The 112,760-nt window shown below is 71.9% G+C and carries 104 protein-coding genes, 1 pseudogene, 1 CRISPR repeat array and 1 riboswitch (2 of these 107 running past the window's edge); of the genes and pseudogenes, 39 read left to right on the forward strand and 66 right to left on the reverse strand.

The genetic code is table 11. The annotated features are described in order from the left end of the window. On the forward strand, positions 1-3,945 hold the 3' portion of the coding sequence (locus GNZ18_RS27890; RefSeq protein ID WP_156219538.1) for an FtsK/SpoIIIE domain-containing protein. The gene continues 486 nt to the left of window position 1, outside the view; only the last 3,945 of its 4,431 coding nucleotides appear in the window; the start codon falls outside the window, past its left edge; the stop codon is at positions 3,943-3,945. A 3-nt stretch (positions 3,946-3,948) separates the two neighbouring features. Here GNZ18_RS27890 and GNZ18_RS27895 read toward each other — a convergent pair whose 3' ends face one another. The 7 genes from GNZ18_RS27895 to GNZ18_RS27925 form a co-directional block, all read right to left on the reverse strand. Then, positions 3,949-4,521, reverse strand: coding sequence for a hypothetical protein (locus GNZ18_RS27895; protein ID WP_173390902.1), 573 nt, complete (start codon positions 4,519-4,521; stop codon positions 3,949-3,951). 5 nt (positions 4,522-4,526) lie between these two features. Further along, positions 4,527-6,692 carry a hypothetical protein gene (locus GNZ18_RS27900; RefSeq protein ID WP_156219540.1) on the reverse strand — a complete coding sequence of 722 codons (2,166 nt, stop codon included), beginning with the start codon at positions 6,690-6,692 and terminating at the stop codon, positions 4,527-4,529. Further along, the gene (locus tag GNZ18_RS27905) at positions 6,689-6,922 is read right to left on the reverse strand and encodes a hypothetical protein (RefSeq protein WP_156219541.1); all 234 of its coding nucleotides are present in this window, start codon (positions 6,920-6,922) and stop codon (positions 6,689-6,691) included. The genes GNZ18_RS27900 and GNZ18_RS27905 overlap by 4 nt, the downstream gene beginning before the upstream one ends. A 76-nt stretch (positions 6,923-6,998) precedes the next feature. Beyond that, a complete protein-coding gene (locus GNZ18_RS27910; RefSeq protein WP_214618355.1) occupies positions 6,999-7,271 on the reverse strand; it encodes a WXG100 family type VII secretion target in 273 nt (90 codons plus the stop codon). A 291-nt stretch (positions 7,272-7,562) separates the two neighbouring features. Then, the gene (locus GNZ18_RS27915) at positions 7,563-8,105 is read right to left on the reverse strand and encodes a hypothetical protein (protein ID WP_156219542.1); all 543 of its coding nucleotides are present in this window, start codon (positions 8,103-8,105) and stop codon (positions 7,563-7,565) included. Positions 8,106-8,252: 147 nt separating this feature from the next. After that, positions 8,253-8,582, reverse strand: a complete 330-nt coding sequence (locus tag GNZ18_RS27920) for a hypothetical protein (RefSeq protein ID WP_156219543.1) — start codon at positions 8,580-8,582, stop codon at positions 8,253-8,255. 7 nt (positions 8,583-8,589) lie between these two features. Continuing rightward, a complete protein-coding gene (locus GNZ18_RS27925) occupies positions 8,590-9,639 on the reverse strand; it encodes an SPFH domain-containing protein (RefSeq protein WP_312874789.1) in 1,050 nt (349 codons plus the stop codon). A gap of 203 nt (positions 9,640-9,842) precedes the next feature. On the opposite strand from GNZ18_RS27925, the gene GNZ18_RS27930 reads away from it, so the two are divergent. The 3 genes from GNZ18_RS27930 to GNZ18_RS27940 all read left to right on the forward strand — a co-directional run bounded on the left by GNZ18_RS27930 (position 9,843) and on the right by GNZ18_RS27940 (position 13,401). After that, a complete protein-coding gene (locus tag GNZ18_RS27930) occupies positions 9,843-11,612 on the forward strand; it encodes an acetyl/propionyl/methylcrotonyl-CoA carboxylase subunit alpha (RefSeq protein ID WP_312874790.1) in 1,770 nt (589 codons plus the stop codon). Between the two features lie 134 nt (positions 11,613-11,746). Next, the gene (locus GNZ18_RS27935; protein ID WP_173390903.1) at positions 11,747-13,084 is read left to right on the forward strand and encodes a hypothetical protein; all 1,338 of its coding nucleotides are present in this window, start codon (positions 11,747-11,749) and stop codon (positions 13,082-13,084) included. After that, positions 13,084-13,401: a DUF5313 family protein gene (locus tag GNZ18_RS27940; RefSeq protein WP_156219544.1), complete on the forward strand. Its 318-nt coding sequence runs from the start codon at positions 13,084-13,086 to the stop codon at positions 13,399-13,401. Before GNZ18_RS27935 ends, GNZ18_RS27940 begins: the two co-directional genes overlap by 1 nt. A 123-nt stretch (positions 13,402-13,524) precedes the next feature. Here the strand turns inward: GNZ18_RS27940 and GNZ18_RS27945 are convergent, their stop codons facing one another. Further along, positions 13,525-14,910, reverse strand: a complete 1,386-nt coding sequence (locus GNZ18_RS27945; RefSeq protein ID WP_214618352.1) for an NAD(P)H-quinone dehydrogenase — start codon at positions 14,908-14,910, stop codon at positions 13,525-13,527. Between the two features lie 127 nt (positions 14,911-15,037). On the opposite strand from GNZ18_RS27945, the gene GNZ18_RS27950 reads away from it, so the two are divergent. The 3 genes from GNZ18_RS27950 to GNZ18_RS27960 are packed head-to-tail and all read left to right on the forward strand — an operon-like array spanning position 15,038 to position 17,943. Beyond that, the gene (locus tag GNZ18_RS27950; RefSeq protein WP_214618351.1) at positions 15,038-15,490 is read left to right on the forward strand and encodes a gamma-glutamylcyclotransferase family protein; all 453 of its coding nucleotides are present in this window, start codon (positions 15,038-15,040) and stop codon (positions 15,488-15,490) included. A 36-nt stretch (positions 15,491-15,526) separates the two neighbouring features. Next, the gene (locus GNZ18_RS27955) at positions 15,527-16,327 is read left to right on the forward strand and encodes a purine-nucleoside phosphorylase (RefSeq protein ID WP_312874791.1); all 801 of its coding nucleotides are present in this window, start codon (positions 15,527-15,529) and stop codon (positions 16,325-16,327) included. Further along, the gene (locus GNZ18_RS27960) at positions 16,324-17,943 is read left to right on the forward strand and encodes a phospho-sugar mutase (RefSeq protein ID WP_156219547.1); all 1,620 of its coding nucleotides are present in this window, start codon (positions 16,324-16,326) and stop codon (positions 17,941-17,943) included. The genes GNZ18_RS27955 and GNZ18_RS27960 overlap by 4 nt, the downstream gene beginning before the upstream one ends. Positions 17,944-17,971: 28 nt before the next feature. On the opposite strand, the gene GNZ18_RS27965 is transcribed toward GNZ18_RS27960, so the two are convergent. From GNZ18_RS27965 to GNZ18_RS28000, 8 genes are all read right to left on the reverse strand, one after another. After that, positions 17,972-18,634 carry a PH domain-containing protein gene (locus GNZ18_RS27965; protein WP_156219548.1) on the reverse strand — a complete coding sequence of 221 codons (663 nt, stop codon included), beginning with the start codon at positions 18,632-18,634 and terminating at the stop codon, positions 17,972-17,974. Between the two features lie 27 nt (positions 18,635-18,661). Beyond that, the gene (locus GNZ18_RS27970) at positions 18,662-19,570 is read right to left on the reverse strand and encodes a hypothetical protein (protein ID WP_156219549.1); all 909 of its coding nucleotides are present in this window, start codon (positions 19,568-19,570) and stop codon (positions 18,662-18,664) included. A gap of 95 nt (positions 19,571-19,665) precedes the next feature. Continuing rightward, the gene (locus tag GNZ18_RS27975) at positions 19,666-21,984 is read right to left on the reverse strand and encodes an ICP22 family protein (protein ID WP_156219550.1); all 2,319 of its coding nucleotides are present in this window, start codon (positions 21,982-21,984) and stop codon (positions 19,666-19,668) included. A gap of 190 nt (positions 21,985-22,174) precedes the next feature. After that, positions 22,175-23,104 carry a hypothetical protein gene (locus tag GNZ18_RS27980; RefSeq protein ID WP_156219551.1) on the reverse strand — a complete coding sequence of 310 codons (930 nt, stop codon included), beginning with the start codon at positions 23,102-23,104 and terminating at the stop codon, positions 22,175-22,177. Positions 23,105-23,123: 19 nt separating this feature from the next. Continuing rightward, positions 23,124-23,774 carry a hypothetical protein gene (locus tag GNZ18_RS27985; RefSeq protein ID WP_156219552.1) on the reverse strand — a complete coding sequence of 217 codons (651 nt, stop codon included), beginning with the start codon at positions 23,772-23,774 and terminating at the stop codon, positions 23,124-23,126. 36 nt (positions 23,775-23,810) lie between these two features. After that, a complete protein-coding gene (locus GNZ18_RS27990; protein ID WP_156219553.1) occupies positions 23,811-26,240 on the reverse strand; it encodes a hypothetical protein in 2,430 nt (809 codons plus the stop codon). A 155-nt stretch (positions 26,241-26,395) separates the two neighbouring features. Next, entirely contained in the window at positions 26,396-26,749 is a 354-nt protein-coding gene (locus GNZ18_RS27995) for a DUF6507 family protein (RefSeq protein ID WP_156219554.1), read from the reverse strand. Further along, entirely contained in the window at positions 26,746-27,051 is a 306-nt protein-coding gene (locus GNZ18_RS28000) for a hypothetical protein (protein WP_156219555.1), read from the reverse strand. Before GNZ18_RS28000 ends, GNZ18_RS27995 begins: the two co-directional genes overlap by 4 nt. Before the next feature lie 307 nt (positions 27,052-27,358). Between GNZ18_RS28000 and GNZ18_RS28005 the strand changes: the two genes are divergently transcribed. The 5 genes from GNZ18_RS28005 (at position 27,359) to GNZ18_RS28025 (ending at position 31,758) form a co-directional block, all read left to right on the forward strand. Continuing rightward, positions 27,359-27,694: a hypothetical protein gene (locus GNZ18_RS28005; protein ID WP_156219556.1), complete on the forward strand. Its 336-nt coding sequence runs from the start codon at positions 27,359-27,361 to the stop codon at positions 27,692-27,694. A gap of 51 nt (positions 27,695-27,745) precedes the next feature. Beyond that, the gene (locus GNZ18_RS28010) at positions 27,746-28,051 is read left to right on the forward strand and encodes a pore-forming ESAT-6 family protein (RefSeq protein ID WP_214618343.1); all 306 of its coding nucleotides are present in this window, start codon (positions 27,746-27,748) and stop codon (positions 28,049-28,051) included. Between the two features lie 173 nt (positions 28,052-28,224). Next, the gene (locus GNZ18_RS28015; RefSeq protein WP_312874792.1) at positions 28,225-29,166 is read left to right on the forward strand and encodes a TNT domain-containing protein; all 942 of its coding nucleotides are present in this window, start codon (positions 28,225-28,227) and stop codon (positions 29,164-29,166) included. Between the two features lie 62 nt (positions 29,167-29,228). Next, complete coding sequence (locus tag GNZ18_RS28020) at positions 29,229-30,554, forward strand: EsaB/YukD family protein (protein WP_156219558.1); 1,326 nt, start codon at positions 29,229-29,231, stop codon at positions 30,552-30,554. 10 nt (positions 30,555-30,564) lie between these two features. Beyond that, complete coding sequence (locus GNZ18_RS28025) at positions 30,565-31,758, forward strand: nucleotide-binding protein (protein WP_156219559.1); 1,194 nt, start codon at positions 30,565-30,567, stop codon at positions 31,756-31,758. Here GNZ18_RS28025 and GNZ18_RS28030 read toward each other — a convergent pair. Continuing rightward, positions 31,748-32,617, reverse strand: a complete 870-nt coding sequence (locus GNZ18_RS28030; RefSeq protein ID WP_156219560.1) for a hypothetical protein — start codon at positions 32,615-32,617, stop codon at positions 31,748-31,750. The two genes, GNZ18_RS28025 and GNZ18_RS28030, sit on opposite strands and share 11 nt — an antisense overlap. A gap of 91 nt (positions 32,618-32,708) precedes the next feature. Here GNZ18_RS28030 and eccCa point away from each other — a divergent pair, with 91 nt between their 5' ends. Genes eccCa through GNZ18_RS28045 form a run of 3 tightly spaced genes read left to right on the forward strand, consistent with a single transcriptional unit; the run spans position 32,709 to position 38,112 of the window. After that, on the forward strand, positions 32,709-36,704 hold the full coding sequence (gene eccCa / locus GNZ18_RS28035; RefSeq protein WP_312874793.1) for a type VII secretion protein EccCa: 3,996 nt from the start codon (positions 32,709-32,711) through the stop codon (positions 36,702-36,704). Beyond that, positions 36,701-37,075: a hypothetical protein gene (locus GNZ18_RS28040; RefSeq protein WP_156219561.1), complete on the forward strand. Its 375-nt coding sequence runs from the start codon at positions 36,701-36,703 to the stop codon at positions 37,073-37,075. The genes eccCa and GNZ18_RS28040 overlap by 4 nt, the downstream gene beginning before the upstream one ends. Next, positions 37,072-38,112 carry a DUF6177 family protein gene (locus GNZ18_RS28045; RefSeq protein ID WP_156219562.1) on the forward strand — a complete coding sequence of 347 codons (1,041 nt, stop codon included), beginning with the start codon at positions 37,072-37,074 and terminating at the stop codon, positions 38,110-38,112. The genes GNZ18_RS28040 and GNZ18_RS28045 overlap by 4 nt, the downstream gene beginning before the upstream one ends. Here GNZ18_RS28045 and GNZ18_RS28050 read toward each other — a convergent pair whose 3' ends face one another. After that, complete coding sequence (locus GNZ18_RS28050) at positions 38,113-39,198, reverse strand: adenosine deaminase (RefSeq protein WP_156219563.1); 1,086 nt, start codon at positions 39,196-39,198, stop codon at positions 38,113-38,115. A gap of 9 nt (positions 39,199-39,207) precedes the next feature. Beyond that, positions 39,208-39,729, reverse strand: a complete 522-nt coding sequence (locus GNZ18_RS28055) for a GtrA family protein (protein ID WP_156219564.1) — start codon at positions 39,727-39,729, stop codon at positions 39,208-39,210. Between the two features lie 327 nt (positions 39,730-40,056). On the opposite strand from GNZ18_RS28055, the gene GNZ18_RS28060 reads away from it, so the two are divergent. After that, positions 40,057-41,100 carry a S1 family peptidase gene (locus GNZ18_RS28060; RefSeq protein WP_156219565.1) on the forward strand — a complete coding sequence of 348 codons (1,044 nt, stop codon included), beginning with the start codon at positions 40,057-40,059 and terminating at the stop codon, positions 41,098-41,100. A 38-nt stretch (positions 41,101-41,138) separates the two neighbouring features. Here the strand turns inward: GNZ18_RS28060 and GNZ18_RS28065 are convergent, their stop codons facing one another. The 4 genes from GNZ18_RS28065 to GNZ18_RS28080 all read right to left on the reverse strand — a co-directional run bounded on the left by GNZ18_RS28065 (position 41,139) and on the right by GNZ18_RS28080 (position 43,398). After that, positions 41,139-41,495 (reverse strand): cupin domain-containing protein, encoded by a 357-nt coding sequence (locus GNZ18_RS28065; protein WP_156219566.1) that lies wholly within the window; start codon positions 41,493-41,495, stop codon positions 41,139-41,141. A gap of 68 nt (positions 41,496-41,563) precedes the next feature. Continuing rightward, positions 41,564-41,935 (reverse strand): bleomycin resistance protein, encoded by a 372-nt coding sequence (locus GNZ18_RS28070; RefSeq protein WP_308166094.1) that lies wholly within the window; start codon positions 41,933-41,935, stop codon positions 41,564-41,566. A 121-nt stretch (positions 41,936-42,056) separates the two neighbouring features. After that, a complete protein-coding gene (locus tag GNZ18_RS28075; protein ID WP_216651469.1) occupies positions 42,057-42,917 on the reverse strand; it encodes a S1 family peptidase in 861 nt (286 codons plus the stop codon). A gap of 151 nt (positions 42,918-43,068) precedes the next feature. Continuing rightward, the gene (locus tag GNZ18_RS28080) at positions 43,069-43,398 is read right to left on the reverse strand and encodes an STAS domain-containing protein (protein ID WP_156219568.1); all 330 of its coding nucleotides are present in this window, start codon (positions 43,396-43,398) and stop codon (positions 43,069-43,071) included. Between the two features lie 283 nt (positions 43,399-43,681). On the opposite strand from GNZ18_RS28080, the gene GNZ18_RS28085 reads away from it, so the two are divergent. After that, a complete protein-coding gene (locus GNZ18_RS28085; protein ID WP_156219569.1) occupies positions 43,682-44,002 on the forward strand; it encodes a helix-turn-helix transcriptional regulator in 321 nt (106 codons plus the stop codon). Positions 44,003-44,054: 52 nt separating this feature from the next. Here the strand turns inward: GNZ18_RS28085 and GNZ18_RS28090 are convergent, their stop codons facing one another. Further along, positions 44,055-44,429, reverse strand: a complete 375-nt coding sequence (locus GNZ18_RS28090) for an avidin-fold protein (protein WP_214618335.1) — start codon at positions 44,427-44,429, stop codon at positions 44,055-44,057. A 154-nt stretch (positions 44,430-44,583) separates the two neighbouring features. Between GNZ18_RS28090 and GNZ18_RS28095 the strand changes: the two genes are divergently transcribed. Both GNZ18_RS28095 and GNZ18_RS28100 read left to right on the forward strand, forming a co-directional pair. After that, entirely contained in the window at positions 44,584-44,856 is a 273-nt protein-coding gene (locus GNZ18_RS28095; RefSeq protein WP_156219570.1) for a hypothetical protein, read from the forward strand. Next, positions 44,853-45,122, forward strand: coding sequence for a hypothetical protein (locus tag GNZ18_RS28100; protein ID WP_156219571.1), 270 nt, complete (start codon positions 44,853-44,855; stop codon positions 45,120-45,122). Before GNZ18_RS28095 ends, GNZ18_RS28100 begins: the two co-directional genes overlap by 4 nt. On the opposite strand, the gene GNZ18_RS28105 is transcribed toward GNZ18_RS28100, so the two are convergent. Further along, the gene (locus GNZ18_RS28105) at positions 45,099-45,944 is read right to left on the reverse strand and encodes an FkbM family methyltransferase (RefSeq protein WP_156219572.1); all 846 of its coding nucleotides are present in this window, start codon (positions 45,942-45,944) and stop codon (positions 45,099-45,101) included. The genes GNZ18_RS28100 and GNZ18_RS28105 overlap by 24 nt on opposite strands. Before the next feature lie 46 nt (positions 45,945-45,990). Beyond that, entirely contained in the window at positions 45,991-47,367 is a 1,377-nt protein-coding gene (locus tag GNZ18_RS40920; protein WP_173390904.1) for a hypothetical protein, read from the reverse strand. Positions 47,368-47,552: 185 nt separating this feature from the next. On the opposite strand from GNZ18_RS40920, the gene GNZ18_RS28115 reads away from it, so the two are divergent. Continuing rightward, positions 47,553-48,467 (forward strand): sigma-70 family RNA polymerase sigma factor, encoded by a 915-nt coding sequence (locus GNZ18_RS28115; RefSeq protein WP_156219573.1) that lies wholly within the window; start codon positions 47,553-47,555, stop codon positions 48,465-48,467. Positions 48,468-48,534: 67 nt separating this feature from the next. Continuing rightward, on the forward strand, positions 48,535-49,098 hold the full coding sequence (locus tag GNZ18_RS28120) for a dihydrofolate reductase family protein (RefSeq protein WP_216651470.1): 564 nt from the start codon (positions 48,535-48,537) through the stop codon (positions 49,096-49,098). A 52-nt stretch (positions 49,099-49,150) separates the two neighbouring features. On the opposite strand, the gene GNZ18_RS28125 is transcribed toward GNZ18_RS28120, so the two are convergent. From GNZ18_RS28125 to GNZ18_RS28140, 4 genes are read right to left on the reverse strand one after another with little or no spacing between them, the layout of a single operon-like run. Next, positions 49,151-49,648: a GNAT family N-acetyltransferase gene (locus tag GNZ18_RS28125; protein ID WP_156219574.1), complete on the reverse strand. Its 498-nt coding sequence runs from the start codon at positions 49,646-49,648 to the stop codon at positions 49,151-49,153. Continuing rightward, entirely contained in the window at positions 49,645-50,061 is a 417-nt protein-coding gene (locus GNZ18_RS28130; protein ID WP_156219575.1) for an arsenate reductase ArsC, read from the reverse strand. The genes GNZ18_RS28125 and GNZ18_RS28130 overlap by 4 nt, the downstream gene beginning before the upstream one ends. Continuing rightward, the gene (gene arsB, locus GNZ18_RS28135; protein ID WP_281378165.1) at positions 50,048-51,115 is read right to left on the reverse strand and encodes an ACR3 family arsenite efflux transporter; all 1,068 of its coding nucleotides are present in this window, start codon (positions 51,113-51,115) and stop codon (positions 50,048-50,050) included. Before arsB ends, GNZ18_RS28130 begins: the two co-directional genes overlap by 14 nt. Next, a complete protein-coding gene (locus GNZ18_RS28140) occupies positions 51,112-51,477 on the reverse strand; it encodes an ArsR/SmtB family transcription factor (RefSeq protein WP_156219576.1) in 366 nt (121 codons plus the stop codon). The genes arsB and GNZ18_RS28140 overlap by 4 nt, the downstream gene beginning before the upstream one ends. Positions 51,478-51,556: 79 nt before the next feature. Between GNZ18_RS28140 and GNZ18_RS28145 the strand changes: the two genes are divergently transcribed. From GNZ18_RS28145 to GNZ18_RS28165, 5 genes are all read left to right on the forward strand, one after another. Then, on the forward strand, positions 51,557-51,976 hold the full coding sequence (locus GNZ18_RS28145; protein WP_156219577.1) for an ArsI/CadI family heavy metal resistance metalloenzyme: 420 nt from the start codon (positions 51,557-51,559) through the stop codon (positions 51,974-51,976). A 169-nt stretch (positions 51,977-52,145) separates the two neighbouring features. Then, positions 52,146-52,502 carry an effector-associated constant component EACC1 gene (locus GNZ18_RS28150; protein ID WP_156219578.1) on the forward strand — a complete coding sequence of 119 codons (357 nt, stop codon included), beginning with the start codon at positions 52,146-52,148 and terminating at the stop codon, positions 52,500-52,502. Then, complete coding sequence (locus tag GNZ18_RS28155; protein WP_156219579.1) at positions 52,486-53,904, forward strand: caspase, EACC1-associated type; 1,419 nt, start codon at positions 52,486-52,488, stop codon at positions 53,902-53,904. Before GNZ18_RS28150 ends, GNZ18_RS28155 begins: the two co-directional genes overlap by 17 nt. Positions 53,905-54,081: 177 nt before the next feature. Continuing rightward, positions 54,082-54,522 carry a VOC family protein gene (locus GNZ18_RS28160; protein WP_156219580.1) on the forward strand — a complete coding sequence of 147 codons (441 nt, stop codon included), beginning with the start codon at positions 54,082-54,084 and terminating at the stop codon, positions 54,520-54,522. Positions 54,523-54,607: 85 nt separating this feature from the next. Beyond that, positions 54,608-54,973, forward strand: coding sequence for an Mth938-like domain-containing protein (locus GNZ18_RS28165; protein ID WP_156219581.1), 366 nt, complete (start codon positions 54,608-54,610; stop codon positions 54,971-54,973). Between the two features lie 130 nt (positions 54,974-55,103). Here GNZ18_RS28165 and GNZ18_RS28170 read toward each other — a convergent pair whose 3' ends face one another. Then, entirely contained in the window at positions 55,104-55,637 is a 534-nt protein-coding gene (locus GNZ18_RS28170; protein WP_156219582.1) for a hypothetical protein, read from the reverse strand. A 751-nt stretch (positions 55,638-56,388) separates the two neighbouring features. On the opposite strand from GNZ18_RS28170, the gene GNZ18_RS28175 reads away from it, so the two are divergent. After that, positions 56,389-57,528, forward strand: a complete 1,140-nt coding sequence (locus GNZ18_RS28175) for a methyltransferase domain-containing protein (RefSeq protein ID WP_246250570.1) — start codon at positions 56,389-56,391, stop codon at positions 57,526-57,528. 100 nt (positions 57,529-57,628) lie between these two features. Here GNZ18_RS28175 and GNZ18_RS28180 read toward each other — a convergent pair whose 3' ends face one another. Genes GNZ18_RS28180 through GNZ18_RS28190 form a run of 3 tightly spaced genes read right to left on the reverse strand, consistent with a single transcriptional unit; the run spans position 57,629 to position 60,407 of the window. Then, the gene (locus GNZ18_RS28180) at positions 57,629-58,321 is read right to left on the reverse strand and encodes a response regulator (protein WP_242889103.1); all 693 of its coding nucleotides are present in this window, start codon (positions 58,319-58,321) and stop codon (positions 57,629-57,631) included. A gap of 4 nt (positions 58,322-58,325) precedes the next feature. Beyond that, the gene (locus GNZ18_RS43810; protein ID WP_312874794.1) at positions 58,326-59,531 is read right to left on the reverse strand and encodes a sensor histidine kinase; all 1,206 of its coding nucleotides are present in this window, start codon (positions 59,529-59,531) and stop codon (positions 58,326-58,328) included. 15 nt (positions 59,532-59,546) lie between these two features. Beyond that, positions 59,547-60,407 (reverse strand): CPBP family intramembrane glutamic endopeptidase, encoded by an 861-nt coding sequence (locus GNZ18_RS28190; protein ID WP_156219583.1) that lies wholly within the window; start codon positions 60,405-60,407, stop codon positions 59,547-59,549. A gap of 255 nt (positions 60,408-60,662) precedes the next feature. Between GNZ18_RS28190 and GNZ18_RS28195 the strand changes: the two genes are divergently transcribed. After that, on the forward strand, positions 60,663-60,845 hold the full coding sequence (locus GNZ18_RS28195; protein ID WP_156219584.1) for a hypothetical protein: 183 nt from the start codon (positions 60,663-60,665) through the stop codon (positions 60,843-60,845). 159 nt (positions 60,846-61,004) lie between these two features. Here GNZ18_RS28195 and GNZ18_RS28200 read toward each other — a convergent pair whose 3' ends face one another. Then, positions 61,005-61,472, reverse strand: a complete 468-nt coding sequence (locus GNZ18_RS28200) for a hypothetical protein (protein ID WP_156219585.1) — start codon at positions 61,470-61,472, stop codon at positions 61,005-61,007. Between the two features lie 79 nt (positions 61,473-61,551). Here GNZ18_RS28200 and GNZ18_RS43300 point away from each other — a divergent pair, with 79 nt between their 5' ends. Further along, a complete protein-coding gene (locus tag GNZ18_RS43300) occupies positions 61,552-61,686 on the forward strand; it encodes a hypothetical protein (protein WP_281378166.1) in 135 nt (44 codons plus the stop codon). Positions 61,687-61,934: 248 nt separating this feature from the next. After that, a complete protein-coding gene (locus tag GNZ18_RS28205) occupies positions 61,935-62,465 on the forward strand; it encodes an NUDIX hydrolase (protein WP_173390906.1) in 531 nt (176 codons plus the stop codon). 115 nt (positions 62,466-62,580) lie between these two features. Here GNZ18_RS28205 and abc-f read toward each other — a convergent pair whose 3' ends face one another. The 13 genes from abc-f to GNZ18_RS28270 form a co-directional block, all read right to left on the reverse strand. Continuing rightward, on the reverse strand, positions 62,581-64,206 hold the full coding sequence (gene abc-f / locus GNZ18_RS28210) for a ribosomal protection-like ABC-F family protein (protein WP_156219587.1): 1,626 nt from the start codon (positions 64,204-64,206) through the stop codon (positions 62,581-62,583). Between the two features lie 464 nt (positions 64,207-64,670). After that, positions 64,671-65,028: a CRISPR direct-repeat array (repeat unit 30 nt; unit sequence GTCCTCATCGCCCCTGCGAGGGTTCGCAAC). Between the two features lie 497 nt (positions 65,029-65,525). Beyond that, a complete protein-coding gene (locus GNZ18_RS28215) occupies positions 65,526-65,795 on the reverse strand; it encodes a DUF397 domain-containing protein (RefSeq protein WP_156219588.1) in 270 nt (89 codons plus the stop codon). Between the two features lie 148 nt (positions 65,796-65,943). After that, positions 65,944-66,156 (reverse strand): DUF397 domain-containing protein, encoded by a 213-nt coding sequence (locus tag GNZ18_RS28220; RefSeq protein WP_156219589.1) that lies wholly within the window; start codon positions 66,154-66,156, stop codon positions 65,944-65,946. Continuing rightward, positions 66,153-66,971: a helix-turn-helix domain-containing protein gene (locus tag GNZ18_RS28225; protein ID WP_156219590.1), complete on the reverse strand. Its 819-nt coding sequence runs from the start codon at positions 66,969-66,971 to the stop codon at positions 66,153-66,155. Before GNZ18_RS28225 ends, GNZ18_RS28220 begins: the two co-directional genes overlap by 4 nt. 837 nt (positions 66,972-67,808) lie before the next feature. Continuing rightward, positions 67,809-69,674 carry a Xaa-Pro dipeptidyl-peptidase gene (locus tag GNZ18_RS28230; protein ID WP_156219591.1) on the reverse strand — a complete coding sequence of 622 codons (1,866 nt, stop codon included), beginning with the start codon at positions 69,672-69,674 and terminating at the stop codon, positions 67,809-67,811. 88 nt (positions 69,675-69,762) lie between these two features. Continuing rightward, positions 69,763-71,040 carry a thymidine phosphorylase gene (locus GNZ18_RS28235; RefSeq protein WP_214618319.1) on the reverse strand — a complete coding sequence of 426 codons (1,278 nt, stop codon included), beginning with the start codon at positions 71,038-71,040 and terminating at the stop codon, positions 69,763-69,765. A 9-nt stretch (positions 71,041-71,049) separates the two neighbouring features. Beyond that, positions 71,050-71,457, reverse strand: a complete 408-nt coding sequence (locus GNZ18_RS28240; RefSeq protein ID WP_156219592.1) for a cytidine deaminase — start codon at positions 71,455-71,457, stop codon at positions 71,050-71,052. 32 nt (positions 71,458-71,489) lie between these two features. Continuing rightward, a complete protein-coding gene (locus tag GNZ18_RS28245) occupies positions 71,490-72,839 on the reverse strand; it encodes an ABC transporter permease (protein WP_156219593.1) in 1,350 nt (449 codons plus the stop codon). Then, positions 72,836-74,071, reverse strand: coding sequence for an ABC transporter permease (locus tag GNZ18_RS28250; protein WP_312874795.1), 1,236 nt, complete (start codon positions 74,069-74,071; stop codon positions 72,836-72,838). The genes GNZ18_RS28245 and GNZ18_RS28250 overlap by 4 nt, the downstream gene beginning before the upstream one ends. Beyond that, positions 74,068-75,606 (reverse strand): ABC transporter ATP-binding protein, encoded by a 1,539-nt coding sequence (locus GNZ18_RS28255; protein ID WP_312874796.1) that lies wholly within the window; start codon positions 75,604-75,606, stop codon positions 74,068-74,070. Before GNZ18_RS28255 ends, GNZ18_RS28250 begins: the two co-directional genes overlap by 4 nt. Before the next feature lie 85 nt (positions 75,607-75,691). Further along, positions 75,692-76,762 (reverse strand): BMP family lipoprotein, encoded by a 1,071-nt coding sequence (locus GNZ18_RS28260; RefSeq protein WP_246250573.1) that lies wholly within the window; start codon positions 76,760-76,762, stop codon positions 75,692-75,694. Positions 76,763-76,960: 198 nt separating this feature from the next. Continuing rightward, positions 76,961-78,322 (reverse strand): M20 family metallopeptidase, encoded by a 1,362-nt coding sequence (locus tag GNZ18_RS28265; RefSeq protein WP_246250576.1) that lies wholly within the window; start codon positions 78,320-78,322, stop codon positions 76,961-76,963. A 385-nt stretch (positions 78,323-78,707) separates the two neighbouring features. Continuing rightward, positions 78,708-79,874 carry a glutamate--cysteine ligase gene (locus tag GNZ18_RS28270; protein ID WP_214618316.1) on the reverse strand — a complete coding sequence of 389 codons (1,167 nt, stop codon included), beginning with the start codon at positions 79,872-79,874 and terminating at the stop codon, positions 78,708-78,710. Between the two features lie 495 nt (positions 79,875-80,369). On the opposite strand from GNZ18_RS28270, the gene GNZ18_RS28275 reads away from it, so the two are divergent. Beyond that, positions 80,370-81,569: a D-alanyl-D-alanine carboxypeptidase family protein gene (locus GNZ18_RS28275; protein WP_308166090.1), complete on the forward strand. Its 1,200-nt coding sequence runs from the start codon at positions 80,370-80,372 to the stop codon at positions 81,567-81,569. A gap of 35 nt (positions 81,570-81,604) precedes the next feature. Here the strand turns inward: GNZ18_RS28275 and GNZ18_RS28280 are convergent, their stop codons facing one another. The 3 genes from GNZ18_RS28280 to trpS all read right to left on the reverse strand — a co-directional run bounded on the left by GNZ18_RS28280 (position 81,605) and on the right by trpS (position 84,392). Further along, positions 81,605-82,615 (reverse strand): YihY/virulence factor BrkB family protein, encoded by a 1,011-nt coding sequence (locus tag GNZ18_RS28280; protein WP_156219597.1) that lies wholly within the window; start codon positions 82,613-82,615, stop codon positions 81,605-81,607. Between the two features lie 123 nt (positions 82,616-82,738). After that, positions 82,739-83,323 carry a 2'-5' RNA ligase family protein gene (locus GNZ18_RS28285; RefSeq protein ID WP_308166089.1) on the reverse strand — a complete coding sequence of 195 codons (585 nt, stop codon included), beginning with the start codon at positions 83,321-83,323 and terminating at the stop codon, positions 82,739-82,741. Beyond that, positions 83,313-84,392 (reverse strand): tryptophan--tRNA ligase, encoded by a 1,080-nt coding sequence (gene trpS, locus GNZ18_RS28290; protein ID WP_156219854.1) that lies wholly within the window; start codon positions 84,390-84,392, stop codon positions 83,313-83,315. Before trpS ends, GNZ18_RS28285 begins: the two co-directional genes overlap by 11 nt. 346 nt (positions 84,393-84,738) lie before the next feature. On the opposite strand from trpS, the gene galE reads away from it, so the two are divergent. Then, positions 84,739-85,692, forward strand: coding sequence for a UDP-glucose 4-epimerase GalE (gene galE / locus GNZ18_RS28295; RefSeq protein WP_214618314.1), 954 nt, complete (start codon positions 84,739-84,741; stop codon positions 85,690-85,692). Next, positions 85,689-86,828 carry a galactokinase gene (gene galK / locus GNZ18_RS28300; protein WP_156219598.1) on the forward strand — a complete coding sequence of 380 codons (1,140 nt, stop codon included), beginning with the start codon at positions 85,689-85,691 and terminating at the stop codon, positions 86,826-86,828. The genes galE and galK overlap by 4 nt, the downstream gene beginning before the upstream one ends. 63 nt (positions 86,829-86,891) lie before the next feature. On the opposite strand, the gene GNZ18_RS28305 is transcribed toward galK, so the two are convergent. The 5 genes from GNZ18_RS28305 to GNZ18_RS28325 all read right to left on the reverse strand — a co-directional run bounded on the left by GNZ18_RS28305 (position 86,892) and on the right by GNZ18_RS28325 (position 94,759). Further along, positions 86,892-89,591 carry a hypothetical protein gene (locus GNZ18_RS28305; protein WP_156219599.1) on the reverse strand — a complete coding sequence of 900 codons (2,700 nt, stop codon included), beginning with the start codon at positions 89,589-89,591 and terminating at the stop codon, positions 86,892-86,894. Then, on the reverse strand, positions 89,588-91,357 hold the full coding sequence (locus GNZ18_RS28310) for an HSP90 family protein (RefSeq protein ID WP_312874797.1): 1,770 nt from the start codon (positions 91,355-91,357) through the stop codon (positions 89,588-89,590). The genes GNZ18_RS28305 and GNZ18_RS28310 overlap by 4 nt, the downstream gene beginning before the upstream one ends. A 371-nt stretch (positions 91,358-91,728) precedes the next feature. Further along, on the reverse strand, positions 91,729-92,718 hold the full coding sequence (locus tag GNZ18_RS28315; RefSeq protein WP_156219600.1) for a malate dehydrogenase: 990 nt from the start codon (positions 92,716-92,718) through the stop codon (positions 91,729-91,731). 266 nt (positions 92,719-92,984) lie between these two features. Next, entirely contained in the window at positions 92,985-94,202 is a 1,218-nt protein-coding gene (locus GNZ18_RS28320) for an NADP-dependent isocitrate dehydrogenase (protein ID WP_156219601.1), read from the reverse strand. Positions 94,203-94,330: 128 nt separating this feature from the next. Continuing rightward, positions 94,331-94,759: a DUF3017 domain-containing protein gene (locus GNZ18_RS28325; RefSeq protein ID WP_156219602.1), complete on the reverse strand. Its 429-nt coding sequence runs from the start codon at positions 94,757-94,759 to the stop codon at positions 94,331-94,333. Positions 94,760-95,031: 272 nt separating this feature from the next. On the opposite strand from GNZ18_RS28325, the pseudogene GNZ18_RS28330 reads away from it, so the two are divergent. After that, positions 95,032-95,607 (forward strand): annotated as a pseudogene (locus tag GNZ18_RS28330) (FHA domain-containing protein); the annotation flags it as partial. A gap of 731 nt (positions 95,608-96,338) precedes the next feature. Here the strand turns inward: GNZ18_RS28330 and GNZ18_RS28335 are convergent. Beyond that, on the reverse strand, positions 96,339-97,187 hold the full coding sequence (locus tag GNZ18_RS28335; RefSeq protein ID WP_156219604.1) for a bifunctional methylenetetrahydrofolate dehydrogenase/methenyltetrahydrofolate cyclohydrolase: 849 nt from the start codon (positions 97,185-97,187) through the stop codon (positions 96,339-96,341). Positions 97,188-97,215: 28 nt separating this feature from the next. Continuing rightward, a riboswitch (ZMP/ZTP riboswitch) is annotated at positions 97,216-97,300 on the reverse strand. 81 nt (positions 97,301-97,381) lie between these two features. Between GNZ18_RS28335 and GNZ18_RS28340 the strand changes: the two genes are divergently transcribed. Further along, positions 97,382-97,975: a GNAT family N-acetyltransferase gene (locus GNZ18_RS28340; protein ID WP_156219605.1), complete on the forward strand. Its 594-nt coding sequence runs from the start codon at positions 97,382-97,384 to the stop codon at positions 97,973-97,975. A gap of 5 nt (positions 97,976-97,980) precedes the next feature. On the opposite strand, the gene GNZ18_RS28345 is transcribed toward GNZ18_RS28340, so the two are convergent. The 3 genes from GNZ18_RS28345 to purN form a co-directional block, all read right to left on the reverse strand. Beyond that, on the reverse strand, positions 97,981-98,160 hold the full coding sequence (locus GNZ18_RS28345) for a hypothetical protein (protein ID WP_156219606.1): 180 nt from the start codon (positions 98,158-98,160) through the stop codon (positions 97,981-97,983). Positions 98,161-98,474: 314 nt separating this feature from the next. Next, on the reverse strand, positions 98,475-100,037 hold the full coding sequence (gene purH, locus GNZ18_RS28350) for a bifunctional phosphoribosylaminoimidazolecarboxamide formyltransferase/IMP cyclohydrolase (protein ID WP_312874798.1): 1,563 nt from the start codon (positions 100,035-100,037) through the stop codon (positions 98,475-98,477). Then, positions 100,018-100,680 carry a phosphoribosylglycinamide formyltransferase gene (purN, locus tag GNZ18_RS28355; RefSeq protein ID WP_156219607.1) on the reverse strand — a complete coding sequence of 221 codons (663 nt, stop codon included), beginning with the start codon at positions 100,678-100,680 and terminating at the stop codon, positions 100,018-100,020. The genes purH and purN overlap by 20 nt, the downstream gene beginning before the upstream one ends. An 87-nt stretch (positions 100,681-100,767) precedes the next feature. Here purN and GNZ18_RS28360 point away from each other — a divergent pair, with 87 nt between their 5' ends. Beyond that, entirely contained in the window at positions 100,768-101,208 is a 441-nt protein-coding gene (locus GNZ18_RS28360) for a DUF4190 domain-containing protein (protein WP_156219608.1), read from the forward strand. Positions 101,209-101,215: 7 nt separating this feature from the next. Here the strand turns inward: GNZ18_RS28360 and GNZ18_RS28365 are convergent, their stop codons facing one another. From GNZ18_RS28365 to sucC, 3 genes are all read right to left on the reverse strand, one after another. Beyond that, a complete protein-coding gene (locus GNZ18_RS28365) occupies positions 101,216-103,060 on the reverse strand; it encodes a cell division protein PerM (protein WP_312874799.1) in 1,845 nt (614 codons plus the stop codon). A gap of 159 nt (positions 103,061-103,219) precedes the next feature. Next, positions 103,220-104,107 carry a succinate--CoA ligase subunit alpha gene (sucD, locus tag GNZ18_RS28370; protein ID WP_156219609.1) on the reverse strand — a complete coding sequence of 296 codons (888 nt, stop codon included), beginning with the start codon at positions 104,105-104,107 and terminating at the stop codon, positions 103,220-103,222. Then, the gene (sucC, locus tag GNZ18_RS28375) at positions 104,107-105,285 is read right to left on the reverse strand and encodes an ADP-forming succinate--CoA ligase subunit beta (protein WP_312874800.1); all 1,179 of its coding nucleotides are present in this window, start codon (positions 105,283-105,285) and stop codon (positions 104,107-104,109) included. Before sucC ends, sucD begins: the two co-directional genes overlap by 1 nt. Positions 105,286-105,739: 454 nt before the next feature. Between sucC and GNZ18_RS28380 the strand changes: the two genes are divergently transcribed. Beyond that, positions 105,740-107,236, forward strand: a complete 1,497-nt coding sequence (locus GNZ18_RS28380) for a glycoside hydrolase family 15 protein (protein WP_246250580.1) — start codon at positions 105,740-105,742, stop codon at positions 107,234-107,236. 42 nt (positions 107,237-107,278) lie between these two features. Here the strand turns inward: GNZ18_RS28380 and GNZ18_RS28385 are convergent, their stop codons facing one another. Next, on the reverse strand, positions 107,279-108,046 hold the full coding sequence (locus GNZ18_RS28385; RefSeq protein WP_156219610.1) for a TSUP family transporter: 768 nt from the start codon (positions 108,044-108,046) through the stop codon (positions 107,279-107,281). A 67-nt stretch (positions 108,047-108,113) separates the two neighbouring features. Further along, the gene (locus tag GNZ18_RS28390; protein ID WP_156219611.1) at positions 108,114-110,201 is read right to left on the reverse strand and encodes a serine/threonine-protein kinase; all 2,088 of its coding nucleotides are present in this window, start codon (positions 110,199-110,201) and stop codon (positions 108,114-108,116) included. A gap of 78 nt (positions 110,202-110,279) precedes the next feature. On the opposite strand from GNZ18_RS28390, the gene GNZ18_RS28395 reads away from it, so the two are divergent. Continuing rightward, positions 110,280-110,783, forward strand: a complete 504-nt coding sequence (locus GNZ18_RS28395; protein ID WP_156219612.1) for a MaoC family dehydratase — start codon at positions 110,280-110,282, stop codon at positions 110,781-110,783. Here the strand turns inward: GNZ18_RS28395 and GNZ18_RS28400 are convergent. Then, positions 110,770-112,161, reverse strand: coding sequence for an MFS transporter (locus GNZ18_RS28400; RefSeq protein ID WP_156219613.1), 1,392 nt, complete (start codon positions 112,159-112,161; stop codon positions 110,770-110,772). The two genes, GNZ18_RS28395 and GNZ18_RS28400, sit on opposite strands and share 14 nt — an antisense overlap. A 109-nt stretch (positions 112,162-112,270) precedes the next feature. On the opposite strand from GNZ18_RS28400, the gene GNZ18_RS28405 reads away from it, so the two are divergent. Continuing rightward, a protein-coding gene (locus GNZ18_RS28405; RefSeq protein ID WP_156219614.1) for an Lrp/AsnC family transcriptional regulator crosses the window boundary here: on the forward strand, positions 112,271-112,760 show its 5' end (the start). It continues 521 nt past the right edge of the window; the window shows 490 of its 1,011 coding nt (coding positions 1-490); its start codon is at positions 112,271-112,273; its stop codon lies off the right edge, out of view.

Raw genomic sequence — 112,760 nt, forward strand, 5'->3', positions numbered from 1 at the left:
GCCGCCCTCGACGGCGAGCCGCTGGCCGATCCCGCGCGCTGGCCCGCCGGGGGGCTGCTGTCGGTCGGCTCCAGCGTGCTCGCGCTGATGCCGAGCGCCGCGCCCGACACGCACCTGGAGCCGCTGCCCGAGGGCGGGCTGGCGTTCAACCGCCCGCCCCGGCTGAACCCGGGGAGCCACGTCCGGTCGCTGGAGGTGCCCGAGCGCCCCGAACGCAACCCGCGCGAGCGGCTCCGGTTGTTCGGCGCGCTGCTGTTCTCGGTGTTCGGGCTGGTCATGGCGTTCGCGATGGGCCAGTGGTGGTGGGCCCTGTTCGCGCTCGCCTGGCCGGTGATGACGGTCGGCGAGTGGATCGGCGACCGCATGCACGGGCGCAAGTCGTACAAGAAGGCGCTGAAGGAGTACCAGCGCAAGGCAGGCGAGTTCGACGGGGAACTGGAGCGGCTGCGGCGCGAGGACCAGGCCGAACGCCGCGCCCTTTACCCCGACCCCGCCGAGGTGCTGCTGACCGCGACCGGCCCCCGGCGGCGGCTGTGGGAGCGCCGCCGCGACGACCCCGACGCGCTGCACCTGCGGCTCGGCCTCGCCGACCTGCCCGCGCGGATCGAGCTGACCGGCGACGTCCCGGTCCCGGTCGCGAAGCAGGTGCCGGTCGCGCTGCCGCTCGCGCAGCTCGGGGTGCTCGGGCTCACCGGCCCGCGCCCCGCCTCCCGCGCGCTCGCCCGCTGGATCGTCGCGCAGGCCGCCGCCCTGCACAGCCCCCGCGACCTCGCCGTCGTCGTGCTGTCGGCCGACGCCGAGGCGGGCGAGGAGTGGAACTGGGTGCGCTGGCTGCCGCACTGCGCGCCGCGCGAGGGCGAGGACTGCGTGGCGCTCGTCGGCACCGACCCCGAGTCGGTCGCGCGCCGCGTCACCGAACTCGCGATCCGGGTGACCGAGCGGCGCCGCGCCGCGCAGGCCGGGGCGCAGTTCTTCGGGCAGGGGAAGGCCGCCGACGCCGTCCCGTACAACATCCTCATCGTGCTGGACGGGGCGCGCACGCTGCGCCGCGTCCCGGGCATGCCCATGCTGCTCTCGCGCGGCCCCGAGTTCGGCCTCTACGCCGTGTGCGTGGACGACGAGGAGCGCCTCCTGCCCGAGGAGTGCGCCGCCGTCGCCGCCTGGGACGCGCGGTACCCGTCCTACGTCCACCTGCGCGGCCAGGGGCTGGACGTCCTCGGACCCGTGCTCGCCGACCAGGTCTCCCCGTCCTGGACCGACCGCGTGGCCCGCGCGCTCGCCCCCGTCCGCGACGTGTCCCGCGAGGACGCGGAGGAGGCCATCCCGTCCACCGTGCGGCTCCTGGACCTCCTCGACATGCCCGAGCCCACCGCCGACCACATCCTGCGCACCTGGACGCGCACCCGCGGGCGCACCACCCGCGTCCCCATCGGGATCGGCGCGGGCAGCCGCACCGGCCGCCCCCACCAGCCCTACCGCGTCGACCTGCGCGCCGACGGCCCGCACGGGCTCATCGCCGGGACCACCGGCGCGGGCAAGTCCGAGCTGCTCCAGACCCTGATCGCCTCGCTGGCCGTGGCGAACCGCCCGGACGAGATGACGTTCGTCCTCATCGACTACAAGGGCGGCGCCGCGTTCAAGGACTGCGCCCGCCTCCCGCACACCGTCGGCATGGTCACCGACCTGGACGGCCACGCCACCGAACGCGCGCTGGAGTCCCTGTCCGCCGAGCTGCGGCGCCGCGAGGAGGTCCTGCTCGCCCACGGCGCCAAGGACGTCGACGACTACAACGACCTGCGCCCCGCGAACCCCGGGCTGCCGCCGATGCCGCGCCTCGTCCTCGTCATCGACGAGTTCGCCGCCATGGTCACCGACCTGCCCGACTTCGTCACCGGCCTGGTCGACATCGGACGCCGCGGCCGCTCCCTCGGCGTCCACCTGATCCTGGCCACCCAGCGCCCCGCCGGGGTGGTGACCGCCGACATCCGCGCCAACACCAACCTGCGCGTCGCGCTGCGCGTCACCGACCCGGACGAGTCGACCGACGTCCTGGACTCCCCCGAGGCCGCGCAGATCTCCAAGTCCACCCCGGGCCGCTGCTACGTGCGCTCCGGCGGCTCGCTGCACGCCGTCCAGTCCGCCCGGATCGGCGGCCGCCGCCCCGGCGCCACCGACCGCCGCACCACGATCCTGCCGCTCCCCTGGCAGCGGCTCGGCCGCCCCCTCCCCGCGCCCCGCGAGGCGCCCGACGACCTCGCCACCGACCTCGCCCTCCTGGTCGAGGCGATCGACGAGGCCGCCCGCCGCGCCGGGATCGCCCGGCAGCCCTCCCCCTGGCTCAACCCGCTGCCCGACCAGGTCCGCCTGACGCCCCGCACCGCCGCCGGGGGCTCGGTGGCCGACGTCCCGCCGATCCCGTTCGGCGTCACCGACCTGCCCGCCGTCCAGTCCCGCGAGGAACTCGCCCTCGACCTCACCACCGGCGGCCACCTCTACCTCGCCGGCTCCGCGCAGTCGGGACGCTCCACCGCCCTGCGCACGATCGCGGGCGCCCTCGCCGGGGCGTGCTCCCCCTACGACGCCCACCTGTACGCGATCGACTGCGGCGCGGGCGCGCTCCTCCCCCTGATCTCCCTCCCGCACTGCGGCGCCGTCGTCAGCCGCGACCAGCTCGACCGCTGCGAGCGCCTGCTCACCGCCCTGTCCGCCGAGGTCGCCCGCCGCCAGCAGCTCCTCGCCGGAGCGGGCTTCGCCTCCCTCCCCGAGCAGCGCGCCGCCGTCGCCGCCACCGACCGCCTCCCCTGGATGATCCTGCTCCTGGACCGCTGGGAGGGCTTCCTCGGCGCGTTCGAGCACTACGACTACGGCCGCCTCGTCGACCAGACCCTCCGGCTCCTGCGCGAGGGCGCCGCCGTCGGCCTGCGCGCCGTCTTCACCGGCGACCGCTCCGGCCTCGGCGGGCAGATCTCCACCGTCTTCGACCGCCGCCTCATCCTGCGCATGTCCGACCCGAACGACTACGGCTACGCGGGCCTCCAGGAGAAGCACGTCCCGGCCGCGATGCCCCCGGGCCGCGCCCTGGAGTCGGTCACCCCGGGCGCGCCGCTGCGCGAATCCCAGATCGGCCTGCTCTCGGACGACCCGTCCGGCACGTCCCAGGTCGCCGTCCTCCAGGAGATCGCCCGCGCCTCCGTCACCCGCTACGGCCGCCTGCCCCGCCGCCAGCGCCCCCTCCGCGTGGACGAGCTCCCCGTCCGCGTCACCTACCGCGAGGCCATGGCCCTGGACGCCGACTTCCTCGCCCCCTCGGCCCTCTGGGCCCTCGTCGGCGTGGGCGGCGACACCCTCGCCCCCGTGGGCATCGACCTCCTGAACGAGGGTCCGGGCTTCGCCGTCGCGGGCCCGCCCCGCTCCGGCCGCTCCACGACCCTCCGGACGATCGTCCACTCCCTCCTGGACCCCGCGGTCGGCGGCGGCCTGGTCCCCGTGGTCCTCGTGACCCCCCGCCGCTCGCCCCTGCGCCTCCTCCAGGGCCGCCCCGGCGTCCTCGGCGTCCTCACCTCCGACTCCGACCCCGACGACCTGGAAAAGGCGATCGGCGACGAACACCGCTACGCCGTCATCGTCGACGACGCCGAACTCCTGGACGAGACCGACCTCGACGACGCCCTCCGCGACGTCCTGCGCACCGCCCGCGACGGCGAGCACGCCGTCGTCATCGGCGGCACCACCACCGACCTGACCCGCGGCTACCGGGGCTTCCTCTCCGACACCCGCCGCTCCCGCTCCGGCGTCCTGCTCTCCATAGAATCCCCGGACGACGGCGAACTGTTCAACCTGCGCCTCCCCCGAAACGCCCCGCTGATAGGCCCGACCGGCCGAGGCCTCTTCGTGGCCAGCGGCCTGTCAACCCAGATCCAGGTAGCCCTGCCCCCCGCCGACTGATTCTCAGGAGGGCCGGGGCGTGCACTTATGAATCTCCCCGAACCGCCTCTCGGCGATCCGCATGAAATCCACCATATCCCGCACAGCATCCCGCCCCCGCACCACCGGAGCGAAGTCGATGCTCATCCAGGGCCGCCTCTTTCCGCACGAGAATCGACTGATGACGTAATTGGGCCGCGGAACGGCACCCAAGCTCGGATTGATCACCGCCAAACCGCTCCCCAACTCGGCTGGAAGCGGATGCGTGGCGGCCTTCGCCCATCTCGTGCGTTGAACCCCGAGAATCTCGTCACCGCCATCAAAGGCCCAGTCGATCCCCAGGGGCGCCTCGCGACCTTTCGCGTGCGCAAGACAAAGCCCATTCTTCGTCGGCACCCCGGACCAGTACGCATTGAGTGCGACGGTCAACCCGGTGACAGCTCGAAATGCCTTTTCGGGGACCAGATCACACAGGTAGGGAGCATTGTCCGCAACGGGGCCCAGGTCAGCACTTGGAGTCGCTTTCGGAGAACCCGACTCGCATCCGGCGACGAACAACCCGACCGCCACGCAAGCACTCACCAACAATGGCCGCATGGAGGCTATCTTTCGATCGAAGGGCCGACGTTGTGCCCGTCTTTGTCCCGATAATGGCCCGCCGTCTTGATGGCGCCATTGAAGACAGAGTTCATCATGGCGTCACTCAGATCCGAAAGACCCTTCTTGTCATCGGCCCATCGAAGGAGCCTCTCCGTTTCATCTGGATTGAGCTCCTCGATCGGGCGCACTTTGGGCGGCTCTCCCTCCGTGGCGAAGGAGTTGCCGGCCACTCCCGGGCCGTCGAGGCGGCCGTGGGATACCAGGGAGGATGTGATCATCTGGTTGAGGAGGCGTTCCAGGTTCTCGGTTTCGGTTGTGGGGGCCACTATGGCGGGTTCGGCCTTGTCGGCCAGGCGTTTTGCCAGCCAGTTGGTCATTTGGGTGGTGGCCTTGGCGGAGGCGGCGGCGTAGGCCTTGCCGCCCAGGGGGGATTTCGAGGCGACCATGTCGGTGCCCAGGGGGACCAGGCCCACGCCGTAGCCGACGTATTTGCGCATGCGTTCCAGGTCTTCGGCGAGGCGGGCCTCTTCGGCGCCCACGGACTGGTGGCGGGCCTCCAGGAGGTGGCCGAACATGCGGCCCTCGCCGACGACGGCGTTGGTGAGGTCGCCGTCGCGGGCGACGGTGCGGTCGATGGTGATCTTGGAGTGGGCGAGCTGGCCCATGATCAGGGTTTCGTAGGCCCGCGCGTCGCGGGTGATGTCCAGGAGGAGGTAGTCGAGGTCGTCGCCGGTCAGGCCGGTGGAGCCGGGGCGCTCGTCGTAGTTGGCCAGGCGGACGAGGTCGTGCAGGCGGTCCAGGTGGGCGACGAGGACCTTGGCCATGCCGGGGCGGAGCCCGGAGAGTTCGTCGTAGTGGTGCGGGCGGGCGATGGCGTCGGCCAGGTCGCCGCTCCTGAGGGCGGCGAGGGGGGACTTGTCTCCCACGGTGACCTTGCCGTCCTTGACCGGGTAGTTCGGACGGGCGTCGTCCGCGAGGAGCTTGGCGATCTCGAAGGCGAGGCGGGAGGACTCGGGGTCCTGGCCGGTGGCCGCGGCCTCGATGGTCTTGCCGAGGGCCGCGCCGTGGTCGGACTCGCCCCAGACGGCGCGGCGGTCGTGCAGGAGGTATTCGAGGTTGGTGACCTTGATGCCCGGAACGGCGCCGAGCTGCTGGGGGCCGTTCCACTCGCGGGTGAGGAGGGCCTGGGCCGCCTCCGCGCCGGACGCGGCGGCCGCCGTCAGAAGGGGCGAGAGGAAGTCGGTCTTGCGGTCGTCCGCCTTGACCTTGGTGGTGGACGGGTCGAGGGCGTTGCCCAGGCGGTACCGGGTGGCGAGGTCGGTGAGGGGGAGCTGGCCCAGGCGCTTCCGGACACCGCTGTCGTAGGCGATCATGTCGTTGCCGACGACGTTGACGAAGTGGAACGAGAAGCGGGTGTCCGTCGAGCCGATCAGCGTGGCGAGGGACTGGTAGCCCGCGACGCCGTTCGGGAGCGTGCTGCGCGGCGGGAAGGTCGTGCGGCCGGCGCGGCGGAGGGCGAGCAGGTAGTCCTCGCCGAGGTAGCCCTTGCCCCGGCTGTCGGTGCCGAGCGCGACGGCGCGGCCGAGGAGGGCGAGGATCGCGCGGGTGTCGGCGGCGTCGGCGTCGGTGCCGGAGCGGTGCTGGGTGATGTCGCCGGAGAGCTTCAGCGAGAGCGCCATCGGGAGCTTGAGGAGTTCCTCGGGGCCGAGCGCTTCGAGGAGGCCCTTGGCGAACAGCGGGGTGATGTCGGACGGCTGGAGGCGCCGCAGCTCCGTCCGGGCGGCGGCGTCGCCGCTCGCGGCGCGGCGGAACAGGTCGGCTTCGCGGCGGCCGGCGGCGTAGCCGACCTGGTCGGTGTAGCGGTCGGGGAGCCGCAGGTAGGTGCCGTCGGCGCGGCAGACGGTGAAGGCGAGGTGCTGCCGGTCGAGGTCGCGTGCGAGCAGGTTGCGCCGCCGCAGGTCGGTCGCGGCGTCCTCGGTCCAGGCGGCGATGCGCTTGATCTCCATCGCGGGGGCCGTGCTGACCCCGGCGCCGTGCAGGGCCTGCCAGAGGTCGTCGGCGAGCCGGCGGAGCGCGGGCGCGGCCCGGCTCATGTCCTCGGTCATGTGCTCGAACTCGGCGAGCTTGACGCCGCAGGCGTCGGGGCCGAGCCATCCGTCCGCGGTCATGCGCGGCGGAGCTCGTCCTCGACGAGCCGGAGCGCCCTCTGTAATGCGGCGCGCAGGGCGGCGTCGTTGCGTTCCAGTCTGGCGGCGAAGGAGCGGGCCGCCGCGCCGCCGACCCAGGCGCGGTCGTCCATGGCGCGGCGGGACGCGGTGAAGGTGTGCCAGTGCTGGTCGGACAGCGTCTGGATGCGACTCAGAAGGAACCGCAGGCGGGCGGCCTCGGCCTGGTTCACGCCCTTCCTCCAGGGAATGGTGCGGGCCCCGGCCTCGGGGGGATGGGCCGGGACCCGCGGTCTTGGGGGGCGGACGTCAGCGCGTGGCGGCCTCGATGTTCTGCTGGGCCTTCTTGATGTCCTGGCCGCCCTGCTCCAGGGCGAGCGCCATCTTGTCGAAGGCGGTCTTGGCCTCGGCCCAGGCGGAGCGGAAGCGGTCGGCGCCGGGGCCCCACCAGGCCTGGGAGCTGCTGACCGTGCGCCCGTTCAGATCCTTGATCAGCGCGTCGAGATTGCGGGAGTGCTTGCTGAAGATCCGGGACAGCTCCTCCAGTTCGCCGATGTTGGCGCCGCGCCTGTCACCGCTCACTGCTCGACCTTTCGTCGCCCACCGATTTGCCTACCGTGCCGTCAAGAATGGCGCCAGCCTACGCCCACTCGATCACCTAAATCCACCCGTACGCCTACCTAAACAGCCACATTCCTACCATCTTTCCTTGTCCGCTTGTGGTCACCCGCTCCCGGACAGAAGGGCGTTTACGTGTCGTGGCGTGACGCTGCGCAATCTCGTGACGTGCGTCATTACCGTCCGTCAAGACCCTTTCAGACTGCGTTGGATGACCTTTTCCCAGGGAAACAGTTCATTGGCCAGAAAGTAACATCAGCGAGCCGGAGGTTCCGGGTCGTTGACCGGGTGCGCCGCCGGGTCGAGGACGCGTTCGCCGACCAGTGTGATCTGCTCACCGCGTGTCCGGAACTCGAATCTGCGCCGGACCGATTGGACCAGCGAGCCCGTGTCGTAGCGAACCTCGGTGTGCTCCACCGCCTCCAGCGTGATGCGGTCGCCCGTCCGGATGGCCTCGCCCCCGTCCAGCCGGGTGCGGGCGCCGGTGTAGGCGGGGCCGCCCTCGACCGGCGCGCGGTTGCGGTTCTCCAGCTCGCGGACGGCGCGCTCCTGCACCCGCGCCACCCCGGGCGAGATCCGCACGCCGAGCACCTCGGTGGGGGCGCGCCGGTCGCGGTGCCGCCGCTGGACGAGGGCCTCCGACCGGCGCACCAGCAGGGCGCGGGCGGCGGCGGTCAGCTGGCGGGTCGTGTCGGCGTCCACCCGGGGCGAGGGCTCCCGGACGGCGGACGAGGCCGGCACCAGCACGCACCCGGCCAGGACGACCGACAGGCCGGTCCGGGTCCACGCGCGCGCCATCGGGCCTCCTCCGGCCGGGTCCTCCCCCGCTGAGTCCGAGGCGAAGATACACCGGCCCGGCCCCGCCGGGACACCGCCCGCGGGCCGTCCGGGAGCACCACTTGAACACCTCGGCCGCGCCCCGCGAGGGGCGGGGCGCGGCAGCGGTCAACCCGACTCCACCTCCAGGGCGGCGACGCGGGAGCGGGCCTGGGCCATCGCCTCGTGGTAGCGGGTCTCCCAGTCGGCGTCGCCGTCCGGGATGGCGGCGACGGTCTGGCGGCCCAGTTCGGCCAGGACGGCGCCGGACGCGTCGCGGGTGACCTGCCGGACGAGGACGGTCGTGACGCCGTCCGAGGACTCGGTGCGGGCCTCCCAGCGGGCGGACGGCTCCCGCCGGCGCCGCCCGTCGGCGGACAGCCCGCCGAACGCGTACAGCAGCAGGACGACCACGACGGCCGCCACCGCCAGCATCACCAGGATGATCAGGAACCGCACGGACGTGTCACCTCCGGGGAAGGAGCGAGCCGTTCGGGTTGCCGGGCGCGTAGACCGTGATGCCCTGCGGGAGCGCCTTCAGCTCCTCGATCCGCGCGCAGGTCGGGCACTTGTTGTAGCCGTCCTGGCGGGCCTTGTTGGCGGCGGCCTCCGCCTTGGCCGTCGCGACCTTGGCCTGGGCCTCGCTGACCTGCGCGAACGCGGCCTGGGCACGGTCCACGGCGTCCTGCACCTTCTCCGGCAGCGTGACGCGGACGAGGTTGAAGTGGATGTTGGTCACGTACTTGCCGCCGAGCGTGCCGTCCAGGTCGGCGGCGAGGCTGGTGTTGATCGAGTTCTGGACCTTGGCGATGTTGGCGTTGTTGCTCTGCGGCTGCTGCGCGGGCTGTCCCGGCTGGGCGGGCTGCTGCGGCCGCACCGGGGCGTTGGTGGAGGCGTTCTGCACCAGGGCGCAGGAGGAGACCAGCTCGGCGCAGCGGAAGCTGTTGACCTGGCTGCGCAGGTCGTTGTCTATCACCGGGCGGACGACCTGGTCGAGGAACGCCGACCAGCCCTTGTCGCCGTCGAACGGGGAGTAGCTCTTGCCGTCCGCGCTGCGGAACTTGCGGGTGCCGTACTTGTCGTCGAACGCCTTGATGGCCTGGTGGTCCTGGTTGAGGGTGAAGTACAGGGTGCCCTCGATGCCCATGTTGACGCCGTCGGCGCTCGGGACGGTGACGACGTCCACGCCCGACTCCTCGCCCTTGCGGGCGTCGGAGGTGATCGTGTAGAAGCGCTGCTGCGCCGGGTACTTGTGGACCTTGGAGTACAGCCCGACCCACTTGCGGCCGGAGCCGGGGTCGATGACCTGGCGGATGCGGTTGTTGTCGAAGAACCCGCCGTTGCGGACGACCGCGATCTCCCCGCCGCTCGTCCGCTCGAAGCCGCCGAGCAGGGCGCTCAGCGCGGGCCACGCGACCACGACCAGGACCACCGCGATGATGATGGCGTTGCGCCTGCTCGGCACCCGCAGCGCCGCGCTCCGCGCCGCGCCGCCCCTCGACTCCTTCTCGGCCACGTCCTGGCTCCTCTCCCAGCCCACGGCCCTCCGGCCGCCGGTTCGTTGATCAGACGGACGGGAGTCTGTCGTGGATCCACCGGTTCGGGGCGGGTATGAGCCGGGACCTTCATTCGTGAGCGAAAACAGCAATAAAGAGGGGGTTACGAAATCCGGGCCGCGCGGTTATCTAGACTGCGTGCGAGGTTAGGGAGGAGACCCACGTGCGCAAGGTCCTGATCGCCAACCGCGGTGAGATCGCGGTCCGTATAGCCCGTGCGTGCCGCGACGCCGGTCTGGCCAGTGTCGCGGTGTACGCCGAGCCGGATCTGGACGCGCTGCACGTTCGGGTCGCCGACGAGGCGTTCGCCCTCGACGGGCGCGGCGCCGCCGAGAGCTACCTGGACATCGGCAAGCTGCTGCGGATCGCCGCCGAGTCGGGAGCGGACGCCGTCCACCCCGGCTACGGCTTCCTGGCCGAGAACGCCGGCTTCGCCACCGCGGTGCTGGAAGCGGGGCTGACCTGGATCGGTCCGCCGCCGTCCGCGATCGAGGCGCTCGGCGACAAGGTGCAGGCGCGGCACATCGCGCAGAAGGTGGGCGCGCCGCTGGTCGCGGGCACCACCGACCCGGTGTCGGGCGCGGACGAGGTCGTCGGGTTCGCCCGCGAGCACGGGCTGCCGATCGCGATCAAGGCGGCGTACGGCGGCGGCGGGCGCGGGCTGAAGGTCGCCCGCAGCCTGGAGGAGGTCCCCGAGCTGTACGAGTCGGCCGTCCGGGAGGCGGTCGCGGCGTTCGGGCGCGGCGAGTGCTTCGTCGAGCGCTACCTCGACAGGCCGCGCCACGTCGAGACGCAGTGCGTCGCCGACCAGCACGGGAACGTGGTGGTGGTCTCCACGCGCGACTGCTCGCTCCAGCGGCGGCACCAGAAGCTCGTCGAGGAGGCCCCGGCGCCCTACCTCTCGGACGAGCAGCTCGACCTGCTGTACCGCTCGTCCAAGGCGATCCTGAAGGAGGCCGGCTACGTCGGCGCGGGGACGTGCGAGTTCCTCGTCGGCCAGGACGGCACGATCTCCTTCCTGGAGGTCAACACCCGGCTCCAGGTCGAGCACCCGGTGACCGAGGAGGTCGCGGGCGTCGACCTCGTCCGCGAGATGTTCCGGGTCGCCGACGGCGAGGAGCTCGGCTACGGCGACCCCGAGCTGCGCGGGCACTCGATCGAGTTCCGGCTGAACGCCGAGGACGCCGGGCGCGGGTTCCTGCCCGCCGTCGGCACCCTGACCGGCTGGGAGCCGCCGACCGGCCCCGGCGTCCGCCTGGACACCGGCTACGGCGCGGGGCAGACCGTCCCGCAGGAGTTCGACTCGCTGATCGCCAAGCTGGTCGTCACCGGCGCCACCCGCCGCCAGGCGGTCGAGCGGGCGCGGCGCGCGCTGGCGGAGTTCGTCATCGAGGGCATGCCGACCGTGCTGCCCTTCCACCGCGCGGTGCTGGACGACCCGGCCTTCGTCCCCGCCGATGACGACACGCCGTTCTCCGTCCACACCCGGTGGATCGAGACCGAGTTCGACAACCGGATCGCCCCCTACGCGGCGCCGGCCGCCGAGGAGGAGGACGCGGGCGAGCGCGAGCGCGTCACCGTCGAGGTCGGCGGGCGCCGCATCGAGGTCGTCCTGCCGGCGGGGCTCGGCGCGTCGGCCGGGGCCCCGGCGCCCGGACGGGCGGCGGCGCCGAGGCGGCGCGGCGGCGCGAAGGGCGGCGGCGCCCAGGCGTCCGGTGACTCGCTGGTCAGTCCGATGCAGGGGACGATCGTCAAGCTCGTCGTCGAGGACGGCTCGACCGTCGCCGCCGGCGACACCGTCGTCGTCCTGGAGGCGATGAAGATGGAGCAGCCCCTCACCGCGCACAAGGCCGGAACGATCACCGGCCTGTCCGCCGGGGTCGGCCAGACGGTCTCCAGCGGCGCGGTGATCTGCGAGATCAAGGACTCCTGACCCGCGGCCGGCATCGGGCGGATCCGGGGCGGTTCCGGGCCGTTTCAACGGGCAGGGACCCCTGCGACGGACGGCCGTGGGAACGAGTCGTGGCGCCCACACGTCGTAGCAGGTAGAGGGGGCTGATCGACATCATGAGCTCCGAGAGACGGGCCCGCCGCGGCCTGCTCGCGACGGTCATCGTCACCGTCCTGCTGGCGCTCGGCCTGGCCGCACCCGCGCGGGCCGCCGCACCGGCCGGCGCCGCCGCGCCGGTGAGCGCCGTCCGCGCGGACGACACGGTCGGGCAGATCGCCAACGGTCTGATCAACTCGCGCCTGTACGTGACGAGCGGCGCGGGCAACGCGCTCTCGGCCGCCGACCAGAACGAGGTCAAGGCGGCGCTGGGGCGCGACCGCGACGCCGACATCCGCGCGGTCGTTGTGCGCGACGACATCACCCAGGCCCAGGTGGGCCCGATGCTGAAGGCCGTCGCGAACCGCGTCGGCAAGGGCGAGACGTACGCGGCCGTCACCGCCGACGGCCGCCACCTGGGCGCGATCTCCAAGAAGCTCGACTCCAAGGAGATCAACCAGATCGTCACCCGCACCAACGGCGTGCCGCTGAAGGACCGGCTGATCCGGTTCGGCGACCTCGCCGAGAGCAAGACCGACGACAAGGCGCGGTCGAGCGCGATCGCCGGGTACGTGACGCTCGGCGTGCTGCTCCTGGTGGTGGCGGGCGCGGCGGGCGCGTTCCTGGTCGTCCGCAGGCGGGGCCGCGAGCGCGACGCCCGCCGCATGGCCGAGTTGAAGCGCGGCGTCGAGGAGGACGTGACGCTCCTCGGCGAGGACATCGCCCGGCTCGACCTCGACGTCATGGACCCGGCCCTCGACCCCGGCACCCGGTCGGACTACGAGCGCGCCCTGAACTCCTACGACGGCGCGAAGTCGGCCACCGAGCGCGCGGCACGGCCCGAGGACATGCAGGGCGTCACGACGGCGCTGGAGGACGGCCGCTACTACATGACGGCCACGCGGGCGCGCCTGGCGGGCGAGCCCGTGCCCGAGCGGCGTCCGCCGTGCTTCTTCAACCCGCAGCACGGGCCGTCCGTCCAGGACGTGACGTGGGCGCCCCCGGGCGGGGTGGCGCGCTCCGTACCGGCGTGCGCCGCCGACGCGGAGGCGGTCCTGCACGGGACGGACCCGGACGTCCGCATGGTCCCCTATGGGGACGGGCGGCGCCCGTACTGGGACGCGGGGCCCGCGTACGCGCCCTACGCCGGCGGCTACTACGCCGGATACGGCGGGTTCGACCTGCTCAGCGGCATGATGATCGGCACCATGCTCGGCTCGATGATGGGCGGCGGGTTCGGCGGCGGGTTCGCGGGGCCCGGCGACGGCGGGTTCGGCGGTGACGGGGGCGACGTCGGCGGCGGCTGGGACTTCGGCAGCGGGGACTTCGGCGGGGGCGGGGACTTCGGCGGGTTCTGATGGGCCGCCTTCCCGGGGACCCGGGCCTGCTCCGCCAGGCCGGGTACGCGCTGGGCTTCCGGCTCCCGCCGGGCAACCGCGACTGGGTCAGGCACGACCTCACCGACGCGGGCTGGCGCACGCGCCTCCTGTTGCGGCACCTGGCCGTGATGCTCCCGATCTGCGCCGGGCTGGCGCTGCTGCCCGGCCCGCCGTGGACGCGCGTCGGCGTCCCGCTGCTGGCGCTGGCGGGCAGCGTCCTCGCGGTGGCGATCGGCTCCGACGACCTGCGCCGCGCCCGCCTACGCCGCCACGACCTCCGCCCACCAGATCACTGACCGGCGGCCCCGGCCGTCACGCGAGCGCGTACCGGCCCCCACGGGTCGATCGCGTAGCGATGCCGCGCTCGCACGCCCACGACCAGCCGGGCGGGCTGCCACCTGGGCCGAGACCGGACGAACTCAGTACGCGTGCTCGGTCATCAGGCGGCGGGACGCCTCGGTGATGCTGCCCGACAGCGACGGGTACACCGCGAACGTGTGGGCGACCTGGTCGACCGTGAGGTGCTGCTGGACGGCGACCGACACGCCGAGGATCAGTTCGCTCGCGCGCGGCGCCACGATGACGCCGCCGAGCACGATGCCCGTGGCCGGGCGGCAGAACACCTTCACGAAGCCGTCCTCGAAGCCCTGCATCTTGGCGCGGGCGTTGGTGAACAGCGGCAGCATGACGGTGCGGGCGTTGACGTCGCCGAGGTCGACCATCCGCTGCGTCACGCCGACCGAGGCGACCTCGGGGTCGGTGAAGATGTTGGAGGCGACCCAGCCGAGCTTGAGCGGCTGGACGGCCTCGCCGAGCGCGTGCCACATGGCGATGCGGCCCTGCATGCCCGCGACGGAGGCGAGCATCAGCACGCCGGTGCAGTCGCCGGAGGCGTAGATGTGCGGGACGGAGGTCCGCGACACCTTGTCGACCTCGACGAACCCGCGCGAGTCGCAGCGGACGCCGACCTCCTCCAGGCCGATGCCGCCGGTGTTGGGGACCATGCCGACGGTCATGAGGCAGTGCGTGCCCTCGACCTTGGAGCCGTCCTCCAGGGTGACGATCACGCCGTCGCCCGAGCGTTCGACGCCCGCCGCCCTGGAACGTGACATCACGTTCATGCCGCGACGCAGGAAGACGTCCTGCAGGACGGACGCGGCGTCGGCGTCCTCGCTGGGCAGGATCCGGTCGCGCGAGGACACCAGCGTGACCTTCGACCCGAGCGACAGGTAGGCCCCGGCCAGCTCGGCGCCGGTCACACCGGACCCGACGACGATCAGTTCCCTGGGCAGTTCGGGCAGGTCGTAGAGCTGGCGCCAGTTGAGGATGCGCTCGCCGTCGGGCTCGGCGCCGGGCAGCACGCGCGGGGTCGCGCCGGTCGCCAGCAGCACGATGTCGGCCCGGATGCGGCGCTCGCCGACCGCGACGACGTGCGGCTCGACCAGCCGCGCCTCGCCCCGGACGATCTTGACCTCCTCGTAGGCGAGCCGCTCGGCGACGTCGAACGACTGGGCCCGCGCGAGGGCCTTCACGCGCTTGTTGACCGTCGCCATGTCGGCCTCCAGGCCGCCGACGACGCCGTCGGGGCCGCCGTTGAAGCGCAGGCCGAGGCCCGCCGACTCCGACATGACCGCCATGCGGGTGGAGGTGGCGATGAGCGTCTTGGAGGGGACGCAGTCGGTGAGCACGCACGCGCCGCCGGGGCCGTCGCGCTCGATGACGGTCACGTCCGCGCCGAGCTGCGCCGCGACGAGCGCGGCCTCGTAGCCGCCCGGCCCTCCTCCGATGATCACGATGCGGGTCACGTTTCCCATTGTTTCCTACGTACGGGAGTGAACCGTCCGAGACCCCTGAAGGAGGGGCCTTTACCCTGCGTATCGCCCGGCCGCGACACCCGGCGGCGCGCGGGCCCGTGGCGTACCCTTGGCCAACGTGGCTCTGTACGCGGCGTACGCCTCCAACATGGATCCCGAGCAGATGGCGAGCCGGGCTCCGCATTCCCCGATGCGCGGCACCGGTTGGCTGACCGGATGGCGGCTGACCTTCGGCGGCCAGGACAAGGGCTGGGACGGCGCCCTGGCGACGGTCGTCGAGGACCGGTTCGAGCAGGTCTTCGTCGTCATCTACGACGTGCCGCCCTGGGACGAGAAGGAACTGGACGCCTGGGAGGGCGCGGCCCTGGAGGTGTACCGCAAGATCAGGGTGCGGGTGCACACGCTCGACGGCGACGTCCTGTGCTGGATGTACGTCCTGGACGACTACGAGGGCGGGCTGCCCTCCGCCCGGTACGTCGGCATCCTCGCGGACGCGGCGGAGAAGGCGGGCGCGCCCGACGACTATGTCAAGGACCTGCGCACCCGTCCCTGCGCCTCGCTGGGCGACTGACCGGAGTGTGGCATTTTTGGCGATAGTCTGTCAGATGTGAGCAACGATGCATTCGCACTGGCACGGGACGCGGCGGACGCCCTGCGGGCCCGCACGTCCATCGACTCCTTCGACGTCGCCCTGGTGATGGGCTCGGGCTGGGTCCCGGCCGCCGACGCGCTCGGCGACCCGGTCACCGAGGTCCCCGTCACCGACCTGCCCGGCTTCGCGCCCCCGGCCGTGGAAGGCCACGCGGGCAAGATCCGCGTGGTGGAGTGCGGCGGGCACCGCACGCTGGTCTTCCTCGGCCGCACCCACCTGTACGAGGGGCGCGGCCCGGCCGCGGTCGTGCACGGCGTCCGGACGGCCGTCGCCGCGGGCGCCAGGACGATCGTGCTGACGAACGCGGCGGGCGGGCTGCGGCCCGAGCACCAGCGCGTCGGCGACCCCGTCCTGATCTCCGACCATCTGAACCTGTCCGGCGCGAACCCGATGACCGGGGCGTCCTTCCTCGACCTGACCGAGGCGTACTCGGGACGGCTGCGGGCCCTCGCCAAGGAGGTCGACCCGTCGCTGCCGGAGGGCGTCTACGCGGCGCTGCGCGGCCCGACCTACGAGACGCCCGCCGAGGTGCGGATGCTGCGGACGCTGGGCGCCGACATCGTCGGGATGTCCACCGTGCTGGAGACGGTCGCGGCCCGCGAGGGCGGCGCGGACGTGCTCGGCATCTCGCTGGTCACCAACATCGCGGCGGGCCTGTCGGACGAGCCGCTGGACCACGAGGAGGTCCTGGAGGCGGGCCGCGCGTCCGCCGGGCGCATGGGCGCGCTCCTCCGCACCGTCCTGTCCAAGCTATGAGCGACCTTCGCGCACGGGCGGAGCTGTGGCTCGCGCAGGACCCCGACCCCGCGACCCGCGACGAGCTGCGCGCGATCCTCGGCGCGGACGACGAGAAGGCCCTCGCCGACCGGTTCGGCGCGCGGCTGGAGTTCGGCACGGCCGGGCTGCGCGGCGAGCTGGGCGCGGGTCCGAACCGGATGAACCGGGTGACGGTGATGCGCGCCGCCGCGGGGCTCGCCGCGTGCCTGCCGCGCGGCGGACGGGTGATCGTCGGGTTCGACGCCCGGCACGGCTCCCGTCGGTTCGCCGACGACACGGCGGCGGTCCTCGCCGGGGCGGGGCTGCGGCCCGAGGTGTTCGCCGAGCCGGTGCCGACGCCCGTCCTCGCGCACTTCACGCGAGCGTTCGACGACGTCGTCGCGGGCGTCATGGTCACCGCGAGCCACAACCCCCCGCGCGACAACGGCTACAAGGTGTACTGGGGCGACGGCGCGCAGATCGTCCCGCCGCAGGACACGGAGATCTCCGCCGCGATCGACGCCGTCGGGCGCGTCGACGAACTCCCCCTCGGCGACGGCTGGCCCGTCCACCGCGACACCGAGCTGTACCTGGACGCGGTGGCGAGCCTGCGCCTCGGCGACGCGCGCGACATCTCCGTCGTCTACACGCCGATGCACGGGGTCGGGCGCGACGTCCTGCTCCAGGCGTTCGAGCGGGCCGGGTTCCCCGCTCCCCTCGTCGTCCCGGAACAGGCCGACCCCGACCCCGACTTCCCGACGGTCGCGTTCCCCAACCCGGAGGAGCCCGGCGCGCTCGACCTCGCGCTGGCGCTCGCCGCCGAGCGCGGCGCCGACCTGGTGATCGCCAACGACCCGGACGCCGACCGCTGCTCGGTCGCGGTGCCCACCCCGGACGGCTGGCGCGCTCTCACCGGAGACGAGGTCGGCGGGCTGCTGGCCGAGCACGTCCTGCGGCACACCTCCGGCGGCGACCGGCTGGTCGCGACGACGATCGTGTCGTCCTCGCTGCTGGCGGACATCGCCGCCGCGCACGGCGTCCGGTTCGCCGAGTCGCTCACCGGCTTCAAGTGGATCATGAAGGCGGCGCGGCCCGGGGACCGGCTCGTGTTCGGCTACGAGGAGGCCCTCGGCCACAGCGTCGGCGACGACCGGGGCGTCCTCGTCAACGACAAGGACGGCGTCGGCGCGGCCCTCGCGGTCGCCGCCCTCGCCGCCGAGGCGAAGCGGGACGGCCGCACGCTGCTCGACCTCCTCGACGACCAGGCCGAGCGGTACGGGCCGCACGCGACGGCGCAGCTGTCGGTCCGCGTCGAGGACCTGTCGCTGATCTCCGGCGCGATGGCCCGGCTGCGCGCCGCGCCCCCGACCGAGCTGGCCGGACGCGCGGTCGTCGCGTCCGACGACCTCGCCCTGGGCGAGGGCGGGCTGCCGCCCACCGACGGCCTCCGGTTCCGGCTGGAGGGAGGGGCGCGGATCGTCGTCCGCCCGTCGGGGACGGAACCCAAGCTCAAGTGCTACCTGGAGGTCGTCCTCCCGGCGGGGACGGCCCGTACCCGGGCGGCCGCCGATCTGGAGGCCCTCAAGGCCGCCATCGCGACCGCGCTGGGCCTCTAGTCGAGCACGGTGTCAGTCGAGCACGGTGTTAGTCGAGCACGGAGGCGACCCCGAGCGCCACGAGCATCAGCAGCGGGACGACCAGCGACGTCAGCGCCGGAACCGACCAGGTGACGGCGCCCCGCGCGGGGCTCGCCTCCTCGGCCGTCCGCGCGGCCGCCGCCTTGTCCGGGGCGCCCGACCGCGTCTTGGGGCGGTTCCGCTCGCGGATCTCGTTGAGCCGCTGCGCGGCGTAGAGGGCGGGGGTGCGGCCCTTGAGCTTGGCGGTGGGCACCTTCGTGTGCGCCTCGTCCCGCCGGGCCCGCGCCTCCGCCTTGGCCTGGGCGCGCGGCGAGGTCTGGTGCACCCAGGCCCGCGCCTTCACCTCCGCCCCGTCCGGCCCGGCGAACCGGACCGTCACCGCGTGCGTCCCCTCGATCTCCCGGACGGCCCGCCACGGCACCCGCACGTCCCGCAGCGGGTTGCGGATGAGGACGCCCGCGTCGTCGTCCCCGACGATCGCCGGGCGGATCCCGAGCACGTAGGCGAGCGCGCAGCCCAGCAGCAGCAGCGCCGCGATGGTCCCCGTCGTCACCGTGTAGTGCGGATCGCCCTTGCCGGTGATGTTGAACGCCAGGTCCAGCAGGTTCAGCACGGCGAACGCGAACCAGGCGAACGCGGCGACGCGCCCGCCGGTGGAACGAATGGTCATGGCCCGATCATGCCAGGGCGCGCGCGGTCAGACCCGGACGGCGAGGCTCCACCACCAGTGCTGGACGGGCGTCCCGGGCGGCATCGCCTCAGGGGCCAGCGCGTCGGCCTCGGGGATCTGCTCGCGGAGCTCCTCGTCCAGGTCGTCGAGATCCTCCTGGTCGACCAGGCTGAACGTCGCGCTGCCCAGATAGTTCTCGAACAGGCTCTCCAGCGCCGACCGGTAGAGGCACGCGCCGTAGGGGCCGTTGGCCCGAACGGACTCCGCATACGTCTCGGCCTGCGACATATAGGCCGCGAGCCGCCCAGGACGCTCGGCCACGAGCCCCGCCAACTCCTTCCGCCGCGCCGTGTCGTCATCGTCCCCGAGCGCGGTTCCGAAGACCATCAGCATCGCCTGGTCGAAGGGCCCGTCCCCGCGCAGCCCGGCGATCGCCTCGGCGAGGTAGCCGGCACGGGAACCGTTGAAGGCGTAGACCGGGGCGTCGGTCTCGACGAGCGGCCAGCCGAAGGAGTCCAGCCAGGCGTCCCCGTCCGCCGTCACGCGGACGGCCGCCTCCAACCTCACCGTGACACCCGCCGCGACCGGCGCGACGCGCTGGAACACGACCCGCCCGCCGCTGTGGGCGACCACCTCGCCTTCAGCGACGGTCCGTCCGGCGGCCGCGTGGTACGGGACGATCGGCGAACCGCTCCCCCGCTCGCCCGCCGGAAGCTCGGCGATGTGCCGCAGCGACTGCGCGGCGGCATCGACCGGCGACTCGAACCCGATCCGCGCCGCCTGGGCCCGCACCTGCCCCGGGACGTCCCCCGCCGCCGGATCGACCCGCGCGCCGGTACGTCCCAGCGCCTCGACCTCGGCGACATCGGCACCGAGCCGCCTGCTCAGCTCCGCCGGATCAATACGCGGCACTCCCGAACCTGGTTCGTCGGCCATTCATCCGCCCCCTAGATCCTCACCCTGGTGCGGTGAAGCATAGGCATCCCTCGCCCCCCCGCGCCGCCGCCGGTCGGCGTGGCCGCGGACACGGCCTAGACCTCCCCCTTGAAGATCTTCGCCTTGCTGTAGGTCGGCATGACGATCCTTCCGTCCGGACGCACCTTGATCAGCGCCTCCACATACTTCTTGGGCTCACCCGCTTGCGCGACGTTCCGGACGAACACCATGGTCTCGGTCCCGTCGTCCCCGACCGAGCGTATGACCAGGTCGCCGTCGCGGATCGTCCTCTCCGCGGAGTTCATGTAGGCGTGGACGGCGTCACCTCCGCGCTCCCCGCGCGGCAGCTCGTGGAGGTGCTTGCGGACGTGGTAGGCCGCCGACGAATCGTCGCCCATTCCGATGTCGCCGGCCTGCCGGCGCACCGCTGCCTCCCTCGCCGCGTCACCGAGACTCGGATCGAGCCGCGCCTGGTCCGCGTTCGGCCTGGTCGCCCGGACCTCCTGGATGTCACGCTCAAGCAGGGCGTCCAGGTCGAGCCGGCGGAAGCGCTCGCTGGCGATGGCCAAGCTGGACCGCTGGTCGGTGGGAGGGATCTCCTGGGCCGCGCGCGCGGCGTCGACGTCCCTCTTCATCTGGTCGTAGTGGGCCTTGTAGTACTCGTAGCGGTAGGCCACCTCGCGCGGGTTCTCCGCACCCTCCATCGCCCACCTGAGCGCGTCGTGGTGCAGGTTCGGGTCGGCCTGGAGCGCCCTCTTGCTGAACTTCTGGTTCAGCGCGGACGCGAGCCGCTGCCACTGGTCGCCGTCGCGCGGGTTGTCGCCGCGCAGCCGCTCGATGTCCTCGTCCGACAGCCCGCCCCTGCGCAGGGACGCTTCGGCCTCGTCGGCCTTCTTGATCTTCTTCTCGTGGTCCGGGTCGGGCCGGCCGTCGTCATCAGGCCGACCGTCACCGTCGGGCTTGCCCTCACCGTTGGGCGCGCCGTCGCCGTCGGGCTTGCCCTCGCTGTCCGGCTTGCCCTCACCGTTGGGCGCGCCGTCGCCGTCGGGCTTGCCGTTCGCATCCGGGTTGCCGTCGTTGCCGTCGTTGCCGTCGGGCTTGCCGTCGCCGCCGTCCGGCGTGGTCTCGCCCTCGGGCCTGCCGGGGCCGTCGCCGCCCGGGTCGCCGTGGTCGCCGCCCGAACCGGGCGGGTCGTCGTCGCCGCCGACGTGGGCGGGCTCGCGGTCCGGAAGCGACTCGGCGTCGTCCATCGAGCGCTGGAGGTCGCCCAGGTCACCGGAGTCGATGTCGAGGTCGTCGAGCTGCCGCCGGAGGTCGCCGGCGGTCGCGTCCAGGTCCGGGTCCCGGCCGTTGCTCGGCAGGTCGGCATCGCTGTCGATCCTGCCGTCGCCGTCGCGGTCGCCGGGGCGGCTCCCGCCGTCGCCGTCGCCGTCGCCTCCGCCTCCCCTGCGCCCCAGCAGCTTCTTCGCGACGGCTCCGACGCCGACGGTGCCGACGTTGATGGCGGCGGTGGTGATCACGAACCCGGGCCGGTCGTCCCACTCGCGCCAGGGGACCAGGGAGTGGGCCGTCTCTTTCCAGTTGGTGCCCAGGTTGTCCCAGAAGTGGGAGTCGCCCTCCCAGACCCAGCCGTTCTCGCCGTGCAGGCCGACAAGGCCGCTGATCTCTTCGAGCTTGCCCATCCAGCCGTTGCCCAGGTTCGACCAGAAATGGGAGTCGCCCTCCCACACCCAGCCGTTCTCACCGTGCAGACCCACGAGGTCGGCGAGCCCGGTGACCAGGCCCTTGGCCCAGCCCTTCGCGGCGTCCCAGCCGTCCTTGTACCAGGGCTTGTCCTCTTTCTGGGGCTTGGCCCAGGGAGTCTCGACGTTCTTCGGCGCCTGACCCATCCCGTAGGCCTTCTCGCCACTGCCCGGCTTGCCGTCGGCGGCGATGAACCTCGTCCCGCCGAAGACGCCGGTGATCTTGTTGGCGCAGGTCCGCTCGGCGGCCTGGTACTGCGCGACCGCGGCGAGGACGTCGTTGTTGAGCTTGTTGTGCTCGTCGACCTTGTCGCCGTCCTTGCGCCAGTCGCCGTCGTCCTCGATCTTGTTCCGGAACGCCTGCGCGTTGCCCTTGAGCGTCTGGAGACGGCCGATGATCGGACGGATCTCACCGGCGAAGGAGATCAGCGCGTCCCCGACCGTGGTCACCTCGCCCTTGAACGCGTCACCGTTCGCGGCCACCGGATGGGTCGCACTGAGCAGCAACTGCTCCTCCGGCGCGTTGTAGTGCGGGTCGAGAGCCTGCCAGCCCGAGTCGATGTCGTGGCCCGTGCCCGCCACCGCCTCCCCGTCGGTCTTCAGCGCCCGCCCCGCCGCCTCGACGCCCTCAACGTTCGCCTTGGGAATGGGGATCGCGTTCGGATCGATCACACCGCTCAACGTCGCACCCCTCGCACTCGCGACCGAGACCCGGAACCGGCGTGGGCCTCCACGTACCGACCTTCAAGATCATTACGACATGTTGGACGCAGCGCCGGGCAACAAGGGGCATGTGTGATAGATCACACTTGATCACGACAAGGGATGGCCGCCGCGCCGCCGAACGCCGGGGCCCGCGCGGTCAGACCCGGACGGCGAGGTTCCACCACCAGTGGTGGACGGGCGTCCCCACCGGGATCGTCTCGGGGGCCAGCGAGTCCGCCTCGGGGATCTCCTCGCGCAGTACCTCGTCCAGGTCGTCGACGTCCTCCTGGTCGACGAGGGCGAACGCGGCACTCCCCAGATAGTTCTCGAACAAGGACTCCAGCGCCGACCGGTGGAGGCACGCGCCGTAGGGGCCGTTGGCCCGAACGGACTCCGCATACGTCTCGGCCTGCGACACATAGGCCGCGAGCCGCCCAGGGCGGTCGGCGACCAGCCTCGCCAGCTCTCTCCGCCGGACGTCGTCACCGTCGCCGGGCTCCCCGAGCGCGGTCGCGAAGACCATGAGCATGGCCTGGTCGAACGGCCCGTCCGCACTCAGCTCGGTGATCGCCTCGGCCAGGTGGTCGGCGCGCGTCCCCGCGAAGGCGTGCACCGGGACGGCGGTCTCGACGGCGGGCCAGCCGAACGAGTCCAGCCAGACCGGCCCCCCGGCCGTCACCCGGACGGACGCCTCCAACCTCACCGTGACCCCGGCCGCGACCGGCGCCGCACGGTGGAACACGACCCGCCTGCCGCTGTGGGCGACCACCTCGCCCTCGGCGATGGTGCGTCCGGCGGCTGCGTGATAGGGGGCGAGAGGCGATCCGGTCCCGCGCTCGCCCGCCGGAAGCTCGGCGATGTGCCGCAACGCCTGCGCGGCGGCATCGACGGGCGACTCGAACCCGATGCGCGCCGCATGGGCTCGCACCTGGTCAGGGATGTCCCCGGCTGTCGGATCGATCCGGGCGCCGGTACGTCCCAGCGCCTCGACCTCGGCGACATCGGCGTTGAGCCGCCTGTTCAGCTCCGCCGGGTCGATACGCGGCACTCCCGCCGCCGCGCCCCCGGAACCCTGCTCGTTCGCCATGCGTCCGCCCCGTGCATCCTCATGCCGGCGCGGTGAAGCACCAGCACTCCTCGTCCCCGCACCGCAGCCAGTCGGCCGCGCCCGGCGCCTTGCTCTCGTACTCCTCGATGTCGCCCGCGAAGATCCGGTTGCGGTACTCGCGCATGCTCATGTCGATGTGGTCGGGCTTCCACCACCACCAGTGCGACCGGTCGGCCCAGGCAGGGATCTGATACCGGTGGACGGGAGTGGCGTCCTCGGCGGCCTCGCGGAGCTCGTCCTCGAAGCCGTCCAGCTCCTCTTGGGCGAACGGATCGACGACCACGCCCTCGTAGTCGTCGGTCAGCAACTTGATCGCCGAACGGAATTCACACGCCTCGCGATAGCCGTCGTTGCGGCCTCGCAACGCGTACCTTTCGCCCTCGCTGGCGTAAGCCGACAACGCGCTCTGCGCACGCTCACCGCGCAGCACCTCAGCGAGCCTGGGAAGCCGGACCCGGGCCCGGATCACCTCCGCCTCGGCCGGATCGGCCGATCTCCACTTCGCCAGGAGGTCATAGACCGCCAGCAGGGCGTCCATGACCGCCATGCCCTCGTCGTCCTGGTCTCCGGGATCGGCCGCCTCAAGCCACGCCGCGCGTTCGAGCAGCGCGTTGAGCCGCTTCTGTCGCGCGGCTTCGACTTCGCTCATGTCATCCGACCATTTGCTCATGGCTCGACTCGCAGACTAGAGGGTTTTGATCTTCTCCCCGCCGTAGGTGAGCATGATGAGCTTTCCGTCCGGGCGCCGGAGGACCAGGGCCTCCAAAGTCTTGCCCCCGACGTCGCGGGTGAACAGCATGCGCTCCGACCCATCACTCCCGATCTTGCGATCGGACAGCCTCCCCTCTCGAACGGTACGTTCAGCGCTGTCGAGGAAGTCGCGCACGAGACCGTTGCCGGTCCGCTCCACCTCCGGCAGTTCGTTGTAGTGCTTGCGCACGTGGTAGGCCGTCGAGGTGTCGTGCCCCATGCCGATCTGTCCCGCGTGTTGGCGGATGGCGTTGACACTGGCGTCCCCGGAGAGCTCAGGATCGATCCGCGCCTCATCCGGGTTCGGCCGGGCCTCCCGGACCTGCCGGTGGTCCCGCTCCAACTCCGCCCGGACGTCGATGTCACGGAAGCGTTCGGCGGCAATCTGGTCATTGCTCCTGTTGCCCCGATCGAGCTCGCCGGCCTTGGCCTGTTCCGTGACCTGCTTCTTGATCTCGTCGAAGTGCGCTTTGTAGTACTCGTACCGGTACGCGACCTCGCGCGGGTTGTGCGCTCCGTCCATCGCGAACCTGAGCGCGTCCCGGTGCAGATTCGGGTCGGCCTTCAGGGTCTTCTTGCCGAACTGCTGCTCCAGCGCCTTGGAAAGCCGCTGCCACTGGTCGCCGTCGCGCGGGTTGTCGCCGCGCAGCCGCTCGATGTCCTCGTCCGACAGCCCGCCCTTGCGCAGGGACTCTTCGAGCTGGTCGGCCTTCTTGATCTTCCCCTCGCGCTCGGGGTCGGGCTGGGGATCGCCGTCGCCGTCCGGCTTTCCATCACCGTCGGGCTTGCCCTCGCCGTTCGGCGTGCCGTCGCCGTCGGGCTTACCGTCACCGTCAGGCTTACCCTCGCCGTCAGGCGTGTCGTCGCCGTTCGGGTCGCCGTTACCGTCCGGCTTGCCCTCGCCGTTCGGCGTGCCGTCGCCGTCCGGCTTTCCGTCACCATCCGGCTTGCCGTCGCCGTTCGGGTCGCCGTTACCGTCGGGCTTACCCTCGCCGTTCGGCGTGCCGTCACCGTCCGGCTTACCGTCACCATCCGGCTTGCCGTCGCCGCCGTCCGGCTTGGTCTCGCCCTCGGGCTTGCCGGGGCCGTTGCCGCCGGGGTCGCCGCTGTCCCCGTGGTCGCCGCCCGAACCGGGCGGGTCGTCGTCGCCGCCGACGTGGGCGGGCTCACGGTCCGGGAGAGACTCCGCGTCGTCCAGAGAGCGCTGGAGCTGGCTCAGCTCGCCAGGATCGACATCGAGGTCGTCCATCTGCCTCTGGAGGTCACGGGCGGTCGCGTCCAGGTCCGGGTCCCGGCCGTTGCTCGGGAGGTCCGCGTCGCCGTCGAGCCTGCCGTCGCCGTCGCGGTCGCCGGGACGGCTCTCGCCGCCGTCGCCGTCGCCGTGCCTTCCGCCGCCTCTGCGCCCCAGCAGCTTCTTCACGATCGCGCCGACGCCGACGGTGGCGACGTTGATGGCCGTCGTGGTGATCACGTATCCCGGCCGGTCGCCCCACTCGCGCCAGGGGACGATGGAGTGGGCGACTTCCTTCCAGTTGTTGCCCAGGTTCGACCAGAAGTGGGAGTCCTTCTCCCAGACCCAGCCGTTCTCGCCGTGCAGGCCGACCAGTCCGCTGATCTCTTCGAGCTTGCCCATCCAGGCGTTGCCCAGGTTCGACCAGAAATGGGAGTCGCCCTCCCACACCCAGCCGTTCTCACCGTGCAGGCCGACGAGGTCGGCGATGCCCGTGACGAGGCCCTTGCCGTAGTCCCAGGCGGCGTCCCAGGCGTCCTTGTACCAGGGCTTGTCCTCCTTCTGGGGCTTGGCCCAGGGAGTCTCGACGTTCTCGGGCGCCTTGCCGAGCCCGTACCCCTTCTCGCCGTTGCCCGGCTTGCCGTCGGCGGGGACGAACCTCGTCCCGCCGAAGATGCCGGTGATCTTGTTGGCGCAGGTCCGCTCGGCGGCCTGGTACTGCGCGACCGCCGCGAGGACGTCGTTGTTGAGCTTGTTGTGCTCGTCGACCTTGTCGCCGTCCTTGCGCCAGTCGTCGTCGTCCTTGATCTTGTTCCGGAACGTCTGCGCGTTGCCCTTGAGCGTCTGGAGGCGGCCGATGATCGGACGGATCTCACCGGCGAAGGAGATCAGCGCGTCCCCGACCGTGGTCACCTCGCCCTTGAACGCGTCACCATTGGCGGCCACCGGATGGGTCGCACTCAGGAGAAGGTGCTCCTCCGGCGCGTTGTAGTGGGGGTTGAGAGCCTGCCAGCCCGAGTCGATGTCGTGGCCGGTGCCCGCGATCGTCGTCCCGTCGGTCTTCAGCGCCCGGCCCGCCGTCTCGACGCCCTCAACGTTCGCCTTGGGAATGGGGATCGCGTTCGGATCGATCACACCGCTCAACGTCGCACCCCTCGCACTCGCGACCGAAACATGGAACCGGCCCTCGCACACCGGTCCCGCACGCGCCGACCCTCAAGGCCATCACGACGTCTTGGATGGACGTCGAGGCGCGCAAGACTATGTGAGATAAGTCACATCATGTCAGACTACTTACCGATCTTAGGGGCAGGCGCCTCGGCCGCCCCCTTCTGGGCCTCCTGGACCATCTCGTAGTCGGCCTGGTTGTAGGCCTTGACCGCCTTCACCGCGCCCTCGATGCAGGCCGCCGTCTTGGTGACCATGCCCTTGAGGCCGGGCGTGGTGTGCTCCACGTACTCCTTCAGCGCGGTCCCGATCGGCTGGCTGGCCGCCGCCGACCCCGCCTCGCTGACGTGCTTGCCGAAGTCCGAGAGCTGTTTGACCAGGCCACCCTCGCCTTTTCCACCCTCACCGGCGACATAGCCGCCGATCTTCCCCACGACGCCGCCCACCCCGGGTCCGTCGATGTCGTAAGCAGTCATGCGCCCCGTTCCCTTTCCTCGCCCCCGGCGGACCTGAACCGATCGGCCCGGAAATTGTCGGGCGGCCCGGCCTCGCCATCCGATGGCGCCGAACTCCGCGCGATGACCTGCGCGAGTTCGGCGAGCGAGGCGTCGATCCGCTCGGACTCGGCGGCCACGTCGGCGCTCAGCCGCTCGGTCGCCGCGGCCAGCCCCGCGACCGCGTCCTCGGCGTCCACGGCGACGGCGGGTGCGATCTCGGGAGACTCGTGCACGACCTCGGACCTGGGCGCCTCGGGGGGCTCCACGACCTCGAACTTCATGACTCTCGCTGCTCCGGGGGGAGATGCTTTTCCTGCCGAACACCCTGCCGGCGTCCTACCGACTTCCTGTCAAGCCCGCCATGCCGGTTCCTCATGATGACCTTGGGGCCGGACCCATGTAAAGCCACTTAGGACGTGTGTGGGCGCACATCGATAAGGAACCACCCTCGTCATTCCCGCGTCCTACTCTGAGGAGACACCGGTTCTCATTCGGGCCGGTGGCGCCGGGGGTCCGGACGAACTATCGTCGAAGATCCACTTCATCGGAGCGTCGGCGCACGGCGACCAAACTGGCAGGTGAGACACCATGGGACGTTGGGACCACGGGCAGGAGACGCTGGTCACCCTGGCCAGGAACACCGGGACCTCGGGCGAGGAACTGGCAGGGCTGGTCAAGCAGCTGATCGCGGCCGCGGAGCCGCTGTCGGGCAAGTTCAACGGCGCGGGCAAGGCCGCCTTCGACAGCTTCAAGGCCCGCTCCGACCAGATCACCGCCGACCTGAAGGTCGGTCTGAACAGCGTGAACACCGGTCAGATCGGGATGGAGAAGGCGTTCTCCACCGGTGACCAGCAGATGGCCGAAGAGGCGGGCCGGCAGATGGCCTCGGCCAACTTCGACGGCGCCAAGTTCCGGACCGCCTGACCCTGCCCCCGGCAGGCGACGGCCACGACCAGGACGAGAAGGGACACCAACGTGGGAGCCAACGGGCGCCGCAGCTACGACACCGGGGCCTCCGGCGAGGCCCAGGCCAACATCCAGACGATCGTGTCGCGCCTTGAGGCGCTGATCGGCACGCGCGACACCGACGTCAAGACCGCCATGGCCGACTTCGAGGCCACCGGCGTGGACCACGAGTACCACGCCAAGGAGGTCAAGTGGCACACCGCCGCCAACGAGGTGCGTGAGATCATCCGCCTCGTCAAGGCGACGCTGGAGAGCAACGACGAGCACGCCCAGACCGCGCTGAGCAAGGCCAGCGCCGCCGTCCAGGCGATCTGAGCCCGGCCCGTCGCAAGGACCGAGGACCGGCAGGTGGCGGAAGGGACGTCCCGTATCGGGGCGTCCCTTCCGCCGCGAGCCGGTGAGCCAGGCGGTGCCGCGCGCAGCGGTGCCGGGAGGTTGGAGGGGGGCGCGCGCTGGCACGCGACTACGACACCCAACTGCTGGAGTCGGTGGCGGTGCGGCGCCGGCGGCTCCGGGACGCGCTGCTGTTCGGGCCGCAGCGGACGCGCCGCACCTTCGACGAGAACGTCGGGAAGATCCTCGCCGGGCTGTGCGTCGCGGCGGTGCTGTGCGCGGGGACGGTCGGCTGGTCGTTCCTGCGGTCGCGCCTCGACGAGCAGGAGCGGGCGAAGGCGCAGGAGGCCCTCGCGCCCGCCGGCGCGACGGCGCCGGTCCCGGCCGACTGGGTCGGCGCGCAGGTCAACTTCGGGCAGTTGCGGGCCGCGCTCGGCTCGGCGGGCGTGCCGAGCACGCTCTACGTCCTGCCGGGGCAGGCGCGTCCGGCGCCGTCCCGGACGTCCAGCTACTACATGGTCGCGCGGAGCAAGGACGGCTTCACCGGCGGGATCGTCGAGTACGAGCAGGGCACCGTCGCCGCCGAGTTCCCCACCGAGGACGAGGCCAGCCGCTGGCTCTACGGGGAGCTGGTCGTCAAGGAGACGCCGCCGCACGCCCTCACGCCGCAGACCGAGCGGGACGCGGTGCGGCAGGGGGTCGCGCTGGCGGCCGACGTCCGCTCCAAGATGAGCATCGGCGGCGGCGCGGCCGTCACCTACGCGCTGGCCCAGGGCCGGTTCGTGGACCAGTTCGGTCAGGAGAGCGGCTCGCTGCTGTTCCCGTTCGGGACGTCATTCGCGCAGCGCGGCCTTCCGCCGGCGGCGCGCGTGGGCACGATCCCCGGCGTCCCGTCGAACTACCAGCGCTACCGCGTGGTCCGGCCGTTCGCGGTCGCGGCCTCGGTGTCGGCGCCGACGGCGCGCAGCCCGGGCGGCGGCGTCCGGTTCACCGTGAACGCGGGCCTGTTCCCCCGGCCGCCCGCGCTGGCCACGATCCGCTGGCTGCTGCGCAACGGCTACCTTGAGCGGGTCTCCGGCACGGCCATACCGCGATAGACCGGGGCCTGGCAGGATCAACCGTCCGTTCTCGCCGGACGGATCGATGACGGAGGGGTGCGATGTCCGCGTGGAGCCGGGTCACACTTGTCGGTGAGCACCGCAAGGTGGACATGGTGCTCCCCGCCCAGGAGCCGATCGGCGCGCTGATGCCCGAGGTGCTCGAACTGCTCGGCGACCCGCCGCAGAACCCGCCCCGGCTCCGGCACCTCGTCACCGCCGCCGGGGAGGTGCTCAACCCCGGCGCGTCGCTCGCCGAGCGGCGGGTTCCGGACGGCGCCGTCCTGCGGCTCGTGCTGGCCGACGAGCCGATTCCCGCGCCCGTCGTCCACGAGGTGCCGGAGGTCGTCGGCGACACGCTCGACGGGCGACTGTGGCGCTGGAGCCCGGCGGCGGTCCGCTGGAACGCGACCGGCGCGCTCATCGGGCTGGCGCTCGCGATCGGGATCGCCGTCCTCGAACGGCTCGACGGCGACGCGGGACCCGCCGCCGTCGGCGGGGTCGCGGCGTTCCTGGCGCTCGGCGGCCTGGTGTTCGGGCTCATCGGGCAGGAGCGCCTCGGCACGGCGATGGTCCTCGCCGGGGGCGCCACCGCCGCGCCCGCGCTCTGGCGCGCCGCCGACCTCCACGGCTGGGAGGACTGGACGCGCTGGGGCGGCTTCGGGCTGATCGCCGCCGGGGTCGTCCTCCTCCTCGGGCTCGGCTCGCCGCTCGGCCGGGGCGGGCTCGTCGGCGGCGGGCTGGCCGCCGCGCTGACGGCCGCCGGGATGATCGGCGCCGGCTTCGGCCTGGACGGCGGGCGCGTCGGCGCCGTCCTCGCGCTGGCCTGCGTCGTCCTGCTCAGCATGCTGCTGCGGGTGGCGCTGTCGCTGTCCGGGCTGACCTCGCTGGACGACCGGCGCGGCGCCGGCGGCGTCGTCGCGCGCGGCGACGTCATGCGGGCCCTGGACGGCGCGCACCGCAGCATGGTCGTCGCGACCCTGTCGGTGGCGCTGGCCGCCGCCGTCGCCGGGATCGGCGCCGCCGCCGACTTCGACCCGTGGACGGCCGGGCTCGCGGGCCTGCTCGCCGTCGTGGTGAGCAGCCGCGCCCGGATGTTCCCGCTGATCCTGCAGAAGAGCGCGCTGTTCGCCTCGGGCCTCGCGATCGTCGTCGCGCTCGCCTTCCAGTGGACGCACCACGTCTCCTGGGGCATCGCGCCCGTGCTGGGTATGCTCCTGCTGGGGCTGTCGATCCCGGTCGCGGTGCTCACCTCCGAGCAGCCCGAGCACGTGCGCGCGCGGCTGCGCCGGATCATGAACCGGGTCGAGGGGGTCGCGGTGGTGGCCATCGTCCCGGTCGCCGTCGGCACCTTCGGAACCTTCGAACGGCTCCTGGAGACCTTCTGAGAGGAGTCGGGTGGCTGACCAGGACGGGGACGCGCCTCCGCCCGACCTTGACCTGACGGTCGTCGACGCCCCCACGCTGCACCGGCGGACCCCCTCCCCACCGCCCGCGCCACCGCCCGCGCCCCCGGCGCCGCCCCCCGCGTTCGGTCAGCCGGCCGACCTCTCGGTCACCCGCCCCGACCAGCCGCCGCCCCGGGTGGACGCCGCGCCGCCGCCCCCTCCCGCACCGCCCCCTCCCGCACCGCCCCCTCCCGCACCGCCCCGCCCCGCGCCGCCCCCGGTGGTGCCGCCCGTCGTGCCCACGGCACCGGAGGCGCTCGTCCAGGGGCCGGTGCACGGCGACTCGGTCATGCGGCGCGTCGTCCGGGGCGCGCTGCACCCGTTCCGGTCCGCCGACGACGTGCGCGTGGTCACCGAGCACGGCCGGTGGATCGCGCACCCGGTGACCACCGGCAGGCGGATCGCGGTGCTGGGAGTCCGGGAGGGCTCGGGCAAGAGCACGGTGTCGGCGCTGGTCACGACGGCGTTCGCGCACCACCGCGACGACCGGGTCCTCGCGCTGGACCTCGACCCCGAGATGGGCTCGCTGCCGCTCCGGCTGGGCGTCCGCAACGAGCATCCGGTCGCCGACATCACCGGCGCCGACCTGAGCACCGCCTCGTTCGAGCAGGTCCGGGAACTCCTGGTGCCGCTGGGCGAGCGGCTGTGGGCGCTGCCGACCACCTACGGGACGGTGGGCGCGGGCCGCGGCCTCGTCGACGCGAGGCTCTACCGGTCCGCGGGCGTCCAGCTCAGCCGGTTCTTCGGGATCACGGTCGCCGACAACGGCGCGGGCACGCGGACCCCGCTGCACCGGGCCGTCCTCGCCGCCGCCCACGCGCAGATCCTCGTCGCGCCCGCCACCGTGGACGGCGCGGCCGCCGTCGGGCGCGTCCTGGACTGGATGGGCTCGGGCGACCTGCGGGCGCTGCTCCCGCGCACCCTGGTCGTGTTCACCTCGCACACCCCGCACAAGGCGGGGACCGTGGACGTCGACCGCGCCGCCGGAATCCTCGCCGAGGTCGGTGTGACCACGATCCGGCTGGGCTTCGACCGGCAACTGGCCGTCGGGACGACGCTCGACCACGGGCGGCTCGCCTACGCCACCCGCCTGACCGCGATCGCCATCGCCGCCGAGGCGCTCCGGCTGGCCCTCACCGCCTGAACCGCAGCCGCGACCGGCGCTTGGGCGCGGGCGGCGACGGGTCCCGCGGGACGCCCGCGTCCGGGTCGAGCTTGACGAGCGCGTGCTCGCGGCGCCACCAGAACACGTCCGGCGACGTGGGGTCGTCGGACGCGGCGTACATCTCCTTCGCCAGCTCCCGGAACGGGCCGAGAACCGCGCCCATGGCCTCCGAGACGATCGGATACGCGAGGATCGTGCTGTGCGTCGGAACGGCGACCAGCGCCCCGGGCCTCCCGGCGTCGGTGAGGAAGTGGTGCAGCTCGGCGACCAGCGCCGAGACGTACCGGCTGCCCGGCTTGTGGATCACGCGGATCGACTCGGTCAGCGTGAGCGGCTGGTCGTGGACGTCGACGTCCGCCAACTCCACCTGGTAGGTGTTCGGCACGGCGAGCCCGCCGAGGTCGGTGAGGCCGAGCAGCGAGGCCCTGGCCAGGGTGAGCGGCCCGCCGTACCGGGGATGGTCGATCATGATCATGGCATCGAAGTGCCTCCCGGCGGAGACGATCGCCAGGCCCTGCCGCTCGGACTCGGTGAGCTTGGGCACCATGCGGATCCGCAGGCGTTTGCGGACGTCCCCCAGCAGCTCGATGTCGCCGATCGCCATCGCCGCGCGGTCGCTCACATGGATCAGCCACTCCTCCACGAGCCGGGGCCAGGCGACGCGGTCGGCCCGCGCGCAGCGCTCCAGGATCGTCCAGGTGGTGGCGCTGGGCTCGAACCGTCCGACCGGCAGCACGACCTGCGCCAGCGCGGGTTCGAACCGGGCGGCCGGGTTGACGACGGGCAGCAGGTCCTCGATGAGGGCGTGCACGTCCGCCGACACCTCGAACAACTCCATCCCCGACTCCCGATAAGTTGATCTTCGTACCGTTCGCCCCGTCCGACATTAGGGTGGACGGGGATCGCTCGACGTAAGAGGGGTGGCAGGCGTGACGACCCGGTTGGTGCACCGGCCCGCGCGGACCGTCTACCCGAGGACCGACTCCGAACCCCGGCAGGTCGAGGCCCCTCCCACTCTCCCCGAGGCGGGCGGGACCGGCAACCAGCTCATGACGATCCTGCCGATGGTCGGCATGATGGGCTCGCTCACCATCATGACCGTCATGCGGAACCCCGCGTTCATGGCGTTCGGCGCGGTGCTGCTGGTCGTGGCGGTGCTCGGCGGCGGCGCGCTGCTGCTGTCGCGCAAGGGCCAGGTCACCCGGCAGCGCAAGAACCAGCGCGAGCGCTACCTGGAGTTCCTGGAGGAGCTGCGGGAGGAGCTGTCGGCGGAGGAGCGGGAGCACCGGACGCTGGCCCGGGTGCTCGACCCGCCGCCCGAGGCGCTGTACGACGTCGTCCGCGACCCGTCCCGGCTGTGGGAGCGGCGCCGCACGCACGACGACTTCCTGCGGGTCAGGGTCGGCACCGGCCTGATGCCCGGCCACTCGCTTGAGCTGGGCGAGCAGGGCACCGCGCTCAACCCGACCGACCCGTTCATGTCGTCGGAGGCGCGGGCGGTGATCGAGCGCTTCCGCACCGCGCCGGACATGCCGCTCACGCTGCCGCTGGACATGGCGGGCGACGTCAGCGTGATCGGCAGCCGCCCGGACGTGCTGCGGCTGGTGCGCGCGATGGCCGTCCAGCTCGTCGCCTTCCACGCCCCCGAGGACGTCGCGATCGGCGCGGCCTACGGCGGCGCCTCGCCCGACTGGGACTGGCTCAAGTGGCTGCCGCACGTGCACGACCAGCACCGGCGGGACGGCGGCGTGCCGATCCGGCTGATCGCCTCGTCCCCGCTGAGGCTGGCGGCGCTGCTGGCCGACGAGCTGCGGCGGCGCAGCGACTACGCCGCCGAGGTGCGGCGCGGGCTCGGGCGGCGCGACTCGTTCAGGATGCTGCGGCGGCTGGTGGTGTTCCAGGACACGCACGGCGAGGTGGCCGCCGACCTCGTCCGGCCGGACGAGAGCGTCCCGGTCGCCGACCTGGCCGCGACGGTCGTCCACCTGCTGTCGGACCGGACGCACGAGCCCGGCGACGTCGGCGTGCGGATCACGGTCGAGGGCGACCGGGTCCGCGTCGAGGACCTGCGCGGCCCCGAGCCGGTGGAGATGAGCGGCACGCTCGACGACGTCCCGGCCGCGATGCTGGAGGGCCTGGTCCGGATGGTCGCGCCGATGCGGCTGTCCCGCGAGTCGGTGGACGAGACCGCCGGGCAGGGCGGCGAGGTCGACTTCGCCGGGCTGCTGGGCGTGACGGACCCCGGCGACCTCGACGTCGCGCGGCTGTGGGCGCCGCGCGGCGAGCGCGCGTTCCTGCGCGTCCCGGTCGGGCTGGACGACGCGGGCCGCCCGGTGATCCTCGACCTGAAGGAGGCGGCCAGCCTCGGCATGGGCCCGCACGGGCTGTGCGTCGGCGCGACCGGATCGGGCAAGAGCGAGCTGCTGCGGACGCTGGTGCTCGCGCTCGCGGCCACGCACGGACCCGAGCAGGCGAGCATGGTGCTGGTCGACTACAAGGGCGGCGCGACGTTCGCGCCCTTCGACGGCCTGCCGCACGTCGCGGGCGTCATCACCAACCTGGAGGACGACGCCGGGCTGATCGAGCGGGTGTACGCGAGCCTGTCGGGCGAGGTGCAGCGGCGGCAGCAGGTGCTGCGCGACGCGGGCAACATCGCCAACATCGGCGACTACAACCACCAGCGCGGGCAGCGGCCCGACCTGCCGCCGCTGCCGCACCTGCTCGTGATCATCGACGAGTTCGGCGAGCTGCTCACCGCGCGCCCGGACTTCATCGAGCTGTTCCTGTCGATCGGCCGGATCGGCCGCAGCATCGGCGTCCACCTGCTGCTGTCCAGCCAGCGCATCGAGAGCGGCAAGCTGCGCGGCCTGGAGACCTACCTGTCGTACCGGATCGGGCTGCGGACGTTCTCCGAGGAGGAGAGCCGCACGGTCCTGGACTCCCCCGACGCGTTCCACCTCCCGGCGCTGCCGGGCTTCGGCTACCTCAAGGTCGACACCAGCATCTACCTGCGGTTCAAGGGCGGCTACGTGTCGGGCCCCTACCGGGGCGCGGTGGCGGCGCCGGCCGAGGGCGCCGACCGGCTTCCGGTGCGCCCGTTCACCGCCTACAACCTGGCCGGTCCGCTGGACGGCCCGGGGCGGGGCGCGGACGACGGCGAGGCCGAGCTGCCGGAGCGGACCACCGGCCCCACGATGCTCGACGTGCTGGTCGGCCAGCTCGCCCGGCACGGCCGCCCGGTGCCGATGATCTGGCTGCCGCCGCTGCCGTCCATGGCCACGCTGGACGCGGTGACCGGTCCCGTCCGGATCACCGAGCAGGGCATGCGGCTGCCCGCCGGCGGGGGGCCGCTGCGGGTGCCGATCGGCCTGCTGGACGACGCGCGCCGCCAGTGGCAGGGCGTGTGGAACCTCGACCTGACGGCGGCGGGCGGGCATGTCGCGATCATCGGCGGGCCGCAGACCGGCAAGACCACGCTGCTGCGCACGTTCGTGCTGTCGCTGGCGCTGACGCACACGCCGCGCCAGGTCGCGGTGTACGGGCTCGACCTGGTCGGCGGCGGCCTCCAGGTGCTGTCCGGGCTGCCGAACGTGGGCGGCGTCGCGGGACGCACCGACCTGGAGCGGATCCGCCGGACCGTCGAGGAGGTCCACGGGATGCTGGAGCACCGCATGGAGGTGTTCCGGCAGCACGGCATCGACGGTGTCCAGCGGCTGCGGCAGATGCACGCGGCCGGGAGCGTTCCGGAACTGCCGTGCGCGGACGTCGTCTTGGTCGTGGACGGGTTCGGCGCCATCAGGAACGACTTCGAGGAGATCGACGACATGGTCTCCGACCTGCTCCAGCGCGGCGGCGGCTACGGCATCCACATCGTCGCGGGGATGCTGCGGTGGAACGACGTGCGGATCGCCGCGCAGTCCACGTTCGGGCAGCGCGTCGAGCTGCGGCTCAACGACCCCTCCGACTCCACGGTCAGCCGCAAGCTCGCCGAGACGATCAGCGCCGAGCTGCCGGGACGCGCGCTCACCGACGCCGGGCTGTTCGGCCATGTCGCCGTGCCCGCGCTCGGCGCCGTGCCCGACCCGACCGAGCTGGGCACCGCCGCCGAGTCGGCGGTCGGGGCCGTCCGCAACGCCTGGACGGGCGAGTCCACCCCGCCCGTGCGGGTGCTGCCGCACCGGCTCGCGGCGTCCGAGCTGCCCGATCCGGAGCGCGAGCCCCGGCTGGTGCCGCTCGGGGTGGAGGAGCGCGCGCTGGAGCCGCTGCTGCTCGACCTGTTCGACGTCGACCAGAACCTCGTCGTGCTCGGCGACGGCGGCTCCGGGAAGTCCAACCTGCTGCGGCTGATCGTCCAGCAGCTCACCGCCCGGTACACGCCCGAGCAGGTGGTGTTCGCGGTGATGGACCCGCGCCGCTCGCTGCGCGACGTGGCGCCTGAGCCCTACATCGGCGGCTACGCGCCGACGCCGAGGATCTGCGCCGGGCTCGCGGGCGGCGTCGCCAAGGAGTTGCAGGAGCGCATGCCGGACGACCCGTCCGCCGTCCCCGAGGGCGCCGGGGTGAAGGGCCCGCGGATCGTCGTGCTCGCCGACGACTACGACCTGCTGACCACGGCGGGCCAGCAGCCGCTCGCCCCGTTCGTGCCGTTCGTCGCGAGCGGCCGCGACATCGGCCTGCACTTCGTCGTGGCCCGCCGCGTCGCCGGATCCTCCCGCGGCCTCTACGACCCGCTCCTCCAGGCGGTGCGGGAGAGCGGCACGGGCGCGCTGGTGATGTCCGGGGACCGGTCGGAGGGGCAGCTGTTCCCGCGCGTCTACGCCGAGTCGCTGCCGCCGGGGCGGGCGCAGTGGATCCGGCGGGGCGAGAGCGCGCGGCTCGTCCAGACCGCGCTGGCCGAGGCCCCGGTGCGCGAGGAGGCCCGATGACCTACGACATGGTGGTGCTGACGCAGCGGGCGCCCGACGTGCGGGCGATCATCGACAGCATGGTGGCGGCGGGCGAGACCCTGCGGGTGCGCGGCGGCGGCGACGGCGCCCTCATCCTGCTCCGCGACGACGAGGGATCGCCATTGGTCAGCATCGAGTCGGCGCAGCGCGTGGACGTCGAGGGCGAGGTCGGCCGCGTCCTCGGCGGCGCCGTGGACGCGGGTCTGACCGTCCCCTACTGGTGGGTGGAGGTGCGCGCCTCGGGCGGTGACCCGAGGGCGCCCGGCATCGCGCACCGGTTCGCCGACGCGATGGTGGAGCGGCTGGGCGGCGCCGTCTGGCCGCCGAACGCCCCCGAGGAGGCACCGTGACCACGACGAACACGCATGCGGCGCTCGACATCGTCACGACGCGGAGCGCCGTCGCCATCCAGGACCGCCCGCTCGTGCCGCTCTCGTCCTGGCTGACCGACGCGATGGAGAAGTGCGCGCGCGTCGACCAGGCGTTCCAGATCCTCACGCCGCACGACGCCCGGATCACCCTGCCCCTGCGGATGATGCTCGGCACCCGGCAGGCGCGGTGGGTCGTCCAGGAACCGGACGAGGGCTACTACGACGGCTTCACCGGCTTCCCCCTTGAGTGGGACGGCGCCGCGTTCGTCGTGTCGGAGAAGGCGAAGGAAGGGCCGTCCGAGACGTTCCTGCGGGAGGTTCCGGACGACGACCTCGGCCACCACCTCGTCGTGAGCCTGAACGTCGTCCACGACGCCACCTCGGGCCTGCTGCTCGGCGGCGTGATCGAGGACCTCGCCCGCGCCCTCGCCGGAACCGCGCCCCGCTGCTGGGGGACGGCCGAACCCGCGCTGTCGCGGTGGTCGCCGCCGGAGCTGACCGACCTGTGCCGCCGCCGCTCCCCCGCCTCGACGCTGCTGGTGTTCATGGGCCCGCACGGCGGGGACGTGCCGCCCTTCGGCGGGACCGTGCAGGTCTCCCGCGTGACCTCGGGGGTGAAGGAGTCGATCACGTTCGCGCTCGCCTGCCCCGCCGACCGCGAGCCGCCGCTGGAGGAACTGGAGGACCTCGCGGACCGGTACACGCGGACGGGCGTCCTGCGGACCCTCAACGTCCAGTGGACGCCCGCGCTGCGCGACCTCACCTACCCGAGCCGCGCGATCGGCGTCCCGTCCCCGCTGGCCATGGGCATCGGCCCGGAGGGCGTCGCGGAGATCGGGATCGAGCACGCGCTCTCGGCCGAGGCGACCGGCCGCCGGATCGGCGACGCCGCCTCGCCCGGCCTGTGGTTCCCGCTGGCGGGCGGCGACGACACCGCGGCCTGGACGCGGCTGCGGACGCTCATGGAGCACCTGACCGAGCCCGCCACCGGCACGGGCCGCTGGCGGACGTCCTGATCACGCGGGCGGGCGGCTCCACTTCAGCTGCGCGAACCCCGGCTTGATCACCCCGTTGATCAGTTCGAGCCGCTCGGTGAACGGCGCGAACGCCGACTTCATCGCGTTCACCGTGAACCACTGGAGGTCGTCCCACCCGTACCCGAACGCCTCGGTGAGCTTCGCGAACTCCTCCGACAGCGACGTCCCGCTCATCAGCCGGTTGTCGGTGTTCACCGTGACGCGGAAGCTCAGCCGCCGCAGCAGCCCGATCGGGTGCTCCGCGATCGACTTCGCGGCGCCGGTCTGGATGTTGGACGTCGGGCACATCTCCAGCGGGATCCGCTTGTCGCGCACGTAGTCGGCGAGCCGTCCGAGCCTCGGCTCCCCGCCGGTCACGTCGATGTCGTCGATGATCCGCACGCCGTGCCCGAGCCGGTCGGCGCCGCACCACTGGATCGCCTGCCAGATCGAGGGCAGCCCGAACCCCTCGCCCGCGTGGATCGTGAAGTGCGCGTTCTCCCGCTGGAGGTACTCGAACGCGTCCAGGTGGCGGGTCGGCGGGTACCCCGCCTCCGCGCCCGCGATGTCGAACCCGACCACGCCAGCGTCCCGGTACCGGACGGCCAACTCCGCGATCTCCTTGCTCCGCGCCTGGTGCCGCATCGCCGTGACCAGCGCCCCGACCCGGATCCCGTGGTCGGCCCGCGCCCGCGCGAACCCGTCCAGGACGGCCTCGACGACCTGCTCCAGCGTCAGCCCCTCGGTGACGTGCTGCTCGGGCGCGTACCGGACCTCCGCGTAGACGATCCCGTCCTCGGCCAGGTCCTCGGCGCACTCGTAGGCCACCCGCGTGAGCGCCTCCGCCGACTGCATCACCCCGACCGTGTGGTCGAACGTCTCCAGATACCGCTCCAGCGACCCCGAGTCGGCGGCCTCCTCGAACCAGAGCCGCAGGTTGTCCGCGTCGCCGCTGGGCAGCGCCCCGTACCCGCTCTCGCGCGCGAGGTCCACGATGGTCGCCGGACGGACCCCGCCGTCCAGATGGTCGTGCAGCAGCACCTTGGGCGCGCGCCGGATCTCATCGAGTGTGGGCCGATCGCTCATCCTTAGAAGCTACCGCCCCGACCGCCGTTCCACCTGCTCACCCGCGAGGTTCCGGCTGGAGAACACGAAACTGCGGTAGGCCCACCACCGGAACAGCATCGCCAGCAGGGTGCCGAGAATCATCCCGCTGAAGAAGTCGGAGAACTCCTGCACCCGCTGGCTCACGTGCGGCTCCGCCAGACCGAACCAGTACCGGGCCGCGTAGAGCGGGATCGCGTTGATCCCCATGGAAATGGCGTTGATCAGCACGAACAGCAGAATCTCACTGGACCGGCGCCGACCGTTGGTGACGCGAAACGCCCACCGCCTTTGCAGCACATAGGAGAGCGCGGTCGCCGCCGCCGTGGCGACCAGAAGCGCCGTCACCGGCTTGCTCTGCAAGAGGGTGAATTTGAGCGCATAGTAAATGGCGGTGGTGACGGCGTAGCAGAGGCCGCCGGTCATCCCGAACTTGAGCAGCACCCGCTGCCTGATGATGATCGGCCGCACCTGCTCGGGAATCCTCTCCAGCACGGCACTGGCGATCGTCATGCGGCAAGGCTATACGGGATCACCCCGCCCCGGGAGGACATTTCACCAAGATCCACCACCGCACCCCGCGCGACGGATACCGCCGTACGACGGCATTTCAATGCGCCTCGTGATGATCTCCCGGTGGTTGATTGATATTCAGCGTGTACTGAAATTTCAGTTGCGGCTGGAATCTGGTTACCGACAACTCCGCGAAGTACCTTCCTGTCACACGACGGCCGGCCACGAGCCCCGTACCAGCGGGTTCTCGCGGTCGGGCGCCCCCCGCAACCCCCGAACTGCCGCCGGAGCGCCAGCGGCCCGACCGGCGGCGAAAGGTGGACGAAGGTGAACCGTGGAATGCGCCTCAAATGCGCGACGATCCCCCTGCTGAGCACCGCGGCTTTGATCACGCTCCCGGCGTTCGGGACCGTTCAGGCGACGGCCCAGTCGACACAGGACGTCCAGATCCGGCAGACCGCGCTCGCCGACCGGCTGACCGGCCGGCTGGGCGACCGGCAGGCGGGCTCCTACCTCGACGGCGCGGGCGACCTCGTCGTCAACGTGACCGACGCGGCCGCCGCGCGGCAGGTCACCGGCGCCGGAGCGCGGGCGCGCGTCGTCGCCCACGGCATCCGGCCGCTGACCGGCGCGAAGGCCAGGCTCGACCGGCTCGCCGGGACGCCGGGTACGACAGGGTTGGCCTGGGGCGTGGACGTCGTCTCCAACAGCGTCGTGGTCGACGTGCCCCGCGCCGACGACGACGCCGCGACGAAGGCGTTCGTCAAGCGCGCGAGGGCGATGGGCGATCTCGTCCGGGTCCGGCGGGTGGCGGCGGCGCCGCGTCCGATGGTCGGGCCCGGCGACGCGATCCTCACCGGCGGCTCGCGCTGCTCGGTGTCGGCGATCGCCGTCGGCGGCGGCGCGGAGTTCGTCGTCACCGCCGGGCACTGCACGAGGATCAGCCCGAACTGGACGACCAAGGACGGCCAGACCCTCGGCACCCGGGAGGCCGGCAGCTTCCCGGGCGACGACTACGGCACGATCCGGGTGACCAACGGGTCGCTCCAGAACGACAACGCCCAGCTCACCTCGGTCGGACGTCCGGCGGTCGGCTCCCAGATCCAGAAGAAGGGCTCGACGACCGGCACCACCACCGGGACGATCCGCGGTTATGACCGCACGGTCAACTACCAGGAGGGCACGGTCTCCGGCCTGGTCGAGACCACCGCCTGCACCCAGCCGGGCGACAGCGGCGGCTCGCTGCAGGCCGGCACCGTCGCCGTCGGGATCGTCTCCGGCGGCACCACCGGCGCCTGCCGCGCCAACTACCAGTCGTACTTCCAGCCGTTGGACGAGGCGCTCCAGTCGCAGAGCCTCACGCTCAAGTAGTCGGGTCCGGGGCTCCCGGCGCTCCGGGAGCCCCGCGCTCAGCCGGCCTTGGCGTACTCGTCCATGCCCCCGGCGAAGTCGAACACGACGCATGCCTCGTCGCCGACGACCCAGGCGTCGTGCCCGGGTGTGACCACGAACGCGTCACCGGGACCGCCCTCCTGCTCACCGCCGTCGCGCATGCGCACCCGGAGCCTGCCCTGCACGATGTAGCCGTTGTGGTGCACCTCGCACAGCTCGGTGCCCGCGATGTCCCTGAGCGACTCCGTCCAGCGCCAGCCGGGCTCGAACGTGGCCCGCGCGAACACCAGCCCGGTCATCTGGAGGACCTCCAGATGCCCCTTCGGGAAGTCGCGCCGCTCGTCGGGCTTGTCGATGCTCTTGATCTCCAACATGATGGTCCCCCCTTTTCACCATCACCTCCCACGCTCGCACCAGGCTTGACCTGCGTCAACACACGCCATCAACCTCGTGCCCCGGCGGCCGCGGAACTGCCGACGCGCAGCAGGTTGCCGCTGCGGTCCACGAGCGCGAACTCGCGCATCCCGTAGTCGGTGTCCCGCGGCGGGACGAGCCGGCTGCCGGTGGCCACCTCGCCGGGGACGCCGATCCCGTCCCACTCCCGATGAAGGGCGTCCGCGTCATCGACGTACACGTAGCAGGCGCCGGCGGTGGTCAATGGATCGACCTCGGGATGGTGCCAGAAATGCAGCGTCACGGTCCCGCGCGCCACGATGAGGTAGCCGGCGTCCGGCCACGACCCCCGCGTCTCGAATCCCAGCCGCGTATAGAACTCCAGCGTCTCCGCCAGATCCCGACTGGGCAGAACAGGCACCGCATATTCCTCCATGCCGCAACGCTATGCCGTGCCTCCGACACGTGCGCACGCCCCGGCGCGAAGTGGCGTCGCGCCGGGACGTGGTGGTTCAGGACATGGTGGTTCAGGACGTGGTGGTTCAGGACGTGGAGGCGATGACGCCGTCGATCCATTCCTGGTGGGCGGGGACGTCGGTGTAGATGCCCATTCCGCTGCGGCAGTTCGGGGGCTCGCTGGGCTGGCCCGGGTCCGGGGGCTTGATCTCGACGCGGCTGAACGCGCCGATGAGCTTCCAGCCGGTGCCCTCCCGGCGGAGCAGCGGGCCGCCGGAGTCGCCGAAGCAGGCGCCGGCGCGGGTCTCGGGGTTGCCGGTGCAGACCTCGGAGGCCGGGTCGAGGGGCGTCACCTCGTTGGTGCAGGCGGACAACTCGCGCACGGCCGAGTCGAGTTGCTGGAGCACCGTCGGGGTGCTCTCCTCGCCGCACGTCTGGCCGGGCTCGGTGCAGCCCCATCCCAGCAGCCGGGTCGGGGTGCCGGCGGGCTGCCGGACGTCCACCGGCACCGGCGCGCCCGTGACCGGCTGGTCGAGCCTGACCAGCGCGATGTCGTGGGTCGCGGTGTCGCTCTCGGGGTGGGTGACGAGGCGCTCGACCCCGCGGACCGTTCCACCCTGGTCCTTGCGGAGGCTTCCGATGCGCAACTGAAGATCGGCGGGGTTCTTGCCCTCGACGCAGTGCCGCGCCGTGACCACCCAGTCTCCGGTGATCAGGCTGCCCCCGCAGAAGTGGCCGCCCGCGTTCTGGATGGAGGCCATGAACGAGTAGGGCTCGGTCGCGTCCGAACCACCGATGATCATGGGGGACGGGCCGGGCGAGGCCGGCGCGGCCGGCGCGGCCACGCCGAACCACAGCAGCGTCGCGGCGAGCACGGCCATGACCAGCCGGAGGGGACGAGCCGCCCCTCCGGCGGGTCTGGAAAAGCCGATCGGTCTGGACTTCACGGGTCCTCCTGGGAGGCGGGAGCCGAGGAGGTCTCGCTCGGCCCCCGCGCGTCGGGATGATCGTTCGTCCCGACGCTAGGGACCCGCGGCCCGCCGGACGATCCGGCCAGCGGGCCGAAGTGCGGTACAGCAGCCTGTACCGGGGCGCGTCTCAGCCGGTCAGGGGCTTGAGGTCCTCCCGCCGCTCCACCGTGGACCCCAGCAGGTAGCGGCTCAGCGCGCCGCGGGCGGGCGCCTCGGCGGGCGCGATGAGGTGCAGGGAGCCGCGTGCGGCGCGGACGGCGAACTGGGCCTTGTTCAGCAGGTGGGCGCCGTGGAAGTCGACCGCGTCCAGCTTCGAGAGGTCCAGCACGAGGGAGAGCGGCGGCTCCGCGAGGACGATCGTCGTCAGGATGCGCGCCTCGGCGGCGACCACCGTGTCCGCCACCAGGCGTCCCGTCAGGGTCAGGACGGTGTAGCGGCCGTAGGAGCGGGTCTCCATCCTCAACTCCCCCCGTCCAGGACGAGCAGGACCATCGATCGACGCCCCCGTCGGGGGCGGGGCGGAACATGCGAGCTGCGGCTCGTTGGAACGCACTAGCACGGGACCTCCCAGCGGTCACTGGCACGGACGGCGGCGAACACGGCAAAGATATTACCTGAAATCTTATTCGGCAAATCTATCTCGTACAATGACCCTGACCCACACCTCGCGCCCGCCGGGGAGCATCCCCCCGCTGCCCCCTCGGAGGCGCGAGGATGCGCAACGGACGAGGGGTGAGCGGATGGAGACGACACCGAGCCGGACGAACGCCAAGCCATGGACGTTCCTGACCAACCACGCGCGGGTGCTGATCCAGCTGGCCCGCGATCCCGACGCGCGCGTGCGGGACGTCGCGCACGAGATCGGGATCACCGAGCGCGCGGCGCAGCTCATCATCAGCGACCTGGAGGAGTCGGGGTACATCACCCGCACCCGGGTCGGGCGCCGCAACAGCTACACCGTCAACGCCCACCGACCCTTCCGGCATCCGACCGAGGCCGACCACGACGTGGAGGCCCTGATCGAGCTGTTCGCCGGGCAGGACGCCGCCGCCCTCGCCTAGAGGGCCGCGCTGGGCAGGACGTCCCCGCTCGGCGGGGGCGTCCTGACGGGTGTCATTCGGCGCGGGTGGCCCGGTCGGCGTGGGGCGGTTCCTCGATGGCGCTCGTGCCGGAGCCGGGACGCGACTCCCATTCCCAGGTCTCGTCGAGACGGATCCGTCCGTCCGGGAGCGTGGTGACCACCGTGACGCAGTGGCCGCTGGACGTCTCGCCCGCCGTGTTGAGCTGGCTGTAGCGGAAGTCGAGGCGGTCGCCCTCGCGCGTCCCCACCAGGAATCCGCGCCGGACTCCGCCGCCCCCGTACTCGGCCCAGACCTCGCCGTCGTGCTCGTGGTAGGTGAACTCGGTCTCGGTGCCGACCTCGCCGCCGACGGTGTCCTGGACGGCCCGGAAACGCCGTCCGTCCAGTGAGGAAGCTCCGGTGCTCATGATCATCACCGTACCGCGCGGCCCGGGGTCGAGACCGGCCATATTGATCATCAAAAGCCACCGGTTGGGTTCTGACCTGGGGTGTTAACGTGGACGGCATCAGGGTGAACGTTGAGCCGAAGGTTTCGCGGTCCGCGAATGGAGCCACCCGACAATGATGAACCGGACGCTGCGGATTCCCACCACCGCCGCCGAGGTCCAGAAAGCCGTCGACCACGCGGCATCGGGAGAGATAGTCCTGCTGGAGGACGGCGGGCACGTACTGGCCGCCGTCGTCTCCCCCGAGGTGGCCGCTGCCGGAGCGGACGCGCTGAGCGCGGCGGAGGACGCCGCCGACCGCCTGCTCGGAGCGCGGCTCATCGCCGAGCTTGAAGCGGGAATGGAAACGACGCGGCTGAACGACCTGCGCCGTGAACTCGCGCGATGAGCGGATACCACGAGATCCTCCTCGCGGCCTCGGCGGTGCAGACCGTCCGCGCCATTCACCGCGACGATCCGGGCTCCGCCGAGTTCGTTCTCAACTCGCTGGAATACCTCTCGACGGACGTCGACTCCGGGGCCCTCCGCACGATCGACAAGGAGGCGGGGCTGCTCACCACGACGATCGGTGACTTCGACGCATTGTGCTGGCTTCGCCAAGACGAGATGAGCATCATCGTCCTGGCCGTCTCACGGCGTCGTCACCCAGCGTGAGGCGGCGTCCTTGTTGACGTGCTCGGCGAAGTCGAGGAACTCCTGTGCGCGCCCCGCGCCGACCGGCTCGGCGTAGATGTAGGGGCACATGTCCGAGTCCGTCAGCTTCGAGCGCTGGTAGAGCGAGAACTCCCGCCACGTGTAGCCGTGCCGCGCGAGTTCCCGGGCGACCTCGTCCTTGATGTGCGCGCCGTACATCGGGTCGTGCATCTCGATGAGCAGCGCCGGACGGTGCTCGCGTACCGTCGCCGCCGCGCCCGCGAGCGCCTTTCCCTCGTGGCCCTCGATGTCGATCTTGATGAACCCGATCGGTCCGTTGACCCCGGACGCGATGAGGTCGATCGGAACCGCCTCCACCTCACCGAGAAACGCGCCGTATCCGTCTCCGCCGTTGTACAACGCGGAGATCTTGCAGTCCGCGGGCGGGCGTGCGGGTTCACCGGTGGCCAGCGACCGCGTACAGGCGCCGGCGGGCATGTTGAACGGGTCCCAGAGCCGGACCGTCGTTCGGGTCTCGTAGACCGCCAAGGGGCGAACGTCGATATTGCCGATCCCGTTGAGCCGGATATTCGCACGCAACGTGCGCAGGGCGTCCGGGTTCGGCTCGATCGCGACGACCGTCGCGAACGCGCCGGCCATCCGGAGGGCGAAATGGCCGACGTGGGCGCCCGCGTCGATGAACACCGAGCCGGGCTCGGCGAACGACCGGAGGAGCCGCCAGATGTCCTGCTCGTGGGGGCCGGGGCCGATGCGGTCGCCGCTTCCGGGCCGGACCGTCCAGGTGAGCCCGTCGCACTCCACGAGCGAAGGCGCCGCGGCCATCAGCACCTCCGGAGACAGGCGGCGGAGCACGCGAACCCCGGTGCGCTCACGGGCCCTCGATGGCTCGCGTGTCGGACGATATCCAGCCCCGGTGCGGATAGTAGTTCTTCAACTCCCGCATACGCTCCGACTCCGCGAAGAACACGAATTCGAGGTTCACGCGCTGGAGCATCCCGCGCTTGGTCTCCTCGCTCAGCCCGCTCCCGACGAACGGCACCGAACTGATCGCCACCTCGGTCAGCGTCGACAGCCCGGTCGAGGCGAACCGTTCGGCCATCCGCGCCATCTTCGGCATCTTCCGGCGGAGGAAGATGCCGAGCCTGGTGGAGCGCACGGTCAGGTGCGGGCGCGTCGTCCGGATGTGCTCGCAGATGTTCTGCCAGTAGTCGGCGGCGCAGTCGGCCAGGGCGGTGCCCAGCGCGTCGTCCACATGCCGGGCGTCGGGGACTTCGAGGTAGGACTGGATCTCGAAGAGCTCCCTGGCCTTCTCGCGCAGTTCCAGGATCTCGTCGAGGCGGAGCATGGCGAGAAGGTCGGGCGGCGGCCCTTCGACCATGCGATAGGCCGCCTCCATCAACTCGCCCGCCTCCACCCGGGGATCGGCCTGCTCCTGGGCGAGCCCGCCATTGGCGAGAACGGCCTCGGCGAGCCCCGCGCCCTGTTCGGAATCCCAGTCCGACCCGAGGACCCGCGCGTTGAACGCGTTCGCGTGCGCGGTCTCGTCGAACAGGCCATGGATCTGGATCAGCGGGCTGCTGACCGGGAGCCCGGAATCGTGCAGGAGAGCGAAGATCGGCGTATGCGAGAACCACGGCCTGGAGATGATCTCGTCGTAGCGCCGCCGCAACTCGATCGGCTGCCGCGCCAGAAGCCCGGCCAGCACCGAGTCCGATGAGTTCGCCGCGTCCCGCACCTGGCGGATGAACTCGTTCTTGGTCCGCATGTATTCGTAGCGGGCGACGACGGCGCCGTCGGCGGAGATGACCCCGTCGAGTTCCTCCAGCATCCTGCCGCGCGCGTCGGAGACCGGGGAGATGACCCAGCCCTTGCCGTCCGGCCTGTTGCGCTTCCAGCTGTCCAGGACCTCGGTCAGGGAATTGCACGGGTCCAGCCGGTCCTCTTCGGTGAGGTAGTTGTGCTCCCGGAGGCCGACCACCACGACGCCCGCCGCGATGAGTTCGCGGAGCAGCCGGTAGAAGTTGCTCTCCCGCAGATCGAACCTGCCGAAGTCGCCCACGACCCGCGGATTGTCGACGAGTTGGGTGTCATGCACGTAGACGCGCTCGTTGAAGAGCGCCCCGAACACGAGCAGGGCCCGAAGCTGAACGGTCGAGCTGATTCCGGCCCAGATCGGCTCCAGCGCGGCGAACTGTGCGGTGGGAGGCAGGGCGTTGGCGGTGCGTGAGCCGTCGTGCCTCGTCAATTCGAGATACCACCCTCGGAATGCGACCGTTCTCTGCCGGGACGGTGAACGACCCCCGATTCCGGCGGCGCCGACCCTCGTCCAAGCGAAGCACATTCGCCCACCGCAGGGAAGGCGGAAGCCGGACGGGCCGGGCCGACGTCCCTCACCTGCGACGCGACTCCGCCGTGGGCCATGATGGGGGAATGGATTTCGAGCCCTACCGGGGCGAGCTGGTCGCGCACTGCTACCGGATGACGGGCTCCTTCCACGAGGCGGAGGACATCGTCCAGGAGACGATGCTGCGGGCGTGGAAGGCCCGCGACCGGTACGACGCGGCGCGCGCCTCCGTCCGCACCTGGTTGTACCGGATCGCGACCAACGCGTGCCTGACGGCGCTGGAGGGACGGAGACGGCGCCCGCTGCCGTCCGGGCTCGGGGCGCCGAGCGATGATCCCGGGGCGGCCCTCACACCGGCGCTCGACATCCCCTGGCTCCAGCCGTTCCCCGACGCGCGCTTCGACACCGGCATGCGGGCCGACCTGCGGCTCGCCCTGGTGGCGGCGCTGCAGGTGCTCCCGCCGCGCCAGCGGGCCGTGCTCGTCCTGCGCGACGTCCTGGACTTCCGCGCGGCCGAGGTCGCGGAGCAGTTGGAGACCACGGTCCCGGCCGTCAACAGCACCCTGCAACGCGCCCGCGTCGCGCTCGCCGACGCGGCCGACCTGGACGAGGTCGCCGAGCCGGACGACCCCGAGGTCCAGGCGGTGATCCAGCGGTACGTGCTGGCGTTCGAGGCGGCCGACGTCCCGGGCCTGGTGCGGCTCCTCACCGACGACGCCGTCATGGAGATGCCGCCGGTGCCGCTCTGGTACCGGGGCGGCCGCGACTACGGCCTGTTCATGGACCGCGTGTTCGAGATATGGGGCCCCGGCTGGCGCATGCGGCAACTGACCGCCAACGGGCAACCGGCGCTCGCCGCATACGCGCCGACCCCCGACGGCGAACTCCGGATGCACACCTTGCAGGTCTTCACGGTCGTCGACGGCCGGGTCGCCCGCAACGTCGTGTTCTCCGATCCGGACGTGTTCCAGGCGTTCGCCCTGCCCGAGAGGATTTTCTAGCGGGACGCGATGAGTCCGGCCGACGCCGCCGGTATGTACGGCGAGCATCGACCGGAAGGACACCATCGTGAGCACCATCGTCATCGCGTTCACCACCCTGGACGGGATCGTCACCGACCCGGACGGCGCCGACGGGACACCCACCGGCGGCTGGGCGTTCCGGCACGGCCCGGGAACAGCCGACGGGGACAAGTTCCTCCTCGGAAGCACGCTGGACGACGGCGTCCTGCTCCTGGGACGCAGGACCTGGCACCTGTTCGCGCGGCTCTGGCCGGGACGCGACGACCCGTTCTCGCAACGCATGAACGCCGCCGCGAAACTCGTCGCCTCCCGTTCGCTGCCCGACGCGTCCGCCTGGCAGAACTCGCGGCTCATCGAGGGCGACCTCATCGACGCGGTCAAGCGCGAGAAGCGCGACGTGATCGTCGCCGGCAGCCTGAGCGTCGTCCGCGCCCTGATGGCCGCGGACCTGGTCGACGAGTACCGCCTGCTGGTCTTCCCGACGATCCTCGGCACCGGCGACCGCCTCTTCCCCGCCGACGGCCCGACCGCGTACCTCGACTGCGAGTCGTCCGAACAGATCGGCGCCGCCGTCCTCACGTGCTACACGAGGACGCCCGAGGCCGGGTGATCCGCCGGACGAACGGCCCGGAGGCGGCGTGGAGCACCGGAACCCCCCGGCCTCATGTCCGGCCGGCGACGGGGCTGCGGCGTTCGATCAGGACGACGTCCCGCCAGCGGCCATGGTGGCGGCCGATGCGCTCGCGGGTGCCGATGACGCGGAATCCGACCTTGGCGTGCAGGGCGAGGCTGGCGGCGTTCTCGGGGAAGACCCCGGACTGGACGGTCCAGATCCCGGCGCCGTCGGTGGAGGCCAGCAGCGCGCGCAGAAGGAGGAGGCCCACGCCGCGTCCTTGGGCGTCGGGGTGGACGTAGACGGAGTGCTCGACGACTCCGGCGTAGGCGCACCGGTCGGAGACCGCGCTGACCGCCGCCCACCCGAGCACCCGTCCGCCGTCGAGGGCGACCAGGCGGTGCTCGCGGAGCCGGGACGCGTCGAACCGCTGCCAGGTGGGGGCGGTGGTCTCGAAGGTGGCGTCGCCGCCGTCGATCCCCGTCTGGTAGACGGCCAGGACCTCGTCGGCGTGCTCGCGTCCCATGGGCACGACACCGGGGCTCATGCGGGCTCCGGGACGCCGAGCTCTCCGATCAGACCCCGCACCCGCCTCTCGATCTCGTCCCGCACGGGGCGGACGGCCTCGATGCCCCGCCCCGCGGGGTCGGCCACAGGCCAATCGAGGTAGCGCTTGCCGGGAAAGACCGGACAGGTGTCGCCGCACCCCATGGTGACGCACACGTCGCTGGCCCGGACGGCGTCCGCGGTGAGGATCTTGGGGATCTCGGCGGAGACGTCGATGCCGACCTCGGCCATCGCGTCCACGACGACCGGGTTCACCTCCTCCGCCGGGACCGATCCCGCCGAGCGCACCTCCACGGCGTCCCCCGCCATGCGGGTGAGGAAGGCGGCGGCCATCTGGGAGCGCCCCGCGTTGTGGACACACACGAACAGGACGCTGGGCTTACCGGGTGGCATGGGAAAGGATCCCTTCGGATGCGAAACGGTCGCGGCGAGCGAGGGCGAGGTAGACCAGCCCGACAAGCACGGGGACCTCGATGAGGGGTCCGACGACTCCGGCGAGGGCCTGCCCGGACGCGGCGCCGAAGGTCGCGATGGCGACGGCGATGGCGAGTTCGAAGTTGTTGCCCGCCGCCGTGAACGCCAGCGTGGTCGTCCGCTCGTAGGTGAGCCCGATGGCCTTGCCGAACGCGAACGCCCCGAACCAGACGAGCGCGAAGTAGGCGAGCAGCGGCAGCGCGATGCGCGCGACGTCCCACGGATGGGAGGTGATCGTCTCGCCCTGGAGCGCGAACAGCACGACGATCGTGAACAGCAGCCCGTACAGCGCCCACGGACCGATCACCGGCAGCACCCGCGTCTCGTACGCCTCACGCCCGAGGCGCCGTTCGCCGAAGTGCCGCGTGAGGAATCCGGCGACGAGCGGGATGCCGAGGAACACCGCGACGCTCGCGGCGATGTGCCAGGCCGGGACGTCGAGCGCCGCCCCGTCGCCGAGGCCGAGCCAGCCGGGCAGGAGATCGAGGTAGAACCAGCCGAGCAGGCCGAACGCGAGCACCTGGAACACCGAGTTCAGCGCGACGAGGACGGCGGCGGCCTCCCGGTCCCCGCAGGCCAGGTCGTTCCAGATGATCACCATGGCGATACAGCGGGCCAGCCCGACGATGATCAGCCCCGTCCGGTACTCGGGCTGGTCGGGCAGCGCCAGCCAGGCGAGCGCGAACATCACGGCCGGACCCGCCACCCAGTTCACCACCAGCGAGGACACCATGAGCCTGCGGTCGCCGGTCACCGCGTCCAGCCGGTCGTAGCGGACCTTCGCCAGCACCGGATACATCATGACCAGCAGGCCGAGCGCGATGGGAAGTGAGATCCCGCCGGTCTCGACCTTCGCCAGGGCGTCGCCGAGGCCGGGGACGAGCCGTCCGAGGCCGAGACCGGCGGCCATCGCGAGCCCGATCCACACCGCCAGGTACCGGTCGGTGAACGACAGCCGCGCCGCGCCGCTCAACGGACGCCGGACCGGGTGAGGATCGCCGCGAGCCGATCGGTCGTCTCCTGGACGAGCCGGTAGTACACCCAGGTGCCGCGCCGCTCCCCCTCGATCAGCCCCGCCTCGCGCAGGAGCTTGAGGTGGTGGGAGATCGTCGGCTGCGACACCTCGAACGCGGGGGTCAGGTCGCACACGCACACCTCACCGCCCGCCCGCGAGGCGATCATCGACAGCAGTTGCAGCCGCACCGGATCGCCGAGCGCCTTGAAGACCCGCGCCAACTCACCCGCCTCGTCGGCGGCCAGCGGCGCGGTCAGCAGGCCGGGGCAGCAGCCCGCCACGCCGTCCTGGCCGAGCACCTGGAGCGCTTGATTCGACATGCTTCTATATTGACATCCCTCGAATCAGATGGCAACGATAGATAGAGGAACATCGATACAAGCCGGTGAGGAGACCATCATGTCCCGTGTCCAGCTCGCCCTACGCGTCGCCGACCTCGAAGGATCGATCGCGTTCTACTCCAAGCTGTTCGGCGCCGAGCCCGCCAAGGTCCGGCCCGGCTACGCCAACTTCGCCATCGCCGAGCCCCCGCTCAAGCTCGTCCTCCTGGAGGGCGAGACCGGCGACCCGACCCGGCTGGACCACCTCGGTGTCGAGGTCGAGACCACCGACCAGGTCGCCGCCGCGACCACCCGCCTGACCGACGCCGGGCTGGCGACGTTCGAGGAGAATGACACCTCCTGCTGCTACGCCCTTCAGGACAAGGTGTGGGTCACCGCCCCGGGCACCGAGCCCTGGGAGGTCTACACGGTCAAGGCCGACGCGGACGTCCTCAACAAGAACGGCACCGCCACCCTCGACGGCTGCTCCTGCGGCTGACCCGGTGAACGTCCTCGCGCGGTGACCGCGCGTTGATCCCGGCCGTCCGAAACCGGACCTTGGCACTCCCCGGCCAATTCGGCGCACGGCATCCGCATTCCTGAGATGCTGCGAACGGCGCGACGGGGAGCATACCGAGTGCGAACTCGGGCGGCCGGGTTGGGGATGTATGGATCTTCAGATCAGGGTCACCGGCGGTGACGAGGCCGGTGAACGCGCCCGCCTCCTGGAGTGGTTGCGCGCCGACCGGCGGCTGGCCGGGCATGTCCGCGTCCAGCGGCGGCCACCTGGGGCAGAGGAACTGGGCGGGACGCTGGACGCGGTCATGGTCGCGGTCGGCTCCGGCGGCGTGTCCGCCGTGCTGGCGCAGACCCTCCCGGCCTGGATTCAAAGCCGCCGCCCGAAAGTGAAGTTCACCCTCACCACCGAGACCGGAGACCGCTTGGAACTGGAGACCGCGGACGCCGCCGAGGCTCCGCGTCTCATCGCGGAACTGCTGCGGCACCACCATGGCGCGTCCGACTGAGCCGCGCACCGATCTGGCCGACTCCCGCGCCCTTCTGATCGGCACGTCCCATTTCCACGACGACGGGTTCACCGGTGTTCCCGCCGCGGCCAACAGCGTGGCGGGCATGTACGAAATGCTCACCGACCCGGCCCGCGGCGGCTGGCCGCGCGACCAGGTGACCACCATCACCAATCCCCACGGCGCCGCATGGCTGGTCCAGCGGATCCGGCGCATGACCGAGACCACGACCGGCGCCTTCCTGCTCTACTACGTCGGCCACGGCGTCATCAGCGAACGCGGGAACCTCACCCTCACCCTGACCGACACCACCGCCACCGACCCCGACCTGACCGGCGTCGAATTCGACCACATCCAACGCGCGCTGGGTACGAGCCCCGCCCGCGTCTCGGTCGTCATCCTGGACTGCTGCTATTCAGGCCGGGCCATCAGCGCGCTGAGCGCCCTGGACACCGTCGCCGACAGCACGAGCATCGAAGGCGTCTACACGCTGACCGCCGCCGAGGGCCCCGCCCATGTCGTCCCCTTCCACCAGCAGCGCTCCAGCGGCACGTCCTTCACCCAGGAACTGCTGGACCTCATCAACGAAGGACTGCCGGACGGCCCCGAACTCCTCACCTTCCACAGCCTCTACGGCCCCCTGGCCCACCGCCTGCACCGCCGCGGGCTGCCCCGCCCCAACCAGCGCGGGACCGACACCGTCCACCACTTCGGCCTGTCCCGCAACACCGCCTACGGCCGGCTCCCCCGGCCCCGAGACGACGATCCGGTGCTCAACTCCGGCTCTGGCGGGATGGCCCCTCGCCCGATCACCACCCCCTCCCCGGCGCCCTCCGGAACCAGCACACCGGTCTTCAGCAGCCGCATCCGGGCCGGCAAGGTACTGACCTCCCGGTTGGGGGCCCAGCACCTGGCCTTCACGCTTCTCGCGCCCTCGGTCTTCCTGCCTTACGCGACGGAATCCACTTCCCAGACCTCGATCGTGCCCCTGATCATCATCGGAGCGATCCTCGGGACCGTTCTAGCGCTTTTCGTCATCATCCTGGTGCAGTTCTGCATGACATTGGCCGAACTGGTTCGCCCCCGCCGTCTGAACATCGGCCCCGAAGGGGTCTCCATCGTGTGGGGATCGCGCCGGGCGAACTACACCTGGGACGAGATCGCCACGTTGGAAGTGGCGAACACGGGCCGCGAACGGCCGACCCTGATGCTATGGAGAAAGCCGACCCCGTGGGGTCGCCCCGCTCACCGGACACCGCGGCTGGGCCACTCCCCTCGACGCCCGCCCTGGGAAGACCGCGCGACCGGCTGGATCCGCATCTGCTACCTCGACCAACTACAACGCGGCCGCGAACTAGAAGAACTGTTGCCAGGACGGGCGCCATGGACTCGGTCGAACTAGGACCTCGATCCCCGCGCCCTCGCACAAAGGAACCACCATGCACCTCACCCTGGTCGTGATCGTCGCCGTCATCGTGATGATCCTCGTCCTGCTGGGCACGCTCGTGGCCTGGCTGTCGCACCGACGCTGACCGCCACGCGCACCCGTCGGTCCACCCGCAGCCACTACGCTCGGCGCATGGCGATCCAGCGGATGGACAACGTGCTCATCGTTGTCGAAGACCTAGAGGCCGTTATCGCGTTCTTCGTCGAACTCGGCCTGGAACTGCAAGGCAAGGGCCCCCTTGAGGGACGCTGGGTGGAACGTGTCATCGGCGTGGACGACGTCCGGCAGGACATCGCGATGCTGCGAACCCCGGACGGCAGCAGCGGAATCGAGCTCGCGCGCTTCCACCAACCGGCGGCGATCAGGCAGGAGCCCCAGAACGCGCCGGCGAACACACTGGGCATCCGCCGCGTCATGTTCGCCGTCGACGACATCGAGGACGTGGTCGCCCGCCTCAAGTCCCGCGGCGCCGAACTCGTCGGCGAGATCGTCCGCTTCGAGGACGCCTACCTGCTCTGCTACGTCCGCGGACCCGAAGGCATCGTCGTCGGCCTGGCCGAGCCGCTCAGCTGATCCAGGTCGGCCGCCTCCACCAGTCGGCGGCACCCACACGCGAAGTGCGGGCACCACGCGTCCTCATCGCCCTAGGAGGAGACATATGGACAGGTCACCTCAGATCACGCACATCTCCTGGGGACGCATGGAAGTAGAGGGCTTGGCGCCGGGCAAGGACTTCAAGCTGTACCCGGGCGGCGGTCGCCCCTGGGACTGGTCCGAGCACGGCACCCGACATGAGCCGGGCATCCAACCCGCGGACGTCCAGGAACTCCTCGACCACGGCTGCACGGTGATCGTGCTCAGCCGGGGCATGAAGCTTCGCCTGAACACCATGCCCGAAACGATGGAGGTCCTGGAAGCCGCAGGGATCGAAGTGCACATGGAGGAAACGACCGTCGCGGTCCAGCTCTACAACGAGCTGGCACAGACCAAGCCCGTCGGCGGCCTCTTCCACTCAACGTGCTGACTTTCCTCGCCACGAAGTCGATCGGGATTCTTCAGCGTGCGCGGGGCCCGGTCCGCCGGTCCTTCTTCGGCCGACCACAGCGGGCAGGGCATTCGAAGCCGCCCTCAGCGCGTTCTTGGATCAACCGGCGTCACCAGTAGCACTGCATCACGAGATCGTCCAGGCGAACCCAGTTCACGCCGGCATCGCCGCTTCCGTGCAGGACGATACGAAACTGCATGTTCTGCTCGCCGAACAGCGGCCAGCGATCGGTGTACACCCGCTGCCAGCCGCCGCCATCAACGGTACGATCAACGCTGTAACGCTTACCGCCGCTCGGGGTCCAGATTTCCAGGACGAGCGTGGTCCGCAGGCGCGGCCTGACGTAGATCTGCGCGACGCACCCGGCACCGGCGACGTTCGGCACCCCGGCCGTGTACACCCAGGTCTTCTCAGAAGCCCCGCCGAACTGCCCCCTCACCCAGCCGTTGTTCGCCCCCGTTCGCGCATTGCCGCTGTTGATTTCAATGCCGGCGCTCCCGTCGCCCGCCGAGTCCGACTCCCAGCTCGTGCTCTGATCGCCCTCGAACCCGTTCTCGAACTGCATCAGGCCCGCGTGCGCCGTACCGGCACCGACAACGGAGATCGCCGCGGACAACACGCATGTGATCGTCAGCGCCCACATACGGCGCGACCAGAACAGAAGCCTCCCGCCAGGGAGAGAACGATTCCCTTGGCGGGCGAAATGGAGACTCCTCAACATGTCAGCCTCTCTCTTTCGTTACCATTGTCGCGATCTTCAGCAGCCGCATTCAGCCCGACCCACCTCAGTCAGGACCGAAGGATTCAAAAGGCCGACACGAACGGAGGGTATTCCGCCGCGACCAGGCTCACGATATGACGGGGAACGCTCTTCCTTCGACTGTAGGGTCGAACACCGGCGCCAAAGAAGAGGGTCGCCGCGCATCGGTTGTGGCCGGATACGGTCGCTCTATTTTCGGCTGAGGCTCTTCCCACGCCGGTGACGCCGCAAAGACAGCGTGGACAGGCAGCGCGACACCGACCTTCCGCCTCGCGCTGGCTTCTGCCGCATTTCGGTCGCACCCCACGCGACGGACGTCCGATCGCCATCTTCGATTTCAGACGACCCGATTGGGTGAACGCGCCGGGCCCTTGCGCACACCGCACGTTAGCGCTTCTTGCCTGGCGAGAATCCGGTTAGACGTCCGGCACCGCAATGGCGAGCGTCGCAGCGTGGTGACCGGCCCCCAGCCGCCACAGCGACGTCGCCGAACCCGCGGCACAGCTCGTCGAGGCCCCACAATCCTTGCCAGGTGGTCGCCGAACTCGCTCCCTGCGACCACACCGTCCGCCGCCCAGCCGCGCGGGGGCGCCGAGAAGGACGAGAAGGGCAAACCCGACAAGGGCAGGGGCAAATGACCGTCCACACCACCGACATGGGCGCGCGAACCGATGCCCTCGCCGACGCGCTCCAGGTCGATGGCCGCTTCACCAGCCCCCGCATCCGGGACGCCCTGCACGCCGTCCCCCGCCACCTGTTCGCGCCGACCCGCGGCTGGTACGCGGCGGACGGCCCCGGCCCCCGCCACGGCATCGACCGCGACGCCGACCCGAGCGGCTGGTGGGACGCGGTGTACAGCGACGGGTCCATCGTCACCCAGGCCGCCGACGGAGCCGGCGACCCCGCCGGGGGCGTTGCCGAGGCCACGTCTTCGCTCTCCTCGCCGGGCGTCGTCGTCGCGTTCCTGGAACTGCTCGACGTCCGACCCGGTCACCGGATCCTGGAGATCGGCACCGGCACCGGCTGGACGGCGGCGCTCCTCACCGCACTCGGCGCGTACGTCACCACCGTGGAGATCGACTCCGGCCTCGCCCTCACCGCCCACGAGACGCTGGTCATGGCCGGGTTCGACCCGCACGTCATCGCCGCCGACGGAACGCTCGGCGCCCCCGACCACGCGCCGTTCGACGGCGTCCACGCCACCTGCGGCGTCGACCGCATCCCCTACACCTGGGTCGAGCAGACCCGGCCCGGCGGACGCCTCGTCCTCCCGTGGATGCCGGAGTACGGCGAGGGCCACAAGGCGGTACTGACCGTCACCGGCGACGGCCGCGCGTCCGGCCGACTCGCCGGCGGCGCCGACTACATGGTCCTCCGGGCCCAGCGCAGCACCCTGTGGATCCCCGACGACATCACGGACGCGGAGGAGGCCGCCACCCATCTCGACCCCGCGGAAGTGACCGGCAGCCACGGCGCGGATGTGGCGATCACCGCCGCGCTCCCGGACGTCATGGGCGCGCCCCGCACCCGCGACGGCGTGACCGAGTTGGAGCTGGCGGACACGGCGGCCACGTCCTGGGCGCGGGTCCGGCAGGGCGAGGGCGAGCACCGGGTGTGGCAGGCCGGTCCACGGCGCCTGTGGGACGAGGTCGCCGACGCGTACATGCGGTGGGTGGGATGGGGCCGCCCCGCCCAGACGGCGTTCGGACTGACCGTGGGCCCCGACCGCCAGGTGGTCTGGCGCGACGACCCGTCCAACATCATCAGCCGCTGACGCCCACGTCCACGCCGTCCGTGATGCCTGTTCGCACAGGCGACCGCTGCACGACCCTGCGGACACCGCGCGCTGAGGCTCCGGTCGACAAGGGCAGGGGTCAGCCGGTGGAGGACACCAGCCCGATCCGGTAGGCGAGGACGACGGCCTGGACCCGGTCGCGCAGGCCGAGTTTCGCCAGGATCCTCGACACGTAGGTCTTGACCGTCTCGGGGGTGATGAAGAGCTCCGCGGCGATCTCCGCGTTCGACAGCCCCTCGGCGATCTGCCGGAGCACCTCCAGCTCGCGCGGGGTCAGTGCCCGGACCACGTCCTCCCTGGCCGACCGGGAGGTATCGGCCGGACGCAGGTGTTCGGCGAAGTGGCCGATGAGGTGGCGGGTGACGGCGGGGGCCAGCAGGGCCTCGCCCCTGGCGACCGTCCGAATGCCGTTGACCAGCTCCGCCGGGGGCGCGTCCTTGAGGAGGAAGCCGCTGGCCCCGGCCCGCAGCGCGTCGTAGACGTAGGCGTCGACGTTGAAGGTGGTGACGACCAGCACCTTCGGCGGTGCCTCGGCGTCGGGACCGGCCAGTTGCCGGGTCGCCTGGATGCCGCCGAGCAGGGGCATCCGGATGTCCATCACCACCACGTCGGGGCGCAGGCGCCCCGCGGCCTGGACCGCCTCGTGCCCGTTCTCGGCCTCTCCGACGACCTCCATGTCGGGCTGGGCGGAGAAGATGGTGACGTAGCCGGTGCGCACCAGGGCCTGGTCGTCGCAGACGAGCACACGGATCGGTGGCGGCGCATCGCTCACGGGTTCACTCCGATGCGGGCTTGGACGGAATCGTGGCGTGGACCTCGAACCCGCCTTCGGGCCGGGGACCGGCCTCAAGTTCACCATCGACCATCCGCGCCCGTGCGCGCAGCCCCGCCAGTCCACGCCCGCCCGCAGGGCCCGGCTCCCGGACGGCGGGTGCGGCCGCCGGGGAGGCGGCGGACCCGTCGGTGGTCACCTTGATCTCGATGCGCTCCTCGCCGTGCCGGACCAGGACCCGTGTCGTCCGCCCGGCGGCGTACTTCATCGCGTTGGTGAGGGCCTCCTGCACCACCCGGTACGCGGCCAGTTCCACGTCCACGGACTGCTCTCGCCGCTCGCCATGCTCGCTGAACTCGACCGGCTGCCCCGACCTGCGGGCCTGCTCGACCAGGTCCCCGAGCCGTCCCAGGGTGGGTGCCTGGTCCGCGGACGCCGACTCGCCGGTCGGGTCCAGCACGTCGAGCAGGTATCGCAGCTCTCCCAACGCCCGGCGGCCGGTGTCGCTGATGGCCGAGAGTCCCTCGCCGGCTTTGTCCGGTGCCGAGGCGAGCAGGAACTGTGTCGCGTCCGCCTGGACCACCATGGCCGTCACATGATGGGTGACCACGTCGTGCAACTCGCTGGCGATCCGTGCCCGCTCTCCGGCCGTGGCCACTTCGGCTGCCAGCCGCCGCCGCTGCGCCTCTTCCGTCCGCCGTGTGCGCACAGTGCTCCCCACCAGCCAGAACGCGGCCAGAACCAGATAGAACGCGAGATAGTCCGCAATGCCCTGCGGTGAGCCGAGGCGGTCCAGGACGAGGGCCAGCACGGCATATCCCGCACTCACCACACCCGCCAGAGCATGGCGGAAGCGGACCTGGTGGGCCCCGGCCGAGTACAGGGCCAGATAGAGCCCCAGACTCCCGAACGTCGTCGCGAAGCCCAGCGCCTGGTACGCGGCGAACGGGCCGGCGACGAGGACCAGACACGCCGCGGGCCACCTCCGGCGGGCCGCCAGCGGTAGGGTCTGGGCCAGGATCAGCCCGACGCTCAGCGCGCTCGCCGGCCGACCGGGCAGATCTCCGATCTGCGCTCCGATGTTGGACAGGGTGGGAACGAAGGCCAGCAGGGCCAGCACGAGGGCGAGGGCGCCGTCCTTGAGGAAGGCGTCCCGCTCCTCCCACCAGTCGAGCGGCGCACGGCCCCAGGGCGCCTGAAGGGACACCACTACCGTTTCCTCCGGTCAGCCGGCCTGACGACGGGGCAGCAGACGCCCGCCGCGGCGGGCCAGGACGAACATCCGGACGGCGAGCAGCACACCGATCACGACGGACACCAGCGCCGCCTCCAGGCCGAAGCCACCGCCGCTCAGCGCGGTGGAGCCGTGCACGTCGACGGTGAACAGGCCGTCGGAGCTGTGCCCGGAGACCGGGATGCCGAGCAGCTGCTCGGTGGTGTTCCAGGCGAAGTGCAGGCCCACGACGAACCAGATGTTACGCCGCCACAGGAACGCGGCGCCGAGCATCACGCCCGCCTCCAAGGCGATCGCCAGCGCACTCCACGCGTTGGCTCCCGGAGCGCCCAGATGGACGATGCCGAAGAACAGCCCGGTGATCACGATGGCGGCCCGGCTGCCCCACATCTGCTCCAGGGCCTGGAGCGCGAAACCGCGGAACAACAACTCCTCGGTGACCGCGGCACCGATCTGCACCATGACCGCGGACCACACGACGGCCATGAAGCCGTGGTCCGCCCAGGAGAACGAGTAGCCCCCGAACGCCGTGATCAGCAAGGTGGACACCAGCACGAAGCCCAGGCCGATCGCGCCGCCCAGCAGCGCCTCCCGGCCGGCCCCCCACCGGGAGATCTCCGGCGTCTCCCGTCGCGCGACACGGCGCATGACCAGCCAGTACACGGCCACGGCGGCCACCGCGCCCAACGCCGGAACCGGACCAGGGCCCGTGGCGGTCAGCCCCGAGACCAAGCCGACGCCGACCAGGCCCGTCAGCATCCAGCCGAGCGGAGATCGGACGATCCGGCCGAGACGACCCCCACGAGCTTCGGGGCCCGTGTCCTGGCTGGGTGCGGTGGACGTTGTACTCATCGTGGCCTCCCTGTAGCGGCCGCACCGGCTGCGACCTGACGACCACGCTAGAAATCCGGCGCCCCACGCGAATCACCCGCACATGGACAACACCTGTAGCTCTCACGGGGGATGCGCCGCCGAAGGCGGTGAGGTCGCGCTGGAACCGCCCGACAGCGGGGATCACATCGCTGAGCAGGACGGCCAGGACGCGGACGGGCAGGGCACGGCAGAGCCGGAACAGCTCCGACGCGGCGGCGGCGGTAGCCTCCCGGGATGAGCGAGGATGAGTGGAGTTACATGATCCGTTCGGTGAAGCAGGGCGAGGCCGGCCCTTGGACGTGCCCTGAATGCGACGAGTACGCCGTCGAATTGGGTCAGCGGTTCGAGCAGGGCCGCGTAGTGGAGCACACACTGATGTGTCTCGCCTGCCAGGCAGAGGTCACTGCACCTGCGTGAAATCGACCACGGCGCCCCTGCCAGGGTGGCCGTGCGTTCGCCGAGGACGTTTTGCAGCATGTGCCGAAAGACAGCGACCGAAGGCTCGCCACATGCTCGCGTCCCTTTCCCAAGGAAAGGGACGCGAAGGAGCAAACGGAGTTCTATGACGTCGCAGGGTCAACGCGTCCGGTTGAAGAAGGCCGAAGAATCCCGGCGCCACAGCAGGGCGACCGCCACAACCCCGATCAGAGTGGGGATGACGCTGAGGGCCTTGAACCATGGCGGCGCCGAACCGGCGATGTCGATGAACACACCGAGGATGCCGAGGGACATGAGGATCGTCGACACGATCCGTGCGCTTCTGCGACCGCGCCGGACAAGCCAGGCCATCCACAGCCAGAACGCGAGCCCGAGGAGGCCGCCGATAACGGCCGCCGGGCCATAGACGGTGGCGCTGTGCGAGTGACCGTTGTTCGTGGTGCTGGTGTGGATCACACCCGGAGCGACCAGTGCGGTTATCGTGTTGGCGAGGGACACCACTGCGCCGAGGACCATCAACTTCGATGCTATGTCGATGGCGCGGGGCATCGACGCACCCGCATGGGCGGTGGCGCTTTCCGAATAGTGCTGTTGATGGATGGACATGGCGATGATGTTCCCGACACGAGAAAACTAATCGCAGTGCAGGATTGTTCCGCTTATCGGACGTCCGTTATGAGACCCTATGGCCGTCCATTGCGAGATAGCGGCCCTGGCCGCCCAGGGCCAGCAGGACCGCCTTGGCCACGACGTCGCCAACATCCCACGCGACCAAGCGCCCCGTACGGACCTGCTCGGCGGCCCCCGCACCGGCTTCTGAGTCGGCCAACACCACACACCACGGCTACAGCACGGGCCATGCTTCCCTTCGCAGACCTGTGGCTTTACCGTGGGGCCCTCATCCCCCCTGCGAGGGTTCGCAACTAGTAGCGCACCGGCTCGTTGACGATCACCTGGTCCAGGCCCTCATCATCCATGCGAGGGTTCGCAACGTAGGCTCCACGAGCCTGAACTCCATCTGAGATCCTTTTGGTCGCTCTTGCCCCTGGAGGGTTTGCAATCATGCCGATGACCTCAGGGATCATCGTTTCCGCGATCGTGGAACACGATGGCCAGTTGCTCATGGTCCGTGAGCAGCATCCTGGCGAAGCCGCCCAGTGGGTCCTGCCGGGAGGCTTGGCCGAGCCCGGCGAGCTTGTACATCAGGCACTTGTCCGGGAGGTGCGCGAGGAGACCGGACTGACGGTGGCCGGCCCGGCCGCTCTCGCTTTCATCACCCAGTACACCGTCACCGGTGAGCCCGGATGGGACGGTGAGTGGACGGTTTTTGCATTCGCCACCGCGCAGCCCGAAGGCAGGATCGACGTCGCCGATCCTGACGGACTGGTGCTGGAGGCCGCCTGGGTTCCGTTCGAGGAGGCCGTCGCCCGGCTTGCGGCACACCGGTTCAGCCCCCGAAGGGATCCGACGGTTGCCTACCTGCACGACCGCACCACCGCGGGCGCCCTATGGCTCTGGCCAGACGGCCCAGCCGCCGCCCCCATTGTCATAAGCACACCCTTCCGGCAGTCGAGCATGGGTGATCTCGCCCACCGGTAAAACTCATTGGGTGCAGCTCGTTCGCGAAGCTCCCCGGCCGGGGGCGGCGGAGAATGAGGTGCCCGAGGTCTTCACCGACTCCGCCGCCCTATGTTCCCGCGCCCCCCTTCCGCGGTCAGGCGGCCCTTTCCTGTTCGCGCGGCATTCCTCGGTCGAGTTCCAGGTGGCGTCCGGTGAACGCGGCCCGCATGCGGCGGTCGTGCGTGACGATGACCAGGGCGCCGGTGTAGTCCGCCAGGGCCTCCTCCAGTTCGTCCACCAGCAGGGGTGAGAGGTGATTGGTGGGCTCGTCCAGCAGGATCAGGCCCGCCGGTCCGGTGATCAGGCGGGCCAGTTCCAGCCTGCGGCGCTGACCTGCTGACAGGTGGCGGACGGCCCTGGTCAGGTCGGCCGGGCGAAAGAGCCCTAGGGAGAGCAGTTCGGCGGCATGCTCCTCCGCCTCGCCTGGACGGCCTGCGGCAAAGGCGCGCAGGAGCGTGTCGCCGACGGCCTCCGCTTCCTCCTGACGCAGGTAACCGACATCCGCGCAGCGCTGGACGCGTCCGGCGGAAGGCGTCAGGTCTCCCGCCAGGACCCGCATCAGCGTCGTCTTCCCCGCGCCATTCGGACCGGTGACCAGTACGCGTTCACCTCGCTCGATGCGCAGTGACTCGACGTGGAGCCGGTCGGGAACGTCGACGCCGGCCAGTTCGGCCGCCGGGCCCGGCGCGACGGTTCCGTCCGCCGGGGTCGTTTCGAACCGCAGCGGGTCCGGCGGGGGTGTGAGCGGGTTCTCGGCCAGTTCCCGGACGCGCTGCCGGGCGTTCCTGATCCGGCTCATCGCGCCGTGGGCACGGGACCTGGCGCGGAAGGCGCCCGCGCCGCTGAAGGCGGCCGGGGCCTTGCGAGGGATGGCGGAGAGCCGGTCGATGTTGGCGTCGGCCAGCTTGTCCTGCCTGCGCTTCTCGTCCCGCCAGACCTCGTACTCGTGTCGCCGTCGCCTCCGGTCCGCGGCCTTGGCGGCCAGGTAGCCGGTGTAACCGTCGCCGTACCGGCGGACGGTCCGCTCGTCCACCTCCAGGATGGTCGACGTCACCCGGTCGAGGAACGTGCGGTCGTGCGTCACGGCGATCACGGTTCCGCGGTGATGACGCAGGTGCTCCTCCAGCCAGTGGACGGCGGTGTCGTCGAGGTCGTTGGTGGGCTCGTCCAGCAGGAGCAGTTCCGGGGACGCGGCGAGGGTCGCGGCCAGCATCAACCGCGAGCGCTCGCCGCCGGACAGGGTGCCGAGCGGACGGGCGCGGTCCAGGCCCGGGACGCCGAGGGCGCGGGCCGCGATCTCGACGCGGGTGTCGGCCTCGTAGCCGCCCCGGGCCTCGAACTCCGCCACCAGGTCGCCGTACGCGACGACCTGATCGGGGGTGGCCGCGCCGAGCGCCGCCTCGGCCCGGCGCATCCGGGCCTCCAGGTCACGCAGGTCGGCCAACGCCAGGTCGATGGCGGCCTGGACCGTCGCCGAGGACGACGGTTCGATCGTCTGGGGCAGGTACCCGACGCCGCCGGGCGCCGTGATCCGCACGGTGCCGTTGCCGGGACGCTCGCGGCCCGCGATGAGCCTGAGCAGGGTCGTCTTCCCCGCGCCGTTCTCGCCGATCACGCCGACCCGCTCACCAGGCTTGATCGTGAGGGACACGCGGTCGAGGACGACGTGATCGTCGAAACGCAGGGTGATGTCGGACAGGACGAATTGGGCGGTGCGCAAGAGCGCCTCCGAAAGATCGCTGCAACAGGGAAGGTCGCAACCGCGCGCCGAGACAAGGAGGTCAGGGAGACCCGGACGGCCCGGCTGAAACGCGGCGACACGCGGCGGAGCGGTGGCTCTACGCCTGAAGATGCGCGTCAGATGCGACGATCACAGAGTTCCCATGCAGTCACAAGTACCAGAGAGACCGTCCTGCGGCAACCCCAGTGACGCCCACGACACCGAACACGTCTCGCGCCTAGTCCTCATCTCCCCGTGGCTTCGCAACCGCACCGAGGGCATCGGAGCGTCCAGCCCTTACAGGGACGCCTTCGCCCCTGAAGGCTTGTAACCTGCGGACGGCCGGGCTCCTAGGCCACGTTTTCAGCGACACACCGGGCCCGACAACACAACCGCCGGACCGCTGAAGAATCCGCGTCCAGCAGGCCGCGCTTCCCTTAACAGACCTGTGGCTTTACCGTGGGGTCCTCATCGCCCCTGCGAGGGTTCGCAACGCCTCAAAGTGGCCTCGGTTGAAGATCTTCCAGCCGATTGTCCTCATCGCCCCTGCGAGGGTTCGCAACCATGCCGAGGTCGTGCGGAGCCGTGAAGGTCGCCAGTCCTCATCGCCCCTGCGAGGGTTCGCAACCGTGCGTTCACCACCTCGATCCGCACGCGGCCGCCGTCCTCATCGCCCCTGCAAGGGTTCGCAACGCGAGGGTAAGCGTGACCACGCTGACCCGTGAGGGGTCCTCATCGCCCGTGCGAGGGTTCGCAACTTGGCCTTCTGGGTCGCTTTCTCGACACCTGCCAGTCCTCATCGCCTCTGCGAGGGTTCGCAACGAGATAGCGTGATCACATCTCCGGCTACGGCGTAGCGTCCTCATCGCCCCCCGTGAAGGTCGCAACCCTGGACGACAGCGGCCGTCGCGCTGCCCACGATCGTCCTCATCGCCCTACGAGGGTTCGCAACATCTCCTTCTGCGCCTCACACCACAGGCGCAGCAGGTTTTCATCGCCCCTGCGAGGGTTCGCAACCCCATGAACGCCACGAGCGCGACCTTGGCCAGCCAGGTCCTCATCGCCTCGGTGAGGGTCGCAGTACGCGCTTGCCGCCCCACCCCCTTATCCCACTCCGAGGAGGCGCTCACCGTCCCTGGAGGGCGCACAACAGATCGCGGATGGCTTTGCGCTAATCCCTCATGGCGAGGAATTCACCCTCCGGGGAGGGCCTAATGAGGTAGAGCCGGTGACGGACTGCTTAGTTCCTACCAAGCGTCGATCACCGGCCCTACCCAAAGAAGCACAGCTAAGAGGGCGGAGCTTTGATAGCGGGGCGGCTAGCCCTCTGCGTCCAGGCGTCCTGCTTTAACGTTGTTGGTGAACATCTGCCAGGCGGCGGAGGTGAGGGCCAGGCGAGAGCCGTTCGGGTTCTTGGAGTCTCGAACCATGATCGCGGACGTCATGTCTGCGACCTCCACACACTCACCTCCATGCTGGGCGCTGTGGCTGCTTTTGCGCCACTGGCCTACCTCTACACACTCGCCGCCTTGATGGCCGCTATGGCTGCTCTTGCGCCAATGAATACCTGACACACCTGAGGTGCTCATAACTTCTCTGTCGCGCCTTTCTGGGAAGGACTGTTTGGTAGGCCGGTGACCGGACTACTTGGTTTCCTACCAAGCGCCGGTCACCGGCCCTTCCCAGAGAAGCACTATCGAGCACCGCTAAGGAGGCAGTGCTTTGGTAGCGGGACGGCTAGCCTTCTGCGTCCAGGCGTCCCGCTTTGATGTTGTTGGTGAACGTCTGCCAGGCGGTGGGGGTGAAGGCTAGGCGGGGGCCATCTGGGTTCTTGGAGTCTCGGACCATGATCGTGGACGTTGTGTCCGCGACTTCCACGCACTCGCCGCCCTGGTGGGCGCTGCGGCTGCTCTTGCGCCACCGGATACCTGACACGTCTGAGGTGCTCATAGCTTCTCCATCGCGTCTTGGATCATGGCCAACGACTCCTCCGCAGAGAGCGTGTGACCTTGGACCAGGTCCCACGTTACGGCCTGGAGTGCGATCCTGTCGCGCTGCTTCAGCAGTATCCCTTCCCCAGAAGACTCGGTGTAGGCGACATCAGGCCCATCTTCGAAACTCAGGAGGGCAAAGCTGCCCGCGAGGCCTGCGTGGTAGCCGGATTTGTAGGGGACTACCTGCAACTGGGTCTGGGGACGACGTGCCACTTCAAACAGATAGCCGAGCTGTTCTCGCATGATGTCCGCGCCGCCCACGTTCCGATGGATGACATTTTCGTCCAGGACGAGGAAGGTGTGAGGCGCGTCCTCTCGCTCGAATATTGCCTTACGTTCCATGCGTTCGGCGACGAGCCTGGCCGACTCGGACCCCATGATCGCACTGATCACCGTGTTGGAATACGCCTCGGTCTGGAAGAGCCCGCTGACCAGGTTGGTGCTGAAGACGCGGAGGTGGCTGGCCTTGCGCTCGTACCCGAGGTACTCGGTAAAGCCCGGCGGAAGGATCGCCAGGTGCCTCGTGTCGTTGATGCGGTCCAGTAGGCGGATGAAGAGGCCGTCCAGCTTGAAGAACGTGTCGAGGGCTGCGGCGAATTCTTCGGAGGGGAGGTTCTTGCGCAGCTCGACCTGGCCTACGTAGGAGTCTGCGAAGCCGAGCTTTTCGGCTAGTTCCTTCTTGCTTAGCCCGGCCTGCGTCCGGCGCCACTCCAGTTCCTTCGCGAACGTGACGATGGCGGGCGCTTCGTAGGGCTCAGACTGCGCTGGCATCTCGACCTCCGGGGGGCCTGCACCCGGGTGGCGGGTGCGATCGATCTCGCCTGTGGTACGTCGCTGGTGGTGCACGAGTGATTCCCCAGTGTAGTCGAGCGTGTGAAGGTTGTCGCACGAAATCGGGCAGGTGGGCGAGCAAGGGGTCGGTGATGGACGGGCGAGCGCGGGACGAGCGGGAGCTGGAGTCACTGCGGGGTGACTTCGGTGGGTGGCGGATCTGGCGGGCTGTGCGGCAGGACGGTCGGCTGGGTGAGTGGGTCGCCAGCCTGCACGACCCGGCGGCGGGTGTGGAGCCCACGCTCATGCATCCTTCTGCGTCGCTGTTGCGTGAGGCCCTCAAGCAACAGGCTCGGCGGGCCCGTAAGGGCTCATCGGGGTCTGGATGAGCGCGGCGCGGTCGGTGGCCACGCCCCCCGGACCACCGGCCGCGCCGCTTCCAATCGACAACTGCGAGGTGAACCGTCATGGGTGTGTCATGGGTGTGAGCTGGCAGGCGTTTCCCGTCCCGCTGGGTGATCGGCACGCGCATCTGGGTGCGCTGCGGAGTGTGCTTGATGCGCGTCCGGAACTGGCGTGCGGGGTGGTTGAGCGGCGCGGGGCGCCGGCGGGGTTGAGTGTGGTGTGGCGGGGGCGGCCGCACAGGCTGGTTGAGGTCGGGTGCGACTTCTTCGAGGGGGCCTGGTGGTTCACCTGGGGTGACGGGCGACGTATCACTCCGGTGAGTGACGTTGAGTATGCCGTCGCGCTCGTCGTCCGGGAACTGGCCCGGTCTTAGCGGTAGGCGTGGGAAGGCCCCGCCAGCACCCGGTTGGTGCTGGCGGGGCCTTCAGTGTGTTACTTCGTCAGGGGGAGGGTCAGGGAGGAGTTGTGGAGGTCTACCTTGACCTTCGTCCCCGCCGGGTAGCGGAGGCTGTAGGCGTGGTCGGTGGCCACGATCATCAGGCCGATCCGGTGGCCGGGCTTGAAGATGTAGTCGTAGGGCTGCATCGGCCAGGAGAACGTGTAGTCCTTGCCCGCCTTGATGGGCTCGGTGACCGATGCGCTGTGACGGTTGCGCACGTCCATCCAGCCGCGCGTCACGACCTTGAACGGGGTGACGGCGGTGCTGTAGCCGCGGTTCGTGCGGCAGCCCTGGTCGGTGGGGATGGAGTCGCCGTAGCACCAGGTGCCCGAGGTCGGCGCGAAGCCCGAGATGCGCGTGTCCGTGCCGTAGTCGACGAGGATCGCCGACAGGTACGGGGACTTGCCGTCGACCGAGGCGCGGACCTTGATCTTCGCGGTGCCGCTGAGCTTGGTGGCCTTCGTCAGCTTGGGCGTGAGGTACATCAGGCGGTTCGGGTCCGGCTTGTCCTCGTTGGCGGCGAGTTCCTCCACCGTTCGGGACGGGGCGTCCACCAGGGAGTCGGTGCCGTGGCCGCGCTTGCCGAGGGTGCCGGTCGACAGGCCCAGCTCCGTCGGACGCGCGGACGCGTCGGGCCAGTCCCGGTGCGTCTCCCACTGGCCCGGCGTGCGCTCCAGGTCGACGCGGGGCTGGCGCATGACGTCGTTGCGGACGCCGTACAGCTCGTGCGCGAACCAGAGGTTGAGGGCCTCCAGCCATTCGCCCTTGCGGACGTCCAGGGGCTCGTCGTGGGCCGCCTGGTGGATCCACAGTTTGCGGTTGACGTGCGCCTTCTTCAGCCCCTCCCAGAGGAGGGACATCTGGATGGGCTTGACGTTCCAGTCCGCGAGGCCGCTCGTCATGAAGACGCTGGCCTTGAAGTCGGGCGCGCTCTTGGCGAAGTTCCGCAGGTCCCAGGTGCGGTTGTAGTCGCCGGTGACGCGGTCCATGCCGGGTTCGAGCTTGCGGATGACCTTCTCGCAGACGCCCGGGTTCTTGCGGGACAGGACGACCTTCGCGTGCAGGTCGAGGTCCTCGCCGTTCCAGCCGTCGGGGGCCACGACGGCGCCGTTCGCGCGGTACTCGTCGTACCAGTTGGAGACGCCGGAGATCGACACGACGGTCTTCAGGCCGCGCACGCCGGTCGCGGCGGCGGCGAGGGGCAGTGTGCCGTCGTAGGACTTGCCCGCCATCGCGACGTCGCCGGTCGACCAGTCCGCCCGGATCTTCTTGCCGGACGCGTCGTAGGCGGTGGCCTTGCCGGTCAGCCACTTGATGACCTGCGTCATGCCCTCGGTCTCGTTGGGGCCGACGGCGGTGGGGCAGCCGTCGGAGTCGCCCGTGCCGAGCGTGTCGGCGGCGAGGACGGCGTAGCCGCGGGAGACGAAGTAGTTGTCGTAGTAGACGCGGGAGTAGCTCGTCGGGCCGGGCGGGGCGGTTGGGACGTTCCACTCGGCGAGCCGCGGGTAGTCGGTCACGTCGGCCGGGTGGTAGGGGGTGTCGTGGAGCCCCGCGAAGTACGGGCTGCCCTCAAGGATCGAGGCGACCTTCAGGCGCCCGTTCGTCTCCTTGGGGCGGGTGACGAAGACCGAGACCCGGTCGCGCTTGCCGTCGTTGTCGCTGTCCACGTTCGTCTCGACGAAGACCTTCTCGCGCACGGCGTCCGCGAAGGAGAACGCCGGCTGGGTCTTGCCGTCCTTGACGACGATGTGGGGGCGCCCCGCGTCGGGGCGTCCGGTGTCGGCGAACGCGGGCATCGTGCCGGCGATGAGGCCGGTGGCGCCCGCGACGGCCGCCACGGAGAGTAGTGAGAGTCGCACCGTTGCTCCTCCGAAACTGAATGAAACCTGATCAGCTTCGTGGGGTACGGAACGCCCGTCAACGGTGATTGTTAACAAACCGGCCGGTTTACGATATCCGGTCGATCACCAGGGGTTGGAGGCCGGTGACGCTGGTGTCGGAACCTATTTCGTAGGCGCCGTCCAGCGCTTCGAGGGCGCGGTCGAAGCGGGACGCGTCGTCGGCGTGCAAGGTGAGGAGGGGTTGACCCTGAGTCACCTTCTCGCCCGGCTTGGCGTGGCAGATGACGCCCGCGCCGAAGGACACCGGGTCCTCCTTGCGGGCCCGGCCCGCGCCGAGGCGCCAGGCGGCGACGCCGACGCCGTAGGCGTCCAGCCTGGTCAGGACGCCGGTGGACGGGGCGATCACCTGGTGCGTCTCGGCGGCGGAGGGCAGCGGGGCGTCGGGGTCGCCGCCCTGGGCGGTGATCATGCGGCGCCAGACGTCCATCGCGGTGCCGTCCGCCAGAGCGTCGGCGGGGTCCCGGTCGGTGATTCCGGCGGCGGCCAGCATCTCGCGGGCCAGGGTGACCGTGAGTTCGACGACGTCGGACGGGCCGCCGCCCGCCAGCACCTCGACGGACTCGGCCACCTCGACCGCGTTGCCGACCGCGTTGCCCAGCGGGCGGTCCATCGCGGTGAGCAGCGCGACCGTGCGCAGGCCGTGGTCGGTGCCGATCGCGACCATGGTCTCGGCCAGCTCGCGGGCGTCGGCGGCGGTCTTCATGAACGCGCCGGAGCCGACCTTGACGTCCAGGACCAGCGCGCCCGTGCCTTCCGCGATCTTCTTGGACATGATCGAGGACGCGATCAGCGGGATCGACTCGACGGTGCCGGTGACGTCGCGCAGGGCGTAGAGCTTGCGGTCGGCGGGGGCCAGGCCCGTCCCGGCGGCGCAGACCACCGCGCCCGCTTCTGTCAGGACGTCCAGCATCTCCTCGTTGGAGAGCGACGCCCGCCAGCCGGGGATCGACTCCAGCTTGTCCAGGGTGCCGCCGGTGTGGCCGAGCCCTCGCCCCGAGAGCTGCGGGACGGCCGCGCCGCACGCCGCGACGAGCGGCGCGAGCGGCAGAGTGATCTTGTCGCCGACGCCGCCGGTGGAGTGCTTGTCGGTGGTCGGCCGGTCGAGCGCCGACCAGTCCATCCGCTCGCCGGAGCGGATCATCGCCTCCGTCCAGCGGGCCACCTCGGGACGGGTCATCCCGTTCAGCAGGATCGCCATCGCGAGCGCCGACATCTGCTCGTCGGCGATCGTGCCGCGCGTGTAGGCGTCGACCGCGAAGTCGATCTGCTCGGGGGTCAGCTCCGCGCCGTCCCGCTTCGCGCGGATGACATCGATGGCGTCCACAGGGTCCTCTCAGATGCGGGTGGTCAGGTCTTCGGGGCCGAACGCGTCCGGGAGCACTTCCCTCATGGTCAGGACGCCGCGCGCCGTCGCCAGCAGCATGTCCGGGCCGCCGTGCTCCCAGAGGAGCTGGCGGCAGCGCCCGCACGGCATCAGCGGGTCGCCGTTCCGGTCGACGACCGCGACGGCCACCAGGCGGGGGTTCTCCGACTTGCCCGGTCCGTAGAGGGCCGACACGATGGCGCATTCCGCGCACAGCACGAGGCCGTACGAGGCGTTCTCGACGTTGCAGCCGGTGATCACGCGGCCGTCGTCCACGAGCGCGGCGGCGCCGACGGGGAACTTCGAGTACGGGGCGTAGGCCCGTTCCATCGCCACCCATGCGGCGTCGCGGAGGGCGGGCCAGTCGATGTCCGTCATACCTTCATGATCCCCGTTTCGGAGCCCCAGTACTAACGAGCCTCGCCTCGGCGGTACCGCAGGCCGTCGGCGGCGGGCATGCGGAGGCGTTGGCTGGCCAGGGCCAGGACGAGGAGCGTCGTCAGGTGCGGGGTGAACGACACCAGCTCGCCCGGGACGCTGTCGCTGAGCAGGAACCACGCCAGCAGGCCCGCCGCCGCGGCCAGTGCCAGGGCGGCGCCGATCGTCGCGTTGCGGACCTCGCGGCGGCCGAGGTCGGTGATGACCCGCGGCCGCATCCGGTTCGCGCGGACGGCCTGCCACGCCGCCACCGCCACCAGCAGGACGGCGACGAACAGCAGCAGCGCGTGCACCGACTGGCCGCCGCCGCGCACGTTCATCGCGTCGGTGTAGCCGAACAGCAGCGAGCCCGAGGCGAGGCCGCCCGGACGCCAGTTGCCGAAGATCATCGCGGCGAGGCCGATGAAGCCGCGGCCGCCGGTCTGGCCGTCCTGGTAGAACGGCGCGGCGACCGTGACCAGGAACGCGCCCGCGAGGCCGGAGCAGCCGCCGGAGATCATGACGGCGGCGTACTTCATCCGGTAGACGTGCACGCCGAGCGACTCGGCGGCGTAGGGATCCTCGCCGCAGGAGCGGATCCGCAGGCCGAACGCCGTCTTCCACAGGACGAGGAAGCTCACCGGGATCAGCAGGATCGCCACCAGCGTCAGCAGCGACATGCCGTTGGTCAGGCCGCGCAGGATGCCCGCCACGTCCGAGAGGAGGAACCAGTGGTGGCGCTCCAGCGAGCCGAGCCAGTCGGGGCTCTTCCAGCCGCCGATCTCGCCGCCCGACAGCACCGGCAGCGTCACCGTCCGGATCGGGTCGACCGACGGGGACTGCCGGGCGCCGCCGCCGAGCGCCTTCGCCTCCCCGGTGGTGAAGATCAGCCCGGCGAGGAACTGGGTGAGGCCGAGGCCGAGGATGTTGATCGCGACGCCGGACACGATGTGGTCGACGCCGAACGTGACGGTCGCGATGGCGTGCAGCAGGCCGCCGAGCATCCCGCCGAGGACGCCGAACAGGACGCCGACCCACGGGCCCCACTGGTATCCGGCCCACGCGCCCGTCCACGTCCCGAGGATCATCATGCCCTCAAGGCCGATGTTGATCACGCCGGAGCGCTCCGCCCACAGCCCGCCGAGCCCGGCGAGGAAGATCGGGACGGCGAGCCGGAGCGCGGCGCTGACCGTCCCGCTGGAGGTGACGTCGTCGGCGCCGTCCAGCACCCGGACGAGCGAGAGCAGCACCAGCAGCCCGGCCGCGATCAGCAGGTAGTGCGGCCAGCGCAGCCGCGCCGGGGCCGCGGCCTTCACCTTGGCGACGGCTTCGGTCGCGGTCATGAGGCGCTCCCAGCGGACTCGCGGGCCAGGTCGTGGCCGGTGGCCAGCTCGTCGGCGACGGTCCGCTGCTGGAGCCTGATCTCCCAGCGGCGCATCAGCTCGTAGACGATGACGACGGTCAGCACGACCACGCCCTGCATCACCCCGACGATCTCCTTCGGCACGTCGACCTCCTGGAGGACGTCGGAGGTCTGGTCGAGGAAGGCGAACAGCAGCGCGGCGAGCGCGATGCCCGCCGGGTGGTTGCGGCCGAGCAGCGCCACCGTGATGCCGGTGAAGCCGAGCCCGGCCGGGAAGTTCAGCGAGTACTCATACGAGGCGCCGAGCAGCTCGGGCATGCCGATCAGCCCCGCGACCGCGCCGGAGGCGACCATCGTGATCACGATCATCCGGCGGGCGCTGACACCGCTCGCCCGCGCGGCCGAGGGCGACAGGCCCGAGACCTTCAGGTCGAAGCCGAAGCGGGTGCGGTTGATCACGACCCAGAACACGACGCCGACGACGATCGCGAGCGGCAGCAGCCCGTACACCTGGCCGGGCAGGTCGATGCCGATCGAGGACAGGAACCCGTTCAGCGGGCCGACCCGTCCGTCGGAGGGGATCTGCGGGGTCGCGACGTTGTTGCTGCCGGGGCGGACCTCGGCGAGCCGCTTGTCGTTCAGCAGGTAGGCGATCAGGCCGGTCGCGATCGCGTTCAGCATGATGGTGGAGAGCACCTCGCTGACCCCGCGGGTGACCTTGAGGACGCCCGCGATCGCGGCCCACAGCCCGCCGATCAGCATCGCGGCGATGATCACCAGCATCTGGCCGAACGGGGCGGGCAGGGTCAGCGCGCCGCCGAGCGCCGCCGCGAGGAAGGCCGCGAGCCGGTACTGGCCGTCCACCCCGATGTTGAGCAGCGCCATCCGGAAGCCGATCGCGACCGCGACCGCCGACAGGTAGTAGCGGGTCGCGCGGTTGATGATGTCGACGATCGAGTTCTCGGTGGTGCCGTAGTCGATCATGCTCTGGATCGAGCTGACCGGGTCGGCGCCGGTGATCCGCAGCAGCGCGGCCGTGATCGCGAGCGAGATCAGCAGCGCGAGGACGGGCGCGCCGATCTTCAGCGCCAGCCCGCGCGGGCCCAGGCCCTGGAGGACGGCCTTCCAGGCGGGCACCGTCTCCGGCACCGCCCCGGGATCCTTCTCCGAAGGCTTCGCGGGCTCCGGGGCCTTGCCCTCCGGGCCGCTCACGACGGGTCTCCCGCGGCGGTCATGGCGGAGCCGAGCGCCTGCGGGGTGACCTCCCGCGGGTCGACCTCCGCGACGAGACGGCCCCGCAGGATCACGTGCAGGGTGTCGGACATTCCGATGAGTTCCTCAAGATCGGCGCTGATCAGCAGCACGGCGAGGCCGTCCGCGCGGGCCTGCCGCAGGTGGTCCCAGATGGCGGCCTGCGCGCCGACGTCGATGCCCCGGGTCGGGTGCGCGGCGATCAGCAGCCGCGGCTCGCCCGACATCTCGCGTCCGACGATCAGCTTCTGCTGGTTGCCGCCCGACAGCGCGGCGGCGGGCACGTCGATGCCCGGCGTCCGCACGTCGTACTCCCGGACGATCCGGGTCGTGTCGCGGCGCGCGCCGCGCCGGTCGACCCACGGGCCCCGGACGTTCGGGCGCCGCGTCTGGTGGCCCAGCATCCGGTTCTCCCAGAGCGTCCCCTCCAGGACGAGCCCGTGCCGGTGCCGGTCCTCGGGGATGTAGGCGATGCCCGCCTCGCGGCGCCGGCGGGTGGTCCAGTGCGTGACGTCGTCGCCGCCGTAGGTGATCGTCCCGGCGTCCGCGTGCCGGATGCCCATGATCGCCTCGATCAGCTCGCTCTGCCCGTTGCCCTCGACCCCGGCGAGTCCGACGATCTCGCCGCGCCGGATGCGCAGCGACACCTCGTCCACGACGGGACGGCCGCCGGGCGCCAGCACGGTCAGCCCGGACAGCTCCAGCTCGACGTCGTCGGTGACGGTGGATTCGCGGAGCTCCGGGGTGGGAAGCTCCGAGCCCACCATCAGCTCGGCGAGCCGCCGCGAGGTGACCTGCGCCGGGTCCAGCCGGGTCGCGACCGTGGTACCGCGCCTGATCACCGAGATCGTGTCGGCGACCGACAGCACCTCGTCGAGCTTGTGCGAGATGAACAGCACGGTCAGGCCCTCGGCGCGCAGGTCGCGCAGGTTGCCGAACAGCTCCTCGACCTCCTGCGGGACGAGCACGGCGGTCGGCTCGTCCAGGATCAGCACACGGGCGCCCCGGTAGAGCACCTTGAGGATCTCCACGCGCTGCCGCTCGCCGACGCCGAGGGTCTCGACGAGCACGTCGGGGTCGACGCGCAGGCCGTAGGCCCGCGACATCTCGCGGATCCTCTCGCGGGCGGCGGCGAAGTCGATCCGACCGCGCCGCCACCCCTTGCCGCGGGGCTCGGCGCCGAGGATCACGTTCTCCAGCACGGTCAGGTTGTCGGCCAGCTTGAAGTGCTGGTGGACCATGCCGATGCCGCGGGCGATCGCGTCCGCCGGCGTGCGGAACGCGACCTTCTCCCCCTCGACCTCGATGCCGCCCTCGTCCGGACGCTGCATCCCGTAGAGGATCTTCATCAGCGTGGACTTCCCGGCGCCGTTCTCACCGCACAGCGCGTGCACCTCGCCGCGCTCGATCGTGAGGTTGATGTCGCGGTTGGCGACCACGCCGGGGAACCGCTTGGTGATCGATGTCAGCCGGACGGCCGCCACCTGGTCGGACACGGGTCCCCCTCCTGCATCGGACGTCGCCGGACCACCGGGCCCGCGCGCCCTCCCGAGGGGGCGGCGCGCGGGCCCGGCCGGATCGCTACGGCTTGGTCGGGACGGTGATCTTGCGTGCGACGATGTCGGCCTTCAGCCCGTCCAGCTTGGCCTTGATGTCGTCGACCTTGCCGCCGGACGTCGCGTAGCCCACGCCGTCATTGCTGAGGTCGTAGGTCTTCGTCCCGGGCTGGAAGGTGTTCTTGGCGACGCTCTCCACGAAGTCGAACACGGCGAGGTCCACGTGCTTGACCATGGAGGTGAGGATGAACTCCTTCGCCCCGGCCACGGCGGGCTGGTTGTACTGGTCGGAGTCGACCCCGATCGCCCACTTCTTCTCCTGGCCGACGGTGTTGATCACGCCGATGCCCGCGCCGCCCGCCGCGTGGTAGATCACGTCGGCGCCCGCGTCGAGCTGGCCCTTGGCGGCCTCGTTGCCGAGCGCCGGGTTCTTGAACCCGTCGAAGTTCGGCGGCTGCGTCAGGTACTTGGCGGGCAGCACCTTGATGCTCGGCTTGGCCTTCTTGGCGCCCGCGGTGTACCCGGCCTCGAACTTGTTGATCAGCGGCACGTTGACGCCGCCGATGAACCCGATCGTGCCGGTCTTGGACTTCAGCGCGGCGGCGGCGCCGACCAGGAACGACCCCTGCTCCTCGGAGAAGCAGGCGCCCTTGACGTTCGGGCCGGACACCTTGCACTGGTCGGCGTCCACGACGAGGAACTTGGTCTTCGGGAAGTCCTTGGCGACCTTGACCAGGGACTCGGTGTAGGCGAAGCCGACGCCGATGATCGGGTTGTAGCCCTTGTTGGCGAGCAGCCGCAGGCGCGACTCCTTGTCGGCGGGGGGCTCGTCGGGCTTGGCGGAGATCTCCTCGGTGGAGACGTTCAGGTCCTTCTTGGCCCTGTCCAGGCCGGCCGCCGCCGAGTCGTTGAACGACTGGTCGCCGCGGCCGCCGATGTCGAAGGCGAGCCCGATCTTGAGGGCCTTCTTGCCGTCGCCGTCACCGCTGTCGCCGGCCTTCTTGCCGCCGCACCCGGCGGCGCCGAGAGACAGCGCCGCGGCCGTCACGGTGGCGAGCGAGATCTTCAAACCACGGCGCTTCAAACCACGGCGCAAGGTAGCGCTCCTTCCGTTCCCCACCCACGGTCGGCCGGTCCGGCGACCGAAATCGATCGGACGTTACCTGGCGGTTGGCTGATTGCTCCCGGCGTGCGCCGTTTCGCAACAGGTCCGTTACCAATGCGTAGGCATATCGCCACAGGTCAGAGGCCCCCGGGACGGGCCGTCCCGGGGGTGAGTGCGGACGCGGGACGGCTAGGCCAGGGCCGCGCCCTCGATCGGCTCGGCGTCACCGGGGCGTCCGGCCTCCCACAACGCGGTCAGCGCGGTCGCGGCGAGCACCCGGACGCCGACGGCCAGGCACCGCTCGTCGATGTCGAAGTCGCCCCGGTGCAGGTCGTACTCGCCGGGCGAGCCGGGCGTGCGGACGCCGAGCCGCGCCAGCGCCCCGGGGATCGACTCCAGGTACCAGCCGAAATCCTCGCCGCCGAGGCTCTGCGGCGTGGGCACGACGCCCTCCTCGTCGATCACCTGCGCGGCGGCGTCGCGGAACATCTGCACGCTGGTCGCCTCGTTCACCGTCGGCGGGACGCCCCGGACGTACTCCAGCGACGCCTCCACGTCGTAGGCGGCGGCGACCGACTGGAGCAGCGCCTTCATCATCTCCGGCGCGCGGTGCCAGGCGTCGTCGTCCAGGCAGCGGACGGTGCCCTCGGCGATCCCGTCGTCGGGGATCGCGTTCGCGACCGACCCCGCCGAGATCCGCCCCCACACCAGCGACAGGCTGGAGCGCGGGTCGACCCGCCGCGACAGCGCCGAGGGCAGTTCGGTGACGATCTTGGCGAGCGCGTACACGAGGTCGGCGGTCAGGTGCGGCCGGGCGGTGTGCCCGCCGGGCCCGGTGACCTTCACATACACCTTGTCGCACGCGGCGGTGATCGGCCCGGTGCGCAGGCCGAGCTGGCCGACCTCGATGCGCGGGTCGCAGTGCAGCGCGAACGCGCGGTCCACGCCCGCGATACCGCCGGCCGCCATCACGTCCAGCGCCCCGCCCGGCGTCTCCTCGGCGGGCTGGAACAGCAGCCGGACGCGGCCGGGCAGCAGCCCCGCCTCCGCCTGCTGGGCCAGGAACAGGCCCGCGCCCAGCACCATCGTGGTGTGCGCGTCGTGCCCGCAGGCGTGGGCGACGCCGGGGACCGTCGACCGGTAGGGGACGTGCTCCTTCTCGTCCTGGAGGGGGAGGGCGTCGATGTCGGCGCGCAGCGCGACCGTGGTGCCGTCGGCGGGGCCGATGTCGCAGAACAGGCCGGTGCCGCGCGGGAGGATCCGCGGTTCGAGGCCGGCGGCGCGCAGCCGCTCGGCGATCAGCCGGGTCGTGCGGTGCTCGGCGTACCCCAGCTCGGGGTGGGCGTGCAGGTCGCGGCGGAAGGCGACGAGCTCGTCCTCGTGGCGGGTGAGGAAGGCGTCGAGCTGCGGTTGCAGCGCCGCGCCGCCGAGGACGGACGCGGCGCCGCCGGCCCCGGACGGTGCCGCCGCGGCGCCGGACACGGCCGGTACCCCGGCGTCGTCCTGCGAGCCCTCGGGGCCCGGGGCGGTGGGAGGTTCAAGACCGGGCATCACCCCGTGTCCCGGATGTGTCATGTGCGCCCCCTGCGCGAGGGCGGGGCCGTAGGGCGCCCGCCCGGTGGTCTGGTCGGTGGTGCTGTTCTCGCCTTCGTTTTCGTACTGGTATTCACCGGTCCCCCCGGTCTTGTTCGCGCGCGGGGCCGGCTTGTTCGTGCGCGGGGCGGGCCCGTCCGCCCGTGCGGGACCGGCCCCCTTGCCGGATCCCGTGCCTGGTCCCGTGCCGGACCGGGTGTCCGATCCGGCGTCCGAACCGTTGTCGGCCCCCGCCTCGGCCCCGGACCCCGCGTCAGGCCCCGCCCCGGCCCGCTCCCCCGGCCGGGGGCCGGGCCGCCGGGGCCGGGGGCCCGCTGGTTTCTCGCCTGCGCCGGCCGGTTCCTCAGGTCCCGGCATGTGCGACCTCCCCCAGTGTGACGAACCTGTCCTCCGCGAGCTCGGTGATCGCCGCGTCGACGATGTGCTCCAACGTGCCGCCCTCGGCGCGGATCGCGCGCTGCCGTTCGTACGGCGCCCCGTGTTCGAGCACCTCCCCGGCCACCTTGAGCTCCTCCGCGCAGCCGAGCCGGTCGGCCACCGGCTCCAGTTCGCGGATCAGCTCGTAGATGTCGTCGCGGAGTGGTGCGGTACTACCAGTGTCATCGGTGATGACGATGGCGTCGAGTCCGTATCTGGTCGCCCTCCACTTGTTGTCGCGTACCACCCACGCGGCGGGCCTGGGCAGCGTGTAGCCGCGGTCGAGCTGCTGGTCGAACAGCGTGACGAGGCTCTGGCACAGCGCGGCGGCCATGCCCACCTCGCGCATCGTCGGGATCCCGTCGAACATGCGGATCTCGACAGTGCCGAAGTCCGGGTGCGGACGGATGTCCCACCAGACCTCCTTGATGCTGCGGATCGTTCCGGCGCGGAGCAGCGTGTCCATGTAATCCTCGAACGCGGCCCAGTCGTCCAGCAAGTGGGGTGGTCCGGCCGTTGGAAGCTGGCCGAAGACGACGGCCCGGCAGGAGGCCAGCCCGGTGTCGCTGCCGCTCCAGAACGGGCTGGAGGCGGTCAGCGCCAGGAAGTGCGGCAGGTAGGCCGACAGCGCGTTCACGATCGGGATCGCCTTGGCGCCGTCGGAGACGCCCACGTGGACGTGGACGCCGAACGTCTGGATGCGGCGGGCCAGCCACTGCATCTCCTCGATGAGCTGGGCGTAGCGGCCCATCGGCGCCATCACCGCGTCCCGCCAGTCGCTGATCGGGTGGGTGCCCGTGCAGGCGAGCGTCAGGTCGCGCTCGGCGGCGGCGCCGCGCAGGGCCGACAGTGTGCCCGCGAGGTCGTTCTTGGCCTCCCCCACGGTGTGGCAGATGTCGGTGACGATCTCGACCGTCGACTCCATCAGCTCGTGCCGGATCTTCGGGAGCCCCGTGATCTCGCCGAGGACGGGCAGGGCGGCGAGCACCTCGCGGGCGTCCTGTCGCAGGTGCCTGGTCTCCGCATCGACCAGCTGGAGCTCCCACTCGACTCCGAGCGTCGCCCCGTTCGATGCGTTGAAGTCAATGGCCACGGCCAACCTCCGTCCACAATCCTTGCAGGTCGTTGCGTGGCACGTGGCGCAATTCAGCCAGCGGGTCCCTAAGCCTGGACAAACGCCGGTCCAGGTCACGTGTTCGTTCCATGATGGCGCCCGCGCCCGTCGCCTCGCCGGTTCTCCATGCCCTTTGTGGACCAATTGACTCGTACGGGCGGGCGACGAACAAGGCCGAGCCACACTTTTCGGTCATCGAACACGTCCGCGACACCACTAGATCGAACTAGTCAGCCCGTCCCAAAATACCGCCCATGACAGACTGTAACGGATGACGGGTGTCCCCTACGCTCGGTTAGTCCCGAATCATCCCGAGGATGGTGTCTCCCGGTCCGGGTACCTCTCCTCCGGATACGTCGCCTAGTCTTCGGGGGAGTCATGGGCGTTGGGGGCAGCCGCGGAGCTGCGGAAGCTAGGAGCGGCGGGAGCTTGCTACCAGACCTACAGGCATCGCGGACCCGTACGCGCCGCGCCGTGGCGGTGATCACCGTGCCGTTCCTGGCGGTCGCCCTCACCGCGCCACCCGCGCTGGCCGCGCCGCCGGCCGACCCGGTCGGCGGGCCGCAGCTCGCGGGGCGCGGGGTCGTCGTCAACCAGATGGCGGGCGTCCCGGCGCTGCCGAAGATCAAGGCGTCCTCGTACCTGGTCGCCGACGGCGACACCGGCGAGGTGCTGGCGGCCAAGGACCCGCACGGCCGCTACCTGCCGGCGAGCACGCTGAAGACGCTGACCGCGCTGACCCTGGTCCCGCGCCTGGATCCCGACCGGCTCGTCCACCCCTCGCAGAAGGCGTGCGACGTGGAGGGCACGAAGGTCGGGCTGACGCCGAAGATGGCGTACAAGGTGTCCGACCTCTTCCACGCGCTGATGATGATGTCCGCCAACGACGCGGCGGTGACGCTCGCCGAGGCGGACGGCGGGCTGAAGAAGACCATCGCCGACATGAACGCCGAGGCCAGGCGGATCAACGCCCGCGACACGCTCGCCGGGTCGCCGAACGGCCTCGACAAGGACCTCGGGCTGGACGTGCGGACCCAGCACACCTCGGCCTACGACCTGGCGCTGATCCTGCGCGAGGGGCTGAAGAGCGCCGACTACCGCCGCTACGTGCAGGCGATCGACTTCCAGTTCCCGGCGCCGCCCACCAAGAAGGAGCGCAAGAAGGGCAAGAAGGTCGGCGGGTACCCGATCCACACGCACAACAAGCTGCTGCCGGGCGAGCGGTACGGCTACGACGGCCTGCTCGGCGGCAAGAACGGCTACACGGTCGCGGCCGGGCAGACCTACGTGGCCGCCGCCCGGCGCGGCGGGCACACGATCGTCATCTCGCTGATGCGGGCCGACCAGCCGCCCTCGCCGTACGCGGTCAAGCTGCTGGACTGGGGGTTCGCGGCGCGCGGCAAGACCAAGCCGGTGGGCGCGCTGGTGCCGCCCGGCGACGCGCCCGAGCCCGGCAAGGACGGCTCGGGCGGCCTGCTGCCCGACGCCCCGCTGGCCTCCGACAACTCGACCCGGATGTGGCTGCTCGTGGGCGGCGGCGCGGTCGGCGCCGTCCTCGCGATCGGGGTGCTGGCGGCGGTGCTGCGGCGGCGCCGCCGGTACCGCTACGGGCCGCTGCCCGCCGCGCGGGCGGCCGCGCCGGGCGAGCCGTCCTACGAGGACCCCAACCCGTAGCCCGCGGGGTCAGCGAACCGACGGGGGCACCGGGGTCAGCGGGCGGTCGCCGGGCGGTTCGGGATCGGGTCGATCCTGTCCCGGGGCTCGGCGCCGGGGTCGGTGCGCTCCGGGTTGCCCTCGTCGGCGCTCATGACGACGCGCCGCGTGGCCGTCCAGGCGGCGACGAAGAGCACGAACCGGGACACGATGTTCATCCACACCATCAGCCCGACCAGGACGGCGAACGAGGCGTAGACGGGGTTCTGCGTGGTGCGGCCGATCAGCAGCGTCGCGACCTGCTTGAGCAGCTCGAAGCCGACCGCGCCGAACAGCGCCCCGCGCGCGATCCGCCGCCAGGGCGCGCGGGTGCCCGAGAGCCGGGTGAACAGCACCAGGAAGATCACGGTGTCGAAGGCCATGGCGACGGCCAGCGACAGCAGCCGCAGGGCCGTCCCGGCGCCGGTGACGTCCTCCAGCCCCATCCACGACAGGACGGTGTGCGTCGCCGAGGTGGTGATGGTCGAGACCGCGATGCCGCAGATCAGGATCACGCCGAGGAACAGCAGGACGGCGAGGTCCCACAGCCGCTTGCTGGCGAAGTTGCCGCCGCCGGTCGGCTTGTTGTCCCAGATGTCGCGCAGGGACTCGCGCAGCACGTCGACCCAGCCGAGCCCGGTGAACAGCAGCGCGGCCACGCCGACGATGCCGACGGCCGTCTTGGACTGGGCGATCTGCTCCACCTGGAGCTCGTCGGACAGGCCGGGCAGCAGCGAGTTGACGGCCTTCACGAAGTAGTCCCGCGCCTGCGTGCTGACGCCGACGAGGTAGCCGAGCAGCGCGTAGGCGAGCGCGAGCAGCGGGAAGAAGGACAGGAACGCGTGGTAGGTGAGGGCCGCCGCGAGCCGCTCGCCGCGCCGGTCGGTGTAGCGCTCGAACGCCCGGCCCAGGTGGTCGAACCACTTCCAGCGCGCGCGCCAGCCCCGCAGCAGCTCACGTCCCGCGCCCAGGCGGGCCTGGAACCGGGCCTCGCTCCCCCGCCTGACCTTCGTGATCACCTGCCGCATGGACGGAACGTACCCACATCCGGCGCTCCGATGCAGCGCACGGTAATCACGGGTTGAACATTCCGTTGCCCGAAAGGGGTTGCGCGTCCTCGGGGCACGGCGCCCGGGTCCGCGCCTCCAGCGTCAGGGGGCCGCGCTTCCGGAACCGAACACGTAGTCGTGCTGGGGGCGCCACACGCCGTCGCCGCCGTGCACGTACAGGGAGAACCCCCAGACGTCGAAGTCGGCGGCGTATCCGGCGAGGTCCTTGAACGCGCGGTCCATGACCTCGTCGGGCAGGTGGTGGGCGATCGTCACGTGCGGGTGGTACGGGTAGTCGAGCGGACGGTCGAGCGGCCCCGACAGAACACGCGCCTGGAGCCGCTCGCAACCACCGATTCCCTCGGCCAGAGCTACGAACACGACCGGTGAGACTGGACGGAACGTTCCGCTGCCACGCAACCGGATGCGGAACGGGCGCTCGGTGCGCGCGATCGCCCGCAGGTGCGCCTCGACGGCCCCGAGCGCCGCCGCGTCCACCTCGGTGGGCGGCAGCAGCGTGATGTGGGTCGGGATCGCGCCCGCGAGCGGATCGCCGAACGAGGCGCGCTTGCGTTGCAGCAGCGCGCCGTGGGGGTCCGGGATCGGGATCGCCACCCCGATCATCCGGACGCCGGGCGGGCGCGTGCCCGTCCCGCGGCCTCCCGCGTCCGCCCGCTCAGCGACCACGTCCCACGAATCCCACCCGGTCGCGGACGATCTCCATCGTCCGCTCGGCGACGGCCGAGGCGCGGCCCGCGCCGTGCGCCAGGAGCCGTTCGAGCCGCTCCTCGTCGTCCAGGAGCCGGAGCGTGCGCTCCCTGATCGGCGTGAAGGTGTCGAGGACGACCTGCGCGAGGTCCTTCTTGAACTGGCCGTAGCCCGAGCCCGCGTACCGGGCCTCCAGATCGGCGACGGACGTGCCCTCCAGCGCGGAGTAGATCCGCAGCAGGTTGGTGACGCCCGCCTTCTTCTCCTCGTCGTAGACGACCTCGGAGCCGGTGTCGGTGACCGCCCGCATGATCTTCTTGCGCATCGGGCCCGGGTCCTCCAGGACGTCCACGATGCCCTGCGGCGAGGACGCCGACTTGCTCATCTTCGCGGTCGGCTCCTGAAGATCGGTGATCTTCGCGGCGTCCTTGGGGATGAACGCCTCGGGGGCGACGAACGTCTCGCCGAAGCGGTGGTTGAAGCGCCCGGCGAGGGTGCGGGTCAGCTCCAGGTGCTGCCGCTGGTCCTCGCCGACCGGGACCCGCAGGTCGGGGGCGTCCGGGCCCGGCTCGGGGCTGTAGAGCAGGATGTCGGCGGCCTGGAGGACCGGGTAGGTGAACAGGCCGACGCTGGTGCCCGCCGAGCCCTGCTTGGACGACTTGTCCTTGAACTGGGTCATCCGCCCGGCCTCGCCGAACCCGGTGAGGCAGCCGAGCACCCACGCCAGCTCGGCGTGCTCGGGGACGTGGCTCTGCACGAACACGGTGGCGCGGTCGGGGTCGACGCCCATCGCCAGGAGCTGGGCGGCGGCGACCTTGGTCCGGCGGCGCAGCACGGCCGGGTCGTGCTCGATCGTGATCGCGTGGAGGTCGACCACGCAGTAGAACGCGTCGTGGGTGTCCTGCATCGCGACCCACTGCCGCAGCGCGCCCAGGTAGTTGCCGAGGTGGAAGGAGTCGGCGGTGGGCTGGATCCCCGAGAAGACGCGGGGGAGCGCGGGACCGCCCTCGGAGGAGGAGCCGCCTGCGGGGTTGGAAGCTACGGACATGTCCACGGACCGATTCTCTCAGGTGCCGCCGGGCTCCTCGCGGGCCGGCGCCTCGTGCGGGGCGACCGCCCGCGGGATCGCGGGCGGGGGCGCGCGCCGACGGCACGGTCTCGACGGCACGGTCTGCCGCGTCGCCGCGCCTGCGCGTCCCGCACATCATATTCACCGCCTATGTCGGCTCTGGGGGGCGGACGGCCCAAGGTCCACCGGATGCCCCTTCCCCGCACCCGGTTGCGGATAGCCTGGACGACACCCCCGCCGCGGTCCGACAGCCGCAGTTCGACAGCCGTTAGTTCAGCACCGTCTGTGCAGAGCCGTCTGCTCAGCCGTCCACTGGAGGTAGCTCGTGAAGCTGCTCGTCACCGGAGGCGCCGGGTACATCGGCAGCGTCGTCTCCGCCCTGCTCCTGGAATCGGGGCACGAGGTCGTCGTGCTGGACGACCTGTCCACCGGGCACGAGGACGCCGTCCCCGAGGGCGCGCGGCTGGTGCGCGGGACGCTGCGCGACACGGCGGCGGAGGTGCTCGGCGGCGCCGGGTTCGACGCCGTGCTGCACTTCGCCGCCAAGTCGCTGGTCGGGGAGTCGGTGGAAAAGCCCGGTCTGTACTGGGACAAGAACCTCGGCGAGTCGCTGGCGCTGCTGGAGGCGATGCGCGTCGCGGGCGTCCCCCGCATCGTGTTCTCCTCGACGGCGGCGGTGTACGGGGAGCCGGAGTCGACACCGATCCTGGAGACCGACCCGACCCGTCCGACCAACCCCTACGGCGCGTCCAAGCTGGCGATCGACACCACGCTCACCGAGTACGCGCGGCTGCACGGCATCGGCGCGGTCTCGCTGCGCTACTTCAACGTCGCGGGCGCCTACGGGCGGCAGGGCGAGCGGCACGACATCGAGACCCACCTGATCCCCAACGTGCTGAAGACCGCGCAGGGCGAGCGGGACGCGGTGCGCCTGTTCGGCGAGGACTACCCCACGCCCGACGGCACCTGCGTGCGCGACTACATCCACGTCGCCGACCTCGGCCGCGCGCACCTGCTGGCCCTGGAGGCCGGCGCGCCGGGCACCCACGAGATCTTCAACCTGGGCAGCGGCAGCGGCAACTCGGTCCTTGAGGTCCTTGAGGTCTGCCGCGAGGTCACCGGCCGGGAGATCCCCGCCGAGATCGCCCCGCGCCGTCCCGGCGACCCGGCCGTGCTCGTCGCGTCCTCGGAGAAGATCAGGACACGGCTCGGCTGGAAGGTGGAGCGGGACCTGCACACCATGGTCGCCGACGCCTGGACCTTCCTCCGCTCGCGATGACCAGGTCGTTCGCCGAGATCTTCGGGCGCTCCCCGGAGGGGGTCTGGCACGCTCCCGGGCGCGTCAACCTCATCGGGGAGCACACCGACTACAACGACGGGCTCGCGCTGCCGTTCGCGCTCTCGCGGGGCGTGTCGGTGGCCGCCGCGCGGCGCGGCGACGGCGTGGTCGAGGTCGTGTCCCGGCAGGCCGGGGAGAGCGTCGTACGAGCGTCCGTGGACGGTGGGCCGGTCGTCGCGGAGGGCTGGCCCCCGGACCGGGCCTGGGCCGCCTACCCGGTCGGCGTGGCGCGCGTCCTGCGCGACCACGGGACGGGCGGCGCGTCCCTGCTGATCGACTCCGACCTGCCGCAGGGCGCCGGGCTCTCCTCCTCGGCCGCGCTGGAGTGCGCCACCGCCCTCGCCCTCCGCGACCTGCACGAGGCCCGGATCGAGCCCGCCGAGCTGGCCCGGCTCGCGCAGCGGGCCGAGAACGACCAGGTCGGCGTGCCCTGCGGGGTGATGGACCAGTCCGCCTCGCTGCTGTGCGAGGCCGGGCACGCGCTGCTGCTGGACTGCCGCAGCGGCCTGTCGTCGAAGGTGCCGTTCGCGCCGGCCGAGGCCGGGCTGACGCTGCTGGTCGTCAACACCCGCGCGAGCCGGAACCTCGCCGGGGGCGACTACGGGCGCCGCCGCGCCGAGTGCGAGAAGGCGGCGGCGCGGCTCGGCGTCCCCGCCCTGCGGGACGTGACCGACCTCGCGGGCGCGCTCGGCTCGCTGCGCGACCCGGTGCTGCGGCGCCGCGTCCAGCACGTGGTGACCGAGAACCACCGCGTCGAGGCCGCGGTCGGGCTGCTGCGCGCCGGGGCCGTCACCGAGCTCGGCGCGATGCTGAACGCCTCGCACATGTCGCTGCGGGACCAGTTCCAGATCTCCTGGCCCGAGGCCGACGCGGCCGTGGACGCGGCGCTGCGCGCGGGCGCGCGCGGCGGCCGCATGGTCGGCGGCGGGTTCGGCGGCTCGGTGATCGTCCTGACCGCGGCCGACCGGGCCGCCCGCGTCCGCGACGGGATCACCGCCACCTACGAGAGGCGCGGCTGGCAGCCGCCCGCTTTCCTAGAGGCGGTGCCGTCGGCCGGGGCGCGGCGGACGGCCTGACCGCGGCTCACTCCAGGCGGCCCACTCCAGGCGGCTCACCAGGGCGACCTGCCCCGGCGCGGCTCACTCCAGGGCGGACCTGAGGTCGTCGCGCAGGCGGGTCGCGGTCTGCGCCGCGTCCGTCTCGCCGAGCGTCGTGAACCCGTCGGCGGCGGCGGAGGCGTGCGACTCCGCGTCCGCGAGCCGGTCGATCTGGGCGAGGATGCGGGCCTGGTCGTAGGCGACGAGCGCCGTCTCCCAGATCCGGGCGGGCTCGTTGTCGGCGGGCAGGCCGGGCAGCGCCTCGCGGGCCGTCTCGATCGCGGCGGCGGCCTCGTCCGACCGCCCGCTCCACAGCAGGCACATCGCGGCGCGGCGGCGGTTGCGGACGACGCCGTAGGGATCCCCGGCCTCCCCGAACGACGCGGCCGACCGCGCGAACCGCTCGGCGGCGAGCGCGTCCCGGTCGAGCCCGGTGAGGATCTCGGCGGACTGCTCCAGGAAGTGCGCCGTCGCGCCGTGGTCCTCCTCCTTCGCCGCGTCCTCGGCCAGGGACAGGAAGGTCGCCGCGCCCTCCGCCTCCTGCATCTCCTTCTGCGCGTGCGCGAGGATCAGGCGGCAGCGCCGCTCGTCGCCGGGCTCGCCGAGCGCGGGCAGCGCCTCCTCCGCGACCTCCGCCGCCTCCAGGTGGCGGCCGGCCGAGAGGTACCCGGCGGCGAGGTCCACCCGCAGCCGGAACGCCTGCTCGTGCGCGCCCATCGACGTCCAGCCCGCGACGGCCTCGGCGAGGTCGGCGACGGCGTCGGCGGGACGGCCCGCCTCCAGCAGCGCCAGGCCCCGCTCGGTGTGCAGGGGCGTGGCCAGCGCGGTGCCGGCGGGCAGCCGTTCGAGCGCCTCGTCGAGCAGCGCGAACTCCTCCTCACCGGCGGGCGCCGGCCCCTGCCCCTCGGACGCCAGCACGCGCGCCAGGTGGGCCCGCGACCGCACGTACGCCAGCGTCAGCCGGGACAGCATCTCGGAGTCGCGCAGCTCGCGGGCGGTCTCGATGCCGCCGCGCAGGGTGGGGAGCGCCGCGTCGAGGTCCCCGGCCAGCGCGTGCGCGCCGCCGCGCAGCAGGGCGGTCTCGGCCCGCGCCTCCGTCGCCGTGGCGCCCTCGGCCGTGATCTCGACGCGGTCGAGGGCGGCGATGGCGTCGGCGGGGCGGCCGAGGTCCAGGCAGCCGCCCGCGAGCCTGATCAGCGTCGCGGCGGATTCGAGGCCGCCGCTCTCGTCCTCGGTCCGGGCGGCGAGGCGGTCGGCCGCGGCGACCAGGTCGTCCAGCCCGGCCTCGTCGCCCTCGCGGATCCGGGCCGAGCCGAGGCGGCTGAGCGCCAGGGCGCGGCGGACGTCCTCGCCCGCCTCGCCGAACAGCTCGATCGCCTCCCGCCAGCGGTCCATCGCCGCCTGGACGTCGCCGCCGGCCTCCAGTTCCATGGCCCGCCCGTTCAGGCGGCGGGCGCGCTGCGCGGCCGTGGGCTCCGCCGCGACGGCGTCGAACCGCTCCCAGGCCGCGACCGCGCGGGCCAGGTCGCCCGCGCGGCGGGCGCGCTCGGCCTCGTCCAGCAGCGCGTCGGGGCCGTCGAGGGAGGCGAGGTCGTCGTGCGGGACGTCCGGCTCCGCCGCCTCGGCGGGCCCGCGCCGGTGGTGCTCGCCCAGCGGCAGGAACTCGACGTGCGGCTCCGCCTCCAGCACCTCCCGCACCAGGTCGCCCTGGCTGGAGGTGCCGTTGCGGGCGTCGAACCGCACCGCGAGGTCGCCCGCACGCCCGGCCAGCTCCGTGTGCAGGTCGGCGAGCGGGACGTCCGCCGCCGGCCGGTCGCCCGACGCCACCCGCCGGATCATCATCTCGGTGTGCCCCGCGTCCAGGATCCGGCGCAGCGCCAGCGCGGCCGCCGCCGCGAACCGCATCTCCGCGTACGGGCTCGGCGCGCGGTCGAGCCAGCCCAGGTGCCGCGCGACGATCTCCAGGGCGCGGGCCTCGTTCCCGGTCGTCGCGCAGAACGCCACGTGCTCGGCGATGTCGCTCAGGTCCGCGAGCTGCGAGCGGTGCACCCGGTAGGCGCGGCGGTGCGCGTCCCGGGCCTCCTCGACCCGGCCGGTCCGCAGGTAGACCGGCAGCATCGCGGTCTGGATGCCCTGCGGCTGCTCGTTGCAGGTCAGCTCCGCGTCCAGCACCGGCGCGGCGACCGCGAACGCCTCCTCGTGCCGCCCGTACCGGACGAGGTGGTTCACCATCCCGGACGGGTCGCAGCCCGCGCAGTCCGACAGGTCGTCGCGCTCCGCGCCCCGCCACCGCTCGTACCAGTCCTCGGCGGAGGCGTCGCCGACATGCCGGGCCACCAGGTTCCGGTAGTGGTACACCGCCTGGAGGCTGTACCCGGCCGCCTTGTAGCGGCGCTCCATGTCGTCCAGCACCGCGTACGTCCGGTCCAGGGGGACCTCGGGGAACTCGGTGAGCGAGTTCACGATCCCCTTCATCTGCCACAGCAGCCCCCGCAGCTCGCTGAAGCGGGACGGGTCGCGGTCGTGGTCGGCCAGCGTCCGGCTGAACGTCGCGAACGCCTTCGCGGGCTCGCCGCCGTAGCGGTAGGCGTTGGTCAGCCGGATCCGCACCTGGAACGCGAGCACGTCGTCGTCCACGGCCTCGGCGCGGCGCAGCGCGTCCTCGACCAGGACGGTGCGCGCCTCCCCGTAGGGCAGCTCTTCGGACCGCGTCATCAACGCGTAGACGTCGTCGATGCTCATTCGGGCGCCTCCGGGGCGTGGACGGCCCACTCCAGCAGGCCGATGAAGGATCGGTTCAGCACCGCCGTGTCGGCGGGCCGCAGCGGATGGTGGCCGAGCAGCAGCGCCTGCCCGTACAGCCCCTGCACGGCCAGCTCGATCAGGCCGTCCTCGGCGAGCGCGGTCACGCGCCTGGTCAGCGGGTTGCGGTGGTTGAGGACGAGCCGCGGCCGCTCCGGCGCGGACGTCGCGCCGACCGCGCCGAGCACGTCCGCCCACAGCTCGCCCGCCTCGTCGCGCGCCCGCGACAGCTCCTCCTGGAACTGCGCGTCGCGGCTGGTCAGATACAGCGCGGGCAGCGAGGCCGGGTCGAAGTCGCGCAGCACGACCTCGCAGCCGAGCCGGTCCACCGCCCGCTGCGCCGCCGCCAGGAACGGCCGCAGCGCCAGCTCCGCCGCCGGGTCGAGCACCCCGAACGTGGTGGTCAGCTCGGCGGTGTCCAACCGGGTGAGCCGGATGTCGGGGTCGATGTCCGGCAGCCGCTCGATGATCTCGGTGTCATGGACGTAGCCGCCGTTGACCAGCCCGACGCCCTGCGCGGCCGCCACCGCCGACAGCCGCCGGAACTCGTCCACGCCGGGGGTGAAGCGGCCCTCGGGGTGGCGCCGCCGGAACTCCGCGAGCGTCATCGGCCCGGCGGAGGTCTCGTAGTCGAGCCAGCGGTCCACGATCCGCAGCATGTCGTCGTCGTGCAGCGCCATCGCCTTCACACCGAGCTGGTGCAGGCGCAGGAAACCGCGCAGCCGGGGCGGATCGGTCTCGGAGAGCCGCACCAGCCACTGGCGCAGCGCGTCGCCGAGGCTCGCCCGCACCGAGTCGAGCAGCTCGTCCTCGTAGAGGGCCTCGCGGCTCGCGGTCGGGCGCAGCTCCCCCGCGTCCACGACGCAGCGCGCGAAGAACGCCCACTCGGGCAGCAGCCCCTCCACGCCCTCGGCCAGCAGCATCCGCTTCAGGTAGACGCGGTGCGCGGCGCGCGCGGTCGGCGCGACCGGATGCGGCAGGACGAACGCGACGCCGGTGAGCCCCGCCTCCGGGACGTCGAGGTCGACCACGTCGAACGGCGTGAACCCGTACAGCTCCTCGCAGTACTGCTCCAGCGCGCGGCGCCGTGCCGCCGGGTCGCGGTGCGCGTCCTGCCACGCGGGGCCGTCGCCGGTGACGCGGACGCCGTCCACGACCAGCTCGACCGGCAGCAGCGACCCGTAGGAGCGCGCCAGGTCGGCCACGACCCGCGGGCTCAGCAGCTCCGCCGACCCCTGCCGGGCCCGCAGCGTCACGGTGGTGCCGATCTCCTCGCGCTCGGCGGGCTCGACCCGGTAGCTGCCGCCGGACAGGCCCGTCCAGCGGACCGCCGCGCCGCCGCGCGCCGAGCGCGTGACCACCTCGATCTCGTCCGCGACGAGGAACGCCGACAGCAGCCCGATCCCGAACTGGCCGAGGAAGTCGTGCCGCGCGAAACCCAGCTCGTCGCGCTTGGACGAGCGGCCGATCGTGGCCAGCAGCGTATGGACCTCGGCCTCGGTCAGCCCGATCCCGTCGTCGTGGACCCGCAGCGTCCCGCCGCCGGTCTCGATCACCACCCGGCCGTCGCCGTCACCCCGCGCGGTGATCGCGTCCACCGCGTTCTGGAGCAGCTCCCGCAGGTAGACCCGGGGGCTCGCGTACAGATGGCGGCTCAGCAGATCCACCACGCCGCGCAGATCGACCTGGAACGCCTGTTCTGCCACCCCGCCGCCTCCACGATCACCGATAAGAGCGGATCACACCTTAGCGGCCGGTACCGGCGACTTGACTGGGTTTCTCACATGCGTGAGCCCCGGGCCGACAGGGGGTCCCGGCGCTCGGGCGCGCTCGGTGTCCCAGGCGATGCGGTGAGTCAGAAGGGGCCCGGCCGACGGACGGCGTCGCGCCGCAAAGAGGTGGTCGCGCGACGCCGCAAGCGCCCGCCGGAGCCGACCGAGGCCCCGTCGAGCAGCCGCCCCGCCACGATCACGGTCTCGACGTTGGATCGACGGCGACCGAGAAGGTCGACGGGGCCGGACGCGATCGAGCCCCGGACCAGCCGTGCGGGTCCGGGGCTCGAAACGGGGAACCGGGGTCAGATGAGGCCGAGCTTGCGGACGGCGTCGCGCTCCTCCGACAGCTCGTTCACCGACGCGTCGATGCGCGTCCGGGAGAAGGCGTCGATCTCCAGGCCCTGGACGATCGACCACTCGCCGTCCTTGGTGGTGACGGGGAAGGAGGAGATCAGGCCCTCGGGGACGCCGTAGGAGCCGTCCGACACGACCGCCATCGACGTCCAGTCGCCCTCGGCGGTGCCGTTCACCCAGGTGTGCACGTGGTCGATCGCGGCGGACGCGGCGGAGGCCGCCGACGACGCGCCCCGCGCCTCGATGATCGCCGCGCCGCGCTTGGCGACGGTCGGGATGAAGTCGTTCTCCAGCCAGGACTGGTCGTTGACCGTCTCGGCGGCGTTCTTGCCCGCGATCTCGGCGTGGAAGACGTCCGGGTACTGGGTGGCGGAGTGGTTGCCCCAGATCGTCATGCGGCGGATCTCCGAGACCGACACCCCGGCCTTCTTCGACAGCTGCGCGAGCGCCCGGTTGTGGTCGAGGCGGGTCATCGCGGTGAACCGCTCGGCGGGGACGTCCGGCGCGTGCGACCGCGCGATCAGCGCGTTGGTGTTGGCCGGGTTGCCGACCACCAGCACCTTGATGTCGTCGGCCGCGCCCGCGTTGATCGCCTCGCCCTGCGGCTTGAAGATGCCGCCGTTGGCCTCCAGCAGGTCGCCGCGCTCCATGCCCTTCGTCCGCGGCCGGGCGCCGACCAGCAGCGCGACGTTCGCGCCCTCGAACGCCTTGACGGCGTCGTCGTGGATGTCGATGCCGGACACCAGCGGGAACGCGCAGTCGTCCAGCTCCATCGCGGTGCCCTCGGCGGCCTTCACCGCCTGGGGGATCTCCAGCAGCCGCAGCCGCACGGGTACGTCCGCGCCGAGCAGCTGCCCGGACGCGATGCGGAACAGCAGCGCGTAGCCGATCTGGCCCGCGGCGCCGGTGACGGTGACGGTGACTGGGGTGCGCGTCATTACCTTCTTCTCCTGCTGAGGGACCTGACGGGGCTCAGGCGGCCATCCTGCGAAATCCTTCCAACCCGACCGCCGGAGAGCCGCGCCGCCGCGGGTTCTCTCGCCGTCGAGACAGTTGCGAGGCCAGGCTATCGCGCGGCCCGTCCCGCCCGACGGCCAGGTGCCGGGACCGGCCCGCGCAAGCGCGAAGGCCGTCCCGGATGTCGATCCGGGACGGCCTTCGGAGACTCACCCCCGCGGCAGCGGGGAGCGCGAGCCGGCGCGGCTCAGGCGCCGACCTTCTTTTGAAGGTTGGTGTCGAGGGCCTCAAGGAACTGCTGGGTGGTCAGCCACTCGGTGTCGGGCCCGACCAGGAGGGCCAGGTCCTTGGTCATCTGACCGGCCTCGACGGTCTCGACGCAGACCTCTTCGAGGGCCTTGGCGAAGCCGACGAGCTGGGAGTTGCCGTCGAGCTTGCCCCGGTGCTCCAGACCCCGCGTCCAGGCGAAGATCGACGCGATCGGGTTGGTCGAGGTCGGCTTGCCCTGCTGGTGCTGCCGGTAGTGGCGGGTCACCGTGCCGTGCGCGGCCTCGGCCTCGACGGTCTTGCCGTCGGGCGTCATCAGCACGGAGGTCATCAGGCCGAGGGAGCCGAAGCCCTGCGCGAGCGTGTCGGACTGGACGTCGCCGTCGTAGTTCTTGGCCGCCCAGACGAAGCCGCCCTCCCACTTGAGCGCGGCGGCGACCATGTCGTCGATCAGCCGGTGCTCGTAGGTCAGGCCCTTGGCCTCGAACTCCGACTTGAACTCGGCCTCGAAGATCTCCTGGAACAGGTCCTTGAAGCGGCCGTCATAGGCCTTCAGGATCGTGTTCTTCGTCGACATGTACAGCGGCATCTCCCGGTTGAGCGCGTACCGCATGCTCGTCCGGGCGAAGTCCCTGATGGAGTCGTCGTAGTTGTACATGCCCATCGCGACGCCGCCGCCGGGGAAGTTCGCGATCTCGAACTCCATCGGCTCGGAGTCGTCCTCGGGGGTGTAGGTGATCGTCACCTTGCCCGGCCCGGGAACGACGAAGTCGGTGGCCTTGTACTGGTCGCCGTGCGCGTGGCGGCCGATGATGATCGGCTTCGTCCAGCCCGGGACCAGCCGCGGGATGTTGGACGCGACGATGGGCTCACGGAAGATCACGCCGCCGAGGATGTTGCGGATCGTCCCGTTCGGGGACCGCCACATCTTCTTCAGGCCGAACTCCTCGACGCGTGCCTCGTCCGGAGTGATCGTGGCGCACTTGACGCCCACGCCGTACTGCTTGATGGCGTTGGCGGCGTCGACGGTGACCTGGTCGTCCGTGGCGTCACGGTACTCGATCCCCAGGTCGTAGTACTTCAGGTCGACGTCCAGATAAGGCAGGATCAACTGGTCCTTGATGAATTTCCAGATGATCCGTGTCATCTCGTCGCCGTCGAGCTCGACGACGGGGGCCGCTACTTTGATCTTGGGCATGCTGTTGCTGTCCCTTTCCTACACCGGCCAGCAGTCCTTGTAAGGTTCGCCCGGCTAGGCTAGCCGAGGCTGTGACCAGGTCGAGACCTGGGCTCGACCTGCCCCTTCCCGCCCCGGCGCGGACGGCGTCAGCCCGGCGGGCCCTCCCGCCGTCCGGAGATCAGCAACCGCAGACCCCGCACCACCATCGCCGCGGCGATCAGGACGCCGAACGCCCCGGCGAGGACCAGACCGGTCTTGTCCATCGGGGGGATGCTCAACGCCACGAACGCGACCATCTCACCGAGGATCACGAGCGTCCAGCAGTCGATCGAGCGGCTGCGGACGGCCAGCAGCCCGAGCTGCGACTCCGGCAGCAGCAGCCGGGCGAGCGCGCCGAGCAGCAGCGCGGCGGCCATCAGCCCCGACCCCTTGCGGAAGTGGTCCACCGCGCACAGCGCGAGACCGCCCGCGACCCCGCTGAGGACGAGCAGGTACGGCAGCCGCCCGAGCCAGTGCGGCGCGGCCCCCCTGCGGCGCGGCGCCCGCCGCCTGCGCCGGTGCACCTCCGTGCTCATGACCTGTCCGCCCCCTTCGTGAACCTTCACGGTAATGCCATTCGGCGCGCGACACGACACCGTCCGCGCGCTTGTGGACGACTCCCGACCCCACCGGGCGCGGGACGCGCCCTCCGCCGCCGCGCGGCGACGGAAACGGATGGGGCGCACGGGGTGCCCGTGGGTCCTGAATGCCTTGTGCCGTCGGTGCTACTCACCGGTAGGAGGGTGTGACGGTGACGCGCCCGGGTAACCCGTCGGACAGGGGTCGCTAACTAGCTGGGAGGACTGCCGTGGAGGGGCCGTTCATGCGGATCGAGGACAGCGGGCTGGTGGTGCCGCTGCGCCCCGACGTTACGACGGTCGGGAGAGGGAGAGGAGTCGACATCCGCCTCGACGACCCGAGTGTGTCCCGTTTGCACGCAGAGATCGTTCGACGCGGCCCGTATGTGTATGTAGTCGACATGGGCCTGTCCCGTAACGGAACACGAGTCAACGGCCGGCCCATCGCCCGCCGTGTCCTGGAAGACGGCGACGTCGTGAGCTTCGGCACGGCGCGCTGCCGGATGGGGGGCATCCCCCGTGAGGAGGTCGACCCGGACGTCGAGCTGCGGCGTGCCGTCGCTCCCGAGCTCACCCGCCGCGAGGTCGACGTGCTGACCGCGCTCTGCCGCCCCGCCCTCTCGGACGAGGCGTTCGTGGCGCCCGCCACCGCCCGCGACATCGCGGGCGAGCTGGTGGTCACCGAGGCGGCCGTCAAGCAGCACCTGCTGCGGCTCTACCAGAAGTTCCGGATCCCCGAAGGGGCCAACCGCCGGACACGGCTGGCGAACGAGGTCATCGCGATGGGCCTCGTCCGCCCGCTGCCGCCGGTGCACGTCCCCCAGCAGGGCCGCCCCATGGACGGCCGCGCGACGAACGGGGTCCGGGGCGCCGAACCGCGCAGACCCGGCCCTCCGGGGCACACCGCCGGACACGTCACCGCACCGGGCCGCCCGGCCCACGCCGCCGGCCGCAGAGCTAGCTGATTGCAGTGCGTGTGGTGGGGGGGGGGGGGGGGGGCCCCCCCCCCCCCCCCGGGGGGGGGGGGGGGGGCGCTGGGGCCCCCGCCACCACACGCACTGCGGCGATCGCTGGCATCGCTCCGAACTCGCCTGACGGCTCGCTGTGCCTGAAGCAGCGCCCTTGGCGTCGGGCGCTGGACGCCCTCCTTCGGCGGGCACTGCGGCGATCGCTGGCATCGCTCCGACTCGCCTGACGGCTCGCTGCGCCTGAAGCAGCGCCCTTGGCGTCGGGCGCTGGACGCCCTCCTTCGGCGGGCACCGCGGCGATCGCTGGCATCGCTCCGACTCGCCTGGCGGCTCGCTTCGCGATCAGTTTCTTGCTTCGCTCGAAACTACCTTCGGACGCGATCGCGGCGTTCCGGTCACCGCGGGCTGAGCTTACGGACGTCCTTGTGCAGGTCGGTGCGGGTTAGCAAGGCTTTCCGAGGCGCGGCATCGGGCTTCGCGATCTTGACCGGTGGGGCTCGCCCCACCGGTCAGTCAGCAAGTCCGCGTGACCGGTGGGGTCACTTCGAAGGGCGCTCTCGGGGCGGTGGTCAGGGGGTGGCTTCTGCGGCCTCGACGACGTTGGCCAGGAGCATGGCCCTGGTCATCGGGCCTACGCCGCCGGGGTTGGGGGCGACCCAGCCTGCGATGTCCTTGACGTCGTCGGCCACGTCACCGGCCAGTTTGCCGTCCACGCGGGAGACGCCCACGTCCAGGACGGCGGCGCCGGGCTTGACCATGTCGGCCGTGATCAGGCCGGGGACGCCGGCGGCGGCCACCACGATGTCGGCCTTGCGGGTGTGCGCGGCCAGGTCGCGGGTCGCGGTGTGGCAGAGCGTGACGGTCGCGTTCTCGCTGCGGCGGGTCAGCAGGAGGCCGAGGGAGCGGCCGACCGTGATGCCGCGCCCGACGACGGTGACCTCGGCGCCCTTCAGCGGGACGTCGAAGCGGCGCAGCAGGTCGACGATGCCCTTCGGCGTGCACGGCAGCGGGCCCGGCTGCATGAGGACGAGGCGTCCGAGGTTGACCGGGTGCAGGCCGTCGGCGTCCTTGAGGGGGTCGATGCGCTCCAGCACGCGCTGCTCGTCCAGGCCCTTGGGCAGCGGGAGCTGGACGATGTAGCCGGTGCAGGACGGGTCGGCGTTCAGCTCGGCGACGGCGCGCTCCACCTCGTCCTGCGTGGCGGTGGCGGGGAGGTCGCGGCGGATGCTCTCGATGCCGACCTCGGCGCAGTCGCGGTGCTTCATGTTGACGTAGGAGTGGCTGCCGGGGTCGTCGCCGACCAGCACCGTCCCGAGACCGACGGAGACGCCGCGGTCGCGGAGCGCCTCCACGCGTGCCTTGAGGTTCGAGCGGATCTCGGCGGCGGTGGCCTTGCCGTCCAGGATCTGAGCCGTCATGTGTTCCTCCGCGCTGTGTCGCCAGGGCCCCGTCCACCCAGGCGCGCGGTGTCCGGACTGTGTTCGCTCCCCGGTGGTGATCCACCTTGACCGCGCCAGTCGCGTCGACCGCCATCGTATCCGCCGAGTGGCCCGCCGAAATAGCGGTTAAGTGGCCCTGCCGGGCGCGGCATCGCGGGTCCTAGCGTGAGCGGATGAGCAGCTCGTGGTACGACCGTCCGGTCCTGAGCGGCCGCTATGTGCGGCTGGAGCCCCTGTCCCTGAGCCATGCCGAGGGCCTGTTCGAGGCGTTCAAGGATCCGGCGATCTGGACGTGGCAGAACAGCGCCCAGCCCCGGAGCGTCGAGGAGACGCGGGAGGCGATCGGGAAGGCGCTCGCGGACTGCGAGCGCGGCGTCCGGCTGCCGTGGGCCCAGATCGACGCGGTGACCGGCGAGGTCGCGGGCGAGACCTCCTACTACGAGGTCGCGCCGGCCGACCGCGGGCTGTGCGTCGGGCACACCCGGCTCGGCACCCGCTGGCAGCGGACGGGCGTCAACACCGAGGCCAAGCTCCTGCTGCTCGGCCGCGCCTTCGACGACCTCGGCGCGATCCGCGTCGGCTGGCACACTCACGTGTCCAACGAGCGGTCGCGGCGGGCGCTGGAGCGTCTCGGCGCGTCGTTCGAGGGTGTCCACCGCAAGCACCGGATCCGCGCGGACGGCTCGGTCCGCGACACCGCCGTCTACGGCATGACCGACGACGACTGGCCCGCCGCCGGGACCGCCCTGCGCGCCCGGCTGCGCTGACCCGCTCAGTCCTCGTCGGGACGCTGCCGCCAGGCGATGAGCCGGTCGGTGCCGTGCCAGCCGAGCTGCGCCGCGAGCATCGCGGCCAGGATCGCGGCGATCAGCCCGATCACCTGCCGGGACTCCATCAGCAGGCCGCCGGTCTGGACGACCGACCCGGCGAAGAGGGCCACCACCACGTCCATCGCACCTCCAACGGCGACGCCCCACAGAGGTCAAGGGAGGGTTCAGGAGCGCGGCCAGGCAGAGGCTACCAACGAAAATCGGTGAAGAGACCAGGCCGCCTGTGGGTGGGGCGCAGCCCCACCCACACCTCGCCGCCGGCTGTTCTAACCCCAGCCGTCAACCGACCGGAACGCCGCGATCGCGTCCGAAGGCAGTTTCGAGCGAAGCAAGAAACTGATCGCGAAGCGAGCCGCCAGGCGAGTTCGAAGCGATGCCAGCGATCGCACGAGCGCCCGTTGAAGGGAGGCGCCCCAGCGCCGACCGCCGAGGGCGCTCAATGAAAAAAGTGCCTGGTGTTGGTGAAGTAGAGGGTGGTGCCGGTCTTCTCGGCGGCGGCTATGACCTTGTCGTCGTTGACGGAGCCGCCGGGTTCGACGATGGCGCGGACCCCCGCGGCGGTGAGGACCTCAAGGCCGTCGGGGAAGGGGAAGAACGCGTCGGAGGCGCCGACGGCGGTGGCGGCGCGGTCGGTGCCGGCGCGGGTGACGGCGAGCTTGGCGGAGTCGACGCGGTTGACCTGGCCCATGCCGACGCCGACGGTGGCGCCGTCGGCGGCGAGGAGGATCGCGTTGGACTTCACCGCGCGGACGGCGCGCCAGGCGAAGGCGAGGTCGCGGAGGGTGGCCTCGTCGGCGGGGGCGCCGACCTTGAGCTCCCAGGCGGAGGGGTCGTCGCCGGGGGCGTCGAGGTGGTCGACCTCCTGGAGGAGGACGCCGCCGTCGACGCGCCGGTACTCGGTGGTGGTCGCGGGGGCCTTCGGGCAGCGCAGGAGGCGGATGTTCTTCTTGCGGGTGAGGATCTCGACCGCGGCGTCGTCGAACTCGGGCGCGACGAGGACCTCGGTGAAGATCTCGGCGACCTGCGCGGCGAGGAGGGCGGTGACGGGGCCGTTCACGGCGATGACGCCGCCGAAGGCCGAGAGGGGGTCGCAGGCGTGCGCCTTGCGGTGGGCCTCGGCGAGGTCGGCGCCGACGGCGATGCCGCACGGGTTGGCGTGCTTGATGATCGCGACGGCGGGCGCGTCGAAGTCGTAGGCGGCGCGGCGGGCGGCGTCGGCGTCCACGTAGTTGTTGTAGGACATCTCCTTGCCGTGGAGCTGCCGCGCCCCGGCCAGGCCGCCGCCGGAGCCGTCGGTGAACAGGGCGGCGCGCTGGTGCGGGTTCTCGCCGTACCGCAGGACGTTCGCGCGCTGCCAGGTCGCGCCGAGGAAGTCGGGCCAGCGGGTCTCGGCGGCGGTCTCGTCGGGGGCGTACTCGCCGGCGAACCAGGACGCGACGGCCACGTCGTAGGACGCGGTGTGCGCGAACGCGCGGGCGGCGAGGCGGCGGCGCTCCTCCAGCGTGAAGCCGCCGGCGCGGACGGCCTCCAGGACGGTGCCGTAGGCGGACGGGTCGACGACGACCGCGACCGACGCGTGGTTCTTCGCGGCGGCGCGCACCATCGTGGGCCCGCCGATGTCGATCTGCTCGACGCACTCGTCGGGCGTCGCGCCGGAGCGGACGGTCTCGGCGAACGGGTACAGGTTGACGACGGCGAGGTCGAACGGCTCGACGGAGAGGTCCTCCAGCTGCTGGAGGTGGTCGTCCTTGCGCCGGTCGGCGAGCAGGCCCGCGTGGACGTTGGGGTGCAGGGTCTTGACCCGCCCGTCCAGGCACTCGGGGAACCCGGTGAGCTTCTCCACCTTCATGACCGGGACGCCGGCGGCGGCGATCCGCCCCGCCGTCGAGCCCGTGGAGACGAGCTCGACCCCGGCCTCGTGCAGGCCCCGGGCGAGGTCTTCCAGCCCGGTCTTGTCGTACACGCTGATCAGCGCGCGCCTAATCGCCACCCGACTCACCGGCCGAGCTCCCCTCGTATTCGGACGAATCACTGCTCTTCATCGAAACGCGCCGGCCCTGCACCGTCCAGCCGTCGCGGGCGAGACGTCCGACGACGTCGACCAGGAGGCGGCGCTCCACCCGCTTGATCCGCTGGTGCAGGGACTCCTCGTCGTCGCCTCGCCGCACCTGGACGGTCTCCTGGGCGATGACGGGGCCGGTGTCCACGCCTTCGTCGACGAAATGCACCGTACAGCCCGTGACCTTCACTCCGTACGCCAGGGCGTCCCGTACGGCGTGGGCGCCGGCGAAGGAGGGCAGGAGCGCCGGGTGGGTGTTGACGGTGCGTCCGCCGAAGCGGGCGAGGAAGCGCGGGCCGAGGATCTTCATGAACCCGGCGGAGACGACGAGGTCGGGCTCGTGCGCGGCGACCGCGGCGGTGAGCGCCTCGTCCCAGGCGTCGCGGGAGGCGAAGTCGGGGATCGCCCGGGTGAAGGCGGGGAGCCCGGCGCGTTCGGCGCGCTCGACGCCGCCGGTGCCGGACCGGTCCGCGCCCACGGCCACCACCTGGGCGCCGTAGGCTGGATCCGCGCACGCGTCGAGCAGCGCTTGTAGGTTGGTCCCCGCGCCGGAGACGAGGACGACGAGCCGGGCGGACACCATGACTCCCTGGCGGACGTGGGGTTGTTCGGTTCGCACGAAGCCTATCGGCCTCGCTCGACGCCCAGGAATCCACGGGAGGAATCGGACGTGAGCGACCGGCAGGGGCAAGGGAGCGGGGGAACGGCACCGGCCGGACGGCCTCCCGCCGAGCGGACCGGCATGCGGGCCCTGTGGCTCGGCGGCCTCGCCCTGCTGACCACGTTCTTCTTCTTTCCGCTGGGGTTCGTGCTCGGCATCGCGTCGCTGGTGGTGGGGATCAGGGCGCAGCGGCTGGCGCGGCGGGCGAGCGCGACCGCGCCGGGCGCCACCGCCGGCATCGTGCTCGGCTCGATCGGCCTGGCGATCTCGCTGCTGGCGATCGTGACCGCGGCGTACCTGGCGCGGGAGTTGGACGGCTTCAACAAGTGCCTCAACGGCTCCAACACCGTCGCCGACAGGCAGGCGTGCCACGACCACTACTACCCGAAGATGGACGAGAAGCTGCGCCTGCCCAAGGGGACGATCGAGGACCTCGGCGTCGGCCTCTGACCGCCGGTCACTCGGCGGGCGGCTCCTCGCGCAGGACGTAGATGGCGCCGCCCCGGTTCTCGGTGCGCTCGGGGTCCTCGCGCGGCGGCGGGACCGGCTCGGGTGCGGGCGGCGGCGCGGGCTCGTCGTCCAGGTGGCCTTCGAGGACGACCGTCCCGTCGTCGGGCGGCGGCGCGGGCCGGGACTCCTCCGCGAGGTCGGGCAGCGGGTCGCGGTCCCGGCTCCTGGCGCGGGCCCGGCGGCGGGGCGCGAGGACCGGCTCAGCCTCCTCGAACTCCAGCGGGCCCGGCGCGTAGGGCGAGGCGGACGCCGCGGGCAGGTCGTCCGTGACGGGCGCGGGCACCGGCATGATCGCGGGCGGCGCGGGCTCGGCCACCGGCTCGGCGGGCCGCGTCCGGGCGGGGCGCTGCTGCTCGGCCGGGCGGGCGGGCTTGTTCGCGGCCTCGCGCTTCTTGGCCTTGCGCTTGTTCGGACGCCGCACCGCCTCGGCGTCGGCGCGGGCCGGGCGGCGCAGGACGAGCCAGTTCGCCATCCACGCCGCGATCGCGGCGGAGATGCCGACCTCCAGCGCCGCCATCAGCCCGACCTGCCAGAACGAGGGGCCCACGGTCGCCAGCCGCCCGCCGCCGAGGGGGCCGCCGGACAGGGCCGCCAGCAGCGCGAGGACGGCGCCGGTCAGCGTCCCGGAGACGAACCCCCACAGCGGCGCGCCCTCGGACGTCGAACTCGGCAGCGACCGGACCGTCAGCACGCCGCCGACCCCGCCCGCCAGGAACGGCGCGGCGAGCGCCAGCAGCGACACCGCCGGTGCCGGGCCCGGCTCGGGCAGCGCGGCCAGCGGCGGGAACGCGGGGACCGAGTCCAGGAAGACCCCGGTGGGCGAGACGCTCGTGCCCGCCCCGACGGAGAAGCCGGGGCCGATCGCGTACGCCATGCCCCAGATCACCGCGTTGGGCAGGTAGGCCAACTCGACCACCAGCAGCAGGACGCCGCCTACGATGCCGGGGGCGAGGACGCCGTACAGGCCGTCCGCGTCCGACATGTGGGTCGCGAGGGACCCGCCGACCAGCAGCGCCCCGGACGCGCACAGCACGCCGAGCGAGCCCGCGACGCCGATCACGAGCGAGCGGGGGCGGTCGGGCAGCAGCCGCAGCAGCGCGCCGAGCCCGGACCTGAGGCGCTCGCCCTTGTCCTGCGCGGCGACCTGCGCCGCGACGACCGCGCGCGCCGCGCCGAGCCCGCCGGCGATGGTCGCGACGAGGAAGCAGGCGACCAGCGCCTGCCAGGCCGAGGGGCGCACGGCGGAGGAGGACGCGGCGAGCGCCAGCAGCCCGGCCAGCGCCGCGTAGGGGGCGGCGAGCGCGAGGGCGACGCGCACGACCGCGACGCGGGGGCGCTCCGGCACGCCGAGGCCGCGGATCATCCAGGCGCCGCCCCGGTGCAGCAGCGCGCCGGGCAGCACGAGCAGGCCGAGCGGCAGCAGCCCGACCCGTCCGTGGGGGCCGGAGAAACCCGCGTGGTGGGACACGAGCCAGAAGTTGACGGCCGTCCGGAACACGCCGGACATGCCGTGGCCGAGCGCGGTCTTGGGCGCCGCGATCCAGCCGATCAGCGTGATCGTGGTGAGCACGGCGAGCCCGATGCCGATGCACCACAGCGCCGCCACGAGCCCGGCCACCGCGAGCGGGCGCCCCGCCGCGCCGGGCCGGGACGGCGGCCGCTCACCCCGGCCCGCGTCCGAGCCCCGGCCCGGCTCGGGGGCCCGGCCCGGCTCGGGAAGCCGCCGCGCCTCGGGTGGGCGGCCCGCTCTCGGGGGTTCCGCCCTGCGCTGTCCCGGGCTCACGTCGCTCACCGGTCCATGCTGGCATCACGGCACCGCGCGGGCGGCTCCCTCGCCCGGCGTGTCGCCTTTGTCGTCCCAGGGGTCGGCCAAGCGGGCGCCAACGAAAGACGCCCGGGCCGCGTACCGGCGGCTCGGGCGTCTTTCGACTTTCGACGGTCGGTCGGGCGATCAGAGGTTCTTCATGATCTCCCGCATCAGCACGGCCGCCTCGCTCGGGGTCTTGCCGACGCGGACGCCGACCTTCTCCAGGGCGTCCTTCTTCGCCTGCGCGGTGCCGGCGGAGCCGGACACGATCGCGCCCGCGTGGCCCATCGTCTTGCCCTCGGGGGCGGTGAACCCGGCGACGTAGCCGACGACCGGCTTGGTCACGTGCTGCTCGATGTAGGCGGCGGCGCGCTCCTCGGCGTCGCCCCCGATCTCACCGATCATCACGATCGCGTCGGTCTCGGGGTCGTCCTGGAACGCCTGGAGGGCGTCGATGTGGGTGCTGCCGATGACCGGGTCGCCGCCGATGCCCACGCAGGTGGAGAAGCCGATGTCGCGCAGCTCGTACATCATCTGGTAGGTCAGCGTGCCCGACTTCGACACCAGGCCGATGCGGCCCGGCGAGGTGATGTCGGCCGGGATGATGCCCGCGTTGGACTTGCCGGGGGACGCGATGCCGGGGCAGTTCGGCCCGATCACGCGGGTCCTGTTGCCCTTGGACTCCGCGTACGCCCAGAAGTAGGCGGTGTCGTGCACCGGGATGCCCTCGGTGATCACGACGCAGAGCGGGATGCCCGCGTCCACGGCCTCGACGACGGCGTCCTTGGTGAACTTCGGCGGGACGAACACGACCGACACGTCGGCGCCGGTGCGCTCCATCGCCTCGGCGACGGTGCCGAACACCGGCAGGACGGTGCCGTCGAAGTCGACGGTCTGCCCGGCCTTGCGGGCGTTCACGCCGCCGACGACCTGCGCGCCCGAGGCGAGCATGCGGCGGCCGTGCTTGGTGCCCTCCGACCCCGTGATGCCCTGAACGATGATCTTGCTGTTCTCGGTGAGCCAGATGGCCATCATGCACCTGCCGCTGCGAGTTCGGCGGCGCGCCTGGCCGCGTCGTCCATGGTGTCGACCTGCTGCACGCCGGTCAGCCCGGCGTCGCTCAGGATCTTGCGGCCGAGTTCGGCGTTGTTGCCGTCCAGCCGGACGACCAGCGGCCGGTTGACGGTCTCGCCGCGCTCGGCCAGCAGCTTGTAGGCCGACACGATGCCGTTGGCGACGGCGTCGCAGGCCGTGATGCCGCCGAAGACGTTCACGAACACCGACTTCACGTCGGCGTCGGACAGGACGATCTCCAGGCTGTCGGCCATGACCTCGGCGGACGCGCCGCCGCCGATGTCGAGGAAGTTCGCGGGGCGCTGCCCGCCGAACTCCTCGCCGGCGTAGGAGACGACGTCCAGCGTGGACATGACGAGGCCCGCGCCGTTGCCGATGATGCCGACGGTGCCGTCCAGCTTCACGTAGTTGAGGTCCTTGGCCTTGGCCGCCGCCTCCAGCGGGTCGGCCGCGGCCTTGTCCTCCAGCTTGTCGTGCTCCTGGCGGAAGGCGGCGTTGTCGTCGAGGGAGACCTTGCCGTCGAGGGCCTTGACCTCGCCGCCCTTGGTGAGGATCAGCGGGTTGACCTCGACGAGCGTCGCGTCCTCGTCGACGAACACGGCCCACAGCCGCTCGATCAGCTCGGCGGCGCCCTCGCGGGCCTCCTCCGGCAGCCGGCCCTTCTCGGCGATCTCGCGGGCCTTGGCCCGGTCGACGCCGTCCAGCGGCGAGACCTGCACGAGGCCGAGCCGGTCGTGCGGCACCTCCTCGATCTCCACGCCGCCCTCGACCGAGCAGATCGACAGGAACGTGCGGTTGGCGCGGTCGAGCAGGAAGGAGAAGTAGTACTCCTGCGCGATCGCGCTCCCCTCCTCGATCAGGACCTTGTGGACCGTGTGGCCCTTGATGTCCATGCCGAGGATCTGGCCGGCGAGCGCTTGCGCCTCGTCGGCCGTGTCGGCCAGCTTCACGCCGCCGGCCTTGCCGCGGCCACCGGTCTTCACCTGGGCCTTGACGACGACCTTCGAGCTTTCCGCGGCGAACAGCTCCGCCGCGATCGCCCGGGCTTCCTGGGGGGTATGGGCGACCTTGCCGGTGGGCACCGGTACCCCGTACTCGGCGAAGAGTTCCTTCGCCTGATGTTCGAACAGGTCCACGAGGCGTCCTTTAACGGATCGACAGCCTGATGACCACACGAGTGGGGGTACACGGTTCTCCGTGCGGCCGGCACTCTGCGGTCCGCTCCGTCGATGCAGCCTAGTCAACCCGTGTCCATGGTCATGCCGCCGGGTCGGTTCCACCGTCCCGTGTCGGCCACGCGCGGTGAACGGGACGGCCTCGACCGGGTGAACACGGGGGTTTCGGGGGGTTCGCGGAGATGGTGAAGGCGCAGCTTGACGGGGTGGCGGCCCGGCGGAGCGGCCAGGGTTTCGAGGCCGCGGAACGGGGACGCTCGAACCAGCGGGGAGAACCGGAGTGGCACCTGAGAGGGATGAACCAATAGGCATAGTTTGATGTACTTATTCGCGCTCAGGCATTGACGCGCCCGGATCGCGTGCTCCACAACGGTCCGCGGCGTACCCAGACCTCGCCGAAAGGGGACGGACCGCCATGGCCGACGGGCGGCGCGCGGCGCCGTACCCGATGCGCCCGGCGCCGCGGGCCGCGCGGCGCCGGACGCGCCCCGCGCCGCGCGGCGTGCGGCGCTTCAGGCGCGCGGCCGCGCTGCTGGTCGCGGCCGGCCTCGTGGCGACCACCGGCTCCACGATCCCCGACCGCCCCGGCCCCGGCTGGGCCGGCCCCGGGCTGGTGGGCGGCAGCGGCTGGCCGGTGACCGGCGTGCCGCTGCCGGTCTCGGAGGCGAAGGGGGCCACGTATCTGGCGGGCAGCTCGGCCGTCCGGCTGGCGGACGGGCGGGTGCGGCTCGTCCCGTCCGGGTCGGAGACGTCGGTGATCGTCCCGCCGGACGACCCGGAGGTGGCCGCCGTCGTCCGCTCCGACCGCGCCTGGCTCGCGGACGGCGCCGTCCCCGGCGACGGATGGACCGAGCGGAGCCGCTACGGCGACCAGTACCGCGACATGGCCTCGCGCGCGCTGCTCGACCTGCGGCTGCTCACCCGCCCGAACGGGGCCTCGCTGGCGTCCTGGTACGGGGCGTGGCGGTACTGCTGGCCGCGCGACTCGGCGTTCGCCGCCGCCGCGTTCACCGTGACCGGCCACATGCCGGAGGCGCGCCGCGTCCTGCGGTTCCTGGCCGACGTCCAGCACGAGAACGGGCTGTGGGCCGCCCGCTACAACCCCGACGGGACGGCGGTCGCCGACGGCCGCGACCCGCAGCTCGACTCGCTCGGCTGGGTGCTGTGGGCGAGCTGGTTCTACCGGGTGCAGGCGCCCGACAACGGCGACCTGCCGGAGCTGTGGCCGATGGTGCAGCGCGCCGCCGACCAGCTCGCGCACTCGCTGGACGCCGAGGGGCTGCCGCCCGCCTCGTCCGACTACTGGGAGCGCGACCACGACCGCGAGCAGGACCCGCGCCGCCCGACGCTCGGCGTCGTCGGGCCCGTGCTGGCCGGGCTGCGCGCGGCGGCGGCGCTCGCCGACGGCTACGGCGGGCGCGCCAAGGCGGCCCAGTGGCGGGCCGCGGCGAAACGCCTCTCCGCCGCACTGACCAGGCAGTTCGCGCCCTACGGGTATCCGCGCTCACCGATCCGCGGCGGCCTGATGGACACCTCGGTCACCTTCGTCGCGCCGCCGTTCGCGCCGCCCGACCCGGGCGTGGCGGCGGCGGTCGAGGACGCCGGGTTCCGGCAGCAGCTGCCGAACGGCGGCGTGCTGCCGGGCGAGCGCTGGCAGGGCAACAAGCTCGTCGCGTGGACGCCCGAGACCGCGCTGTTCGCCCTCAACGCCGCGAGCACGGGCCGGATCGACTCGGCGCTCGGACGCCTGGACTGGCTCGCCGCGCACCGCACCTCCCTCGGCGCCCTGCCCGAGAAGGTCGGCGAACGCGGCGCCCCCGCGAGCGTCGCGCCCCTCGGCTGGACGGCGTCGCTGGTCGTGCTCAGCCTGGCCGCGCTGCGGCACCCGCTGCCGGTCCCGCCCGCCGGATGACGCCTGGAAGGGTGACGCCCGGAAAAAAGGCGCCCGGCCGGGTCAGCCGAAGCGCTCGTAGCCGAGCTTGACGACGAGCGCGGAGACGACGCACAGCAGCACGACGCGCACGAACCCCGCTCCCCTGCTGATCGCCATCCGCGCCCCGGCCTGCGCGCCGACGATGTTGCACACGGCCATGGCCAGCCCGATCGCCCACAGCACGTGTCCCTGCACGGCGAACACCGTCAGCGCGCCCAGGTTCGTCCCGGTGTTGATGATCTTCGAGGTGGCCGAGGCGTTGACGAAGTCCAGACCGAGCACGGCGGTGAACACGATCACCAGGAACGTTCCGGTGCCGGGCCCCACGAGCCCGTCGTAGAAGGCGATCAGCACGCCCGGCACCAGCACCGCCGCCGCGACCCGGCGCCGCGTCCGCAGCACCAGCCGGGGCTCCCGGCCGAGGTCGGGCTTGAGCACCACGATCGCCGCGACCGCCAGCAGCACGACCATGATGACCGGCGTCAGCACCTGCGAGGAGATCGCCGCCGCGCACACCGCGCCGCCCGCCGCGCAGCACACCGCGAGCCCCGCCGCGGCGAGCCCGACCCGCAGGTCGGGCTTGGCCCTGCGCAGGTAGGCCACGGCCGCGGACGAGGTGCCCGCGATCGACCCCAGCTTGTTCGTCGCGAGCGCGGCCGCCACCGGCTGCCCCGGGTTGAGCACCAGCAGCGCGGGCAGCTGGATCAGCCCGCCGCCGCCGACCACGGCGTCCACCCACCCCGCCGCCGTCGCGGCCACCAACAGCAAAAGCACGTGCTCGACCTGCAAGGAGCGCTCCGGGGGAGGTAAGGAGTCAAAGGCGTGTCGCAAGTGACCCTATCCGCCGCCCCGGGGGTCACCGGGCGCGCGGGTCCACGGCCCACTGCCGGAGCATGCCGCTCTCGCCCGCCGCGACCAGGACGGGCCGCCCGCCGACCGCACCGCCCACCACCGAGTTCACCTTGCCGATGCCGCTGGCGAGGGGGTCTCCCCAGGCGGCTCCCGTCTGGAGGTCCCACAGCCGGACGACCGCGTCCCCGTCGCCCGAGATCGCCGCCGGGCGGCCCGCGAACGGCCCCGCCCACAGGGCCGTCACCGCGGTCCGGTGCCCGGTGAGCGGCGGCCACCGGCGGTCGTCCCTGGTGTCCCAGCGGCGGATCGTCCCGTCCTCGTAGGCGCACAGCAGCATGAGCCTGCCGCGCACCCGGGCGAGCACGAACCGCTCCGGGCTCGCCCCGTCCGCCCTGGTGGTCACCTGCCCCCCGACGGGCCTCCTGGAGGAGGCGTCCCACGGCTCGATCACGTCCCCGTCCAGGTGGACGAGCAGCAGCGAGGGCCCGGCGATCTCGACGTCCACGATGTCCGCGTACTCGGCGCGCGGGATCGGCCACGCCTTCTGGACCGTCTGCCCGTCCATGAGATTGCGGGCCACCATGGTGACGGGCGCCGCCGGGGACTTCCGGTCGGGGGTGAAGTAGGCGGTGGGGCGCCCGTCCAGGGTTGTCAGCCCGATGAGGACCTCGCCGCCGCGCCAGGCGCCGTCCGTCCAGTTGCCGCTGTTCACGAACGGGGTGCGCAGACGGCGGCCGGTCGCGACGTCCCAGAGCCGGGGCGGGGAGTCGAGGTAGGCGCTCAGCACCCGCGACGCGCCGCCCGCCGTCACCACGAACATGGCGCGGGCCGCCTCCCGGGTCGCCGGCGTGGCGGAGTCCCTGTCGGCGAGGTCGCGCACGTGCCGTCCCGTGACCGGTTCCCACAGGCGTCCGATCCCGTCGGCGTGCGTGGTGAGGAGCACCTGCCCGCCGGGGACGGGCAGCAGCGACACGGTCAGGACCGCGGTGTCGGAGGCGGGGACGGGGCCGCCGAGCGGCTTCCAGAACGCCGGCGGGGCACCCCGGGCGCCGACCGGCTCGCCCTGCGGCAGCACCGCCGACACCGCCACGAGGCCGCCCAGCCCGGCGAGCGCGGCGCGGCGGCTCATCCGCGCGGGGGATGGGGGCGGCCCGGACGGCTCGGACGGCCCGGACGGCTCGGGCGGCGCGGGCGCGGGCCTGTCCGGTGTGGTCGCCGCGGCCGCGGGGTGCGGGGGCTGGGCGCGGGCCACGGCGTCGTGGAGCAGCCGTCCGAGGTCGGCGCCGTCGTCGCCGTCGTCGCCGCGCGCGAGATCCCCGTCGAGCAGGCGCCCGAGCAGCTCCTGCGCCGTCGGACGGGCCGCCGGGTCCTTGGCGAGGCAGCGGCCGAACAGGCCGCGGAACGCGGCGGGCACGCCGTCCAGGTCGGCGGCGCGGTCGAGGATGCCGTGCATGACCGCGCCGGGATGCCCCTGCCCGAACGGCGGATGCCCCGTCGCGGCGAAGACCATCGTCCCGGCCCAGGAGAACACGTCGGAGGGCGCCCCGGCCTCCGGCCCCGTGATCTGCTCGGGCGACATGTAGGCGAGCGTCCCGACGCGGCCGGTCGTGGTCGTCGTCGCCGACTCCAGCGCGTGCGCGATGCCGAAGTCGATGACGCGCGGCCCGTCGGAGGCGAGCAGCACGTTGTGCGGCTTGAAGTCGCGGTGGACGACCCGCGCGTTGTGGATGGCCGCCAGCGCGGCGGCCGTCCCCACCGCCAGCCGGTGCAGCGCGGCGCCCGTCCGCGGCCCGTCCCTGCGCACGGCGTCCTGGAGGGACTCCGCCTCGACGTACTCGCTGACGATGTAGGGGCGCCCGTCCGTCACGCCGACGTCCAGCACGCGGACCGTGCAGAACTCGGCGACCCGCCGTATCGCCCGTACCTCGTTGACGAAACGGCGCTGCTCGCGCTCGTCCCCGGCCATGTGCGCGTGCAGGATCTTGACGACGACCCTCCGGCCGGACCTGTCCTCCGCCAGGTGGACGACCCCCTGCCCGCCCTGCCCGAGCACGCCGCGCAGCGCATATCCGCCGACCCGCGACTCCGTCATGCGACCACGATGTCACCTTGCGCGACGGACCGGGAGGGGATTCCCCCTCGCCCGCGCCGCTCGGCCATGCTGGGTCGCATGACGATCACTCGTGCGCTCGGGGACGACTTCGCGGCGCCTCCCGGGGACCGCTACTTCGAGGACTATGAGGCCGGCGCGGCCTATGAGTACGGGCACGTCCACGTGGACGAATCGGACATCCTGGAGTTCGCCCGCCGGTTCGACCCGCAGCCCATCCACATCGACACCGGATTCGCCGAGACGGGCCCGTTCCAGGGGATCATCGCCAGCGGCTGGCACACCGGCTCGATCATGATGCGGCTGTTCGCGGAGCACTTCCTGTCGAGCGTCGCCAGCCTCGCCTCGCCCGGGGTGGACGAGCTGCGCTGGCCCGCCCCCGTCCGGCCGGGCGACGAGCTGCGCATGCGGGTGGCCATCATCGAGGCGCGCCCGTCCCGGTCCAAGCCCGACCGCGGCCTCGTCCGCACCCGGGTCGAGCTCCTCAACCAGGACGACCAGATCGTGCTGAGCGTGCTCCCGATGAACCTCGTGGGCCGCCGCCCCACGGTCAGCGGCGCATGAGGGCGGCGGTCGCCGTGCCGGCCGCGAGGAGGGCGACGGCGATCCAGAAGGCCGCCTGAACGGCGGCCAGCGCACCGGCCCCGGGCAGGACGTGGAAGAAGGCGGTGCCGAGCAGCGCGATCCCCAGCGTCCCGCCGAACTGCTGGACGGCGTTGAGGAGCCCGGCGGCCGACCCCGTCTCGTGCGGGCGGACGCGCGCCAGCGCGGCGGTGAAGAACGGGACCGTGAACAGCCCGTTGCCCGCCCCCGCCACGGCCAGCGCGGCGAGCAGCGGCCACGGGTAGGAGCCGGGCTCCGCCGCGCGGTAGACGGCGATCGCGGCGAGGAGCCCGGCGAGCAGGCAGCCGAGCCCGGCGAACATGACGCGCCGGCCGTAGCGGGGGACGAGGGTCGTCCCGGCGAACCAGGAGGAGGCCGCCAGCGCGCACGACCAGGGCAGCAGCGTCAGCCCGGCGCTGAGGACGCCGCGTCCGAGGCCGAGCTGGATCTGCAGGACGATGACCGTCATCAGCCCGTTCACCGCCGCGAAGAACAGCGTGGAGGTCGCCAGCGCGGCCGGGAAGCCCCGGTCGCGGAACAGGCTCGGCTCGACCAGCGGGTCGCGTCCGCGCCGCGCGGTGCGGAGCTGGTGCAGCCCGAACAGGACCAGGACGGCGAGTCCCCCGGCCATCGCCGCCCAGGTCCACGGCGGCCAGCCCGCCGTGTCGCCCTGGATCAGCGGGTAGACGACCAGCCCGGTGCCGAGGATCGCCAGCGCGGTGCCCGTGGGATCCATGCGCGGCGGACGGGCCGCCCGGTCCTCCCGGAGCAGCGGCACCGTCCCGAGCACGGCGAGCGCCGGTGGGATGTTCACCAGGAACGCCGCCCGCCATGACAGCGCATCCGTGAGGAAGGCCCCGAGCACCGGGCCGCAGACCGCCGACAGCCCCATGACCGGCCCGATCGAGCCCAGCGCCCGCGCCATCTCGGGCCCGTCGAACATCGCGCGGATCAACCCGAGCGTCTGCGGGATGACCATCGCGGCGGCGGCGCCCTGCACGGCCCGCGCCGCGATCAGCGTCCCCGCGCCCGGGGCGAGCGCGCAGCACAGCGACGCCAGCGCGAACCCGGCGACGCCGGCGGTGAACACGCGCCTGCGCCCGCACCGGTCGCCGAGCCGCCCGCCGGTGATCAGCAGGACGGCGAACGGCAGCGTGTAGGCGGCGCTGAACCACTGGATCCCCGATCGCGCGCCGCCGAGGTCGCGGTGCATCACCGGCGCCGCGACCTGCACGACCGTGGCGTCCAGCAGGTTCATCGCCTCGGCCGCGAGCAGCGTCGCCAGCGCCGCCCACCGCCACCTGTACGCCCGCGCAGGCGCCTTCTCCTCGACCCGCATCTCTGCCCCCTTCGGCCAGGTCACCTAGCCTGGACACGGAGGCCGAGCACATCCATCCAGAGGCCGGATCCTGATCTGAACTTCCATATCCAAGGTTGCAGTGAGAGAGATGACCACATTGGACGCCGTGGACCGCGGCATCATCCACGCGCTCCACATCGACGGGCGCGCCCCGTTCAGCCGGATCGGCGAGGTCCTGGAGGTGTCCACGCAGACGGTCGCGCGCCGCTATCGGCGGCTGCGGGCCGAGGCGGGCCTCCGCGTGGTCGGGCTGCTGAACCGGCACGGCGGGGAGGGGACGGCGTGGATGGTCCGGCTGACGTGCGTACCGTCCGCGACGCAGGCCCTCGCCCACTCGCTCGCGCGCCGCCCCGACACGTCGTGGGTGAAGCTGACGTCCGGCGGGACGGAGATCTTCGCGATCGTCCACATGCCGGACGACGCGGAGCCCGCGCACGCGATGCTGCTGCGCGACGTCCCCCGCCGCGCCGGCATCACCGGCGTGTCCGCGCACGCGCTGCTGCACACCTACCTCGGCGGGCCCACCGCCTGGCGCGGCATCACCCGGGCCCTCGACGAGCGGCAGCGGGAGCGGCTCA

The organism is Actinomadura litoris (assembly GCF_009733595.1).
Taxonomy (GTDB): Bacteria; Actinomycetota; Actinomycetes; order Streptosporangiales; family Streptosporangiaceae; genus Spirillospora; species Spirillospora litoris.

Bases quoted from the DNA above. Each gene is read 5' to 3' on its own strand.
- GNZ18_RS28050 (WP_156219563.1), bottom strand. From the start codon at position 39,198: ATGAGCGATCGGCCCACACTCGATGAGATCCGGCGCGCGCCCAAGGTG.
- GNZ18_RS27895 (WP_173390902.1), bottom strand. From the start codon at position 4,521: ATGCGGCCATTGTTGGTGAGTGCTTGCGTGGCGGTCGGGTTGTTCGTC.
- GNZ18_RS28280 (WP_156219597.1), bottom strand. From the start codon at position 82,615: ATGCGGCAGGTGATCACGAAGGTCAGGCGGGGGAGCGAGGCCCGGTTC.
- GNZ18_RS28205 (WP_173390906.1), top strand. From the start codon at position 61,935: ATGACCTCAGGGATCATCGTTTCCGCGATCGTGGAACACGATGGCCAG.
- galK (WP_156219598.1), top strand. From the start codon at position 85,689: ATGACCAGGTCGTTCGCCGAGATCTTCGGGCGCTCCCCGGAGGGGGTC.
- GNZ18_RS28155 (WP_156219579.1), top strand. From the start codon at position 52,486: ATGGCGCGTCCGACTGAGCCGCGCACCGATCTGGCCGACTCCCGCGCC.
- GNZ18_RS28325 (WP_156219602.1), bottom strand. From the start codon at position 94,759: ATGAGCACGGAGGTGCACCGGCGCAGGCGGCGGGCGCCGCGCCGCAGG.
- GNZ18_RS28395 (WP_156219612.1), top strand. From the start codon at position 110,280: ATGACGATCACTCGTGCGCTCGGGGACGACTTCGCGGCGCCTCCCGGG.
- GNZ18_RS28225 (WP_156219590.1), bottom strand. From the start codon at position 66,971: ATGCCAGCGCAGTCTGAGCCCTACGAAGCGCCCGCCATCGTCACGTTC.
- GNZ18_RS28065 (WP_156219566.1), bottom strand. From the start codon at position 41,495: ATGTTGGAGATCAAGAGCATCGACAAGCCCGACGAGCGGCGCGACTTC.
- GNZ18_RS28175 (WP_246250570.1), top strand. From the start codon at position 56,389: ATGACCGTCCACACCACCGACATGGGCGCGCGAACCGATGCCCTCGCC.
- GNZ18_RS28085 (WP_156219569.1), top strand. From the start codon at position 43,682: ATGGAGACGACACCGAGCCGGACGAACGCCAAGCCATGGACGTTCCTG.
- GNZ18_RS28340 (WP_156219605.1), top strand. From the start codon at position 97,382: ATGAGCAGCTCGTGGTACGACCGTCCGGTCCTGAGCGGCCGCTATGTG.
- GNZ18_RS28030 (WP_156219560.1), bottom strand. From the start codon at position 32,617: ATGGAGTTGTTCGAGGTGTCGGCGGACGTGCACGCCCTCATCGAGGAC.
- GNZ18_RS27940 (WP_156219544.1), top strand. From the start codon at position 13,084: ATGGGCCGCCTTCCCGGGGACCCGGGCCTGCTCCGCCAGGCCGGGTAC.
- GNZ18_RS28090 (WP_214618335.1), bottom strand. From the start codon at position 44,429: ATGAGCACCGGAGCTTCCTCACTGGACGGACGGCGTTTCCGGGCCGTC.
- GNZ18_RS28040 (WP_156219561.1), top strand. From the start codon at position 36,701: ATGACCTACGACATGGTGGTGCTGACGCAGCGGGCGCCCGACGTGCGG.
- GNZ18_RS28390 (WP_156219611.1), bottom strand. From the start codon at position 110,201: ATGACGGAGTCGCGGGTCGGCGGATATGCGCTGCGCGGCGTGCTCGGG.
- GNZ18_RS27965 (WP_156219548.1), bottom strand. From the start codon at position 18,634: ATGACCATTCGTTCCACCGGCGGGCGCGTCGCCGCGTTCGCCTGGTTC.
- GNZ18_RS27980 (WP_156219551.1), bottom strand. From the start codon at position 23,104: ATGGCGAACGAGCAGGGTTCCGGGGGCGCGGCGGCGGGAGTGCCGCGT.
- GNZ18_RS28145 (WP_156219577.1), top strand. From the start codon at position 51,557: ATGTCCCGTGTCCAGCTCGCCCTACGCGTCGCCGACCTCGAAGGATCG.
- GNZ18_RS28265 (WP_246250576.1), bottom strand. From the start codon at position 78,322: ATGCCCGGTCTTGAACCTCCCACCGCCCCGGGCCCCGAGGGCTCGCAG.
- sucD (WP_156219609.1), bottom strand. From the start codon at position 104,107: ATGGCCATCTGGCTCACCGAGAACAGCAAGATCATCGTTCAGGGCATC.
- GNZ18_RS28335 (WP_156219604.1), bottom strand. From the start codon at position 97,187: ATGACGGCTCAGATCCTGGACGGCAAGGCCACCGCCGCCGAGATCCGC.
- GNZ18_RS28140 (WP_156219576.1), bottom strand. From the start codon at position 51,477: ATGTCGAATCAAGCGCTCCAGGTGCTCGGCCAGGACGGCGTGGCGGGC.
- GNZ18_RS27985 (WP_156219552.1), bottom strand. From the start codon at position 23,774: ATGAGCGAAGTCGAAGCCGCGCGACAGAAGCGGCTCAACGCGCTGCTC.
- GNZ18_RS28305 (WP_156219599.1), bottom strand. From the start codon at position 89,591: ATGAGCATCGACGACGTCTACGCGTTGATGACGCGGTCCGAAGAGCTG.
- GNZ18_RS27970 (WP_156219549.1), bottom strand. From the start codon at position 19,570: ATGGCCGACGAACCAGGTTCGGGAGTGCCGCGTATTGATCCGGCGGAG.
- GNZ18_RS27900 (WP_156219540.1), bottom strand. From the start codon at position 6,692: ATGACCGCGGACGGATGGCTCGGCCCCGACGCCTGCGGCGTCAAGCTC.
- GNZ18_RS27935 (WP_173390903.1), top strand. From the start codon at position 11,747: ATGAGCTCCGAGAGACGGGCCCGCCGCGGCCTGCTCGCGACGGTCATC.
- GNZ18_RS28170 (WP_156219582.1), bottom strand. From the start codon at position 55,637: ATGTGGGCGCTGACGATCACATGCGTGTTGTCCGCGGCGATCTCCGTT.
- GNZ18_RS28095 (WP_156219570.1), top strand. From the start codon at position 44,584: ATGATGAACCGGACGCTGCGGATTCCCACCACCGCCGCCGAGGTCCAG.
- GNZ18_RS27960 (WP_156219547.1), top strand. From the start codon at position 16,324: ATGAGCGACCTTCGCGCACGGGCGGAGCTGTGGCTCGCGCAGGACCCC.
- GNZ18_RS28220 (WP_156219589.1), bottom strand. From the start codon at position 66,156: ATGAGCACCTCAGACGTGTCAGGTATCCGGTGGCGCAAGAGCAGCCGC.
- GNZ18_RS28055 (WP_156219564.1), bottom strand. From the start codon at position 39,729: ATGACGATCGCCAGTGCCGTGCTGGAGAGGATTCCCGAGCAGGTGCGG.
- GNZ18_RS27995 (WP_156219554.1), bottom strand. From the start codon at position 26,749: ATGACTGCTTACGACATCGACGGACCCGGGGTGGGCGGCGTCGTGGGG.
- GNZ18_RS28195 (WP_156219584.1), top strand. From the start codon at position 60,663: ATGAGCGAGGATGAGTGGAGTTACATGATCCGTTCGGTGAAGCAGGGC.
- GNZ18_RS28105 (WP_156219572.1), bottom strand. From the start codon at position 45,944: ATGGCCGCGGCGCCTTCGCTCGTGGAGTGCGACGGGCTCACCTGGACG.
- GNZ18_RS28200 (WP_156219585.1), bottom strand. From the start codon at position 61,472: ATGTCCATCCATCAACAGCACTATTCGGAAAGCGCCACCGCCCATGCG.
- GNZ18_RS28215 (WP_156219588.1), bottom strand. From the start codon at position 65,795: ATGAGCACCTCAGGTGTGTCAGGTATTCATTGGCGCAAGAGCAGCCAT.
- GNZ18_RS28400 (WP_156219613.1), bottom strand. From the start codon at position 112,161: ATGCGGGTCGAGGAGAAGGCGCCTGCGCGGGCGTACAGGTGGCGGTGG.
- GNZ18_RS28160 (WP_156219580.1), top strand. From the start codon at position 54,082: ATGGCGATCCAGCGGATGGACAACGTGCTCATCGTTGTCGAAGACCTA.
- GNZ18_RS43300 (WP_281378166.1), top strand. From the start codon at position 61,552: ATGGCCGTCCATTGCGAGATAGCGGCCCTGGCCGCCCAGGGCCAGCAG.
- GNZ18_RS28150 (WP_156219578.1), top strand. From the start codon at position 52,146: ATGGATCTTCAGATCAGGGTCACCGGCGGTGACGAGGCCGGTGAACGC.
- GNZ18_RS28165 (WP_156219581.1), top strand. From the start codon at position 54,608: ATGGACAGGTCACCTCAGATCACGCACATCTCCTGGGGACGCATGGAA.
- GNZ18_RS28380 (WP_246250580.1), top strand. From the start codon at position 105,740: ATGGCCGACGGGCGGCGCGCGGCGCCGTACCCGATGCGCCCGGCGCCG.
- GNZ18_RS28020 (WP_156219558.1), top strand. From the start codon at position 29,229: ATGTCCGCGTGGAGCCGGGTCACACTTGTCGGTGAGCACCGCAAGGTG.
- GNZ18_RS28100 (WP_156219571.1), top strand. From the start codon at position 44,853: ATGAGCGGATACCACGAGATCCTCCTCGCGGCCTCGGCGGTGCAGACC.
- GNZ18_RS28320 (WP_156219601.1), bottom strand. From the start codon at position 94,202: ATGCCCAAGATCAAAGTAGCGGCCCCCGTCGTCGAGCTCGACGGCGAC.
- GNZ18_RS28240 (WP_156219592.1), bottom strand. From the start codon at position 71,457: ATGACGGACATCGACTGGCCCGCCCTCCGCGACGCCGCATGGGTGGCG.
- GNZ18_RS28080 (WP_156219568.1), bottom strand. From the start codon at position 43,398: ATGGAGACCCGCTCCTACGGCCGCTACACCGTCCTGACCCTGACGGGA.
- GNZ18_RS28115 (WP_156219573.1), top strand. From the start codon at position 47,553: ATGGATTTCGAGCCCTACCGGGGCGAGCTGGTCGCGCACTGCTACCGG.
- purN (WP_156219607.1), bottom strand. From the start codon at position 100,680: ATGGTGTCCGCCCGGCTCGTCGTCCTCGTCTCCGGCGCGGGGACCAAC.
- GNZ18_RS28245 (WP_156219593.1), bottom strand. From the start codon at position 72,839: ATGACCGCGACCGAAGCCGTCGCCAAGGTGAAGGCCGCGGCCCCGGCG.
- GNZ18_RS28000 (WP_156219555.1), bottom strand. From the start codon at position 27,051: ATGAAGTTCGAGGTCGTGGAGCCCCCCGAGGCGCCCAGGTCCGAGGTC.
- GNZ18_RS28345 (WP_156219606.1), bottom strand. From the start codon at position 98,160: ATGGACGTGGTGGTGGCCCTCTTCGCCGGGTCGGTCGTCCAGACCGGC.
- GNZ18_RS28315 (WP_156219600.1), bottom strand. From the start codon at position 92,718: ATGACGCGCACCCCAGTCACCGTCACCGTCACCGGCGCCGCGGGCCAG.
- GNZ18_RS27915 (WP_156219542.1), bottom strand. From the start codon at position 8,105: ATGGCGCGCGCGTGGACCCGGACCGGCCTGTCGGTCGTCCTGGCCGGG.
- trpS (WP_156219854.1), bottom strand. From the start codon at position 84,392: ATGTCCGTAGCTTCCAACCCCGCAGGCGGCTCCTCCTCCGAGGGCGGT.
- GNZ18_RS28130 (WP_156219575.1), bottom strand. From the start codon at position 50,061: ATGCCACCCGGTAAGCCCAGCGTCCTGTTCGTGTGTGTCCACAACGCG.
- GNZ18_RS28190 (WP_156219583.1), bottom strand. From the start codon at position 60,407: ATGAGTACAACGTCCACCGCACCCAGCCAGGACACGGGCCCCGAAGCT.
- GNZ18_RS28005 (WP_156219556.1), top strand. From the start codon at position 27,359: ATGGGACGTTGGGACCACGGGCAGGAGACGCTGGTCACCCTGGCCAGG.
- GNZ18_RS28125 (WP_156219574.1), bottom strand. From the start codon at position 49,648: ATGAGCCCCGGTGTCGTGCCCATGGGACGCGAGCACGCCGACGAGGTC.